The organism is Knoellia remsis, assembly GCF_003002895.1.
GTDB lineage: Bacteria > Actinomycetota > Actinomycetes > Actinomycetales > Dermatophilaceae > Knoellia > Knoellia remsis.
Genome location: NZ_PVTI01000009.1, coordinates 1 through 114558 on the forward strand (window position 1 = coordinate 1; position 114558 = coordinate 114558).

General features: G+C 70.9%; 107 protein-coding genes, 3 tRNA genes, 1 other RNA gene and 1 pseudogene (1 of these 112 only partly in view). 69 read left to right on the forward strand and 43 right to left on the reverse strand.

Features of this window, described 5'->3' with window-relative positions:
- The 7 genes from BCF74_RS06845 to BCF74_RS06875 form a co-directional block, all read right to left on the reverse strand.
- On the reverse strand, positions 1–217 hold a 217-nt coding region (locus BCF74_RS06845; protein ID WP_177426639.1), incomplete at its 3' end, for a transposase.
- A gap of 247 nt (positions 218–464) precedes the next feature.
- Positions 465–554, reverse strand: a tRNA-Ser gene (locus tag BCF74_RS06850).
- A 49-nt stretch (positions 555–603) separates the two neighbouring features.
- Positions 604–1326 (reverse strand): DUF305 domain-containing protein, encoded by a 723-nt coding sequence (locus BCF74_RS06855; RefSeq protein ID WP_245889255.1) that lies wholly within the window; start codon positions 1324–1326, stop codon positions 604–606.
- Positions 1323–2063 (reverse strand): thioredoxin-like domain-containing protein, encoded by a 741-nt coding sequence (locus tag BCF74_RS06860; RefSeq protein WP_245889256.1) that lies wholly within the window; start codon positions 2061–2063, stop codon positions 1323–1325. Before BCF74_RS06860 ends, BCF74_RS06855 begins: the two co-directional genes overlap by 4 nt.
- 484 nt (positions 2064–2547) lie before the next feature.
- Positions 2548–3276, reverse strand: a complete 729-nt coding sequence (locus BCF74_RS06865) for a mannosyltransferase family protein (RefSeq protein WP_146132893.1) — start codon at positions 3274–3276, stop codon at positions 2548–2550.
- 2 nt (positions 3277–3278) lie between these two features.
- Positions 3279–3863, reverse strand: coding sequence for a LytR C-terminal domain-containing protein (locus tag BCF74_RS06870; protein ID WP_106297218.1), 585 nt, complete (start codon positions 3861–3863; stop codon positions 3279–3281).
- A gap of 82 nt (positions 3864–3945) precedes the next feature.
- Positions 3946–4239, reverse strand: a complete 294-nt coding sequence (locus tag BCF74_RS06875; protein WP_106297314.1) for a type II toxin-antitoxin system VapB family antitoxin — start codon at positions 4237–4239, stop codon at positions 3946–3948.
- Positions 4240–4410: 171 nt separating this feature from the next.
- On the opposite strand from BCF74_RS06875, the gene BCF74_RS06880 reads away from it, so the two are divergent.
- From BCF74_RS06880 to BCF74_RS06890, 3 genes are all read left to right on the forward strand, one after another.
- Positions 4411–5934 (forward strand): M28 family metallopeptidase, encoded by a 1524-nt coding sequence (locus BCF74_RS06880; protein WP_106297219.1) that lies wholly within the window; start codon positions 4411–4413, stop codon positions 5932–5934.
- Between the two features lie 351 nt (positions 5935–6285).
- Positions 6286–7848: a helicase HerA-like domain-containing protein gene (locus BCF74_RS06885; protein ID WP_106297315.1), complete on the forward strand. Its 1563-nt coding sequence runs from the start codon at positions 6286–6288 to the stop codon at positions 7846–7848.
- Positions 7849–8077: 229 nt separating this feature from the next.
- Positions 8078–8698 (forward strand): superoxide dismutase, encoded by a 621-nt coding sequence (locus BCF74_RS06890; protein WP_106297220.1) that lies wholly within the window; start codon positions 8078–8080, stop codon positions 8696–8698.
- A 13-nt stretch (positions 8699–8711) separates the two neighbouring features.
- Here the strand turns inward: BCF74_RS06890 and BCF74_RS06895 are convergent, their stop codons facing one another.
- Both BCF74_RS06895 and BCF74_RS06900 read right to left on the reverse strand, forming a co-directional pair.
- A complete protein-coding gene (locus tag BCF74_RS06895) occupies positions 8712–9107 on the reverse strand; it encodes a hypothetical protein (RefSeq protein ID WP_106297221.1) in 396 nt (131 codons plus the stop codon).
- 59 nt (positions 9108–9166) lie between these two features.
- Positions 9167–9973 carry a M15 family metallopeptidase gene (locus BCF74_RS06900; RefSeq protein ID WP_106297222.1) on the reverse strand — a complete coding sequence of 269 codons (807 nt, stop codon included), beginning with the start codon at positions 9971–9973 and terminating at the stop codon, positions 9167–9169.
- Between the two features lie 130 nt (positions 9974–10103).
- Between BCF74_RS06900 and BCF74_RS06905 the strand changes: the two genes are divergently transcribed.
- Positions 10104–11651, forward strand: a complete 1548-nt coding sequence (locus tag BCF74_RS06905; protein ID WP_281257177.1) for a beta-N-acetylhexosaminidase — start codon at positions 10104–10106, stop codon at positions 11649–11651.
- Positions 11652–11679: 28 nt separating this feature from the next.
- On the opposite strand, the gene BCF74_RS06910 is transcribed toward BCF74_RS06905, so the two are convergent.
- The gene (locus tag BCF74_RS06910) at positions 11680–12603 is read right to left on the reverse strand and encodes an AEC family transporter (protein WP_106297224.1); all 924 of its coding nucleotides are present in this window, start codon (positions 12601–12603) and stop codon (positions 11680–11682) included.
- A 238-nt stretch (positions 12604–12841) separates the two neighbouring features.
- Between BCF74_RS06910 and BCF74_RS06915 the strand changes: the two genes are divergently transcribed.
- On the forward strand, positions 12842–13096 hold the full coding sequence (locus tag BCF74_RS06915) for an antitoxin (protein WP_106297225.1): 255 nt from the start codon (positions 12842–12844) through the stop codon (positions 13094–13096).
- Entirely contained in the window at positions 13093–13521 is a 429-nt protein-coding gene (locus BCF74_RS06920; protein WP_106297226.1) for a type II toxin-antitoxin system VapC family toxin, read from the forward strand. Before BCF74_RS06915 ends, BCF74_RS06920 begins: the two co-directional genes overlap by 4 nt.
- Before the next feature lie 54 nt (positions 13522–13575).
- Here BCF74_RS06920 and BCF74_RS06925 read toward each other — a convergent pair whose 3' ends face one another.
- Positions 13576–15483 carry a propionyl-CoA synthetase gene (locus tag BCF74_RS06925; RefSeq protein ID WP_106297316.1) on the reverse strand — a complete coding sequence of 636 codons (1908 nt, stop codon included), beginning with the start codon at positions 15481–15483 and terminating at the stop codon, positions 13576–13578.
- Between the two features lie 190 nt (positions 15484–15673).
- A complete protein-coding gene (locus BCF74_RS06930; protein ID WP_106297227.1) occupies positions 15674–16042 on the reverse strand; it encodes a VOC family protein in 369 nt (122 codons plus the stop codon).
- Positions 16043–16112: 70 nt separating this feature from the next.
- Between BCF74_RS06930 and BCF74_RS06935 the strand changes: the two genes are divergently transcribed.
- The 8 genes from BCF74_RS06935 to ffs all read left to right on the forward strand — a co-directional run bounded on the left by BCF74_RS06935 (position 16113) and on the right by ffs (position 24440).
- Positions 16113–16970 (forward strand): helix-turn-helix domain-containing protein, encoded by an 858-nt coding sequence (locus BCF74_RS06935; protein ID WP_106297228.1) that lies wholly within the window; start codon positions 16113–16115, stop codon positions 16968–16970.
- A 43-nt stretch (positions 16971–17013) separates the two neighbouring features.
- Positions 17014–17101, forward strand: a tRNA-Ser gene (locus BCF74_RS06940).
- A gap of 235 nt (positions 17102–17336) precedes the next feature.
- Complete coding sequence (locus BCF74_RS06945; protein ID WP_106297229.1) at positions 17337–19148, forward strand: glycoside hydrolase family 3 protein; 1812 nt, start codon at positions 17337–17339, stop codon at positions 19146–19148.
- A gap of 95 nt (positions 19149–19243) precedes the next feature.
- Positions 19244–20584, forward strand: coding sequence for an exo-beta-N-acetylmuramidase NamZ family protein (locus BCF74_RS06950; protein ID WP_106297230.1), 1341 nt, complete (start codon positions 19244–19246; stop codon positions 20582–20584).
- On the forward strand, positions 20581–22368 hold the full coding sequence (locus tag BCF74_RS06955; protein ID WP_106297231.1) for a serine hydrolase domain-containing protein: 1788 nt from the start codon (positions 20581–20583) through the stop codon (positions 22366–22368). Before BCF74_RS06950 ends, BCF74_RS06955 begins: the two co-directional genes overlap by 4 nt.
- Before the next feature lie 9 nt (positions 22369–22377).
- On the forward strand, positions 22378–23292 hold the full coding sequence (locus BCF74_RS06960) for a MurR/RpiR family transcriptional regulator (RefSeq protein WP_106297232.1): 915 nt from the start codon (positions 22378–22380) through the stop codon (positions 23290–23292).
- 43 nt (positions 23293–23335) lie between these two features.
- Positions 23336–24265, forward strand: coding sequence for an N-acetylmuramic acid 6-phosphate etherase (locus tag BCF74_RS06965; RefSeq protein WP_106297233.1), 930 nt, complete (start codon positions 23336–23338; stop codon positions 24263–24265).
- A gap of 78 nt (positions 24266–24343) precedes the next feature.
- An RNA gene (gene ffs, locus BCF74_RS06970) (signal recognition particle sRNA small type) lies at positions 24344–24440 on the forward strand.
- A gap of 123 nt (positions 24441–24563) precedes the next feature.
- Here the strand turns inward: ffs and BCF74_RS06975 are convergent.
- Both BCF74_RS06975 and BCF74_RS06980 read right to left on the reverse strand, forming a co-directional pair.
- Complete coding sequence (locus BCF74_RS06975; protein ID WP_106297234.1) at positions 24564–25286, reverse strand: DsbA family oxidoreductase; 723 nt, start codon at positions 25284–25286, stop codon at positions 24564–24566.
- A gap of 29 nt (positions 25287–25315) precedes the next feature.
- Positions 25316–25603: an ATP-binding cassette domain-containing protein gene (locus tag BCF74_RS06980; RefSeq protein WP_106297235.1), complete on the reverse strand. Its 288-nt coding sequence runs from the start codon at positions 25601–25603 to the stop codon at positions 25316–25318.
- A 55-nt stretch (positions 25604–25658) separates the two neighbouring features.
- Here BCF74_RS06980 and BCF74_RS06985 point away from each other — a divergent pair, with 55 nt between their 5' ends.
- From BCF74_RS06985 to BCF74_RS07005, 5 genes are all read left to right on the forward strand, one after another.
- Positions 25659–26855 (forward strand): hypothetical protein, encoded by a 1197-nt coding sequence (locus BCF74_RS06985; protein WP_146132894.1) that lies wholly within the window; start codon positions 25659–25661, stop codon positions 26853–26855.
- A 192-nt stretch (positions 26856–27047) separates the two neighbouring features.
- A complete protein-coding gene (locus BCF74_RS06990; RefSeq protein WP_106297237.1) occupies positions 27048–29501 on the forward strand; it encodes a DNA polymerase III subunit gamma and tau in 2454 nt (817 codons plus the stop codon).
- Positions 29498–30175 (forward strand): lysophospholipid acyltransferase family protein, encoded by a 678-nt coding sequence (locus BCF74_RS06995; protein WP_106297238.1) that lies wholly within the window; start codon positions 29498–29500, stop codon positions 30173–30175. The genes BCF74_RS06990 and BCF74_RS06995 overlap by 4 nt, the downstream gene beginning before the upstream one ends.
- Positions 30176–30352: 177 nt before the next feature.
- Positions 30353–30952: a recombination mediator RecR gene (gene recR / locus BCF74_RS07000; protein ID WP_106297239.1), complete on the forward strand. Its 600-nt coding sequence runs from the start codon at positions 30353–30355 to the stop codon at positions 30950–30952.
- Positions 30945–31538, forward strand: a complete 594-nt coding sequence (locus tag BCF74_RS07005) for a DUF5063 domain-containing protein (RefSeq protein ID WP_106297240.1) — start codon at positions 30945–30947, stop codon at positions 31536–31538. The genes recR and BCF74_RS07005 overlap by 8 nt, the downstream gene beginning before the upstream one ends.
- A gap of 128 nt (positions 31539–31666) precedes the next feature.
- Here the strand turns inward: BCF74_RS07005 and BCF74_RS17695 are convergent.
- Positions 31667–32035: pseudogene (locus BCF74_RS17695) on the reverse strand (HXXEE domain-containing protein); the annotation flags it as partial.
- A 375-nt stretch (positions 32036–32410) separates the two neighbouring features.
- Between BCF74_RS17695 and BCF74_RS17555 the strand changes: the two are divergent.
- The 7 genes from BCF74_RS17555 (at position 32411) to BCF74_RS07045 (ending at position 38903) form a co-directional block, all read left to right on the forward strand.
- Positions 32411–32674, forward strand: coding sequence for a hypothetical protein (locus tag BCF74_RS17555; RefSeq protein WP_218279213.1), 264 nt, complete (start codon positions 32411–32413; stop codon positions 32672–32674).
- Positions 32671–32940 carry a hypothetical protein gene (locus BCF74_RS07020; RefSeq protein WP_106297243.1) on the forward strand — a complete coding sequence of 90 codons (270 nt, stop codon included), beginning with the start codon at positions 32671–32673 and terminating at the stop codon, positions 32938–32940. Before BCF74_RS17555 ends, BCF74_RS07020 begins: the two co-directional genes overlap by 4 nt.
- 158 nt (positions 32941–33098) lie before the next feature.
- Positions 33099–34388 carry an aspartate kinase gene (locus tag BCF74_RS07025; RefSeq protein WP_106297244.1) on the forward strand — a complete coding sequence of 430 codons (1290 nt, stop codon included), beginning with the start codon at positions 33099–33101 and terminating at the stop codon, positions 34386–34388.
- Between the two features lie 45 nt (positions 34389–34433).
- The gene (locus BCF74_RS07030) at positions 34434–35507 is read left to right on the forward strand and encodes an aspartate-semialdehyde dehydrogenase (protein ID WP_106297245.1); all 1074 of its coding nucleotides are present in this window, start codon (positions 34434–34436) and stop codon (positions 35505–35507) included.
- Positions 35508–35811: 304 nt separating this feature from the next.
- A complete protein-coding gene (locus BCF74_RS07035) occupies positions 35812–36846 on the forward strand; it encodes a LytR C-terminal domain-containing protein (protein ID WP_106297246.1) in 1035 nt (344 codons plus the stop codon).
- A gap of 130 nt (positions 36847–36976) precedes the next feature.
- On the forward strand, positions 36977–38176 hold the full coding sequence (locus BCF74_RS07040) for a pyrophosphate--fructose-6-phosphate 1-phosphotransferase (RefSeq protein ID WP_106297247.1): 1200 nt from the start codon (positions 36977–36979) through the stop codon (positions 38174–38176).
- Between the two features lie 259 nt (positions 38177–38435).
- Complete coding sequence (locus tag BCF74_RS07045) at positions 38436–38903, forward strand: DUF4262 domain-containing protein (RefSeq protein WP_218279214.1); 468 nt, start codon at positions 38436–38438, stop codon at positions 38901–38903.
- A 217-nt stretch (positions 38904–39120) separates the two neighbouring features.
- Here the strand turns inward: BCF74_RS07045 and BCF74_RS07050 are convergent.
- Together BCF74_RS07050 and BCF74_RS07055 are read right to left on the reverse strand one after the other, a co-directional pair.
- A tRNA-Pro gene (locus BCF74_RS07050) sits at positions 39121–39194 on the reverse strand.
- Positions 39195–39296: 102 nt separating this feature from the next.
- On the reverse strand, positions 39297–40238 hold the full coding sequence (locus BCF74_RS07055; RefSeq protein WP_106297248.1) for a metallophosphoesterase: 942 nt from the start codon (positions 40236–40238) through the stop codon (positions 39297–39299).
- Between the two features lie 43 nt (positions 40239–40281).
- On the opposite strand from BCF74_RS07055, the gene BCF74_RS07060 reads away from it, so the two are divergent.
- Positions 40282–40743 (forward strand): GatB/YqeY domain-containing protein, encoded by a 462-nt coding sequence (locus tag BCF74_RS07060; RefSeq protein ID WP_106297249.1) that lies wholly within the window; start codon positions 40282–40284, stop codon positions 40741–40743.
- A 76-nt stretch (positions 40744–40819) separates the two neighbouring features.
- Here BCF74_RS07060 and BCF74_RS07065 read toward each other — a convergent pair whose 3' ends face one another.
- Entirely contained in the window at positions 40820–43285 is a 2466-nt protein-coding gene (locus BCF74_RS07065; protein WP_106297250.1) for a penicillin-binding protein, read from the reverse strand.
- A gap of 228 nt (positions 43286–43513) precedes the next feature.
- Here BCF74_RS07065 and BCF74_RS07070 point away from each other — a divergent pair, with 228 nt between their 5' ends.
- The gene (locus tag BCF74_RS07070; protein ID WP_106297251.1) at positions 43514–43819 is read left to right on the forward strand and encodes a WhiB family transcriptional regulator; all 306 of its coding nucleotides are present in this window, start codon (positions 43514–43516) and stop codon (positions 43817–43819) included.
- 17 nt (positions 43820–43836) lie between these two features.
- On the opposite strand, the gene bagB is transcribed toward BCF74_RS07070, so the two are convergent.
- Together bagB and bagA are read right to left on the reverse strand one after the other, a co-directional pair.
- Positions 43837–45015, reverse strand: coding sequence for an ArsA family ATPase (gene bagB / locus BCF74_RS07075; protein ID WP_106297252.1), 1179 nt, complete (start codon positions 45013–45015; stop codon positions 43837–43839).
- Positions 45015–46043 (reverse strand): ATPase BagA, encoded by a 1029-nt coding sequence (bagA, locus tag BCF74_RS07080; protein WP_106297253.1) that lies wholly within the window; start codon positions 46041–46043, stop codon positions 45015–45017. The genes bagB and bagA overlap by 1 nt, the downstream gene beginning before the upstream one ends.
- Before the next feature lie 85 nt (positions 46044–46128).
- Between bagA and sp36 the strand changes: the two genes are divergently transcribed.
- The 4 genes from sp36 to BCF74_RS07095 all read left to right on the forward strand — a co-directional run bounded on the left by sp36 (position 46129) and on the right by BCF74_RS07095 (position 48513).
- Positions 46129–46287 carry a Sp36 family protein gene (sp36, locus tag BCF74_RS17065; protein ID WP_146132895.1) on the forward strand — a complete coding sequence of 53 codons (159 nt, stop codon included), beginning with the start codon at positions 46129–46131 and terminating at the stop codon, positions 46285–46287.
- A 3-nt stretch (positions 46288–46290) separates the two neighbouring features.
- Entirely contained in the window at positions 46291–46764 is a 474-nt protein-coding gene (locus tag BCF74_RS07085; protein WP_106297254.1) for a RidA family protein, read from the forward strand.
- 84 nt (positions 46765–46848) lie between these two features.
- The gene (locus tag BCF74_RS07090; RefSeq protein WP_106297255.1) at positions 46849–47547 is read left to right on the forward strand and encodes an NUDIX hydrolase; all 699 of its coding nucleotides are present in this window, start codon (positions 46849–46851) and stop codon (positions 47545–47547) included.
- 165 nt (positions 47548–47712) lie between these two features.
- Entirely contained in the window at positions 47713–48513 is an 801-nt protein-coding gene (locus BCF74_RS07095) for an MBL fold metallo-hydrolase (RefSeq protein WP_106297256.1), read from the forward strand.
- 6 nt (positions 48514–48519) lie between these two features.
- On the opposite strand, the gene BCF74_RS07100 is transcribed toward BCF74_RS07095, so the two are convergent.
- Positions 48520–49197, reverse strand: coding sequence for a Crp/Fnr family transcriptional regulator (locus BCF74_RS07100; RefSeq protein WP_106297257.1), 678 nt, complete (start codon positions 49195–49197; stop codon positions 48520–48522).
- 134 nt (positions 49198–49331) lie between these two features.
- Between BCF74_RS07100 and nth the strand changes: the two genes are divergently transcribed.
- Positions 49332–50045, forward strand: a complete 714-nt coding sequence (gene nth / locus BCF74_RS07105) for an endonuclease III (RefSeq protein ID WP_245889264.1) — start codon at positions 49332–49334, stop codon at positions 50043–50045.
- Positions 50042–50713, forward strand: a complete 672-nt coding sequence (locus BCF74_RS07110) for an NUDIX hydrolase (protein WP_245889257.1) — start codon at positions 50042–50044, stop codon at positions 50711–50713. Before nth ends, BCF74_RS07110 begins: the two co-directional genes overlap by 4 nt.
- Positions 50714–50878: 165 nt before the next feature.
- Here BCF74_RS07110 and BCF74_RS07115 read toward each other — a convergent pair whose 3' ends face one another.
- Both BCF74_RS07115 and nhaA read right to left on the reverse strand, forming a co-directional pair.
- The gene (locus tag BCF74_RS07115) at positions 50879–51265 is read right to left on the reverse strand and encodes a phage holin family protein (RefSeq protein WP_106297259.1); all 387 of its coding nucleotides are present in this window, start codon (positions 51263–51265) and stop codon (positions 50879–50881) included.
- A 176-nt stretch (positions 51266–51441) separates the two neighbouring features.
- Positions 51442–52782 carry a Na+/H+ antiporter NhaA gene (gene nhaA / locus BCF74_RS07120; RefSeq protein ID WP_106297260.1) on the reverse strand — a complete coding sequence of 447 codons (1341 nt, stop codon included), beginning with the start codon at positions 52780–52782 and terminating at the stop codon, positions 51442–51444.
- A 194-nt stretch (positions 52783–52976) separates the two neighbouring features.
- Between nhaA and BCF74_RS07125 the strand changes: the two genes are divergently transcribed.
- On the forward strand, positions 52977–53813 hold the full coding sequence (locus tag BCF74_RS07125; RefSeq protein ID WP_106297261.1) for a glycerophosphodiester phosphodiesterase family protein: 837 nt from the start codon (positions 52977–52979) through the stop codon (positions 53811–53813).
- Here the strand turns inward: BCF74_RS07125 and BCF74_RS07130 are convergent.
- Entirely contained in the window at positions 53788–55008 is a 1221-nt protein-coding gene (locus BCF74_RS07130) for an MFS transporter (protein ID WP_106297319.1), read from the reverse strand. The two genes, BCF74_RS07125 and BCF74_RS07130, sit on opposite strands and share 26 nt — an antisense overlap.
- A 121-nt stretch (positions 55009–55129) precedes the next feature.
- Between BCF74_RS07130 and BCF74_RS07135 the strand changes: the two genes are divergently transcribed.
- On the forward strand, positions 55130–55564 hold the full coding sequence (locus BCF74_RS07135; RefSeq protein WP_106297262.1) for a MarR family winged helix-turn-helix transcriptional regulator: 435 nt from the start codon (positions 55130–55132) through the stop codon (positions 55562–55564).
- 12 nt (positions 55565–55576) lie between these two features.
- Here BCF74_RS07135 and BCF74_RS07140 read toward each other — a convergent pair whose 3' ends face one another.
- Positions 55577–56128, reverse strand: coding sequence for a GNAT family N-acetyltransferase (locus tag BCF74_RS07140; RefSeq protein WP_245889258.1), 552 nt, complete (start codon positions 56126–56128; stop codon positions 55577–55579).
- A gap of 69 nt (positions 56129–56197) precedes the next feature.
- On the reverse strand, positions 56198–58162 hold the full coding sequence (gene acs / locus BCF74_RS07145; protein ID WP_106297264.1) for an acetate--CoA ligase: 1965 nt from the start codon (positions 58160–58162) through the stop codon (positions 56198–56200).
- Positions 58163–58355: 193 nt separating this feature from the next.
- Here acs and BCF74_RS07150 point away from each other — a divergent pair, with 193 nt between their 5' ends.
- The gene (locus BCF74_RS07150; RefSeq protein ID WP_106297265.1) at positions 58356–59591 is read left to right on the forward strand and encodes a hypothetical protein; all 1236 of its coding nucleotides are present in this window, start codon (positions 58356–58358) and stop codon (positions 59589–59591) included.
- A gap of 244 nt (positions 59592–59835) precedes the next feature.
- Positions 59836–60738, forward strand: a complete 903-nt coding sequence (locus tag BCF74_RS07155) for a phenylalanine 4-monooxygenase (protein ID WP_106297266.1) — start codon at positions 59836–59838, stop codon at positions 60736–60738.
- A 104-nt stretch (positions 60739–60842) separates the two neighbouring features.
- Here BCF74_RS07155 and BCF74_RS07160 read toward each other — a convergent pair whose 3' ends face one another.
- Positions 60843–62516 carry a solute symporter family protein gene (locus tag BCF74_RS07160; protein WP_106297267.1) on the reverse strand — a complete coding sequence of 558 codons (1674 nt, stop codon included), beginning with the start codon at positions 62514–62516 and terminating at the stop codon, positions 60843–60845.
- Between the two features lie 3 nt (positions 62517–62519).
- On the reverse strand, positions 62520–62858 hold the full coding sequence (locus BCF74_RS07165) for a DUF485 domain-containing protein (protein ID WP_106297320.1): 339 nt from the start codon (positions 62856–62858) through the stop codon (positions 62520–62522).
- 344 nt (positions 62859–63202) lie between these two features.
- On the opposite strand from BCF74_RS07165, the gene tdh reads away from it, so the two are divergent.
- Positions 63203–64243, forward strand: a complete 1041-nt coding sequence (gene tdh / locus BCF74_RS07170; RefSeq protein WP_106297321.1) for an L-threonine 3-dehydrogenase — start codon at positions 63203–63205, stop codon at positions 64241–64243.
- Between the two features lie 76 nt (positions 64244–64319).
- Here tdh and BCF74_RS07175 read toward each other — a convergent pair whose 3' ends face one another.
- Entirely contained in the window at positions 64320–64769 is a 450-nt protein-coding gene (locus BCF74_RS07175; protein ID WP_106297268.1) for a DUF732 domain-containing protein, read from the reverse strand.
- A gap of 133 nt (positions 64770–64902) precedes the next feature.
- Here BCF74_RS07175 and BCF74_RS07180 point away from each other — a divergent pair, with 133 nt between their 5' ends.
- The 3 genes from BCF74_RS07180 (at position 64903) to BCF74_RS07190 (ending at position 67764) form a co-directional block, all read left to right on the forward strand.
- The gene (locus BCF74_RS07180) at positions 64903–65964 is read left to right on the forward strand and encodes a hypothetical protein (protein WP_106297269.1); all 1062 of its coding nucleotides are present in this window, start codon (positions 64903–64905) and stop codon (positions 65962–65964) included.
- 63 nt (positions 65965–66027) lie between these two features.
- The gene (locus tag BCF74_RS07185; RefSeq protein ID WP_106297270.1) at positions 66028–67221 is read left to right on the forward strand and encodes a glycine C-acetyltransferase; all 1194 of its coding nucleotides are present in this window, start codon (positions 66028–66030) and stop codon (positions 67219–67221) included.
- A 174-nt stretch (positions 67222–67395) separates the two neighbouring features.
- Positions 67396–67764, forward strand: a complete 369-nt coding sequence (locus tag BCF74_RS07190) for a hypothetical protein (RefSeq protein ID WP_106297271.1) — start codon at positions 67396–67398, stop codon at positions 67762–67764.
- Between the two features lie 229 nt (positions 67765–67993).
- Here BCF74_RS07190 and BCF74_RS07195 read toward each other — a convergent pair whose 3' ends face one another.
- From BCF74_RS07195 to BCF74_RS07210, 4 genes are read right to left on the reverse strand one after another with little or no spacing between them, the layout of a single operon-like run.
- A complete protein-coding gene (locus BCF74_RS07195; protein WP_106297272.1) occupies positions 67994–69526 on the reverse strand; it encodes a sodium/solute symporter in 1533 nt (510 codons plus the stop codon).
- On the reverse strand, positions 69519–69920 hold the full coding sequence (locus BCF74_RS07200; RefSeq protein WP_106297273.1) for a DUF485 domain-containing protein: 402 nt from the start codon (positions 69918–69920) through the stop codon (positions 69519–69521). Before BCF74_RS07200 ends, BCF74_RS07195 begins: the two co-directional genes overlap by 8 nt.
- The gene (locus BCF74_RS07205; protein ID WP_106297274.1) at positions 69917–70804 is read right to left on the reverse strand and encodes a LytR/AlgR family response regulator transcription factor; all 888 of its coding nucleotides are present in this window, start codon (positions 70802–70804) and stop codon (positions 69917–69919) included. Before BCF74_RS07205 ends, BCF74_RS07200 begins: the two co-directional genes overlap by 4 nt.
- Before the next feature lie 58 nt (positions 70805–70862).
- Complete coding sequence (locus BCF74_RS07210) at positions 70863–72059, reverse strand: sensor histidine kinase (RefSeq protein WP_106297275.1); 1197 nt, start codon at positions 72057–72059, stop codon at positions 70863–70865.
- Between the two features lie 225 nt (positions 72060–72284).
- Between BCF74_RS07210 and BCF74_RS07215 the strand changes: the two genes are divergently transcribed.
- From BCF74_RS07215 to BCF74_RS07265, 11 genes are all read left to right on the forward strand, one after another.
- The gene (locus tag BCF74_RS07215) at positions 72285–73190 is read left to right on the forward strand and encodes a thioesterase family protein (RefSeq protein ID WP_106297276.1); all 906 of its coding nucleotides are present in this window, start codon (positions 72285–72287) and stop codon (positions 73188–73190) included.
- 42 nt (positions 73191–73232) lie between these two features.
- Complete coding sequence (locus tag BCF74_RS07220) at positions 73233–74051, forward strand: Fic family protein (RefSeq protein ID WP_245889259.1); 819 nt, start codon at positions 73233–73235, stop codon at positions 74049–74051.
- 523 nt (positions 74052–74574) lie between these two features.
- A complete protein-coding gene (locus BCF74_RS07225; protein WP_106297278.1) occupies positions 74575–75288 on the forward strand; it encodes a CpaE-like family protein in 714 nt (237 codons plus the stop codon).
- Complete coding sequence (locus tag BCF74_RS07230; protein ID WP_218279215.1) at positions 75285–76529, forward strand: TadA family conjugal transfer-associated ATPase; 1245 nt, start codon at positions 75285–75287, stop codon at positions 76527–76529. The genes BCF74_RS07225 and BCF74_RS07230 overlap by 4 nt, the downstream gene beginning before the upstream one ends.
- Positions 76522–77253: a hypothetical protein gene (locus tag BCF74_RS07235; RefSeq protein ID WP_106297280.1), complete on the forward strand. Its 732-nt coding sequence runs from the start codon at positions 76522–76524 to the stop codon at positions 77251–77253. Before BCF74_RS07230 ends, BCF74_RS07235 begins: the two co-directional genes overlap by 8 nt.
- The gene (locus BCF74_RS07240) at positions 77250–77855 is read left to right on the forward strand and encodes a type II secretion system F family protein (protein WP_106297281.1); all 606 of its coding nucleotides are present in this window, start codon (positions 77250–77252) and stop codon (positions 77853–77855) included. Before BCF74_RS07235 ends, BCF74_RS07240 begins: the two co-directional genes overlap by 4 nt.
- 208 nt (positions 77856–78063) lie before the next feature.
- A complete protein-coding gene (locus tag BCF74_RS07245; RefSeq protein ID WP_170070160.1) occupies positions 78064–78648 on the forward strand; it encodes a class F sortase in 585 nt (194 codons plus the stop codon).
- Between the two features lie 306 nt (positions 78649–78954).
- Positions 78955–79110, forward strand: coding sequence for a sortase family protein (locus tag BCF74_RS17290; protein WP_170070161.1), 156 nt, complete (start codon positions 78955–78957; stop codon positions 79108–79110).
- A gap of 152 nt (positions 79111–79262) precedes the next feature.
- Positions 79263–79457 carry a DUF4244 domain-containing protein gene (locus BCF74_RS07255; protein ID WP_106297284.1) on the forward strand — a complete coding sequence of 65 codons (195 nt, stop codon included), beginning with the start codon at positions 79263–79265 and terminating at the stop codon, positions 79455–79457.
- A complete protein-coding gene (locus BCF74_RS07260) occupies positions 79454–79816 on the forward strand; it encodes a TadE family type IV pilus minor pilin (protein WP_106297285.1) in 363 nt (120 codons plus the stop codon). Before BCF74_RS07255 ends, BCF74_RS07260 begins: the two co-directional genes overlap by 4 nt.
- 86 nt (positions 79817–79902) lie before the next feature.
- On the forward strand, positions 79903–80307 hold the full coding sequence (locus tag BCF74_RS07265; RefSeq protein ID WP_106297286.1) for an Rv3654c family TadE-like protein: 405 nt from the start codon (positions 79903–79905) through the stop codon (positions 80305–80307).
- 141 nt (positions 80308–80448) lie between these two features.
- Here BCF74_RS07265 and BCF74_RS07270 read toward each other — a convergent pair whose 3' ends face one another.
- A complete protein-coding gene (locus tag BCF74_RS07270) occupies positions 80449–81012 on the reverse strand; it encodes a hypothetical protein (RefSeq protein WP_177426640.1) in 564 nt (187 codons plus the stop codon).
- Positions 81013–81096: 84 nt separating this feature from the next.
- Complete coding sequence (locus tag BCF74_RS07275) at positions 81097–83379, reverse strand: DEAD/DEAH box helicase (protein WP_106297322.1); 2283 nt, start codon at positions 83377–83379, stop codon at positions 81097–81099.
- Positions 83380–83530: 151 nt separating this feature from the next.
- Here BCF74_RS07275 and BCF74_RS07280 point away from each other — a divergent pair, with 151 nt between their 5' ends.
- From BCF74_RS07280 to BCF74_RS07325, 10 genes are all read left to right on the forward strand, one after another.
- A complete protein-coding gene (locus BCF74_RS07280) occupies positions 83531–83935 on the forward strand; it encodes an STAS domain-containing protein (RefSeq protein ID WP_106297287.1) in 405 nt (134 codons plus the stop codon).
- Between the two features lie 279 nt (positions 83936–84214).
- Positions 84215–86710 (forward strand): sodium-translocating pyrophosphatase, encoded by a 2496-nt coding sequence (locus tag BCF74_RS07285; RefSeq protein ID WP_106297288.1) that lies wholly within the window; start codon positions 84215–84217, stop codon positions 86708–86710.
- Positions 86711–86993: 283 nt separating this feature from the next.
- A complete protein-coding gene (locus BCF74_RS07290; protein ID WP_106297289.1) occupies positions 86994–87995 on the forward strand; it encodes an MPN domain-containing protein in 1002 nt (333 codons plus the stop codon).
- Between the two features lie 161 nt (positions 87996–88156).
- A complete protein-coding gene (locus BCF74_RS07295) occupies positions 88157–88867 on the forward strand; it encodes an AIM24 family protein (RefSeq protein WP_106297290.1) in 711 nt (236 codons plus the stop codon).
- Positions 88868–88879: 12 nt separating this feature from the next.
- Entirely contained in the window at positions 88880–90388 is a 1509-nt protein-coding gene (locus BCF74_RS07300) for a DUF7059 domain-containing protein (protein ID WP_106297291.1), read from the forward strand.
- Positions 90389–90519: 131 nt separating this feature from the next.
- Entirely contained in the window at positions 90520–91230 is a 711-nt protein-coding gene (locus BCF74_RS07305; RefSeq protein WP_106297292.1) for a TetR/AcrR family transcriptional regulator, read from the forward strand.
- A complete protein-coding gene (locus BCF74_RS07310; protein WP_106297293.1) occupies positions 91230–92966 on the forward strand; it encodes an ABC transporter ATP-binding protein in 1737 nt (578 codons plus the stop codon). The genes BCF74_RS07305 and BCF74_RS07310 overlap by 1 nt, the downstream gene beginning before the upstream one ends.
- Positions 92963–94969, forward strand: a complete 2007-nt coding sequence (locus BCF74_RS07315) for an ABC transporter ATP-binding protein (RefSeq protein ID WP_106297294.1) — start codon at positions 92963–92965, stop codon at positions 94967–94969. Before BCF74_RS07310 ends, BCF74_RS07315 begins: the two co-directional genes overlap by 4 nt.
- A gap of 336 nt (positions 94970–95305) precedes the next feature.
- Positions 95306–97054, forward strand: a complete 1749-nt coding sequence (locus tag BCF74_RS07320; RefSeq protein WP_106297295.1) for a sodium:solute symporter family protein — start codon at positions 95306–95308, stop codon at positions 97052–97054.
- 11 nt (positions 97055–97065) lie between these two features.
- A complete protein-coding gene (locus BCF74_RS07325) occupies positions 97066–97446 on the forward strand; it encodes a hypothetical protein (RefSeq protein WP_245889260.1) in 381 nt (126 codons plus the stop codon).
- 23 nt (positions 97447–97469) lie between these two features.
- Here BCF74_RS07325 and BCF74_RS07330 read toward each other — a convergent pair whose 3' ends face one another.
- The 4 genes from BCF74_RS07330 to BCF74_RS07345 all read right to left on the reverse strand — a co-directional run bounded on the left by BCF74_RS07330 (position 97470) and on the right by BCF74_RS07345 (position 100860).
- A complete protein-coding gene (locus BCF74_RS07330) occupies positions 97470–98261 on the reverse strand; it encodes a dioxygenase family protein (RefSeq protein ID WP_106297296.1) in 792 nt (263 codons plus the stop codon).
- Positions 98262–98342: 81 nt separating this feature from the next.
- Positions 98343–98768, reverse strand: a complete 426-nt coding sequence (locus BCF74_RS07335; protein ID WP_106297297.1) for a hypothetical protein — start codon at positions 98766–98768, stop codon at positions 98343–98345.
- Positions 98769–98980: 212 nt separating this feature from the next.
- The gene (locus BCF74_RS07340) at positions 98981–99652 is read right to left on the reverse strand and encodes a response regulator (protein ID WP_245889261.1); all 672 of its coding nucleotides are present in this window, start codon (positions 99650–99652) and stop codon (positions 98981–98983) included.
- On the reverse strand, positions 99649–100860 hold the full coding sequence (locus BCF74_RS07345; RefSeq protein WP_106297299.1) for a sensor histidine kinase: 1212 nt from the start codon (positions 100858–100860) through the stop codon (positions 99649–99651). The genes BCF74_RS07340 and BCF74_RS07345 overlap by 4 nt, the downstream gene beginning before the upstream one ends.
- Before the next feature lie 164 nt (positions 100861–101024).
- Between BCF74_RS07345 and BCF74_RS07350 the strand changes: the two genes are divergently transcribed.
- On the forward strand, positions 101025–101921 hold the full coding sequence (locus BCF74_RS07350; RefSeq protein WP_177426641.1) for an ABC transporter ATP-binding protein: 897 nt from the start codon (positions 101025–101027) through the stop codon (positions 101919–101921).
- A complete protein-coding gene (locus BCF74_RS07355; protein WP_106297301.1) occupies positions 101918–102778 on the forward strand; it encodes an ABC transporter permease in 861 nt (286 codons plus the stop codon). The genes BCF74_RS07350 and BCF74_RS07355 overlap by 4 nt, the downstream gene beginning before the upstream one ends.
- Positions 102779–103064: 286 nt before the next feature.
- Here the strand turns inward: BCF74_RS07355 and BCF74_RS07360 are convergent, their stop codons facing one another.
- The 4 genes from BCF74_RS07360 to topA form a co-directional block, all read right to left on the reverse strand.
- Positions 103065–104654, reverse strand: coding sequence for an AMP-binding protein (locus BCF74_RS07360; protein WP_106297302.1), 1590 nt, complete (start codon positions 104652–104654; stop codon positions 103065–103067).
- Positions 104655–104659: 5 nt separating this feature from the next.
- The gene (locus tag BCF74_RS07365; protein WP_106297303.1) at positions 104660–105109 is read right to left on the reverse strand and encodes an SCP2 sterol-binding domain-containing protein; all 450 of its coding nucleotides are present in this window, start codon (positions 105107–105109) and stop codon (positions 104660–104662) included.
- A gap of 137 nt (positions 105110–105246) precedes the next feature.
- On the reverse strand, positions 105247–107097 hold the full coding sequence (locus tag BCF74_RS07370) for an FG-GAP-like repeat-containing protein (protein ID WP_106297304.1): 1851 nt from the start codon (positions 107095–107097) through the stop codon (positions 105247–105249).
- Between the two features lie 153 nt (positions 107098–107250).
- Positions 107251–110103, reverse strand: coding sequence for a type I DNA topoisomerase (gene topA, locus BCF74_RS07375; RefSeq protein ID WP_106297305.1), 2853 nt, complete (start codon positions 110101–110103; stop codon positions 107251–107253).
- 311 nt (positions 110104–110414) lie between these two features.
- On the opposite strand from topA, the gene BCF74_RS07380 reads away from it, so the two are divergent.
- From BCF74_RS07380 to BCF74_RS07395, 4 genes are all read left to right on the forward strand, one after another.
- Complete coding sequence (locus BCF74_RS07380; protein WP_218279216.1) at positions 110415–111221, forward strand: MerR family transcriptional regulator; 807 nt, start codon at positions 110415–110417, stop codon at positions 111219–111221.
- Positions 111222–111416: 195 nt separating this feature from the next.
- Positions 111417–112043: a dTMP kinase gene (gene tmk / locus BCF74_RS07385; RefSeq protein ID WP_106297307.1), complete on the forward strand. Its 627-nt coding sequence runs from the start codon at positions 111417–111419 to the stop codon at positions 112041–112043.
- A complete protein-coding gene (locus BCF74_RS07390) occupies positions 112040–113179 on the forward strand; it encodes a DNA polymerase III subunit delta' (RefSeq protein WP_106297308.1) in 1140 nt (379 codons plus the stop codon). Before tmk ends, BCF74_RS07390 begins: the two co-directional genes overlap by 4 nt.
- A 157-nt stretch (positions 113180–113336) precedes the next feature.
- Positions 113337–114558 carry the 5' portion of an alpha/beta hydrolase gene (locus tag BCF74_RS07395; protein ID WP_106297309.1) on the forward strand. Its footprint extends 329 nt past the window's final position, so 1222 of the gene's 1551 nt are visible here — the first part of the coding sequence; its start codon is at positions 113337–113339; its stop codon lies off the right edge, out of view.

Genomic DNA, 114558 nt, shown 5'->3' on the forward strand with positions numbered 1-114558 from the left:
CGGCGCGAGTGTCCAGGTCCCGGTGCCGGTACCCGTTGCGGCTATTGGTGCGGTCCGGGCTACGGGTGCCGTACTCGGCACCGCACACGCTATCGGCCTGCGCCGACAGCAGCGCGTTGATGAACGTGGTCAGCAGATCGCGCATCAGGTCCGGGCTGGCCTGGGCGAGCTGGTCGTGCAGGAAGACGGCAGGGTCGATACTGGTGTTCGCGGTCATCGCGATGCTCCATTCGAGAGTGCTGTGAGAGGTTCACTCGAAGGATCACGCGGTGACCGCACCTACGTGCGTAGGGACACGCTCACCGGTGTCGTCGTACACCAACCCTATGGACTCAACTCGGTGGCGGTGGGAGCCGCTGTCGCGGCCGCGTTCCTACGTCGCGCGTGCGCTCCAGCTCCCGGCATCCCCTCGGCACTCGCCAACAGGAAAAGCCCCGGTCGCGAGCTCCCGGGGCAATTCCAGTTGGCGGTGGCGGTGGGATTTGAACCCACGGTGGGCGTGAACCCACACACGCTTTCGAGGCGTGCTCCTTAGGCCGCTCGGACACACCACCGCGAAGCAGGATACGCAACCCGTCCGCCGAGACGAAATCGGGGCACGCGTCAGGACTTGGCGGCGAGGAGCTGTTCCATGGCCCGGATCTCGGCCGTCTGGGCGGTCTCCATCGCCGTCGCCAGCGTGACGACCTCCTCGCGGTCCGAGCGGGCCAGCACGGCCTCGGCCATCTCGATCCCGCCTCGGTGGTGCGGGATCATCAGCGACAGGAAGATCTTGTCCGCCTCGACGCTCGTCGCCGCCCGCAGCCGGTCGAGGTCCGCGGGCGAGGCCATGCCCGGCATCGGCACCGGGTCGCCCGACACCGAGGTCGGGGACGCCGACGCTCCGCCGGCGTGGTGCTCGCCGCCCATCCAGGCCATCGGCGGCTGCGACCCGGTGGGGGAGAGCCCCCACAGCTGGAGCCAGGCGAACATCTGCCCGATCTGGCCCTGCTGGCTGGTCGCGATGTCCTCGGCGAGCTTGCGTATTTCCGGGTCCTGCGTCCGCTCCATGACGAGCAGCGACATCTGCACCGCCTGCGCGTGGTGGGTCTGCATGTCCCGCGCGAACCCCGCCTCCGCTGACCCGTCGATCGGGAACCCGTCGCGCCCGAACAACCCCCAGCCGAGCACGAGCCCGGCGAGCAGCGCCACCGACGACAACAACGCGGCGAGACCGAGGACCTCGGCGCGCGAGCGACCCCGCGGACCGGCACCGTCCACCGACGCGTCGAGGTCGTCCTCGCCGTCGATGGAGGTGTCGGTCACCGCGGAGTCGCGCTCGGTCACGACGCGGACGGGCTCGCGCTCGGCGACGGCTGGGTCGAGGGGCCGACGGGGGCGTCACCGGTCGGAGCCGGCGAGGCGCCCGGCATACCCTCACCGGTCGGCAGGTCCGAGCCGTCGGTGCCATTGGTGCACAGCGCATTCGGCTCCGGCGTCTGCGGGCCCTGGCGGAACTCCTTGACGAACTCCTCGATGCGCGGGTCGTCGGCACCGGTGAGCTGGAGCTGCTTGCCCCACGCCGAGATGAACGCCGGTGCCTTGAGGCCCTCGTAGGGCGACAGCAGGGTGTACGTGTCCGGCAGGAGGTCCTTGAACTTGTCGACCTGCTCCTTGGGGAGGTCCGGGCGGTAGGTGATCCACACGGCGCCGTGCTCGAGCGAGTGGACGGCGTTCTCGTTGGGCACCGGCTTGTCGTAGACGCCGCAGTTGAGCCACACCGGGTGGTGCTCGCCGCCGACGGGCGGGTCCTCCTTGTAGTCCACCTTCGTCTGGACGTGCGCACCGCCGTCGTACTTGTAGGACTTCACCGCGGCGAGGCTGGGCGTGTCCTTCTGGTCACGGATGATGGCGAACGCCACGGCGCCGACGATGATCGCGATGGTCACCGCCGCCGCGCCCCAGATGGCGCCGAGGCGGCGGCGGTCCTTGCGCTGCTGCTCCTTGCGCATCTGCGCGACGCGGTCGGTCGCTGCGCGCTGGGCCGCGCGTGCCTTCTTGCTGCCACTGCCGGACGGGGCCACGAGAACTCCTGTTGGTCGATCGGTGTCGGGTGAGATTGTCGCCTATTCGCCTGTCGGGCGCTCGCGGCAGGCCCGATCAGGCCACCCAGTGCCGGGTCGCGACCGCCCAGGTCGCCGCGAGAAGGAGGACGGCGCACAGCCCCAGCCCCACGGCATACAGGCGTCGGTATGCCGGCCGCTCGCCGAGCGTCGCCAGCGCGAGGATCGCGGGGAACCGGGTGAGGGCGTAGCGCGGGGCCGAGACCCAGAGGGTCGAGCACAGGACGACCCCGACACTGAGGCCGAGGTAGGTCAGCTCCGGCCAACGCCGCTGTCGCCCCAGGAGAACGCAGACGGCGACACCGCCGAGGATGGCGACGATGTCGGCCGCGCGGCTTGCGGCGAGCCACGCGTTCGGACTGTCGAGCAGCGAGCGCCAGGCCGCGGCCAGCCCCTCCCACGGCCATGTCGTCGTGCGGTCCCAGCCGCGCTCCTCGGCCTCGCGCTACGCGTTCCACGAGCCGGTGCGTGCGTGCAGGTAGGTGACGAACGCGGCGACCGGCACCGCCGGGAGGCCGAGCGCGAGGACATCCCACCGCGGTCGGGGACGCCCGTCGCGGTGCCACTGCACGGCATACAGGACGACGAGACCGGCTGCGAGGAAGAGGCCATTGACGCGCACCCCGGTCGCGAGCGCCGCGAGCAGCCCGGCCCACCACCAGTGGCGACGGGTCGCGAGCAGCCACGCCCCGAGGGCGAGGGCGAGGAAGAGTGCCTCGGTGTAGATGGCGACGAGGAAGAAGCCGGTGGGCAGGAGCGCGAGGAGCCAGACCGCGCGCGACGCGGCGAGCGGCCCTCCGCGGGCGTCGTCGGTGACGAGCCGCCACAGCAGGCCCGCCGCGACGGCGCCGGCGACGAGACTGACGAGCAGGCCTGCGGCGGTGACGTTGCCGCCGAGGACGGGTGCCGTCGCTGCCATCGTGGCCGGGTAGCCGGGGAAGAATGCCTGGTCGCAGCAGTCCAGGCCGGGCGGCAGGTAGCCTAGGGTCGCGATCCGGACATAGTGGTAGCTGTCCCACGCCGCGAACCGGTCGAGCCACCAGGTCCCGGTCGCCCACTCGTGGTCGACCGCACCCTGGCCGGCCGCGGCCGCCATGACGAGCAGGGTTGCGCCGAGGGCGATCCGGGACGCGAGGAACGCAGCGGCGGCCCGGACCGCCGGCGAGGTGGGCACGGTCAGCCGGTGGTCGACGCGCTGGCGGTGCTGCGGGAGGGGCTGGTGGAGGCGCTCGGGTCGGGGCACATCGGCTTGCCCGTCGGCGAGGGCAGGGGAGCGAGGGACGTGAACTTCGCCCCGAGGACGAGGTCGACGCTGGTGTCCTTGCGCTTGTCCGGAACCAGGGTCGCGCCCTTGCCGGCCATGGGCACGACGAGCTCGGCGCGGCCCTTGCCGCTGGGGCCGAAGCGCACCTCGGCCGGGCCGGCGACGGCGCGCCCCAGCGGGTCGTTCGCGACCTTGCCGACGGAGAACCCGCGCTCCCGCAGGGCTGCGGCGGTGCGGCCGGCGAGGCCCTCCTTCTTGGTGGCGTTGTAGACGTTGACCTTGGTGTTGGCCGGTGTTGGGCGCTTCGGGTCGAAGGGCGTGCAGGACGACTCGGCGTTCGCGGCCGAGCCGCCCCCTGGCTCGGAGGAGGCGCGGTAGTAGGAGTACGCGTACCAGAACGCGAAGAAGAGCATGAGCAGGACGACGAGGATGGTCGTCGACGCGCGCTTCTGCTGCTGCCGGTGCCGCAGCTCGGCGGTGAGTTCGCGGTCGGACATCTGCTCCCCTGTCTGGACTTCGGCTCGGCTGGTCTGGCTCGGCTGGTCTGGCTCGGCTGGTCGGCCCGGCTGGTCGGCTCGGCTACTCGATGACGAGGACGCGCGCGTGCAGCGTCGGTCGCTGGTGGAGGGCGGCGCGCAGGGCGCGGTGCAGGCCGTCCTCGAGGTAGAGCGTCCCCTCGTACTCGACGACGTGGGCGAAGAGGTCGCCGTAGAACGTCGAGTCCTCCGAGAGCAGCATGCCGAGGTCGAGGGTGCGCTTCGTCGTGACGAGGTCGTCGAGCCGGACGAGCCGCGGCGGGACGTTGGACCACTGGCGTGCGCTGTACCCGTGCTCGGGGTAGGGACGCGTGTCGCCGACGGCCTTGAAGATCACGCCCGCCACTGTATGCGGCCATTCTCGGGCGGCGCGCGCCGCCGGGCGGGCCGTGAGCGCACCGTGACCTACCCGTTCGGGCGGTGGCCGGATCGGCCCTCGTTGATTAGCGTCTCGTCTCATCATGTGGGCCACAGCGTGGTGGTCCACGGCAACAGGAGGAAGTCATCCATGCGAGCTCCCCGTCGCAGTGCCATCGCCGGTCTGGCGTTGGCCGGTCTGACCCTGACCACCATCGGTGTCGGACCCGCCCAAGCGGGCAACCCCAACAACTCGGCCAAGATGCGCAAGGCCGTCACCGTGGACGCGGTCATGAACCACCTCGAGCAGTTCCAGGAGATCGCGGACGCCAATGACGGCAACCGCGCCGCTGGCACCTCGGGCTACGACGCCTCGGCCGACTACGTCCAAGGCGTCCTCGAGGCCGCCGGTTACGAGGTCACCCGGCAGTACTTCGAGTTCGAGTACCAGGAGCCGGGTGAGGTCGAGCAGATCTCACCGACGCCGACGCAGTACGTGTCCAACACCGCGACCGGCTCGGGTGCGGGCGACGTCACCGCCCAGGTGACCGCCGTCGACATCCAGCTCGGGCTGGGCAACACCAGCACCTCGGGCTGCCAGGAGTCCGACTTCGCGGGCTTCCCCGTGGGCAACATCGCGCTGATCCAGCGCGGCGGCTGCGACTTCGGCGCCAAGGCCGACAACGCCGAGGCCGCCGGAGCGAGCGCCGTCATCATCTTCAACCAGGGCAACACGACCGCCGACGACCGCAACGGTCCGGTCAACGCGACCCTGGGCAAGTACGACGTCAACATCCCCGTCGCCGGCGTCAGCTATCTCGCCGGCGTCGACCTCAGTGACCCGGCCACGACCGTCGCGCGCGTCTACGCCGCACCCATCGAGATGCGCGAGACCTACAACCTCATCGCGCAGACGGACACCGGCCGCACCGACAACGTCGTCATGCTCGGCGCCCACCTCGACGGCGCGTTCGAGGGTCCCGGCATCAACGACAACGGCAGCGGCGCCGCGGCCCTGCTCGAGACCGCGGTCCAGCTCGCCGAGGTCAAGAAGCTCAACAACGCCGTCCGCTTCGCGTTCTGGGGTGCGGAGGAGCTCGGGCTCCTCGGGTCGAACTACTACGTCGAGGACCTCGTGGCCAACAACCCGGCCGAGCTCGACAACATCGCCACCTACCTCAACTTCGACATGGTGGGCTCGCCCAACTACAAGATCGGGGTCTACGACGCCGACCAGTCCACCTACCCGGCCCCGACCGGCGTGCCGATCCCGGCCGGCTCGATCGAGACCGAGGACGTCCTGACCGACTACTTCGACTCCGTCGGGCAGCCGTGGGTGGACACGGAGTTCTCCGGACGCTCCGACTACCAGGCGTTCATCGTCAACGGCATCCCGGCCTCCGGCCTCTTCACCGGAGCCGAGCAGCCGAAGACCGCTGCCGAGCAGGAGCTCTTCGGCGGGCAGGCGGGCGTCGCCTACGACGTGAACTACCACGGTGCCGGCGACGACATCGACAACGTCAGCCGTGAGGCGCTCGACATCAACAGCGACGCCATCGCGCACGCCGCGATCACGCTCGCGATGAGCACCGAGACGATCAACGGCAAGCGCAGCGCCGGCAAGTCCGGCAAGCCGCACCCGAAGTTCGACGCCACCGGGAGGGCCGCCGCCTGACCGTGCGCTGACGCGCACCTGCGTGACCAGCCGGTATGCCGTCCGCTCGCCCTCGCAGGGGCGCGCGGGCGGCATACCGCCTTCCGGCAGCCCCCGGCCGGCCTGTGTCGAGGGCCTCCACGGCGTCCGCTGACGGTATGCCGGGTGCGCACTAGAGTGCGGAGCGTGACCGAGAACGCGACGCCAGAGACGCCCGCCACCGACGCCGCTCCGGCGGACACGCCCGACGCCGCTCCGGCGGACGCACCCGCCGCAGAGGCACCCGCGACGGAGGCGCCTACGGCCGAGAAGGCATCCACCGAGACGCCCGCCGAGAAGGCGCCCGCGGCCCAGAAGAGCTCGGGCGGCCCCATCCTCGACGAGATCCGGGCGGGGTACGCCTTCGACGGGCCGTCGCTCAACTTCGGCGCGGCCGTCGTCGAGAACACGGCCTACGCCGATGCGCCCGTGCAGATCCCGCTCGCGGTCCTCAACCGGCACGGCCTCGTCGCCGGCGCCACCGGCACCGGCAAGACCAAGACCCTGCAGCTCATGGCCGAGCAGCTCGCCGGCCAGGGCGTCCCCGTCTTCCTCGCCGACATCAAGGGCGACCTCTCCGGCCTCGCCAGCCCGGGCGAGGCCAACGACAAGGTGACCCAGCGCGCACAGGACGTCGGGCAGGACTGGCAGCCCACGGCATACGCGACCGAGTTCCTCAGCCTCGGCGGCCAGGGCAAGGGCGTGCCGATCCGCGCGACGATCACCGACTTCGGGCCCACGCTGCTCGCCAAGGTGCTCGGCCTCAACGACACCCAGGAGTCGAGCCTCGGCCTCGTCTTCCACTACGCCGACAAGAACGGCCTCGCGCTGCTCGACCTCAAGGACCTGCGCGCCGTCATCCAGTTTCTCACGAGCGACGAGGGCAAGCCGGAGCTCAAGGCCCTCGGTGGTCTGTCGAGCGCGACGGCGGGCGTGATCCTGCGTGAGCTCATCGCGTTCGAGGACCAGGGAGCGGATGCGTTCTTCGGCGAGCCGGCGTTCGAGACCACCGACCTGCTGCGCACGACCTCCGACGGCAAGGGCTTGATCACCTGCCTCGAGCTGCCCGGGGTGCAGGACCGGCCGGCCCTGTTCTCGACCTTCCTCATGTGGCTGCTCGCGGACCTCTTCCAAGACCTGCCCGAGGTCGGCGACGTCGACAAGCCCAAGCTCGTCTTCTTCTTCGACGAGGCGCACCTGCTCTTCGCCGACGCGAGCAAGGCGTTCCTCGACTCGATCGAGCAGACCGTGCGGCTCATCCGGTCCAAGGGGGTCGGCGTCTTCTTCGTGACGCAGTCGCCGCGTGACGTGCCGTCGGGCGTCCTCGCGCAGCTCGGCAACCGGGTCCAGCACGCCCTGCGCGCCTTCACCCCGGACGACGCCAAGGCGCTGAAGTCGGCCGTCAAGACCTACCCGCACACGCAGTACGACCTCGAGAAGCTGCTCACTTCGCTCGGCACCGGTGAGGCGGTCGTGACCGTCCTGTCCGAGAAGGGCGCGCCGACTCCGGTGGCGTGGACGCGCATGCGGGCGCCGCAGTCGCTCATGGCGCCGTCGCCCGAGGCGCTCGTCGACCAGACGATCGCCGCGTCGTCGATCGCGGGGAAGTATGCCGCGGTGACCGATCGCGAGTCGGCCTACGAGAAGCTCGCGGCGCGCGTGCAGGCGACGACGCCTCCGGCGTCCGGCGAGGCGGCCGGCACCGGGACTCCGGCGCCGGCTCCCGCGCCCTCGGGTGGCAAGGCTCCGGCACGCAAGCAGGCCCAGCCCAAGGAGGACCCGGGTCTCGTCGAGCAGGTCGTGAAGTCGAGCGCGTTCAAGTCGGCACTGCGCTCGGCCGGCACGGTCATCGGCCGCGAGATCACCCGCTCGATCTTCGGCACCCGCCGCCGCTGAGCCGCGCTCCATCTTGGGCACCCGCCGCCGCTGAGCCGCTGGCGTCGCCACGATCTGCGCCGGTCGCGCCACCGGCGCAGATCCTGGTGTGGGGCGCTCCCATGCGAGCGCCCCTCGGCACACTCTGCGCCGGTGGTCGCGGGCGCGTTGGCTGAGTGTTCCCCGAGAGTCGGCGACGGTCGGCCTGTCGTTGTTGCGAACTCTTTGCAACAACGAGAGGGTCGCGGGCATGGCTGACTACTCCCTCCCCGACCTGCCCTACGACTACGCCGCCCTTGAGCCCTACATCTCCGGCGCGATCATGGAGCTGCACCACGACAAGCACCACCAGGCCTACGTCACGGGCATCAACACCGCCGTCGAACAGCTGGAGGAGGCGCGCGACCGGCAGCTCTTCGGCAGCCTGTCGACGCTCGAGAAGAACCTCGCGTTCCACCTCGGCGGGCACGTCAACCACTCGGTGTTCTGGCCGAACATGTCACCCGACGGTGGCGACAAGCCGGTCGGCGAGCTGGCCGCGGCCATCGACGAGTACTTCGGTGGCTTCGACGCCTTCCGGGCCCACTTCCAGGCCGTCGCGCTCGGCCTGCAGGGGTCCGGTTGGGCCGTACTGGTGTGGGACGTGCTCGCGCAGCGACCGTTCATCGTCCAGCATTTCGACCACATGGGGAACGTGCCGCTCGGCATGGTGCCGCTGCTCATGCTCGACATGTGGGAGCACGCCTACTACCTCGACTACAAGAACGACAAGGCCACCTTCGTCGCGCAGTGGTGGAACGTCGTCAACTGGGCCGACGTCCAGCAGCGTTTCGAGAGCGCCCGCAGCCGGACTCCCGGGCTCATCGCCTGACCGGCGTCGCGCGTCACAGACCGAGAACCGCTGTGGCGTAGGCGTTCTCGACGTCCGCATCGGTGACCGTATGCCGCGTGCCGTCGCTCGCGGCATACGTCACCTCCCAGCCGTCCTCGGTACGTGTGAGGGACAGGAAGCGGTCGCCGAGCAGCTCGCGCAGCTGGTCCTCGCGAGGCAGCCACACGGCCTGGTCGAGCGTCACCGAGTCGAGTGCCCACTCGGTCGTGCCGTTGAAGCCGAGGACGGTCTGGTCGGCGAAGGACTGCGGCTCGACCGTGAGGTCGCTGATCCAAAAGACCTGCCCGGTGAGCAGCTCGGCGTCGATGACGAAGCGGTCGCCGGCGGCGGGCTGCCAGAGCACGCCGGCGTCGTGGACGAGCCGGCGGGCGAGCTCGAGGTCGATCATCGACCCATCATCGCCGCTGCTCGGTCGTGACGGTGATCCACCGAGAGCGAGGAGGCGCCTCAGCGCGAGGTCAGCGATGCCCGGGACACGGGGAAGTCGAAGAACGTCGTCGGGAAGAGCTCCGGCTTGTGGGTGAAGTGCCACCACTCCTCGGGCAGGTTCGAGAAGCCCTGTGCCGCAAGGGTGCTCACGAGAAGGTCGCGGTTGGCGCGGGCCTCGCCGGTGATGGCCGGGTTGGCGGTGTGCGAGAGCGTGTCGAAGCAGTCGAACGCGGTGCCCATGTCGAGCGACGCATCCGGTGCGCGGTCCTCGACGGGGCCAAAGCACGATCCCGCGGGATGCGGCGAGTGCGGCGTCGGTCCGGGACGGGCGTCGACCGGCTGGATCGTGAGGTCGACGGTGCTCGCCCGCGAATGGCCCGACTTCGCCGCGATGTAGCCGTCGGCGAAGAGCCGGGACTTGTCAACGCGGGGATAGAACTCCGACTTCATCTGCTCGTCGTCGAGGTCCTCGGCCCAGCGCACGAAGTGGTCGACGGCGGTCTGGGGCCGGTAGCAGTCGTAGACCTTGAGCGTGAGGCCGCGCGGTCGCAGGGCGTCCTGGGCCCGCGACAGCGCCTCCGCGGTGGGGCGCGTCACGAGGCACATCGGGGCGCGGTAGCCGTCGATACGTTCGCCGACGAAGTTGTGGTTCGTCGTGTAGCGGATCTCCTCGACGATCGTCGGGTCGACGTCGCGCAGGGCGACGATCTCCGCCGGCGCCTGAGCCGGGCGTGCGGCGACGGCCGGCTGGGGCCCGGCGACGGCGACACCCCCGACCATGGCGAGCGAGGCGGTCACGGGGGCGAGGAGACGACGCAGGCTCATGACCCGTGTCTACTCCGCGGCCCCGGTCCTCACAAGAGCGTGAGATACGCCGCCTTCGTGAGGACCGGAGCGTCCGCGGTCTCAACGCGGGTGCGAGGATCGGCCGTGTGACAGCTGCCACCCCTCCCTGCTGCCCCAGCCCACGAGCGTCGAGCCCGGTGACGGCCGGCTGACCTTGACCTCTCCGGTCGTCGTCGACGGCACGCCCCGGTTCGTCCGGCACGTGCGTCGGGCGCTCGGTCCGGGACTCGACGTGCAGCCGGCGGGAGACGGTGCCCCGGCCGTGGTGCGCCTCGTCGTCGACGCTGCGCTGGCGCCCGAGGAGTACCACCTCGCCGTGACCACCCACGGCGTCGAGGTGCGGGCGGCCGACGACGATGCGGCCGGCTGGGCCGTCCAGACCCTGCGCCAGCTCCTGCCGACCGAGGCGTTTGCCCTCTCGGGCCAGGCGAGCGAGTCCGTCGAGCTGCCGGTCGTGACGGTGCGTGACCGTCCGCGGTTCTCGTGGCGCGGGCTGCACCTCGACGTGGCGCGACACGTCATGCCGGTCGACTTCCTGCTCCGGCTGCTCGACCTCATGGAGCTGCACAAGCTCAACGTCTTCCACCTCCACCTCACCGACGACCAGGGCTGGCGCTTCCCCGTGCCGTCGCTGCCCGGCCTCACCGACATCGGCTCGTGGCGGGCGGGCACGTGGCAGGGCCAGACCGGCGAGCTCGACGGGGTGCCGCACGGTGGCTTCTACACGCGCGCGCAGCTCGAGCAGCTCGTCTCGTATGCCGCGGAGCGCGGTATCCGGGTCGTCCCCGAGATCGACGTGCCCGGCCACGTACGGTCACTGCTCGCGGCATACCCGCAGATGGGTGCGCGGCCGGTGGCCGCGATGGAGGTGCCCGGCACCTGGGGCGTCTTCGACGAGGTGCTGTGGCTCGACGACCCGGCGGTCGAGATGGTCGAGACGATCTATGCCGAGCTCCTTGAGGTCTTCCCCTCGACCGACATCCACATCGGCGGCGACGAGTGCCCGACGACGGAGTGGGTCGCCGACCCGCGCGGTGCCGAGCTCGCGCAACGTCGCGGCGTCGACGGACCGGGGCAGCTGCAGGGATGGTTCACCCGCCACCTCGTCGACTGGCTGGCCGAGCGCGGCCGCCGCACCGTCGGCTGGGACGAGATCCTCGAGCAGGGCGACGTGCCGGACGCGCTCGTCATGGCATGGCGCAACCGCGAGGAGGGTGTGCGTGCGGCACGGGCCGGACACGACGTCGTCATGGCGCCGCAGGAGGTCTTCTACTTCGACCACTACCAGGACGCCGGCCCCGACGAGCCGCACACGATCGGTGGGCTGAGCACGATCGGCGACGTCGCGGCATACGACGTCCTCGACGGTCTCGACGACGCGGCGGCGGCGCGGGTCGTCGGCATCCAGGGGCAACTGTGGACCGAGTACATGCCGACGTCGCAGCACGTCGAGTACATGGCGTTCCCGCGGGTGAGCGCGCTCGCGGAGAACGCGTGGTCGGGTCCGGCCGAGTGGTCCGAGCTCGAGCCGCGGCTGACGGCGCAGCTCGCGCGGCTCGAGGCCCGAGGGGTCAACGTGCGCCCGCTCGACGGACCGCGGCCGTGGCAGCGCGGCGGCACCGGACGGCTCACGCGGGACCTGCCGTACAAGCCCTGATCGGCGAGTGCGCCGGCTCGCCGGGTCGTCAGCCGAGGACCCAGGCGAGCAGCAGGATGACCGGGACCGAACCGACTGTCGTGATGAGGATCGTGTCGCGCGCCAGCGTCGTCGCTCGGTCGTAGCGGGTCGCGTGCACGAAGATGTTCTGCGCCGTCGGCAGCGCGGACGTCACGACGATCGCGAGCAGCGCGTGCCCCTCGACCCCGAGCACGACGCTCGCGACGAACCACGCGACGAGCGGTTGCACGAGCAGCTTGAGCAGCGAGGTCGTCGCCAGCTCGGCTGCCGACCCGGCGCGCCCCAGCCCCGGGCCGAGCCGCAGCGCGACGCCATAGGCGACGAGCATGCTCGGCACGGCCATGTTGCCGAGCAGCTCGAGCGGGTTCGCCACGAACGCCGGCAGGGTCCAGCCGGTCAGCGACAGCACGACACCGAGTAGCGAGCCCACGGTGAGTGGGTTGCGGATCGGCCGGGACGCGAACTGCCACCACCGCAGCCGCCCCTCGCGGGAGTCCGCGTCGAGCACCGCGAGGGCCAGCGGTTGGAGGACGAGCATCTGCAGCAACAGCGTCGGTGCGACGTAGGCCGCGTCGCCGAGGACGTAGCTCGCCACCGGGATGCCGAGGTTGCCGGCATTGACGTATGCCGCGCTGAGCGCGCCGATCGTCGTGTCACCGAGGCTGCGGTGCCACACGAGACGGGCGATGGTGACATAGACCGACGCTGCGACGACCGCTCCGGCGACGGACGCGATGAGGTTGCTCGACAGCACGTCATGCACGTTGGCGCGCGACAGGGTCATGACCATGAGGGCCGGGCTTGCGACGAAGAACGCGACCTTGGACAGCACCTGTTGTGCACTGGCGTCGACGATGCGCAGGTGGGCGAGGAGGGCGCCGACTCCGATGACGACACCGATCGTCGCGAATCCGGTGAGTACGCCCTGCACGGGCTGCAGGTTAGGTGGTCGGTCGCAGCACCGGCGTTGCGGTCTCGCGGAGTGACGCGCCCAAGACGGCTCGCGAGCCTCACCGTGACTCGCAAGCCTGATCGATCCAGCTTGCGAGTGACGGCCGGGCTTGCGAGCCGGATCGGGCCTTGCGGGTAGCGGCGACAGCCGACTGCGGCGGCCGCACGCTCGCAGCGAGACATCATGATGCCTGGGCATATGATGCTATGATGCGGCCATGCGGACAACGGTGACCCTCGACGACGATCTCGCTCGCCTCCTGAGCGACCGTCAGCACCGGGAGCGCAAGACGTTCAAGCAGGTGCTCAACGAAGCCCTGCGCGCGGGCCTCACGGTCGCGCCTGCCGAGCCAGAGACGTACCGACATCGCACGCACCGATCCGGGGTCCGTCCCGGGTTCGACATCACCGCGCTCAATCGGCTCGCCGACGAGCTTGAGGACGAGGAGACCACGGCTGGCGGGTCTGCGTGATCATCCCCGACGTCAATCTGCTCGTGTACGCAGTCTTCGACGGGTACCCGCAGCACGAGCGAGCCGCGGCATGGCTGGTCGAGGCGTTGAACGGCGCTGAGGAGTTCGCCCTCACGGCACCGGCCATCTTCGGGTTCATCCGTCTGGCGACCAGCGCCCGGATCCACGAACGACCCCTGTCCGTCGCCGCCGCGACGGAGTACGTCGACGAGTGGCTCGCCCGACCGCAGAGCCGCTTCCTCGGGTCGAGTCCGGAGAACGTGCGGTTGGCGCTCGGGCTCCTGGAGGCGGTGGGTACGGGAGCCAGCCTCACGACGGACGCCCAGCTCGCCGCCCACGCGGTCGAATCGGGCGGAACGGTCTTTTCCAACGACCGTGACTTCGGCCGCTTTGCCGGGGTGCGGTGGGTCAATCCTCTCGACTGACCTCGCCGCTCCGCCGGTCCCAGCCTGTCCCGCCCCGTTCGATGGGTGAGTTTTTCACGGGGTGGGTGGACGCAGCACGGGCGTCAGGGTCTCGAGGACCGTGGCGTCCTCGATCGTCGACGGCACGTTCGGGGTCTTGCCGTCGGCGATCTCGCGCATCGTCTTGCGCAGGATCTTGCCCGAGCGGGTCTTGGGCAGGGCGGTGACGACGTCGACCTGACGCAGCGCCGCGACGGCGCCGACCTCGTCGCGCACCCGCTGCACCAGCTCGGCCCTGATGCGTTCGCCCTCCTCGCCGGAGCCGTCGATGCCGGACTTGAGGACGACGAACCCGCGCGGCAGCTGGCCCTTGAGCTCGTCGGCGACGCCGATGACCGCGCACTCCGCGACGGCCTCGTGGCCGGCGAGGGCGGCCTCGATCGAGCCGGTCGAGAGCCGGTGCCCGGCGACGTTGAGCACGTCGTCGGTGCGGCCCATGACATAGAGGTAGCCGTCCTCGTCGACGAGCCCGCCGTCCCCGGTGAGGTAGTAGCCGGCATACGTCGACAGGTACTCGCCGACGTAGCGGTCGTCGTCGCCCCAGAGCGTCGGCAGCGTCCCCGGCGGCAGCGGCAGGCGGATCGCGATGGCACCCTCCTCGCCCGCAGGGAGAGGTGAGCCGGTCTCATCGAGGATCTGCACGGCATACCCCGGCACCGGGACCGATGGGGAGCCGGGCTTGATCGGCATCGGCTCCAACCCGCGAAGGCTCGACGCGATCGGCCACCCCGTCTCGGTCTGCCACCAGTTGTCGACGACGGGGACGCCGAGGCGGTCGGTCGCCCATTGCCAGGTGTCGGGGTCGAGGCGTTCGCCGGCGAGGAAGAGCGTCTCGAGGCTCGACAGGTCGTAGTCGCGCAGAAGCTCGCCGTCCGGGTCGTCGCGTTTGATCGCGCGGTATGCCGTGGGCGCCGTGAACATGGCCTTCACGCCGTAGTCCTGGATCACCCGGAAGAACGCGCCGGCGTCGGGGGTGCCGACCGGTTTCCCTTCGTAGAGAACGGAACTCGCGCCGGTGAGCAGTGGCGCGTAGACGATGTAGGAGTGGCCGACGACCCATCCGACGTCGCTGGCGGTGAACCAGGTGTCGCCCTCGTTGATGCCGTAGATGTTCGGCATCGACCAGCGCAGCGCGACCGCGTGACCGCCGTTGTCGCGGACGATGCCCTTGGGGCGACCGGTCGTGCCGGAGGTGTAGAGGATGTAGAGCGGGTCGGTCGCCTTGACGGCGACCGGGTCGGCCGGCTCGGCGTCAGCCATGACCTCGTCCCAGGTCATCTCCTCCCAGTCGGTGTCGCGCACCCCGACTTCGGCGGTCGCCTGCTCGCGCTGCAAAACGATGACCGACTCGGGCTTGTGGCTGCTGCGGTCGAGCGCGGCGTCGAGGAGCGGCTTGTACTCGACGACGCGGCTGGGCTCGATGCCTGCCGACGCGGACACGACGGCAACCGGCTTGGCGTCCTCGATGCGCGCGGCGAGCTCGGCCGGCGCGAACCCGCCGAAGACGACGGAGTGCACCGCCCCGATCCGCGCGCACGCGAGCATCGCGACGACGGCCTCGGGGATCATCGGCATGTAGATGACGACGCGGTCGCCCTTCGTCACACCGAGCGAGTCGAGCACCCCGGCGAAGTGCGAGACCTCGTCGAGCAGGGCGGCATAGGTGAGGGTCCGGCGGGTGTCGGTGACGGGGCTGTCGTAGTGGATCGCGGGCTGGTCTCCGCGCCCCGCCGCGACGTGCCGGTCGAGGGCGTTGAAGCAGGTGTTGAGCTCGGCGTCCGGGAACCACCGGTAGAACGGCGGGTTGTCGTCGTCGAGGATGCGCTGCGGGGGAGTGACCCAGTCGATGTCCTGCGCGGCCTCGCGCCAGAACTCGTCGGGATGCTCGATGCTGCGCCGGTATGCCGCGTCGTAGGCCGTCATGTCGGCCATCCTCGCGCTGTGGCCGGGTGGGGACCAGAGGTTGCGCTCGCGGGTGCGGACGAACGGCGCCGGTCCTGCGACGAACGGGGCCGGCTCGGTTCGCGCCTGTCCCTAAGCGTCCAATTGGGTGAGTTCGGGACGCGTCAGGTCCGCTGTCCCGAAGCGTCCAATTGGGTGAGTTCGGGACGCGTCAGCCCCAGTTCGCGGCCTGGGTGAGGCAGAACGGGTGGCCGCTCGGGTCGAGCAGGACGCGCCACGTGTCGCCGGGCTGGTCCTCGGGGAGGGTGGCGCCGAGCGCGACACACTCCTGCGCCGCCGCGTCGAGGTCGTCGACGGCGAGGTCGAGGTGGAACTGCTTGCTGCCGTGCTCGTTCGGCCAGCTGGGCGCCTCGAAGTCGGGGACGGTCCCGAAGCCGAGGGCGTGGTCGGGGCCGGTGAGCATCGCGTAGCCGTCGGCGTCGTGCGCGATGTCCCAGCCGAGGACGGCGTTCCAGAAGGCGGCGTCGCGGCTGGCGTCGGAACTGTCGAGGGTGAGCATCTTGAGGGCGGCGAGGGCCATGTCGTCTCCTGGGTCGGGCGCTGTGGGCGAGTTCGGGTCGGGTGTCCCCGAGCCTGCCTAGGGTGGGGCCGTGTCGGCTAGGACAAACCCGCCATCGCCGCAGCGGACGGCTTCGTATGCCGGGATCCTGCGTCCCGACGAGCTCTCCCGCCGCGTGCAGGTGCGCCGGTGGCCGGCGTCGGAGCGGGTAGCGCCGTGGGTCGAGAACCACTGGTCGCTCCGGTGGGACCTGCCCGACGGCGCGTCCTACGACAGTGAGACGCTGCCGCACCCGACGTGCTCGCTCACCGTCGAACGCGGCACCCACCCCCGGCCGGAGCTCGCCGGCGAGGAGGTCGCCATCACCGGGGTCGTCACTCGCCGCTTCCGGGTCGACATCCGCGGGCGGGGTCGCGTCGTCGGGATGCGCTTCCGGCCGGGCGGCCTCGCCGCACTCACCGGGCACAGTGCCCGCGACTGGACCGACCGCACCGTGCCCGCCGCCGGGGTCGTGTCACCGGAGGTGAGTGCAGCGCTCGGTGCGCTCGACCTCGACGGGGACGACACGGCATACGAGAGCGGGATGACGGCCGTCGAGGCCGCGTTCCCGAGCGATCGCGACGTCGACGAGCGCTACGCGCGGGTGCTCCGGGTCGTTGCCGACATGCTCGAGGACCGGACCTTCTACTCCGTTGCGCAGGTGGAGGAGCGGCACCACGTCTCGACGCGGACGCTGCAGCGCGACTTCCTCCACTACATCGGGGTCGGGCCGAAGTGGGTGCTCGCGCGGTACCGGATGCACGACGTCGTCAGCGCCCTCGACGACGGGTACGACGGGCCGCTGACCGAGCTCGCGATGCGGCACGGGTTCTACGACCAGGCGCACTTCACCCGTGACTTCACGACCCTCGTCGGGGTGACGCCGAGCCGGTACCGCGAGCGTCGGTGAGCGATTTCGTCGGCGCGTGGGCGCTCGGGTAACCTCCTCCGTTGGAGGATTCGCATAGTGGCCTAGTGCGCACGATTGGAAATCGTGTTGGGATAAAACCCTCGGGGGTTCAAATCCCCCATCCTCCGCCAAATAGGTGTGGCCCCCACGCGGCAGCGGGGGGGCCACACTCATGTTGGCAGGTCGGCGCGGCTGGACGCGGAAGTCGGTTCAGGCCGCGGATATCTCCGCGTCCGACCCCGGTTTCCGCGTCTGGGACCGCGCTAGACCTCTTGCATCGGCTCGACGCCGTGGCTAAGTTCCAAGGTGCAGCCCTAGTGCGTGAATTGTTCACATCGTCGTGAACACCGAGGAACCGGAGAAGCCATGACCCCCAGGCCCGTCACCCGCCGCACCGCGATCGCCTCGGCGGTCGCCGTCTCCTTCGCCGCGGGGGCCGCCCCCCGCTCGGCGTTCGGCACCCCGCTCGCGACCCCGGCCGGTCCGCGCGGCTGGGTCGAGTCGACCATCGCGCGCATGACCTTGGAGGAGAAGGTCGGTCAGCTCTTCGTCCAGAACGTCTACGGCAAGGACGCGACCACGCCCGACGACCGCAACCTCCCGCTCTATGGCGTCGCGAGCCCGGCCGAGGTCGTGCAGAAGTACCACCTCGGCGGCATCATCTACTTCGCCTGGACCGACAACGTCGCGAACCCCACCCAGATCGCCGGCCTCTCCAACGGGCTCCAGCAGGCCGCGCTGAGCCAGCCGTCGAAGGTCAAGGTGCCGCTGCAGGTCGCCGTCGACCAGGAGCAGGGTGTCGTCACCCGGATCGGCCCGCCGGCAACCCAGTTCCCCGGCTCCATGGCGCTCGGAGCCGGCCGCTCCACCGAGGACGCCCGCACCGCCGCCCGCATCACCGGCGAGGAGCTGCGCGCCATGGGCATCAACGTCGACTTCGCGCCCGTTGCCGACGTCAACGTCAACCCGCTCAACCCGGTCATCGGGACGCGCTCCTTCTCGAGCCGTCCGGACCTCGCCGCCAGCATGGTCGCGGCGCAGGTGCAGGGCTACCAGGACGACGGCAACGTCGCTGCGTCCGCGAAGCACTTCCCCGGCCACGGCGACACCGCCACCGACAGCCACGTCGCGTTCCCCGTCATCACGCACACCCGCGAGCAGTGGGAGCAGATTGACCGCCCGCCGTTCCAGGCCGCGATCGACAAGGGCATCGACATGATCATGACGGCGCACCTGTCCTTCCCGGCGCTCGACGACTCCGGCAACCCGGCCACGCTGAGCAAGCCGATCCTCACCGGCCTGCTCCGGGAGGAGCTCGGCTACGAGGGCGTCATCGTCACCGACGCCCTCAACATGCAGGGGGTGCGCGACCTCTACGGCGACGCCGAGGTTGCCGTGCGCGCCCTCGAGGCCGGCGTCGACCAGCTCCTCATGACGCCGGCGATGGACGAGGCGTATGCCGCGGTGCTGGGTGCCGTGCGTTCCGGCCGGATCAGCGAGAAGGCCATCAACGACAAGCTGCGTCGCGTCCTCGCGCTCAAGGTCCGTCGGGGCATCGTCGCCGACCCGACGGTCGACGTCTCCGCCGTCCCGCAGCTCGTCGGTCCGGCCGAGAACCTCGCCATCGCCGATGCCGTCTCGAACCGCACGACGACCCTCGTCGTCAACGACGACAAGGTCCTCCCGCTCGCCGCGAGCGGCAAGAATGTCCTCGTCACCGGCTACGGCGTGACGACGACGCAGACCCTCGCGGCGGGCTTGACCGAGGCCGGCGCCACGACGACGACCAACGTCACCGGCACCTCGCCCACCGACGCTCAGATCGCGGCCGCGGTCGCGGCGGCGCAGGGCAAGGACGCGATCGTCGTCACGACGATGAAGGCTTGGGACACGGCCGTCACCGACAAGCGCGCCGGTCAGCAGAAGCTCGTCAAGGCGTTGCAGGACACCGGGATTCCCGTCATCGTCGTCGCCACCCGCGACCCCTACGACATCGCCTACCTGCCCGGCACGCGGACCTACCTCGCGACCTACTCCTACAGTCCCGTCGCCATCGAGGCCGTCGCCCGCGTCATCGCCGGGACGGTGTCGCCGACGGCGAAGCTGCCGGTCGACATCCCCGCCGAGGGCGACCCGTCCACGATCCTCTACCCGTTCGGCCACGGCCTCACCTACTGAAACCACACCCCGACTGGTTGCCCGTTCGTGCGTGAAAAGCGCAGCGACGAGTGCACGAACGGGCAACCAGTCGGGAAGAACAAAGGAAGCGCACCATGACTGCACCCAACCGTCGACAGCTCCTCACCGGTGGTGTCGGGGTCGCCGGCGCCGCCGCCCTCGGACTCGGGGCCTCCCCGGCACACGCGACCACGGCAGGCGCGCGGACGGCATACGCCACCGCCTCGAACGACCCACGACGACCGGTGACGCCGGGCGCGGACGTCGCAGCGGCCGACAACTGGTCCGTCCTCGCCGGCCGCAAGGTCGGCATCATCACGAACCCGACCGGGATCCTGCGCAACCTCCGCTCGATCGTCGACGAGATGCACGAGGCCGGAACCGTCCACATCCGGGCGGTCTTCGGGCCCGAGCACGGCTTCCGCGGCACGGCGCAGGCCGGCGAGGCCGAGGACACCTACGTCGACGAGCGCACCGGCATCACCGTCTACGACGCCTACGGCGCGAACACCGCGAAGTTCGCGTCGATGATCAAGGCGTCCGGCACCGACACGGTCGTCTTCGACATCCAGGACGTCGGCGCGCGGTTCTACACCTACATCTGGACGATGTACACAGCGATGAAGGCGTGCGTCGAGACCGGCGCCTCGCTCGTCGTGCTCGACCGCCCCAACCCCATCGGCGGCATGACCCGCGGCCCGATGATGACCGAGGCCTACACCTCCGGCGTCGGCGCCGAGGCGATCGTCCAGCAGCACGGCATGACCGTCGGCGAGCTGGCGCGGTTCCTCAATGGCGAGATCCTCGCGAGCGACACCGGCGGCCGGACGCTCGACGAGGTCACCGTCGTCGAGGTGCGCGGCTGGCGCCGCGACGTGACGTATGCCGGTACCGGCCTTCCGTGGGTCCTCCCCAGCCCGAACATGCCGACGCCGGACACCGCGCTCGTCTACCCAGGGACGGGCATGTTCGAGGGCACGAACCTCTCCGAGGGGCGTGGCACGACGCGGCCGTTCGAGCTCATCGGTGCGCCCTACGTCGACTACCGCTGGGCCGAACGGCTCGCGACGCGCGGCCTTCCTGGCGTGGGGTTCCGCGAGGCCTACTTCACGCCGACGTTCAACAAGCACGTCGGCAAGGTCTGTGGCGGTGTGCAGGTGCACATCACCGACCGGAACGAGGTCGACGCCATCCGCACCGCCGTCGAGATGCTCGTCGCGCTCAAGGCGCTCTATCCCGAGTTCGACTGGCGTCGCGACAGCTGGGACGCCGCGCGGCCCTACTGGATCGACAAGCTCACCGGCTCGACGCGACTGCGCGACCAGATCACCGCGGGTGCCGACGCCGACACCGTCATCGGGGCGTGGCAGGCGGAGCTCGCGGCGTTCGAGGCGCAGCGCAAGCCCTACCTCATCTACGGCGGGCCGGCGCGATGACTGCGGGCCCGGTGCCGCAGCACGTCTCCCGTCAGGTCACGCGTCGCGTCTCGCGTCGCGTCGTCCTCGACGGCGGGATCGCCGCTGGGACAGCGCTTTTCGTGAAGCTGCCGTCGGCCGTCGCGGAGGACTTCACGAAGCCGTTCACCGGGTTCGCCCCGCCGTCGACGGTCCTGCGTGAGGGCACGCCCGCCTCCGTCGGCCTCGACCCGGCACCGATCGAGATCGCGAAGCAGCGCGTGATCGGCTACCAGACGGCGCCCGCTGGGGGGACGCCGCTCTACCCCGGTCACGTCGGGCTCATGGCCCACGACGGCATGATCGTCACAACCCAGGTCGACGGCTGGGCGCTGCGCTACGCCACCGCGACGACCGAGCTCCCGCGCTCGGAGTGGATCCCGATGCGACGCGACACGATCTTCGACCTCGCGTCGGTGTCCAAGCTGTTCACGTCGATCGCCGTCGTCCAGCTCATCGAGGAGGGGCGGGTCGAGCTGGAGGCGACGGTCGCGACCTATCTGCCGGAGTTCGCGGCGAACGGCAAGGAGTCGGTGCCGATCCGGCACCTGCTCACGCACACGAGTGGGTTCGTCGCGTGGGTGCCGTTGTGGAGCCGCTACCCCGACAAGGCATCACGCATCGCGGCCGTGATGAACCAGCCGCTGCTCAACCCGGTCGGCTCGACCTACCTCTACAGCGACCTCAACCTCATCACTCTCGGCGTCCTCGTCGAGAAGCTGCGGGGCATGCCGCTCGACGAGGTCGTCGCGGAGCACATCACCGGGCCGCTCGGCATGAGCGACACCGGCTACAACCCGACCCAGCGCGAGCGCACCGCCGCGACCGAGTACCAGGTGACGCCGTCGCGCGGCATGGTCTGGGGCGAGGTCCACGACGAGAACGCCTGGTCCCTCGGCGGTGTCGCCGGACACGCCGGGGTCTTCTCCACCGTCGACGACCTGGCGATCCTCGGGCAGGCGCTGCTCAACGGCGGCACCTACCGCGGCGGCCGGATCCTGACGCGCAAGAGCGTGGCGATGCTCATCACGAACTACACGACGGACTTCCCCGGCGACGACCATGGGCTCGGCTTCGAGCTCAACCAGATCTGGTACATGGACGCCCTCAGCGGCCCGCGCACCGCCGGCCACACCGGCTACACCGGCACCTCGCTCGTCATCGACTTCCAGTCGCGCTCCATCGCGATCCTCCTGACCAACCGCGTCCACCCGTCGCGGTCGTGGGGCAGCATCAACCCCGCCCGCCGCGAGTGGGCCGGCGGGCTCGGTCGGGCGCTTCCGGTGAGCCCGCGTGGCAGGCACGTCGCCTGGGAGACGCAGGCCAACCATGCGTCGTATGCCGTTCTCTCCGTGCCGCTTTCGGTTCCGTCTGCGGGTGCGCGGCTCGGGTTCGACCTCGTCGCCGAGACCGAGGAGACCGACCTCCTCAGGGTCGAGGTGACGAGTGGTGACCCGGGCAGTGCGGGGGCGGCGTGGACGTTGTTGCCGTTGGACTACCGCTACCCCGGCGAGACCCGTCCCGACGCCGAGGACGGCAGTGTCAGCGGGACGCCCGGGATGCGGAAGTGGGCGCTCGTGCGGGCGTTGCTGCCCGGTGGGACGACCGGCGTGCGCTGGAGCTACACCACCGACGCCAACACCCTCGGTCGCGGTGTGGCGGTGAGCCGGGTCCGTGCCGTCAGCGACGCCGGCGTCCTCGTCGACAGCGATGGGAACTCCGGCGCCTTCACGGCTTCGGGCTGGACACTCGTCCGGAGGTCGTAGTTTTGGGCCATGCCACGCTCGACGCCCCGCGACGACAGTCCCGACTCGCGCGACAGCACTGCAGACATGGGTGACGCGCCGCTGCTCGTCCGGCTGCGCGGCATACGGCCCACGCTCACGCCCGCCGAGGAGCGGGTGGCGACCGAAGTCCTTGCCGACGCCCGACGCGCCTCGGACCTGACGATCACCGAGCTCGCTCGGTCCGCCGAGACGTCGGAGACGACGGTTCTGCGCTTCTGCAAGCGCCTCGGGCTCAAGGGGTATCCGCAGCTCCGGCTCGCGCTCGCGGCCGAGTCGGCGATGCCGCGTGAACAACGGATGGCCGGCAGTGACATCAGCGCCACCGACACGATCGACGACATCGTCGCCAAGGTCGCGGCCGTCGACTCCAGCGCCGTCGAGGAGACCGCGCAACAGCTGGATCGCGACGCGTTGACCCGCGCGGCCGCGGCGGTCGCGGCGGCGAGCCGGGTCGACATCTACGGCATCGGCGCGAGCGCCCTCGTCGGAAGCGACCTGCAGTCCAAGCTGCACCGGATCGGTCTGGTCTCCTTCGCGTGGAACGACCCGCACATCGCCCTCACGAGCGCGACCCTCCTTGGTCGTGGTGACGTCGCGGTCGGCATCTCCCACACGGGCGCGACGGCGGAGACGATCGAGTCGCTCGGGGTTGCGCGCGAGCGGGGCGCGACGACCGTGGCGTTGACGAACTTCCCGCTGTCGCCGCTCGCGAGCTCCGCCGACATCGTCCTCACGACGGCGGCCCGTGAGACGTCGCTGCGCTCGGGCGCCACGGCCAGCCGGATCGCGGCGCTCACCGTCGTCGACTGTCTCTACATCGCCGTGGCACAACGCGACCTGCGGCGAGCCCGCAAGGCGGTGGCCGACAGCCGCAAGGCGGTCGAAGGCCACCACGTCTCGTGAGCAAGTCACGCTGTCATACGTGCGCGCGTGAGAAAATCACGTCATGACGAGTGATGTCTCGAGCGAGATCGCCGGTGAGGTCCGGGTCAGCGCCCCCACCGAGGAGCGCCACCCGGGGACGAGGGGCATCGACACGGCGTCCTCGCTCGAGATCCTTCGCCTCATGAACGACGCGGATCGCACCGTGCCCGAGGCCATCGCACCGGTCCTGCCGGAGCTGGCCCGCGTCGTCGACCGCGCGGTCGAGGGGATCAGGGCAGGGGGGAGCGTGCACTACTTCGGCGCCGGCACGTCGGGACGGTTGGCGGTCCTCGACGCAGCCGAGCTCATGCCGACGTTCAACGCGCCCGAGGGGCTCTTCGTCGCCCACCATGCGGGCGGCGAGCGTGCGCTCGTCCAGGCCGTCGAGAACGTCGAGGACGACGAGGAGCTGGGGCGTGCCGAGGCATCGGGGCTCACGCGGCACGACGTCGCTATCGGGATCGCCGCGTCGGGGCGGACGCCGTACGTGCGAGGTGCGCTCACGGAGGCGCGAGCCCGCGGGGCGGCCACAGCCCTCGTGACGTCGAACCCGCGCGCCGAGATCGCCGACGTCGTCGACCACCTCATCGCGCCCGACACCGGGCCCGAGGTCGTCACCGGCTCGACCCGGCTCAAGGCCGGCACGGCGCAGAAGCTCGTCCTCAACGCGTTCTCGACGGCCGTGATGATCCGACTCGGCCGGACGTGGTCCAACCTCATGGTCGAGGTCGTCGCGACGAACGCGAAGCTGCGCGGACGCGTCATACGGATCCTCCAGGAGGCCACCGGCGCGGACGAGGACACGGCGCGGGCTGCCCTGGACGAGGCCGACGGGCAGCTCAAGCCGGCGCTCGTCGCGCTGCTGGCGGGTGTGCCCGTCGACGCGGCAGCGGCTGCGCTGGCCGGGCACGACGGGTCGGTCGCCGCCGCCCTCGCCGGGCTGCGCGCCTGAGCACAAGCCCGACGGCCCTACCGGGGCATGGTGCCGAGCGGGATTCGGTGGGCATCGAGGCCCCGGGTTAGCATGGAGTCCGGCACCCCGTGTGGTGGTACCTCACTGAACTCCCCCAGGGCAGGAATGCAGCAAGGGCAGGTGAGCTCTTCCAGGTACGCGGGGTGTCTTCGTATGCCGGCACGTACCTTTCCGACATATTGCGCACAGTTCGCACGCTCGCTGGCGCTCGCGTGCGACCTGTGCGCAATATGTCGGGGGTGGGGCGAACTGTGCGCAATAAGTCGGGGATGCGGGGTCAGGCGCCGCAGGCGCAGCCGCCGTCACAGCCTCCGCAGCCCTCGGTGCGCGCCTCGGGGGCGTTGTGCCGGTCGGCCCAGGTCAGCTCCAGTGCCCGGACGAGCGCGTCCACCGGCTGGGCACCGGTCACCGCGAACTTCTGGTCGAGCACGAATGCGGGCACGGCCGTGATCCCGATCTGGTTGGCCGTCGCCTCGTCGGCCCGCACGTCATAGCCGTAGTCCTCCGATCCGAGCATCTCGCGGACGTCCTTCTCGCCCAGCCCGGCCTCGACGGCGAGCCGGACGAGGGTGTCCCGGTCGCCGAGCGCGGCGCCCTCGGAGTACCACCCGCGCATGAGCCGCTCCATGACCGGCTTCTCGAGGCCGCGGGCGCGGGCGAGGTGGATGACCCGGTGCGCGTCGAAGGAGTTGCCGCCGACGGCCTTGTCCCACTGGAAGTCCAGCCCGACCTCGGCGGCGTCGCGCGCCATCTGCTCGTGCTGCGCCACCATCTCCTCGCGCGAGCGGCCGTACTTCGCTGCGACACGGTCGACGTTCGAGCCCTCGATGACCGCGGGGGCGTTCCGGTCGAGCTGGTAGCTGTGCCAGATGACGTCGACCTCGCGCGGCTCCTCACCCTCCGGCGTCGCGGCAGCGAACTCCTCCAGCGCCAGCTCAAGGCGTCGCTTGCCGACGTGACAGAAGGGGCAGACCAGGTCGAACCAGACATCGATGCGCACCCCACGACGATACGTCGCGCGGGCTGGGGTCAGACGTCGCGGTGGGCGAGGGACTCGGACCGCACACGGGACAGGCCGGCATACACGACGCAGACGGCGACCACCCACGTCGTGATGACGAACCATCCGTTGGACGCGAACCGCGGTGCGCCCCAGAGCATCCCGCCGACAAGAAGGGTGCGCAGCAGGGTGGTCTTGCCGGAGCCGTTCGGGCCGCGCACGACGAGGCAGGTTCCGGCAGGAACGTGCAGTGAGACCGGTGCGAGGAGGGTCGCCGGGCCGATGACCTTCGAGACCCCTTCCGCCCTGACCTCCACGCCGCCACGCTATCCGGCGTGTCATCCGGACCCGGTCACCGGCATGATCGGGCCCGTGACCACGCCGATCCCTCGTGACGACCGTCCTGTCCCGCGGTGGGCTCGCGCCTTCGCGGTCGTCGCCATCGCCGCGGGGGCGGCGGTGGCGTTCGCTCTGGCCGCCGACGCGGGACCCGACGCGCGCCCGTGGCTCGTCGTCCTCACCTACGTCGCCGCGGTCGCCGCGACTCTCGGCGCCCTCGCGCTCGGGATGGAGGAGTGGGCGCGCACCGGCAGGCACCCTCGTCGGACGGGTGTCGCGACGTTCGCCGTCCTTCTCCTCGCTGTCGCAGGGTTCGTCGTGGCGGTCCCGGTGGGATGGGCGGCGGTCACCGGGTGGGTGGCCGGGATCCTCGGGTCGAGCCTGGTGAGCATCCCGATCCTGCGGCGCAACCGCGGAGCCGTGGATGCCTACTGGGCCGAGCGCCGTCGCGCTGCGACGGTCGAGGCTGCAGAGGCGCCGGGCGCGAGAGGGCGGCGCGCACCCGGCCGTCGCGGCCGGCCGGCACCCGTCGGGACGATGCTGCGTGGTGAGATCACGCGCGCCCGCCGACGACTCCTCGCGGTGACGCTCGCAGCCCTCCTGGTGACGGGCGGCTTCGTCGCCGTCTTCCGTTCCGAACCGGCCTTCTGGATGACGGCCGGGGTCGCGGCCTTCTACGTCCTCTGGGAGGTGCGCGGGATCGCGTCGCGCCGTCTCGCCCTGCGCGCGTACGAGGCGGGCCGGTCCCGTCCTCGCGTCGCCTGGGTCGCCCTGCTGTACGACCCGGCGCCGAGGATGGTCCGGCCGCTGCTCGCCGTGTGGGACGAGCGCCCGGAGCCGGGACCGGGCCGTTATCCCAAGCCGGACCGGGTCTATCGGGCCGACGACGAGGCCGACGACCTGCTCTCGTTCCAGCAGTCCCTGGAGGTCCACGAAGCGTGGGTGCCCGCGTCCCGGGAACCGTTCCTGCCGCCGCGCTGGGTGGTCGCCGACGCCGGCGCCGCGATCCCGCAACGCCGCGCGCTCTTCGGCCGGTGGTACTTCGGCATGCTCTCGCGCGGCGAACGGTCCGAGCCGATCGCGCTCCGCGCCGGTGAGCCGGACCCGATGGCCGAGGCCGGTGCGCCGACGCCGCCGTGGGCTCTGCCGTCGGTGCGGCAGGTCGCGGGGTATGCCGGCGTGCTCGGGTTCTTCGCGGGGCTGTTCCACCTCGTCGTGCTGGCCGGCTGAGCGCGCGTCGGCCGTGCGCCGGCTCGGCTCCTGGCTGTCTCGGGCGCGCGCCCTTGCCACCGTCTGCGTGGATGGTCGAGAACCTGACCATCCACGCAGACGCAAGCAAGCCCGGCGGCGGGAGGCGGGCGGACGGCATACGGTCTCGTCCTGGACGCTGCGCTGTCACGGGCGGCGACTAGGGTTCACGAGGTGAGCACCGCCCTCTACCGCCGCTACCGCCCCGAGACGTTCGCCGACGTCATCGGGCAGGAGCACGTGACCGAGCCGCTCATGCAGGCCCTGCGCACGGGGCGGGTCAACCACGCCTACCTCTTCAGTGGCCCGCGCGGCTGCGGCAAGACGACGAGCGCCCGCATCCTCGCCCGCTGCCTCAACTGCGAACAGGGCCCGACCGACACCCCGTGCGGCACCTGCGACTCGTGCGTCGCACTCGCGCGCGGTGGCCCCGGCAGCGTCGACGTCATCGAGATCGACGCGGCCAGCCACGGTGGTGTCGACGACGCCCGTGACCTGCGCGAACGCGCGTCCTACGGGCCGGCGCAGAGCCGCTACAAGGTCTACATCATCGACGAGGCGCACATGGTGACGCCGCAGGGCTTCAACGCGCTGCTCAAGATCGTCGAGGAGCCGCCCGAGCACGTGAAGTTCGTCTTCGCGACGACCGAGCCCGAGAAGGTCATCGGCACGATCCGCTCGCGCACCCACCACTACCCGTTCCGGCTCGTGCCGCCCGGCCAGCTCACCGACTACATGGAGCGGCTCTGCGCGGCCGAGGGGGTGACCGTCGCGCCGGGCGTGCTGTCGTTCGTCGTGCGCGCCGGCGGCGGGTCGGTGCGTGACTCGCTGTCCGTGCTCGACCAGCTCATCGCAGGGTCCGGTGACGAGGGACTGACCTACGAGTCGGCGGCGTCGCTGCTCGGCTTCACCGACGGCGAGCTGCTTGATGCCGCGATCGACGCGTTCGGTGCCGGCGACGGTGCCGGGGCGTTCGCCGCGATCGAGCGGGTCATCGAGAGCGGTCTTGACCCGCGACGCTTCATCGAGGACCTCCTCGAGCGGCTGCGCGACCTCATCGTCGTTGCGGCCGTGCCCGACGGCGCCTCGGCGGTGCTGAGGGCGCTGCCGCCGGACCAGCTCGAGCGGATGCGCCAGCAGGCAGCGGCGTTCGGTCCGGGTGCGCTGTCACGGGCGGCCGACGTCGTCAACGCCGGGCTCACCGAGATGACCGGGGCCACCGCGCCGCGCCTGCAGCTCGAGCTCATCGCCGCGCGGCTGCTGCTTCCCGGTGCCGCGGGGGAGAGCGGGTATGCCGCCCGCCTCGACCGTCTCGAACGTCGCCTCGATGTGGGCGGAGTTCCCAGCGGTGGGGGTATGCCGGCCGCTGTGGCGGGCGGACCCCGCACGGCGTCTTCGCCGACGCCGACACCGCAGCCGTCACCCTCGCCGCAGCCCGCACCCAGCCCGACCCGCGCTCCGCAGGGACAGGCGGGAGCCGGCCAGCCTGCGCCGACGCCGACCTCTCCCGGGCCGGACCAGGCGGGCCGTCCCGTGCCGCCGCAGGAGCCGCCGAGCGAGCGCCCCGACCCGCAACCCGACGCGCAGCCCGGCGCGCAGCCCGCGCAGAATCCGGGGCCGGGTCAGCAGCCGCAGTCCGGTCCGGACGGGCCGCAGTTCGTCGAACCCGTCCCGACGCAGGCCCCCAGCGGTCGCGACGAGGATCCCGCCGCAGACGCGCCGGCCCAGACGGAAACCGTTGCGGCACAGTCCTCCTCGCCGCAACCGAGCCCGGCGCACGGCGGACTCGACACCGCAGCGATCCGGCGGTCCTGGCCCGACATCCTCGCCAAGGTCTTCGAGCTGCGTCGGACGACGTGGACCTTCGTCTCCGAGCACGCGCAGGTCCTCGACTACAACGGTGAACGCCTCCTCCTCGGCATTGCGACGACCGGCCTGGCCAACACCTTCCGTCGTGGCCCGCACGCGACCTATGTCCAACAGGCGCTCATCGATGTCCTCGGCGTCGACGTCCGGGTCGAGGGCGTGCCCGCTGACGGCTCGTCGGTCGACACCGGCGGTTCCGGCGTCGCGCCCATCGACCCGAGCCGCCCCGACCCGGCGCCCGCCGCGCCTGCCCGCGGCGGTGGCGGCAACCCGCCCGCGCGCCGCCCGGGTCCCGGCGCGTCCGGCAACGGAGCGGCGAATGGAGCCGGCGGTGGCGGACAGGGTGGGCCCGGCGAGGGCGCACCGGCTGCCGGTGGCGCGATGGTCGAGCCGGTGACGCCTCCCGACACACACCGCGACGGTCCTGGAGCGGCCCACCACGGTGGGCCGACCGAGACACGCGAGCGGCCGGCATACGACAGCTCACCCGGAACCCGACAGGCCGAATGGGGGAGTGACAGCGACGACGGCGCCGAGGCGCCCGCGTGGGCGACGGCGCAGCCGGACGAGGAGCCGCCCGTCAGCCCCTATGCGCGGGCGCGCGAGGCGGTGGCGTCCGAACCGGACCCCGATGAGACGCCCTTGGCCGACGACTCCGCCATCAGCGACGATGACGAGGACATCGAAGGCCTCGGCGAGGTCGGTGTCCCCGTCGTCGAGCGCGTCCTCGGCGGGAAGGTCATCCACGAAGAGGACGCATGAGCACGTACTACTGGGTGGGCCGGACGGCGATCACGTCGCTGGCCCACGCCATGTGGCGGCCGACCATCAACGGACGTGACAACGTTCCGCGCGAGGGTGGCGTCCTCCTCGCGAGCAACCACCTGTCGTTCATCGACAGCTTCGCCATCCCCATCGCGTCACCGCGCAAGGTCGCCTTCCTCGCGAAGTCCGACTACTTCACCGGCACCGGACTGCGCGGCCGCTTCGTGCGCGGGTTCATGGAGGCCGGCGACGCCATCCCCGTCGACCGCGACTCCTCGAGCGCCGCCAAGGACTCGCTCGACCTCGCGCTCGAGGTGCTGCGGGCGGGCAAGGCGTTCGGCATCTATCCCGAGGGCACGCGCTCGCGCGACGGGCGGCTCTACCGCGGCAAGACCGGGGTGGCGTTCTTGGCCCTGACGGCCGGGGTGCCGGTCGTCCCCGTGGGCCTCATCGGCACCGACAAGGTGCAGCCGGTCGGGGCGCGTGGGCTGCGGCTCGCGGACGTCACCGTCTCGTTCGGGGAGCCGATCCGTCCCGAGGCGTATGCCGGTCTGCCGGCCGGGCGCGCGCGTCGCCAGCTCACCGACGACGTCATGGACGCCATCGCGGCACTGTCCGGACAGGAGCGGGCCGACACCTACAACGAGCACCCGCCCTCCGTCGGCCCCTGAGGCCCACCCACCCCAACTTTCCCGCCCCATGCGAGAACCTGGAGCGAGGTGCGGCTTCGGTAGTCGCACCTCACTCAAGGTTCCCTTGCCTCGGCCCCACGCCCGAAGGTTCCCTTGCCTCAGGACCGCCAGGCGCGGGACGAGGCCGCTGACGGCTCGGTGGCCTAGGCTGCATGTGTGTACGAAGGCGCAGTGCAGGACCTCATCGACGAGCTCGGCCGCCTCCCCGGCGTCGGGCCGAAGTCGGCGCAGCGCATCGCGTTCCACCTCCTCGCCGCCGACGCCGTCGACGTGCAGCGCCTCACCGACGCGCTGACCCAGGTCAAGGACAAGGTCCGGTTCTGCGCGACGTGCTTCAACGTCGCCGAGGCCGAGCAGTGCAAGATCTGCGCCGACCCGCGCCGCGACCCGGGCAGCATCTGTGTCGTCGAGGAGCCCAAGGACGTCGTCGCCATCGAGCGGACGCGCGAGTTCCGCGGCCGCTACCACGTGCTCGGCGGCGCGATCAGCCCCATCGACGGCATCGGTCCGGACGACCTGCACTTCCGCGAGCTCATGACGAGACTCGCCAGCGGCGAGGTCACCGAGATCATCATCGCGACCGACCCCAACCTCGAGGGCGAGGCGACGGCGAGCTACCTCGCGCGCTTCCTCAAGGGCATGGACCTCAAGATCACGCGTCTCGCCTCGGGCCTCCCGGTCGGCGGCGACCTCGAGTACGCCGACGAGGTCACCCTCGGCCGGGCCTTCGAGGGACGGAGGCTCCTCGATGCCTGACCAGCCCTCGACCAGCGCCGTTCCGGACGAGCAGCTCTCCGACCTGCGCGCGCTCGCCGACGACTCGGCCGCCGAGGTTCGCACCTACATCACGACGGTCACCGACATCGCCTCCGGCGCCAACCCGGCGGCGGCCCTCCCGCTCGGGCTCCTGGCCCTCTCCCAGGTGCTCGTCATGGGTGCCCGGCTCGGCGCGATCGAGGACGTCGTGCCGGAGGACCGGTTCGAGGCCGACACCGGCCCGGACACCGAGCTCGACCCGCTGCGCGAGAACCTCGCCAACATGTTCGAGGGCCTCGACGAGTACGCCGACGTCGTCGACCCCGTCACCGACCCCGAGCTCACGACCGGCTCACTCGCCAACGACCTCACCCTCGTCGCCGGCTGCCTCACCCACGGCCTGAACCATTACGACGCGGGTCGGGTGCTCGAAGCGCTGTGGTGGTGGCAGTTCAGCTACCTGTCCGACTGGGGCGAGCGGGCGGCGAGCGCGCTTCGCGTGCACCAGGCGCTGCTCGCCCACGTCCGCCTCGATGCCGACGCGGACGCCGTCGCCGAGGCCGAGTTCGACGCCCTCCACCCCTGATCAAGGCGTCGTTCCACCGCGCCGCCGATGGCGTGGCTCACGGCGAGGGAGACCGGCAGGCTCGTCGCGGCCACGGCCAGGGTCCGCGCGGTCACGCGGTGCGGGTTCGTGCGAAGGGCCCACACGGCATACGGCAGGACGGTGAGGGGTGTGGTCGCGACGCCGGGCGTGTAGCCGCGCACCGCGACCGACGCGAGCAGGTGCCCCACGCCGTGGATTCCGTATGCCGTGACGCCGGCTCGGTACCACTGGGACCGGCCGCGGGTGGCGGCGCCGGCAGCCGCGGCGGAGCCGATGAGCGCGCCCATGGCGACGATGGCGGCTCGCTGGCGCCTGTCGCTCGTGGGCTCGCGCAGGAACGGAATTCGCCGGGCCCAGGCGGGGACGTCGACTCGTCCCTCGGCCACGGCCCGGGTCCACGGCCCCACGGCGAACCACTCCTCGGCGTCATGAGCCGCCCAGGCGGCGAACAGGAGAGCGGCAGCTCGGCGGCGCATGGCGCCGACCCTACGACCCACAGGCGGCCGGGACGGCCGGGGGCTGGCCGGGAGCTCCGGCGACGGCGCCGGGGTGATCTGTCACACACAGGATTGAATCCTCAATGACAGCGGTTACCAGCACGTAGCGTCGGTCGTGGCTCGGTCCCCTGCATCGGCGCACGGCGAGCTGACCCGTCGTGTGTCCCTCGAAGGAGTCCCATGCCCACCCCGCCTCGTACGCTCCCTGCTCGCCTGCCCAGCCGTCGCGCCGTCTCGGCAGGTGCGGCGTGGGCCGTCCCGGTCGCTGCCGTTGCCGCCTCGGCTCCGGCCTTCGCCGCCTCTCCCTGCAACACCCCTGCGGCCATTCCCGCAGGAAGCACGTGGACGAAGACCATGACCACCGGCCTGAACGACGCACCGGCGACGTGGCTCTCATCGAACCAGCTGCGTTTCTACACCGACTCGACCCGGACCTCGGGCGCGGCTCCCACCGTGACGTTCATGAGTGGGACGTTCGGCATGGCCGCGAACTTCACGTACACGTTCGACTACGTCCTCCAGACCGCGGAGGAAACATGTCGAGTGGAGCGTGTACCACCTACAACACGTCACTCAGGATCGAACTTCTGGATGCGGCAGGCACCGTCATCAAGGTGATCTTCAACGGCTACACCCAAAACGGCGGCACGGGCACCGGCACGCTCGTGCTCCCGCCGAGCAACTGCTCGTCAAGCTCGCGTTCCTCGCAGTTCGGCGACAACGGCGTGGTCGGCCAGTCGGAGACCGGCAGCGTCAGCTACACGCCGACGACCACCGCAGACTTCCGGATCCGGTACACCTTCACCCCGGACAACGGAACCAACAGCGGCAACAACGACGACTGGCTCGTCACCCTGACGTCGTCCTGTCGGCTCGTCGCCTGACCGCACCTCCCGTGCCCTGAGGGGTAAGCGGTGACCGGTGACCGGAAGGCGGGCGACCGGCATACGGGCGCACAGCCTGCTCGCAGACCCGCTCGTTAGACTCGCAGCCGTCCGCGCGAGCCTCGCGACCCGTCCCCGCGACCCACGGGAGAACCCACGTGCCCATCGTCGTCCAGAAGTATGGCGGCTCCTCGCTCGCCGACGCCGAGAGCATCAAGCGGGTCGCCCGACGCATCGCCGAGACGCGCAAGGCCGGCAACGACGTCGTCGTCGCCGTGTCCGCCATGGGGGACTCGACCGACGAGCTGCTCGACCTCGCCCAGGAGGTCAGCCCCATCCCGCCGCCGCGTGAGCTCGACATGCTCATGACCGCGGGGGAGCGGATCAGCATGGCGCTCGTCGCGATGGCGATCCATGACCTGGGCATCAGCGCGCGCTCGTTCACCGGCAGCCAGGCCGGCGTCATCACCGACGAGTCGCACGGCAAGGCCAAGATCATCGACGTCACCCCGGGCCGCATCACCGAAGCGCTCGGCAAGGGTCACGTCGTCATCGTCGCCGGCTTCCAGGGCGTGAGCCAGACGACGAAGGAGATCACCACCCTCGGCCGCGGCGGCACCGACACGACCGCCGTCGCGCTCGCGGCCGCCCTCAAGGCCGACGTGTGCGAGATCTACACCGACGTCGACGGCGTCTTCACGGCCGACCCGCGCATCGTCCCCAAGGCCCGCAAGATCGACCGCATCTCCGCCGAGGAGATGCTCGAGCTCGCGGCGAGCGGCTCCAAGGTGCTGCACCTGCGCAGCGTCGAGTACGCCCGCCGCTACGACATCCCGATCCACGTCCGGTCCTCCTTCACGCCGAAGGAGGGCACGATCGTCACCGACCAGCCCGGCCCCACCCAGCAGGGCCTCGAAGGAGAAGCCGTGGAAGCCCCGATCATCGCCGGCGTCGCGCACGACCGCAGCGAAGCCAAGATCACCGTCGTCGGCGTCCCGGACACCAAGGGCAAGGCGGCCCAGATCTTCCAGGCCGTCGCGGCGTCCGAGGCCAACATCGACATGATCGTCCAGAACGTGTCGGCGACCGAGACCGGCCTCACCGACATCTCGTTCACGCTGCCCAAGACCGACGGCCAGGGTGCGATGGAGGCGCTGCAGGCGATCCAGGAGCAGGTCGGGTTCAGCGGCCTGCAGTACGACGACCAGATCGGCAAGCTCTCCCTCGTCGGTGCCGGCATGCGCTCCAACCCGGGCGTCTCGGCGACGTTCTTCGAGGCGCTCGCCGAGGCGGGCGTCAACATCGAGATGATCTCCACTTCGGAGATCCGGATCTCGGTCGTGACCCGCAGCGAGCTCCTTGACGAGGCGGTGCGTGCCGTGCACTCCGCGTTCGGGCTCGACTCCGAGGACGGCGAGGCCGTCGTGTATGCCGGCACCGGGCGCTGACGGTGCGGCTCACCGAGCGCTGCGGCCGGGTCTGAGGCCGCCGGGATGGCTGCCGTGACGGGTTCGGCCGCGCCGACGCTCGCGATCGTCGGGGCGACCGGGGCCGTCGGCACCGTCGTGCGCGACGTGCTGCCGATCCGGCGGCACATCTGGGGCGACGTCCGGCTCGCGGCCGGCCCTGAGGACGTGGGATCGGTGCACCGGGTCGCGGGTGAGGACCTCACGGTCGAGGCCCTGACACCGGACTTCTTCGACGGTGTCGACGTCGCGGTCGTCGACATCCCGCCCGACATCTCCGCTCAGTGGGCCGGCGTGGCGGTGGAGCGAGGCGCCGTCGTCATCGACAACAGCCCGACGTTCCGCCGCGACCCGCAGGTCCCTCTCGTCGTCCCGGAGATCAACCCCGAGGCCGTGCGCGAGCGGAGCAAGGGCATCATCGCCAACCCCGGTGCGACGGTCATGACGATGATCGACGTGTTGGCTGTCCTGCACCGGCAGTGGCAGCTCACCGAGCTCGTCGTGACGAGCTTCCAGGCGGCGTCCGGCCTCGGCCGCGCCGGGATGACCCGGTTGCGCGACGAGATGGAGGTCGTCGGCGCGGACCGCGAGCTCGGCATGCGTCCGGGGGATGTGCGTCGTGCCATCGAGCACGAGCTCGGGCCGTCGATGTTCGGCGGACCGCTGGCGCTCAACGTGCTGCCCTTCGCGGGCAGCCACGTCGGCGACGGGTGGAGCTCGGAGGAGTCCAAGATCCGCCAGGAGACCCGCAAGATCCTCGGCATGCCGGAGCTGCGCGTCTCGGCGACGTGTGTGCGGGTCCCGGTCATCTCGGCCCACTCGGTGTCGGTGCACGCGACCTTCGCCCGGTCCATCCCGGTCGAGAAGGCCCGGCAGGCCCTCGTCGAGGCGCCGGCCGTGGTCGTCATGGACGACCCGGAGCACGGCGAGTTCCCGACGCCGGTGGACATGGTCGGGGCCGACCCGCGGTTCGTGGGTCGCATGCGTCAGGCCATCGACTTCCCACGCACCCTCGACCTCTTCGTCGTGGGCGACAACTTGCGCAAGGGTGCCGCGCTCAACATGATCCAGACCGCCGAGCTGGTGGCCGAGACACTCTGACGTCTCGTGGGCGCTGCTGACGCCCCCGCCCAGCCGACGCTCCGGGCGTCCTGCGGGTCCGTCGCTCCGGGAGCTCTGCGGTCACGGCGCCGTCTCGCGTGATGGCGCCGTGACCGGGCGGTCAACAACGCGTCACCGGCACGTGTGATGATGCGGTCAACGCTCGGGGTGGAGCGGCTCCGCGGTCTCGGTCCGGTGACGATCCGGGCGTGTTACTCGTGTGACTCATGTGACTCGTGGTGCAATAGAGGTGCGGTTGTGGGACCGCACGTGCTGGACCGACGACAGGAACCGAGGAGGGATCGTGATCCGTTCGTGGCGCTCGAAGCGTCAGCGCACGCACGAGCAGGAGCTGGCCGAGCGACGCGCTCAGGACCTCTCCGCACTTCCGGTGCGCGCCGCGGGGGCGGCGCGCGGCATCGCCAAGAAGAGTGTCGAGGCGACGCGTGAGACCGTGCACGAGCAGCTCCTCGAGCGCGCCAAGGCGCAGGAGGCCCTCAGCGACGACCAGATCTGGCGCCGCTACCAGGTCCGCCACCTCGTCCTCTTCGTCACCATCCCCGCAGTCCTCGTGGGCACGGCAGGCATCGCCACGGCATACGGCACCGGACTCATGAGCCACGAGGCGCCTGCGCCGAAGTGCCAGCCGGTCAAGGTGCCTGCGCCGCCCGCGGGCTCCTTCTCCATCGTCGTCATGAACGCGTCGGGCCAGAACGGCGCGGCGACCGATGTGGGGCGCGACCTCACCCGTCGCGGCTTCAAGGTCACGAGCATGGAGACCGCCCCGCGCAGCCTCTACGTCAAGGCCCCGGTCAAGATCTTCCACGGCAAGAACGGTCTCGACCAGGCCCTCCTCGCCGCCCAGACGATCGCGGGCGCCGAGCTCGCCTACGACGGCCGCAAGGGCACGGACATCTCGTTCGTCCTCGGCGCGGACTTCACGAAGATGCTCCCGGCACCCCCGCCCAAGCCCCCGAAGCTCAACGAGTTCACCGTCAACGTCTACAACGCGACGTGGAAGCCCGGGCTCGCCACCGACACCCTCGCCGAGCTCAAGAAGCGCGGGTTCAAGGTCGGCAAGTCGGGCAACGACCCGGACAAGTCGTTCCTGCCCAAGGACACCGCCGTCATCCGCTACGGCCAGGACGCCGACCTCGCGGCCAAGCTCGTCGCGAAGCACTTCCCCGGTGCCCGGCTCGACCAGGTCAGCCGCGACAACATGACGATCGACGTCGTCCTCGGCAACAACTTCGAGACGCTCGTGCCCGTCGCCGACGTGCCCAAGCCGCCGCCCGTGCGCAAGGACCCGCCGCCCACCGTGATGCGCCCCTGCGACTGAGTCGTCGTCTGCCGACCGGCTGCGGTCGGTGACCGTGTTCACGTATGCCGGCCGGCCGGCATACGAACACCGCGTCCACGACGCGGGCGGTGCTGGGTGTGTCGCCCGTCACACTGGTTGACTTGGGGGCATGGCCGTCCAGACCGTTGCCCTGCTCACCGCCGGGGGCCTCGCGCCCTGCCTCTCCGCCGCCGTCGGCGGGCTCATCGAGCGCTACACCGAGATCGCGCCCGACGTGCGGATCATCGCCTACGAGAGCGGGTATGCCGGCCTGCTCACCGGCCGCTCGATCGAGGTCACCCCGGAGGTGCGTGAGGGAGCAGCGCTTCTGCTCAGGTTCGGCGGCTCGCCGATCGGGAACAGCCGGGTCAAGCTGACCAACGTCGCCGACGCCGTGAAGCGCGGCCTCGTGCAGGAGGGCCAGGACCCGCTGCACGTCGCGGCCGAGCAGCTCACCGCCGACGGTGTCGACGTCCTGCACACCATCGGTGGCGACGACACGAACACCACGGCAGCCGACCTCGCGGCATACCTCGCCGAGAACGACTACCCGCTCACCGTCGTCGGTCTGCCGAAAACGATCGACAACGACGTCGTACCGATCCGGCAGTCGCTCGGCGCGTGGACGGCGGCCGAGCAGGGCGCACTGTTTGCCCGGAACGTCCTCGCCGAGCACTCCTCCAACCCGCGGATGCTCATCATCCACGAGGTCATGGGCCGGCACTGCGGCTGGCTCACCGCCGAGACCGCGCGCCGCCACCACGCCTGGGTGGGGGAGCAGCAGTGGCTGCCCGGGATCGGGCTCGACTCGCGTCGCTGGGACGTGCATGCGGTCTATGTGCCCGAGGCGGCGATCGACCTCGCGGCCGAGGGGGAGCGGCTGCGTGGGGTCATGGACGAGATCGGCTGCGTCAACATCTTCCTGTCCGAGGGCGCCGGCGTGAGCGAGGTCGTCGCCGAGATGGAGGCGGCCGGGCTCGAGGTGCCGGTCGACCCGTTCGGCCATGTCCAGCTCGACAAGGTCAACCCGGGTGCGTGGTTCGGGCGGCAGTTCGCCGAGCGGCTCGGCGCCGAGAAGGTCATGGTGCAGAAGTCGGGCTACTTCTCGCGGTCGGCTGCGGCCGGGCCGGAGGACCTCGAGCTCATCCGGCGCTGCACCGACCACGCCGTCGACGCGGCGCTGCGCGGTGAGTCCGGTGTCGTCGGCGAGGACGAGGAGCGCGGCGACGAGCTGCGGGTCATCGAGTTCCCGCGGATCGCCGGCGGCAAGGCATTCGATGTGTCCGTGCCCTGGTTCACCGAGCTCAAGGCCTCGCTCGGCCAGCCCTGAGCTGGTTGGCGTATGCCGGCCGGTCCAGGTCGAGCTGCACCATCCCGCTCGAGTTGTCCCAAGCGTGGTGACTCGTCCTTCCCGTGGCGAGTCGTCCCTCCATCAGGGGACGACTCAGGCATGAAGGGACGACTCACCATGTGTCGGGTGACGTGAGCCGCGGTGGCAGCGGTGCGGTGGGCCCGTGAGGAGGCGCGGGTGTCGGTCCCGGTTCCTAGCGTGCGTGGTCAGTCCAGACCGACGATGCAGAGGAGCAACCATGATCCTGCCCGCAGAGACCGCCTTCATGGACCAACAGCGTGCATGGCTGCGTGACACCGTCCGACGCTGCGGGGTGGCCCTCACCTACGTGTCCGATGACGAATGTGAGTGCTGCCGTGCCGTTCCGCAGAGCCGGGCGGCGCAGCGCGCGGACGGCACGAAGCAGAAGGCGTCCGAACGGTTCGGCTACACCACCGGACTGCACGGCATCGGACACCCCGAGCTGGTCCTGTTCGGGCTCGATCGCCTGCCGACGAGCGGCTTGCTCAATGGCCTGGCACACGAGGTGTTCCACGGCGAGGTGTTCATGCCGGGCGAGGTGCGGAGGTTCGACGAGCTCGACGTCACCTTCCGCGTCGAGGAGATGCGCAACCCCCGTGCCCACGTTGTGGCGGCCAACGCGTTCTACGAGATGCCACGGGGCAGCTCGGTGCGTGCCTTCACAGTGCGCCCGCTCGCGGTCTGACCTCTCCCTCGGATGGTGACTTGTCCCTCCCGTGGTGAGTCGTCCCCACATGGAGGGACGACTCAGGCATGGAGGGACGACTCGCCACCGTCTGAGTGACAGGAGCCGCTGTCGCGTCCCGCCTCCTTCGTCGCCGGTGCGCTCCAGCTCCCAGCATGCTGTCCCCCAACTCGCGAGGGCCGCTGCTCGACGAAGTCGAACAACGGCCCTCACTGCGTCGGGGTGACAGGATTTGAACCTGCGACCTCTTCGTCCCGAACGAAGCGCGCTACCAAGCTGCGCCACACCCCGTGGCATGCCGCCCGCACCCGGAGGCGCAAGCGACACCCGAGGATAGCCGACGCTCACCCCGGTCCCGAAATCGGTTCCGCCGGTCGGTGAGAGCGGCCGACGTCAGCGCCCGACAAGGGTGAGTAGCGTCGCCTCCGGACGGCACGCGAACCGCACCGGCGCGAAGGGCGACGTGCCCAGACCGGCCGAGACGTGCAGGTATGCCGCGCCCTCCGGAGCGGGCCGGCCCACCTCGGAACCCGCTCCCGGCCACCACTTCGAGACACCCTTCGCGCGTCCGCGGTCGAGGTCGCAGTTCGTCACCAGAGCGCCCACCCCTGGCACGGCGAGCTGCCCACCGTGCGTGTGCCCCGCGAGCACGAGGTCGGCGCCGTCCGTGACCATCGCGTCGAGGACCCGCTGGTAGGGCGCGTGCACGAGACCCATCGTGAGCGCGACGTCCGACGCCGCGGGAGCCGACACCGCGGCATACCGGTCACGCTGGATGTGCGGGTCGTCGACGCCGACGAGCTCGACCCGGTGCTCACCCATCGTCACGGTCGTGCGGGCGTTGTCGAGGTCGGCCCACCCGCCGGCGCGCAGCCCGCTCACGAGCTCGCCGACCGGCAGGTCCACCCGTTCCCGCCGCGGAGCCCGGGCGTAGTGGCGGGTGAGGTAGCGGGCGGGGTTCTTCGGCACCGGCCCGTAGCGGTCGTTCGACCCGAGCACGAATGCCCCGGGGAACTGCATGAGCGGTTCCATCGCCCGCAACAGCGCCGGCACGGCATCGACGGCGGCGAGGTTGTCGCCGGAGTTGACGACGAAGTCCGGTGTGAGAGAGGCGAGCTCGCGCACCCACTCGATCTTGCGGCGCTGTCGGGGCACGAGGTGCAGGTCGCTCACCTGGAGCACTCGCACGGGCGCCGACCCGGGCGGCAGGACCGGCAGCGTCGCGGACCGCAGCGCGAACCAGTTCCGCTCGACCAGCCCGGCATACGCCACGCCGGCGACCCCCAGGCCCACGAGCCCACCGAGTCCGCGGGCCACGCCACCGAGAGTCGTCATCGGTCCAGTATCCCGGTTGACGCGGGGTGACAGACTGGGGGCCATGACCGACGCGACGCTCAAGGACCGGCTGCACACAGACCTCACCGACGCCATGCGCGCCCGGGACAAGGTCCGCTCCGGGACGCTGCGCATGACCCTCACCGCGATCACGAACGCCGAGGTCGCCGGTGACGAGGCCAAGGAGCTCACCGACGACGAGGTCCTCAAGGTCGTCGCCAAGGAGGCCAAGAAGCGCAAGGAGGCCGCGACGGCATACACCGAGGCAGGGCGCCCCGAGCTGGCCGAGAACGAGGAGGCCGAGCTGGCCGTCCTCGAGGGCTACCTGCCCAAGCAGCTCGACGACGCCGAGCTCGAGCAGATCGTCCGCGCCGCCGTGACGGAGACCGGCGCGACGGGTATGCCGCAGATGGGCCAGGTCATGAAGGTCGCCCAGGCGCAGATCGCCGGGCGCGCCGACGGTGGCCGGGTGGCCGCGATCGTCAAGAAGGTCCTCGTGGGCTGACGGCGCGAACCGCCTACCCACAACGCAGTGAGGGCCCCAGCCTCGTGGCTGGGGCCCTCACTGCGTTCCGGAGCGGCTACCTCTTGGTGGGCTTCGGCGGCTTCGGCTTGGGGCCGGGACCTGCCGTCGTGGGCTGCGGAATCGGCGTCGGCGCGACGGCCGTCGGCGACGGTGCTGCCGCCGTCGGGCGGGGCGCCTGCGTCCTCGGGCGCTGCTGGACGACGGGCTGGGAGTTGCCGTTCGAGATCTGCAGCGTCACCGTGGCGCCCTTCGCCTGGCGCCGGTCGGGGCTCGTCCCCGCGACCCGGCCCTCGCGGACGGTGCTGTCGACGCGACCGCCGACCTTCACCTTGAACCCGGCTGCCTCGAGCTTCTCCGTGGCGGTCGAGACGCTGTCACCGGTGACGTCGGGGATCGCCTGGTAGTTGCCGTTCTTGACCGCAGCGGACGGTTCGGTGAACTTGACCACCGGAAGGCCATTGGTCGCGGCCTTCATGATCTGCTCCCACACGGGCGCGGCCACCGTGCCACCGAAGACCTTGGCCTTGTAGCCGTACTCGTTGAAGGTCTTGCCATTGAGCGTGTACGGCTTGCCGCTCTTGTTGGCCACCTTGATGTTGCCGATCCACACCGAGGCCGCACGCTGCGGGGTGTAACCGACGAACCACGACTGGTTGTGGTTGTTCGTCGTCCCGGTCTTGCCGGCGGCCGGGCGGACCGAGAAGTCCCAGGACCCTTCGGCGGTGCCGCGGCGCTCCTTGAGCGGACCCTGGAGGAGCTGGTTCACGCCGTCGGCGATGTCGGGCCGGATGACCTGCTTGCAGGACGCCGGGGGGACCTTGATCTCCTTGCCATTCGCCGTCGTGATGGACGCGATCGGGCTCGGCTCGCAGTACTTGCCCCGGGCCGCGAGAGTCGCGTAGGAGGAGGCCATGGTGATCGGGGTGACCGTCGCCGCGCCGAGAGCCACGGAGGGGATGGCCTGGTCGACGGGCTTCCCGCTGCCCTCGTGGACGCCCATGCGGGTCATCGTCTCGTGCACCTTGCAGGCGCCGAGGTCGATGGTCAGCTGCGCGAAGGCGGTGTTGATGGACTCCGTCGTCATCTGGTAGAGCGACATGCGGCCACCGCTGCGGTAGTCGTTGCCGACCCGCCAGCCCTCAGGACCGGTGCCGCACTTGTCCTTCATCTCGCTGTTGTAGAAGGTGTACGGGTCGTCGGGGCTCGCCGACGGTGCGTTGACCGTCGCGTCGAGCGGCATCCCGGATTCCAGCGCCGTGACGAGCGCGTAGGTCTTGGCCGTCGAGCCGATCTGGTAGCCGTACTGGCTGCCGCCGTACTTCTGGTCCGTGTTGAGGTTGAGCTCGCTGTCACCGAAGTCGGTGGCCTGGGCCATGGCGAGGACCTTGCCCGTCCCGGGCTCGATGATCGTCGAGGCGGCGCCGAGGTTGCTCTTGTTGCCGATCTTGACGGCCCTGGTCAGCTCCTTGAGCGTCGCGGCCTGCAGCTTCATGTCCAGCGTCGTCCGGATCGTCAGCCCGCCCTGGTTGATGTTCTTCAGGCGCTCCTGCGGGGTCTTGCCGAGGATCGCCATCTGCGGCGACACCTCGAGGTAGCGCATCATGTAGGCGCAGAAGTACGGCTCGCTCGAGCGCTGGCAGACGCCCTTGGGCGGCTTGCGGTTGCCGAGCATGTCCTGGACCTTGACCTTCTTCGCTGCGGCGACCTCCTTGGCCGAGGCCATGCCGAGGGCCTGCATCCGGTCGAGGACGGTGTTGCGGCGGGCCTCGGCCTGCTTGGGGTTGAGGACGGGGTTGTATGCCGTGGGCTGCTGCACGATCCCGGCGAGCAGCGCCGACTGCACGAGGGTGAGCTTGGCGGCAGGGACGCCGAAGTAGTTCTGGGCGGCCGCTTCGACACCGTAGGCGCGGTCGCCGTAGTAGACGAGGTTGAGGTAGCCGGTGAGGATCTGGTCCTTGGTGAAGTTGCGCTCGACGTCGAGGGCGTACTTCAGCTCCTGCAGCTTGCGGGTGTAGGTCTTCGCGACCGCCGCCTGAGCGGCCTCCTCGTCGTCACGGCGCAGGGCGTTCTCCTGCATCGTGATCTTGACGTACTGCTGCGTGAGCGTCGACGCGCCCTGGACGTCACCGCTCTGGAAGTTCGACACGACGGCACGGGTGAAGCCGCGGACGTCGAGGCCGCCGTGCTCGTAGAAGCGGGAGTCCTCGATGGCGATCTGCGCCTTCTGCATCCACGGGGAGATCGACTTCAGCGGGACGACGATGCGGTTCTCGTCGTAGGGGTTCGCGATGAGCTGCTTGCCGCTGGAGTCAACGATCTTGCTCTGCTGGGCGAGCGGGGAGATGGCGAACTCGCTCGGGAGGTCGTTGAAGGCCTTGACGCTGCTGTTCGCGACGCTGCCGCCGGCGCCGATGGCCGGGATGGCGAGCCCGGCCATGAGCAGGCCCATGAGCACACCGAGGACGACGAGTCCCATGAGCAGACGCAGCACATGGGACAGGTTCTGGGCACGACCTTCCATGCAGGCAGGGTAACGCGGGAATCTGTGCGGGCAGGGACGCCGCGACGGCGACCGGAGGCGGGTCGGGAGTGAACCGCGCGCCGCGCGGGACAGCATACCTAGTCAAAGAACTAGTTATTTCGAACCCCCTGACTAGTCCCCAAATTCGTCATGGTGGGAGTTTCTGCCGCTGCCTAGTTTGACGTGAGCGCCGTTCGGGAGGGAACGGCCCTACTCAAGGAAGAGCGCATGACGATCACCATCGCACCGGACACCGAGTCGCACACCTCCGACTGGTCCACCCGCGGAACCTGCGTCGGCACCGACCCCGACGCCCTCTTCGTCCAGGGCAAGGAGCAGCGCGCCGCCAAGGTCGTCTGCCGAGGGTGCCCCGTCGCGCTCGAGTGCCTCGCCGACGCGCTCGACAACCGCACCGAGTTCGGTGTGTGGGGCGGCATGACCGAGCGCGAGCGCCGGGCCCTGCTGCGCCGTCACCCCGACATCCGGTCCTGGCGCCCGGTCCTCGACCGCACCATGGCCGCCGCGCGCGACTGACCCTGCCGTATGCCGGGTCAGCCGGCGAGCAGTCGACCCACCTCGCGCAGACCGTCGAGGTCGTGGACGTCGGTCGCCGAGGCGGCGACGGACGTCATCGGCACCTCGGGGTGCGACGCGGCGAACCGTGACACCACGGCCGACTGGCGTGCCGCGACCTCGGCGAGGTCGGTGTGCAGCCGGAGCAGGCCGGCGGTGAGCGAGTCCCCGGCACCGTCCTCCTCGAGCTGGTCCGCGGCGTCCTCCGCACGCGAGGCCGACAGCGCAGCCGCACCGAGCGGCTGGAGACGGTTCACGACGAGCCCGGCGAGCGGCATACGCTCCTCACCCAGGCGATCGACGAAGTAGGCCGCCTCGCGCAGGGCGTCGCGGTCCGGGGACGCGACGACGACGAACGACGTCGAGTCCTCCTTGAGCAGCGCATAGGTGACGTCGGCGCGCTCGCGGAACCCGCCGAACATCGTGTCGAGCGCGGCGACGAAGGTCTGCACGTCCTGGAGCATCTGCCCGCCGAGGACCCGGCTCAGGGTCTTCTGGGCGAGGTCGACCCCGAGGCTGAACACCTTGAACCCTGCGCGCCCACCGGCCTTTGCCGGCGCCATGAGCAGGCGCACGAAACGCCCGTCGAGGAACGAGCCGAGCCGCTTCGGGGCGTCGAGGAAGTCGAGCGCCGACCGCGACGGTGGGGTGTCGACGACGATGAGGTCCCACGTGCCGTCACGTTCGGCCTGGGTGCGGAGCTGGCCGAGCTTCTCCATCGCCATGTACTCCTGCGTGCCCGCGAAGGAGCTCGACACCGCCTGGTAGAAGGGGTTGGCGAGGATCTGCGCGGCCTTGTCTGGCGTGGCGTGGGCCTCGACGACCTCGTCGAAGGTCCGCTTCATGTCGAGCATCATCGCGTCGAGGGACCCGCCCTTGCTCGTGTCGACACCGGCCACGGGGCGGGGCGTGTTGTCCAGCTCGGTGAGGCCGAGGGACTGGGCGAGCCGGCGGGCCGGGTCGATGGTGAGGACGACGACACGGCGCCCGGCCTCAGCGGCGCGGATGCCGAGCGCCGCTGCCGTCGTCGTCTTGCCGACACCACCGGCGCCGCAGCAGACGATGATGCCGACACCCTCGTCGGCGAGGAGGGCGTCCACGTCGAGCCGGGCGTGGTCGGCCTTCGCGGTCCTGGCGGTCTTGGTGGCGCGGGCCATCAGCGCACCCCCTGCTCGAGCAGCTCCTCGGCGAGCACGGCGATGCCGCCGTCCTCGACGCCACCGGCGAGGGCCGGCAGTTCGACGACCGGCGGTCCGGCGTCGGCGATCTCGGCGGCCATGTCGTCCTGGAGGGCGAGGCGCTGCGCGTGGGCGCGACCCTCCGCGAGGAGCCCGGTCACCATGGGGTTCGTCGGGCGGAGACCGGCCGCGGCGAGCTCGGTGCGCAGCTGCTCGTCGAGGGCGGCGTCATCGGTGGTCGCGAGGACCGCGACATCCTCGGGGGAGAGGTGCGGCTCGCGGACCTGGTTGACGACGATCGCACCGAGGTGGAGGCCGGCGGCCTCGAGGTCGCGCAGGCCGTCGAGGCTCTCCTGGACCGGCATCTCCTCGAGCAGCGTCACCATGTGCACGACGGTGGAGCGCTGCTTCAGCATGCGGGTGATGGCGTCGGCTTGGTTCTTGATCGGGCCCACCTTCGCGACCCCGGCGACCTCGGCGTTGACATTGAGGAAGCGCACCGCGCGACCGGTGGGCGGCGCGTCGAGGACGACCGCGTCATACAGCTGCTCGGTCGGGGCACCGCTGCCGCGGGAGCCGCGGCCGCCCTTGGGGCGCCCCACCGCCTCGTAGACCTTGCCGATGAGGAGGACGTCGCGCACGCCCGGTGCGATCGTCGTGGCGAAGTCGATGGCGCCGACCTTCTCGAGGGCACCGCCGGCACGGCCGAGCTTGTAGAACAGCTGGAGGTACTCGAGGAGGGCCGCCTTGGCGTCGACCGAGAGTCCCCAGAGCTCGCCCCCGCTCGGGTGCGCGACGAGGCGGGTCTCGTCGGTGCCGAGGGGCGGGACGTCGAACGTCTGCGACAGGCCCTGACGGCCCTCGACCTCGACGAGGAGGACCCGCTTGCCCGTGCTCGTGAGCGCGAGCGCGAGGGCCGCGGCGACGGTCGTCTTGCCGACTCCACCCTTGCCGGTCACGACGTGCAGCCGGGCGCCGGTGAGGTCGGCGAGGGGTGGCTGGGGCACGTGCTCCAGCCTACGGGTGGGCGGGTGCGTGGCCGACCGGCAGTGGGCGGGACCACGGTCCCGGCACAGGCCCTAGGGTGTGGGCATGCAGAAGTGGGAGTACGCGACCGTTCCGCTCATGATCCACGCGACGAAGCAGATCCTCGACCAGTGGGGGGAGGACGGCTGGGAGCTCGTGCAGGTCGTCCCCGGCCCCGACGGCAACGGACTCGTCGCCTACCTCAAGCGTCCGAAGGGGGCCTGAGCCGTGGGTGCCGTCGAGGACCGCCTCGCCGAGCTGGGCCTGTCGGTGCCCGAGGTCGCGGCGCCGGTCGCGGTCTACGTGCCCGCCGTCGTCGACGGATCGCGCGTGTTCACCTCCGGGCAGCTGCCGATGGTGTCGGGCCAGCTCGCCGAGACCGGCAAGGTCGGGGAGGGCGACGGGTTCGTCTCGCCCGAACGCGCGAAGGAGCTCGCGCAGATCTGCGCGCTCAACGCCATCGCCGCGGTGAAATCCGTTGTGGGAGACCTGGATCGGGTCGAGCGCGTCGTCAAGGTCGTGGGTTTCGTCGCGTCCGACCCGTCGTTCACCGGCCAGCCCGGCGTCGTCAACGGCGCGAGCGAGTTGCTCGGTGCGGCCTTCGGTGACGCGGGCGTGCACGCCCGGTCCGCGGTGGGGGTGTCGGTGCTGCCGCTCGACGCGCCCGTCGAGGTCGAGATCATCGTCCACGTCGCCGACTGAACCGTCCCGATCTCACCCAATTGGACGGATCCGTCCCGATCTCACCCAATTGGTCGGTTAGGGACACGACGAGGAGATTCCGGTATGCCGTTGCGCGAGTTCGAGGCGCCCCGCTCCGAGGCGTGGGTCGCCAACGCGCGGGCCTGGCTCGCGTCGCCGGGTGAGCCGCTGGTGCCGCGCGGCGCCGCGACCGTCATGGTGGTGCGCGACTCCGCCGACGGTCCGATGGTGTTCGTGCAGCGGCGGGTGGCGTCGATGGCGTTCGCCCCGTCGATGTACGTCTTCCCCGGGGGCGGGGTCGACGACGCCGACGCCTCGGCCGAGCTGGACGGCACGGCAGTCGCGGCGCTGGCCGAGCGCATGGCACTGGGGCCCAGCGAGGCACAACCATTGGTGGCAGCGGCTGTTCGCGAGGTCGAGGAGGAGTGCGGGCTGCGCCTGTCCGCGGGCGAGCTCGTGCCACGGGCCCACTGGGTCACCCCGCCGTTCGAGAAGCGCCGCTACGACACGTGGTTCTTCGCCGCGGCTCTCCCCGAGGGGCAGTCGGCGCTCGGCGACTCCGGCGAGACCGACCACGACGCGTGGGTGCTCCCGGCACGTCTCCTCACGGCATACGCCGAAGGACGGGCGGTCATGCTGCCCCCGACGGTGGTCATGCTCGAACAGCTGGCGACGTTCGGGTCGGTGGCGGAGTTCCTCGCCGACGAGCCATCGCTCGCCGTTGTGTCACCGGAGCTCGTCGACCTCGGCGACCGGCTCGTCATGCGTTCCAACATCCCCTGAGCACGCCGCGCCGAGGGTGCCGGCCCGACGGACGTGCAATGGACGGGCAATGGCATGGCCGAGGCTGTGGCCTGTGCTCAGCCATGGTCGTCTCCGCCGACTGGCCGCACCAGTTGCACGTCCGTGGGTCCGCGTCGGCCCGTCACGGGGTGGCAGGGTGGGGGCATGGCTGGCGACGAGTGGCATGGAGGGCAGATCACGACGCGGGCGCACTGCGTCCTCGCGCCCAACCCCGGGTCGATGACGCTCGACGGCACGAACACGTGGGTCCTCATCGAGCCCGGCAGCACCGAGGCCGTCGTCATCGACCCCGGCCCCCTCGACGAGGGCCACCTGAAGCGGGTATGCCGCGTGGTCGCCGACGCGGGGGCCCGCGTCACCGAGACGATCCTCACCCACGGCCACCACGACCACGCCGAGGCCGCGCCCCGGTTCGCCGAGCTCACCGGCAGCCGCATCCGGGCGCTCGGCCGCGGCCACGACGACCTCGGCGACGGCGACGTCGTCACCACGGGAGGCCTCGAGCTGCGGGTCGTCGCCACCCCGGGCCACACGAGCGACTCCCTCTCCTTCGCCCTCCCGTCCGACCACGCCCTGCTCACCGGCGACACGGTCCTCGGCCGCGGGACCACGGTGGTGGCGCACCCCGATGGCGAGCTCGCGGCATACCTCTCGTCGTTGGAACGCATCGCCGAGCTCACCGGCAACGGCGAGGTGACCGGAATCCTCCCCGGCCACGGGCCGGCGCTCGGGGACGCGGCGGCGGTGGTGGCCTTCTACCGCACGCACCGGCAGGAGCGGCTCGAGCAGGTGCGGCAGGCGCTCGCGGACGGCGCCGCACAGGAAGCCGACCCCGTCGAAGGCGTGCTGACGCGGGTCTATGCCGACGTGCCGCAGGAGGTGTGGCCGGCGGCGCGGTTGAGCATCCGAGCCCAGCTCGACTACCTCGGTGTCAGCTGGTCCTGAGCAGAGTCAGCGCGCGCGGCGCTGCAGGCGTTCCATGTCCTGCACGAGGACGGCGCGGGCCTCGAGCTTGAGCCAGCCGCGGGTCGCGAAGTCGGCGAGCGCCTTGTTGACGGTCTCGCGGGAGGCGCCGACGAGCTGCGCGAGCTCCTCCTGGGTGAGGTCGTGGCTCACCATGACGCCACCCTCGACGGGGCGACCGAAGCGGCCGGCGAGGTCGATGAGCGCCTTGGCGACGCGGCCGGGGACATCGGTGAAGACGAGGTCGGCGAGCGACTCGTTGGTGCGGCGCAGTCGGCGGGCGAGTGCGGCGAGGAGGGTCGCGGCGACGCCCGGGCGCTCCGCGAGGAAGCTCTTGAGCTGGTCGTGGGTCAGGCCGACGACCTGCGTCTCCGCGACGGCGGTCGCGGTCGCGGTGCGCGGGCCGGGGTCGAAGAGGCTGAGCTCGCCGAACATCTCACCCGGGCCGAGGATCGCGAGGAGGTTCTCCCGACCGTCGGCGGAGGAGCGGCCGAGCTTGATCTTGCCCTCGCCGATGACGTAGAGGCGGTCACCGCCTTCGCCCTCGTTGAAGAGCACGTCGCCGCGCTCCATGTGCTGGCGCGTCATCGACGCGATGAGGGAGCTCGCCGTCTCGTCATCGAGGGCGGCGAACAGGGGAGCTTTGCGCACGACGTCCAGATCCACGGGGTCAGTGTGCCATGAGCGCAAGTCAGGCGCTGGGCACGTCGGTGCCGCGACGTAGGGTGGCGAGCGTGCCAGCTTCTTCCGAGGCGTATGCCGCAGAGTCGCCTGTCGCGCGGACGCGCCGGGCCCGCAAGATGTACCGAGCGCTCGTGGCGCGCTACCCGTATGCGCATGCGGAGCTCGACTTCGAGACACCGTTGCAGCTGCTCGTCGCGACGGTGCTCTCCGCGCAGACGACCGACGTGACGGTGAACAAGGTCACGCCCGGGCTGTTCGCGCGATGGCCGTCGGCGGCCGCACTGGCGTGGGCGGACCGCGCTGAGATGGAGGCGGTGCTCAAGCCGACCGGTTTCTTCCGCGCCAAGACCAACTCGGTCATCACGTTGTCGCAGGCGTTGGTGGAGCGGTTCGGCGGGGAGGTGCCGGGTCGGCTGCGCGACCTGGTGACGCTGCCCGGTGTGGGGCGCAAGACCGCGAATGTCGTGCTGGGCAACGCGTTCGACGTGCCGGGCATCACCGTCGACACGCACTTCGGGCGGCTCGTGCGGCGCTTCGGCTGGACCGAGGAGACCGACCCGGTCAAGGTCGAGCACGCCGTCGGGGCACTCTTTCCGCGCAAGGACTGGGTCATGCTCAGTCACGTCCTGATCTTCCACGGCCGCCGGACGTGCCACGCCAAGAAGCCGGCCTGCGGGGCGTGCCCGGTGTCGCGGTGGTGCCCGTCCTACGGGTTGGGGCCGACCGATCCGGCCGTGGCCAGGAAGCTGCTCAAGTTCGAGCTCGCGCCCGGCGTGACCGAGCTGCCGGACCCGCCGCCGGGACCGCTGCCCGACGAGGTGCGCGAGTGAGGGCACCCCGACCGGCGTGGCTCGACCGCGTCGTCGAGAACGCTGCTGGGCACGACCTGTCGCCGTTCTCGGAGTTCGTGCCGCCGAACGAGACCGAGCGGGCGTCGGCCGTGCTCATGCTCTTCGGGCCACGAGCGGCGAGCGAGGGCGGTGGGGAGGACGTCGTCCTGACCGCTCGGTCACGGGACCTGCGGGCCCACCCCGGGCAGGTGTCCTTCCCCGGCGGCCGGATCGATCCCGGTGACGCCGGACCCGTCGACGCGGCGCTGCGCGAGGCGCAGGAGGAGGTCGGGGTCGACCCGGCGAGCGTCGAGGTCGTCGGGACGCTGCCGGCGCTCTACATGGCGCCGACCGGCAACGCGGTCACGCCCGTGCTCGCGTGGTGGCCCGAGCCGGGACAGGTTCGCGTCGTCGACCCGGCCGAGGTCGAGCGGGTCGAGCGCGTGCCCGTGACCGAGCTCGTCGACCCGGGGCGGCGCTTCACCGTCGTGCACCCGGTGGGCTATCGCGGGGCCGGGTTCGAGGCCGGCGGGCTCTTCGTGTGGGGGTTCACCGCGCTGCTGCTCGGGACGGTCCTCGACCTCGGTGGGGTCGCCCGCGAGTGGGACGCGAGCGTCGAGCGGCCCATCCCGGAGGACGTCATGTCCGCATGGATGCGCGACGACTGATTGCCGGTTCCGTTCACCCCGCCCCGACTTATTGCCGGTTCCGTTCGCTCACACCCGCACGGAATCAGCAATAAGTCGGCATCAGTCGGGACTGATTGCTGGTTCCCGGCACCCGCGCCCGCACGGAATCGGCAATAAGTCGGCAGGGGGAGGTGTGCTGGCGCCTCAGGGCTTGAGGGTGGCGATGGTCTGCTCGGCCTCGGCGATGGCGCGCTTCGGGACCGGCTTGGCCTTCGAGAGAGCCTTCTTGCCCATGAGCCCCAGCACGGCCGCGACGAGGAACAGCACGAGCGTGACGATGAGGTAGCCGGCCCACAGCGGCAGCCAGATCGCGATGACCTGCGCGAGCGTGTGGAAAAGGAAGATCAGCCCGAGCAGCCCGAGGAACGCCGCGCCGCCGAGGAGCCCGGCGCCCTTGCCCATGACCTTGGCGCCGGAGGACACCTCCGCCTTGGCGAGGGCGATCTCGCTGCGGACGATGCCCTGCACGTCGTGCGTGGCGTCGGCGACGAGCTGGCCGACGGTCCGCTCGGGTCCGGTCTGGGTTGCCATGTGGTGTTCACCTTCGCAGGTCAGGGATCACGGTCTGCTCCCGACCTTACCGAGTGACCGCTCGCGGCGTGGGTGCGGCCGACCCGTGGTCGAGCCTCGGGCGGTCGCCCGTGGCCGCCCGTGGTCGCCCGTGGTCGAGCCGCGGGTGGCCGAGCGTGCCCGCCCCGAGCCAGCCGTCAGCGGGTGCCGTCGGTGTCCGACCGCTCCTGGAAGGCGTCGGGGATCCCGTCCTGGTCCTGGTCGACCTGGTCCTCGAGGTGGATCCGGCGGTAGACCGCGTTGCGGCGCCGCAGCACGAGCGAGGCGAGGACCGCGGCGAGCAGCGACCCACCGATGACCGCCAGCTTGGCGTGGTCGTCACGCTCCGAGCCCGCACCGAAGGCCAGCTCTCCGACGAGCAGCGAGACGGTGAACCCGATGCCGGTGAGCAGCGACAGGCCGATGATGTCGCTCCAGGTGCAGTCCTCGTCGAGCTCGGCCTTGGTGAACCGGGCGAGCAGGAACGTCGCGCCGAGCACACCGACGACCTTGCCGACGACGAGCCCGAGGACGATGCCGATGGCGACGGGGTCCCGCACCGCCTCACCGAACCCGCCGCCGATGACCGTGACGCCGGAGGCGAAGAACGCGAAGACCGGCACGGCGAACCCGGCCGACAGCGGCCGGAGCCGGTGCTCGAGCCGGTGGGCGACGTCGGCCTTGGCCGGCATCGTCGAGACGGCGGGGACGTGGTCACGCGGCTTGACCGGCACGGTGAGACCGAGCAGCACACCGGCGACGGTCGCGTGCACTCCCGACTCGTGGACGAGCCCCCACGTGAGCAGGCCGAGCGGGACGAGCAGCCACGGCACGACGATCCGCCGCTGCACGAGGAAGGCGAACACCCCGAGCGGCACGAGCGCGAGCAGCAGCGGCGTGAACGACACCTCGTCCGCGTAGAAGATCGCGATGATCGTGATGGCGATGAGGTCGTCGACGACCGCGAGCGTCAGCAGGAACGAACGCAGCCCCGACGGCAGGTGCGAGCCGATGACCGCGAGCACGGCCAGCGCGAACGCGATGTCGGTCGCGGTCGGGATCGCCCAGCCGCGCATCGCCTCGCCCCCGCTCTCGCCGGCGACGAAGATCGTCGCGGCGAAGATCAGCGCCGGGACCATGACGCCACCGGCGGCGGCGACGACGGGCACGGCCGCCTTGCGCGGGTTGCGCAGGTCGCCGACGAGGAACTCGCGCTTGAGCTCGAGGCCGGCGACGAAGAAGAAGAGTGCGAGCAGACCGTCCGCGGCCCACTGCCCGAGCGTGAGGTCGAGGTGCCACGGCTCGTAGCCGACCTTGAAGTCGCGCAGCGCGGCATACGACTCGCGGATCGGCGAGTTCGCCCAGACGAGGGCGACGATCGCGGCGACGAGCAGGATCGCGCCACCGACGGTCTCGGTGCGCAGGGCGCGCGCGACGAACTGCGCCTCCGTCCACGTGGGCCGGTTGAAGAGGCGGTCCTGCGGCGGGCGAACAGACATGGGGCCTTCCGGGGTCGTCAGGGGGACTGCCGACCAGACTTCCCGGCTCACCTGCAATCAATTCTACCGGCGGGGAACGGATGGTCGGTTCGCGTCTCCGGCACCTGGACCGGCCGCCGAACTGTGGGTGAACAGACGGCGGTATGCCGCGTGCGCGTCACCCGCGGTCCACCTCGCTTCGCGAGCATGGGGACATGGCGTACCCCTCGCAGGTCGGTCCGCTCGCCATCGCCCACCGGGGGGGGGCAGGGCTCGCGCCCGAGAACACCCTCGCGGCGTTCGCCCGCTCGACCGCGCTGGGGTTCCGCTACCTCGAGACCGACGTGCGGATCACCGCCGACGGGCAGCTCGCCTGCTTCCACGACGAGACGGTGAACCGGGTGACGTCGCGACGTGGCCCGGTGCGCGCCTTCACGATGGCCGAGCTGCGCCGGCTCGGCGTCGGCGGCGAGCCGGTCGTGACCCTGTCGGAGGCGCTCGAGGCGTTCCCCGACTCGCGGTTCACCGTCGACCTCAAGGAGGCCGCGGCGATCGAGCCGCTGGCGCGGGTCCTCGCCCGGCGCGACGTGGGTGAGCGGGTGTGTGTCGCCGGTGCCTGGGACGGGTGGCTGCGGCGGCTGCGCGAGCTGGCGCCACACGCGCACACGGCGCTCGGCTGGCGGTCGCTCACGACCCTCATCTCGTGTGCCCGGGTGGGCGTGCCGGCACCGCGCTGGGTGCGGACCGCCGAGTTCGCCCACGTGCCGGTGTCGCTCGGTCGCGTCCCCGTCTTCGTCGACCGCCTCGTCGACAAGGCGCACGCGCACGGCATACGGGTCATCGTCTGGACGGTCGACGAGCCAGTCTTGATGGGCAGACTCCTCGGCGCGGGCGTCGATGGCATCATCACCGATCGTCCGGATGTGTTGCGGGAGAGCTGGATTCAGCGCGGCATCTGGCAGCCGATGCCGAACCGGCCGAGCGCGCCGACTGGCGTGGAGCTCGACCGGTCCGCCGACGGCAGGGTCAGGAGCGGACCCGCTCCGCGATGAGCAGGGTGAGCAGGGCTGCGCCAGCCATCGCGGCGCCGGCCCAGATCGTCGAGACGTAGCCGAGACCGGCCGCGATCGTCACGCCGCCGAGCCACGCGCCGAGGGCGTTGCCGACGTTGAAGGCGGCGATGTTCGCACCGCTCGCGAGAGTGGGCGCGGAGCCCGCGTTCGACATGATCCGCAGCTGCAGCCCGGGCACCGTGGCGAACCCGAACGCGCCCATGAGGACGAGTGCGAGCATCGTCAGCACCTGCGACTCGGCGGTGAGCGCGAACCCGACCATGACGACGGTCAAGGCGGCGAGCACGGTGATGAGGGTGCGCGGGACGGACCTGTTGGCGCCGCGACCGCCGAGGAGGTTGCCGACGAAGAGGCCGACGCCGAAGAGGATGAGCAGCCACGGCACCGCCCCACTCGAGAACCCGCTCACCTCGGTCAGCGTGAACGCGATGTAGGTGAACGCGCCGAACATGCCGCCGAAGCCGAGCACCGTCACGAGGAGCGAGAACCACACCTGCCGGTTCGCGAAGGCCGACAGCTCGTGCCGTATGCCGGCCGCCCACGTGCCGCGGTGGGTGCCGCTGCCGTCGGGGTCGCGGTCGTTGACCGAGGTCGGGACGAGGGCGGCGATGGCGGCGAGCGCGACGATGCCGATGCCGGTGATGGCCCAGAAGGTCGAGCGCCAGCCGAGCTGCTGCCCAAGGAGGGTGCCGAGCGGGACGCCGAGGACGTTGGCCGTCGTGAGCCCGGCGAACATCAGCGCGATGGCGCTCGCGGCGCGCTCCTTGGTGACCAGGCTCGCGGCGACGACCGAGCCGATGCCGAAAAAGGCGCCGTGACACAGGGCCGCGATGACGCGGCCGGTCATCATCACGGCATACGGCGTGCCGATCGCCGAGAGCAGGTTCCCGACGATGAAGAGCACCATGAGGCCGAGGAGGACCTGCTTGCGAGGGAGGCGAGAGGCCGCGAGGGTGAGGGCGACGCCGCCGACGGCGACGCTGAGGGCATAGCCGGAGATGAGCCAGCCTGCCGCGGTCTCGGTGACGGCGAAGTCGCGGGCGACCTCGGGGAGGAGGCCGGCGATGACGAACTCGGTGAGCCCGATGCCGAAGCCGCCGACGGCGAGGGCGAGCAGGCCCAGGGGAAGCCGGGAGCTGCGTGGGGCAAGGGGTGTGTCGGTGACGAGGTCCAGCTGCGGAGCCGACGTGGAGGCCACGTGCGCGTCCTTTCCTGACGAGATATAGCGCGTGTGCAACTACTGGTGAGACGTTAGTTGCACACGCGGGATATTGCAAAACGGCTAGGATGGGTCCATGGGTATCTCCGACGACGCGGTGCAGATCCGCGCTCAGGGCTGGCGGCGGCTCGCCGCGCTGCACCAGCTCGTCGAGTCCGAGCTCGAGCGAGCGCTGCAGGACCGGCACGACCTCTCGGTCGTCGAGTTCAGCGTCCTCGACTCGCTGTCGCGTCAGGACGGGTGGCACATGCGCATGTCCCAGCTCGCCCGCGCCGCGGCCCTGTCACCGAGCGCGTCGACGCGGCTCGTCAACCGGCTCGAGGACCGCGGCCTGCTGACCCGCATCCTCTGCGCCGACGACCGGCGCGGGATCTACACCGAGCTCACACCCGCGGGGAAGGCGCTCCTCAAGAAGGCCCGGCCCACCCACGACCGCGCCCTCGCCGACGCGGTGGCCAAGGCGAAGGACCAGCCCGAGCTGGCAGACCTCGCCGCCACCGTCCTGACCTAGGACCGCGACAGGTCAGGGCAGGCGGCGGCCGAGGATGAGCGCGTCGGGCGAGCTGTCGTCGAGCACCGTGAAACCCAACCGCTCGTAGAACCCGACGGCGCGTTCGTTGGCCCGGCCCACTCCCAAGTGCACCCCCGGCGACCCCGCCTCGGCGAGCTGGTCGAAGAGGTGCTCAAGCAGCCGGCGCCCCCACCCGCCGCCCTGCCAGCGCGGCAGCAGGTCGACGTGGAGGTGCGAAGGATGCTCTTGCACAACGTGATCCGCGGCCCTCGGCGGCTGGTGGATCAGCGCGACGAGGCGCTCGTCGCGGCTGCCGGCCCGCGCCGACCTCAGTGGGTAGCGCCGGCGCAGCACCGGCCACCACTCGCGCTCGCACCGCCTCTCGAACGCCCGCGTGTCGAGGGCGCCGATGACGTACCCCTCCGCCCCGGCTCCGTCGTCGAGGACGGTGGCCAGGGCGGGTTCGAAGGCGACATAGGGACCGACGTAGGCATCCCCGATGAGTCTCTGGACGGCATACAGACCGGTCGCATCGCGACCGCTGTCTCCCGTGCGCAGGCACACGTCGTACAACGCATCGAGGTCGCGAGCGGCATACGGCCGCAACGGGTTTCGCGCTTCGGTGGCGACGGGTCAGTCCTCCTTGCCGGAGCCCATGCCCTGCTGGATGAGGTTCATCACTGAGTCGTCGGCGAGGGTCGTGACGTCGCCGACCTCGCGGTTCTCGGCGACGTCCCGGAGCAGGCGGCGCATGATCTTGCCGGAGCGGGTCTTGGGCAGCTCGGGCACGACCATGATCTGGCGCGGCTTGGCGATCGGGCCGATCTCCTTGGCCACGTGGTTGCGCAGCTCCTGCACCGTCGCGTCTCCGTCGTCCTGGGCGCCACCGCGGAGGATGACGAACGCGACGACGGCCTGACCGGTCGTCTCGTCGGTCGCGCCGACGACCGCGGCCTCGGCCACCGACGGGTGCGACACGAGCGCCGACTCGATCTCGGCGGTCGAGAGGCGGTGGCCGGAGACGTTCATGACGTCGTCGACGCGGCCGAGCAGCCAGATGTTGCCCTTGTCGTCGTACTTCGCGCCGTCGCCGGCGAAGTAGTACTTGTCGCCGAACCGGCTCCAGTACGTCTCCTTGTAGCGCTCCGGGTCGCCCCAGATGCCGCGCAGCATCGACGGCCACGGCTTGGTGAGGACGAGGTAGCCGACGGCCTCGGGGTCGGTGAGCGGCTTGCCGTCGTCGTCGAGGATCTCGGCGCTGATGCCCGGGATGGGCTTCTGCGCCGAGCCGGGCTCGAGGGTCGTCACACCCGGCAGCGGGCTGATCATGATCGCGCCGGTCTCGGTCTGCCACCACGTGTCGACGATCGGCGCCGTGTCGTTGCCGATGTTCTTGCGGTACCAGAGCCACGCCTCGGGGTTGATCGGCTCACCGACGGACCCGAGGACACGGATCGAGGACAGGTCGTACTTCGCCGGGATGTCGGCGCCCCACTTCATGAATGTGCGGATCGCCGTCGGCGCGGTGTAGAGGATCGACACCTTGTACTTCTGCGCGATCTCCCACCAGCGGCCCTGGTGGGGCGTGTCCGGCGTGCCCTCGTAGAGCACCTGCGTCGCGCCGTTCGCGAGCGGCCCGTAGACGATGTAGGTGTGGCCGGTCACCCAGCCGATGTCGGCCGTGCACCAGTAGACGTCGGTCTCGGGGTGCACGTCGTGGACGACGGAGTTCGTGTAGGCCGCCTGGGTGAGGTAGCCGGCCGTCGTGTGGAAGATGCCCTTCGGCTTCCCCGTGGTGCCCGACGTGTAGAGGATGAAGAGCGGGTGCTCGGAGTCCATCGGCTCGGGCGTGTGCTCGGTGCTCTGCCGGTCGACGACGTCGCTCCACCAGACGTCGCGGCCCTCGGTCCAGTCGACGTCGGACTCGGTGCGCTTGACGACGAGGACCTTCTCGACGGGGGTCGCGTCGCCCGCGAGGGCCTCGTCGACGGCAGGCTTGAGCGGGGCCGCCTTGCCGCGCCGCCACTGCCCGTCGGCGGTGACGACGACCTTGGCCTCCGCGTCGTTGATCCGCGTGCGCAGCGCCTCGGCCGAGAAGCCGCCGAAGATGACGGAGTGCGGCGCGCCGAGCCGGGCGCACGCGAGCATCGTCGCGACGGCCTCGGGGATCATCGGCAGGTAGATCGCGACCCGGTCGCCCTTCTCGACGCCGAGCTCGGTGAGGGCGTTCGCCGCCTTGCACACGTCGTCCTTGAGCTGCGCGTAGGTGACCGTGCGGGTGTCGCCGCCCTCGCCCTCGAAGTGCAGCGCGACCCGGTCACCGTTGCCGGCCTCGACGTGCCGGTCGACGCAGTTGTATGCCGCGTTGAGCTGGCCACCGACGTACCACTTCGCGAACGGGGCCTCGCTCCAGTCGAGGGTCTGGTCGAAGTCCTTCGCCCAGGTGAGGCGCTCACGGGCCTGCTTCGCCCAGAACGCTTCCGGGTCGGCCTCGGCCTCGGCGTAGAGCGCCTCCGTGCCGTTGGCCTCGGCGGCGAGCTCGGGGCTCGGGGAGAGGTCGAGCTCGGCCAGGTGGCTGGAGAGGTTCTCGTCGGTCACGTCGGACTCCTGTCGTCCTCGTCGGGTGTCGGCTCCAGCCAACCGCCTTTGCGGGTGTGCTTCAACACCTCGGACGGGGTTTGTCGACCGGTGGCGGGTGTGCGTCGGCGGGCGGACGATCTCGTATGCCGGGTTGCGACGAGCGGCACATCTCACCTGCGCGGGGCGCAACCGGGCAGTAACCTGCTGCGCCATGAGCGACGACGCCCACACCCCTGCCAAGGTGCCCAACCCGCCGCTCCCCGGTGGGTCCGGATCGAAGGTCTCCCCGCTGAAGCCGGGGCAGCTCCCGGCGCCGGCCGCCGAGGCCGGCTACTTCGGCCCTGCCGCCGGGACGGGTGAGGCCTCCGAGAAGGACCCGCGCTTCAGCACCAGCCAGCCCGAGCCGTCTGCCCCAGCCGGCTCGGCTGCCCCGGCTGCCCCGGCGCCCGAAGCAGCCCCGACGCACGACGCAGCACCGGCACCTGATGCGGCACCGGCACCCGCCGCAGCACCGGCTCCTGGGGCGGCACCGAGCCCCCAGGCGGCACCGGCATCGGCGGCGCACGCTGACGATGTGCCCACCTCGCGTGCCGCCGCGAAGGCCGACACGCAGACCGAGCCGAGCGAGCCGCGGGACTGGCAGGCCGACCTGCGCCGCGGCTGGACCGTCGCGGCCATGGTCCTCGCCGCTCTCCTGTGGTGGCCGGTCGCCTTCAAGGGCTCCGGTCCCGACTGGATGCACCTGCCCTTCACCTCCGGCGCGGACGGCAGCGGCTACCGCACCGGCAACTGGGTTCTCCTCGGCTGCCTCGTCGGGGCCGGCGTCGTGTCCGCACTCGTGAAGCAGCCGTGGCCCCGGTTCGGCATCGCGGCGGGCCTCACCGTCATCGCCTGGATCCAGAGCGAAGGTGACGTCAGCTTCGCCGCGGGGGAGCGGCCCGTCCTCGCCGCACTCGCCGGTATCGGCATGCTGCTCGGGCTGTGGGTCGGAGCGAAGGCCCACGCCGGGGCGGCCGGCATCGCGAGCTTCCTCGCAATCGTCGCGGGGCTCTCCCCGGCCACGTGGAGCCGCGGGCTGCTGCTCGCGGTCGCGGTGGCGCTGCCGTTCTGGGTGGCGAGTGCCTCGAAGGTCGCACCGACGATCATCGGTGTCGTCCGGGTCGTCGTGACCTGGCTCGTCTGCGTCCTCATCGCCGTTGGTCTCGCCGCCGGGTTCGCCAAGGTCCCGGCCGGTGGGCTGGCCAGTCCCGGCCAGGCGACCCGCACCATCGGGGACACGGCGTGGGCCACGCTCCGGAGCCGGTGGCTCGAGATCATCGAGGCCGCGGCCAAGACGTATGTCGGCTGGCTGTGGCTCGCCGTCGTCATTGCCGTCGCCCTCGTCGCAGTTCGTACGCTCCTCGACCGCCGCGCCAAGGCCGCCAAGGCGACCACCACCACGCGCTGACCTCTCACACGACTTATTGCGAGTTTGCAGAGTGAGGAGCGCAGCGACGAACTCTGCAAACTCGCAATAAGTCGTCGGTGAGCGGCCGGCATACGAGGACGGTCGTCACTGGACAAAGTGCACCGTATGCCGTCCGCTGCGGTGGTCGGAACGTGCACTCTGTGCCCAGTGTGTCGGGCAACGGTTCCCCTTTGCCCACCGCTCTGCTTCCCTGAGGGCGAGACGCACCACAAGGAGGTGGGCCATGTTCGAAGAAGGCCAGCTGTACTCGCCCGTGACGCAGCACGACGACGGCACCGTCGAGGTGCACCTGAGTGACAACCACCCGGGTCGCAACGACGCGGCATACGTCGGGCGCCGTGGCGAGATCGCCGGCGCCGCGATGGCGTGGACGCGGGGCGAGCCGATCCCGCGGATCGACTACACCGAGGCCGAACACGACATCTGGCGCACCGTCAGCGCCGAGCTCGCGCCGAAGCACGAGAAGTACGCGCACAGCGAGTACCTCACCGCCAAGCGCGAGCTCGCCCTCCCCACCGACCACGTGCCGCAGCTCGACGAGGTGACCGAGCGCCTCGCGCCGCTCACCGGGTGGAGCTACGTCGCGGCGCCGGGGCTGGTGCCGCTGCGGGAGTTCTACGCCGACCTCGGTGCGCGCACCTTCAACTCGACGCAGTACCTCCGGCACGGCAGCGAGCCGCTCTACACGCCCGAGCCGGACATCATCCACGAGGTCATCGGCCACGGGAACCAGCTCGCCTCACCGCGGTTCGCGCGGATCACCGAGGCTGCTGGTCAGGCGTCGCTGCGGGTCGAGACCGACGAGGCGATGAAGTTCGTCGCCGACGTCTTCTGGTTCTCGATGGAGTTCGGCGTCATGCGCGAGCACGGCGAGGTCAAGGCGTACGGCGCCGGCATCCTGTCGAGCTACGGAGAGATGGACGAGTTCGCGCACATGGAACTGCGGGCGCTCGACCTCGCCGACATGGGCACGCTCAACTACGACATCACGCAGTACCAGCCGGTGCTGTTCTGCGCCGAGAGCCTCGACGAGCTCGAGGACGTCGTGGGCGGGTTCTTCGAGACCGTCGACGACGACTCGGCCGCGAAGCTGCGCGCCGAAGCCGTCACCCGCGGCCTCGTCTGACAGACGCCTTGCCCTTCTGGGCGCGCGGACGGCATACGGCGGGTGACAACGGACTGTGCCCACCCCGCGAAGGCGAGGTGGGCACAGTCGGTGAGGTCAGGACCTCAGTGGTCGAGCGCCTTGGCGACGCCGTGACCGGTGAGGCTGCGGACCTCCATCTCCGCGTACTTCTGCGGGTTGAACTCCTTGCTCGTCACGGTGCCGAGCCAGCCGAGGAAGAAGGCCAGCGGGATCGTCACGAGACCCGGGTTGTCCAGGGGGAACAACGAGAAGTCGACGTTCGGGTCGGTGATCATCGACGGTGACGGTCCGCCCTCGGTGAGCGGCGCCTTGCCCGACACGACCGGGCTGAAGATGATCAGCACGATCGTCGAGATGAGACCGCCGTAGATGGACCACAGCGCGCCGCGGGTGTTGAACCGCTTCCAGAACAGCGAGTAGAGGATCGTCGGCAGGTTCGCCGACGCCGCGACCGCGAAGGCCAGCGCCACGAGGAACGCGACGTTCTGGCTCTTGGCGAGCATGCCGCCGAGGATGGCGACGACGCCGATGACGATGGCGGCGATGCGGGCGACCCGCACCTCCTTCTCCTCGGCGACCTGCTCGCCTCGCTTGAAGACCTCGCGGTAGATGTCGTGCGCGAACGTCGCCGACGCCGTGATGGTCAGCCCGGCGACGACCGCGAGGATGGTCGCGAACGCGATGCCCGAGATGATGCCGAGGAAGGTGCTGCCACCGAGCTCGAACGCGAGCAGCGGGGCGGCGGAGTTCGCCTTGCCCGGGGCCGCGTTGATCTCCTCCGGGCCGACGAGGGCGCCGGCGCCGTAGCCGACGACGAGGGTCAGCAGGTAGAAGCCGCCGATGAGCCAGATGGCCCACTCGACCGACTTGCGAGCTTGCTTGCTCGTCGGCACGGTGTAGAACCGCTGGAGCACGTGCGGCAGGCCCGCGGTGCCGAGGACGAGCGCGAGCGACAGCGAGATGAAGTCGATCTTCGTCGTGAGGTTCTTGCCGTACTTCACGCCCGGCTCGAGGAGCTTCTCCCCGACAGCGGGGTTCTTGTCGATGGCGCCTTGGAACAGGCTCGACAGGTTGAGGCCGTACTTGCCGAGGACCCAGACGGTCATGATCGCCGTCGCCGCGATGAGCAGCACGGCCTTGATGATCTGGACCCACGTCGTGCCGCGCATGCCGCCGATGAGGACGTAGGCGATCATCACGACGCCGACGACGGCGATGACGAGGTTCTGCGCGGCCTCTCCGCTGACCCCCAGCAGCAGCGACACGAGACCACCGGCGCCCGCCATCTGCGCGAGCAGGTAGAAGAACGACACCGCGAGGACCGACGTCGCGGTCGCGATGCGGACCGGGCGCTGCTTGAGGCGGTAGGACAGCACGTCGGCCATCGTGAGGCGACCGGTGTTGCGCATGAGCTCGGCGACGAGCAGGAGCGCGACGAGCCAGGCGACGAGGAACCCGATCGAGTAGAGGAAGCCGTCGTAGCCCTGCAGGGCGATGGCACCGGCGATGCCGAGGAAGCTCGCGGCCGACAGGTAGTCACCGGCGATGGCGACACCGTTCTGGCGGCCGGAGAACCCGCCGCTCGCGGTGTAGAACTCGCCGGCGGTCTTCTTGCCGCGGGCGATCCGGACGATCACGGCGAGCGTGACGAGGACGAACCCGGCGAAGATCGCGATGTTGAGGGTCGGGTTGCCGACGGCGACCGTCGTCTCGGCAGGGAGCGCCGGCAGGGCGGTGGGCAGTGCGGTGAAGGCCATGGCTCAGTGCTCCTTGTCGCCGTCGAGGCGGGCGCCGAGGGCGTCGGCGGCCGGGTCGAACTCACGGTTGGCCCATCGCGCGTAGATGAACGTGATGGCGAACGTCGTGACGAACTGGCCGAGCCCGAAGAGCAGGCCGATGGTGATGTTGCCGAACACCTTCGTGCCCATGAAACCGGGCGCGAAGATCGACAGCAGGACGTAGACGAAGTACCAGACGAGGAAGAACGCCGTCATCGGGAAGACGAACCCGCGGAACTTGCGCCGCAGGTCCTGGAACTCCGGGGTGCTTTGCACTGCGACGTAGGGGTCGTCGCCCTGGGTGCGAGCCTCGTTGCTCACGGTCACCTCCATGGGTCGTGCCCGGTCAGGGCCGGGTTCGGTCCCACTGTCGGGGGTTCGGTATGCCGTCCGCGAGCCTTCGCGGGTCGTGTCGCGCCGGGCGGGTGGGCGCCTTCGGTGAGTGGGTGGCCGGCGTCACGCGCGGGTGCGCCGAGCGGCAGGTGGGGCGCGACGAACGGTCGCGCGGCCGGCATACCGGATGCAGGTCACTGGGCCCTGCACAAAGTGGCTCGCGAGCCTTGCTCTCCCTCGCAGGCCGGATCGATCCGGCTTGCGAGTCACGGTGAGGCTCGCGAGCCGTATGGCGTCACAGGCCGGTTCGTGCCGCCCGGCATGATGTGTCCGTGCGCGCACTCGTCAAGACCCAGGCCGGACCCGGACTCGAGCTCATCGACGTCCCCGAACCGGAGTGCGGTCCCAGTGACGTCAAGATCCGCGTCCTGCGTGCCGGACTGTGCGGCACCGACCTGCACCTCGAGCAGTGGGACGACTGGGCCGCCTCGACCGTGCAGACGCCGATGACGATCGGGCACGAGTTCTACGGCGAGGTCGTCGAGGTCGGCGCCAACGTCGAGCGCGTCAAGGTCGGCGACCGGGTCTCCGGCGAGGGGCACCTCGTCTGCGGGATCTGCCGCAACTGCCGCGCCGGTCGGCGGCACCTGTGCATCAACACGATCGGCGTCGGGGTGAACCGGGACGGGGCGTTCGCGGACTACGTCGTCATCCCCGCGACGAACGCGTGGACCCAGCCCGCGGACCTCGACCCGGACCTCGGTGCGATCTTCGACCCACTCGGCAACGCAACGCACACGGCTCTGCAGTGGCCGGTCGTCGGCGAGGACGTCGTCGTCACCGGCGCGGGCCCGATCGGCGTCATGGCCGTCGCGATCGCGCGGCATGCCGGCGCTCGCCGGATCGTCGTCACGGACATGAGCGAGTCACGGCTCGCGCTCGCCACGGCGGCCGGCGCCGACCTCGCCGTCAACGTCGCGTCCGGCGGCACGCTCGCCGACGCACAGCGCGAGCTCGGGATGCTCGAGGGGTTCGACATCGGTCTGGAGATGAGCGGTGCGCCGCGCGCGGTCGAGGACATGCTCGCGAACCTCAACCACGGGGCGCGGGTCGCGATGCTCGGGCTGCCGAAGGATCCCTACCCCATCGACTGGGGGCGGGTCATCACGCACATGATCACGATCCGCGGGATCTACGGACGCGAGATGTTCGAGACCTGGTACCTCATGGGGTCGATGCTCGCGACGAGCGCCAAGTTGCGCGAGGCGGTGCAGTCGGTCATCACGCACCGGTTCCCGGCGGAGGAGTGGGCCCGCGGCTTCGAGGTGGCGCGGTCCGGGGACTGCGGCAAGGTCGTCCTCGACTGGAGCTGACCTCGCGCCGTGTGTGCCTGTCGCAGACGGATCTGTCTGCGACAGGCACACACGGCACGGGTTGGGCCGGGGTGGGTCAGCCGCCCATCTGGGCGTCGAGGAACTTGGTGCTCATGTCCTCGCAGTAGCGGCCCGTGGCGCCACCGATGAAGAGGTTCGCCTTCATCGAGTCGATGCCGAGGTCGGACTCGAGACCGGAGACGATCTTCTTGGCGGTCGCGGCGTCCGGCGAGGCCCTGAAGTCGTCGCAGACCTTCTTGGCGGCAGCGATGATCTCATCGTCGCTCTTGCCCTCGAGCTCCGGGATGCCCTTCTTGAAGGTGGCCAGCCACGCGCTCTCCGCGACGTCGCCGCCGGCGGGCTCGGAGGAGTCGGTGCTGGGCGAGGTGTCGCCGGTGGGCGAGCTGGCGTTGGTCGTGGTGTCCCCCGAGGACTCGGTGTTCGAGTCGGAACCCCCACAGGCGGTGAGGGTGAGCGCGAGGGCGGCACTGGCGAACAGGGTCGTGGTCTTGCGCAGTGTGATCATGACTCGACGGTAGCCAGTGCCCCGGGCCGCCGCGACTCGGGTCTCGCACGACCGCGTCGGCGCCGTAGCCGTTCACGTCCTGCCCATGTCGTGTTTGCCCACCGATGCGGTGTCCCACGTGAGGATGGGTCGCATGACTGTCGCTGCCTCCACCCTGTCCCGACGCTCCTTCCTCACCGCCGTGGGTGGTGCGGTTGCAGCCGTGGCGACGGCGCGGTCCGCGGGAGCGAGCTCCCCGGCGGCCGGGCCGCGGGCCACGACGTTCCGGGTGGCCGTGGCGACGAACGAGCCGTGGGGCACCTACCACGTGCGCGCTCTCCTCGACGACATCGAGGCGCGCGGCGGTGAGCTCGTCCTCGTCGTCCCGGACCGGTCGGGCATCCGGCCCGGTGACTCGGTCCCCGTCATGACGATCGACGAGGTGCGTGCCTGGGGGCCGGACCTGCTCGTCGTCAACGGCGCGACCGAGTGGCCGACGACGGTGACCCGAGCGCTCCCGGACCTGCCGATCGTGGCGAGCGCGCTGGCATACATGAACCCTGTCGAGGGCGTCGGTGCCGCGGTCATCCGGCCTCGCCTCGTCGACGTCACGGCGAGCTCGGAGGCCGAGGCGGAGACCTTCGCGGTCCATCTGGGTTGGCCGGCGCAGCGGGTGCGCGTGGTCGGCAACCCGCAGCTCGACGACCGTCCGACGTGGGCGCCGGAGACCGGCACCGTCCTCGTGCTCACGAGCGTCACCTACCCGTCATCCACAGGGAGCGCGGCGCCGGGTACGGAACTGCTGCTGGCGTCGGCGCACGCGCTGCAGGATGCCGGGTGGACCGTCATCGTCGGTCTTCACCCACGGGAGGACCGTTCGCTGTGGAGCGACTTCGAGATCGCCGAGGAGGGCTCGCTCGCCGCGTCGGCCCGTGCGGAGGTGGCTGTCGGCATCCCGGGCTCGATCTTCCCCCAGGTCGCCGCCGTGGGCGTGCCGCTCGTGGCCGTCGTCGACCCGGCGCTGACGGTGCCGGACTACCTCCTCGAGATCTCGACGCCGGCCTCGACCGTGCCCGAGGTGCTCGCGGCGGTGAACAGTGCGGAGAGCCTGGACCGGCGGACGCTGCGCCGGTATGTCGGCTCACTCGACCGCGCGGGCCGCACCCTCGTGCAGGTGTGGTTCGCGGCGACGCACCGCGCGCGCAGGGTGGCCTGACGCGGAAGGTGCGCCACGGCATACGCTCGGATCCGCCGACCCGCGACGAACGAGAGGTATGCCGTGTACGGATCCGTGAGGGACGAGCTCGCCGCGACGTTGGCGGAGATCAAGGACGCCGGTCTGTGGAAGGCCGAGCGGGAGCTGACGACGCCACAGAGCTCGCACGTCGGGACGAGCGGCGGCGAGGCACTGAACTTCTGCGCGAACAACTACCTCGGGTTCGCCGACCACCCGGACGTCGTTGCGGCGTCGAAGGACGCCCTCGACGAGTGGGGGTTCGGGATGGCGTCGGTGCGGTTCATCTGCGGCACGCAGACGCAGCACTCGCTGCTGGAGGAGCGGCTCGCGGACTTCCTCGGGACGGAGGCGACGATCCTCTACTCGTCGTGCTTCGACGCCAACGGCGGGGTGTTCGAGGTGCTCTTCGGCGCGGAGGACGCGATCATCAGCGACGAGCTGAACCACGCGTCGATCATCGACGGGGTGCGGCTGTCGAAGGCACAGCGGTATCGCTACAAGAACGCGGACATGGCCGACCTGCGGGCGCAGCTCGAGGCGGCCGACGCGGCGGGGGCGCGGCGCAAGGTCATCGTCACCGACGGCGTGTTCTCGATGGACGGGTTCTATGCGCCGCTCGACGAGATCTGCGACCTGGCCGACGAGTTCTCTGCGCTCGTGCTCGTCGACGACTCGCACGCGGTCGGGTTCGTCGGCGAGGGTGGCCGCGGCACGCCGGAGCGCTTCGGCGTGATGGACCGGGTCGACATCATCACGGGCACGTTGGGGAAGGCGCTCGGGGGTGCATCGGGCGGGTATGTCGCCGCGCACCGCGAGATCGTGGACCTGCTGCGGCAGCGTTCGCGGCCGTATCTGTTCTCGAACTCGGTGGCGCCGGGCGTCGTCGCCGGGTCGCTCAAGGCTCTGGAGCTGGTGGAGACGTCGGGGGAGGCGCGAGAGGCGTTGCGGCGCAACACTTCTCTGTTCCGGTCGCTGATGACGGAGGCGGGGTTCGACCTGCTGCCGGGGGAGCACCCGATCACGCCGGTGATGTTCCCCGGTGAGGACGGAGCGCGCCTGGCCGGCGAGATCGCCGACCGGATGCTGGCGGACGGCGTCTATGTCATCCCGTTCTCGTTCCCGGTGGTGCCCCGCGGGAAGGCGCGCATCCGGGTGCAGCTGTCGGCGGCGCACTCCGAGGAGGACGTGCGGCGCTGCGTCGACGCGTTCGTGGCGGCGCGGGGCGCGCTCGCCTGAGGCAGACGTTCATGTCGACTGCGGCGGCTCAGACCGAAGCCTTCTATCGCGAGTTCCTCGAAGCCCGTGACCGGCGCTGACCGGTGGCTCAGGGGTGAGGGCACGTGCTGACTCTCAGCGCTGTCGGAGGGCCCCAATAGCCTCGTCATCGCGGCTCCACAATGTAGGGGGATCATGGACATCGAGACGATCCGGCTCTCGCTCGGGGCATTCCTGACTTCGCCAGGAGCGGGAGTACTCGGCCTCATCGGGGCTGCCCTGTTGACCTATGTGGGTGTTGACAAGCGGCTCAGGGCCGAGAGACGGCTCGCCCTCGACGCGCGTGCCGCGACACGCGCGCAGGACAGTGAGAACGATGCGCGGGAGCGGTGGCAACTCCTCTTCACGTTCCTTTGGGACAACCAGGAGGACCTGGGGGCAACGTCCGTGCTGCACGGTCTCGGCGTCCTACGTGAGCTCGCCACCACGAGCCAGCAGTTGGGGATGCTCGAGGTGCTTACACTGGCTGTACTTGAGGACGCCGAGGAGGAACTCGCACGATGAGCACTGCGAAGCGTGTCGTGACGAACACGCCGCGGCCCCATGCCCCCACCGTCACCCGGTGGGCAGTGTCCGGGCGCTCCGTGACAGGACGCGTGGCGGGCAAGCCATCCAAGGCAGCAGCAGCCAAGCGACGGGCAGCGAACGAAGCCATCGTCCTGGAGGCTCGAGCCCTGTTGGCGGAGCTGGCGGCTGACCGCGAGCGTCTGCCTGACGGCATCTGACTGGCCTCTCATTCGGGAATGCGGCTGCGGGCGAGGTCGACCCGCTCGGGGGTGTGCAGGCGGACCATGAGTCGGGCGGTGTCGCGGGGGACGGACGTCGGTGTCGCGAGGGACACGAGGACCGTGGTCGCGAAGGCTAGCGGCGTGCACCACGCCGCCGGGTTGGCCAACAGTGCACCCGGCCACCCGCCCATCGGTCCGAACACGAATGTCGTCAGCGCCGCCGACGTCGCTGCCACCGCACCCACGACCAGCCCGGCGACCGCCCCGACGCGCGACAACCGACGCCACCACACGCCGAGCATGAGCAGCGGTGCGAACGTCGCCGCCGCCAGCGAGAACGCGAACCCCACCGTCGTCGCGATCCCGATCTGCTCCACATGACGCGCGACGAAGAACGGCACGATCACCGCCACCACCGCCGCAAGCCGGAAGCCACCGAAACCAAAAGCATCCCCGCCCGTCAGCCGCGACAGCCGGGGCCGGAGGAACTCCTGGTGCAGCACCCCGGTCACGGACATCGCCAGCCCCGAGGCCGTCGACAGGAGAGCAGCAAACGCCCCTCCCGCGAGCATCGCCGTCAGCACGTCCCCGCTGACCCCCGACACCACCCGCTCCGGCAGCTCCAGGACGATCGTGTCGGACCGCACGCCCGGCGGCAGTGACGGCAGGTGCACTCGCCCCAGCACGGCATACACCGGCGGCACGAGATAGAAGAGCCCGAGCAAGGCAATGACTGACGTCGTCGTGCGGCGCGCGGCGACGCCATCGGGGTTCGTGTAGTAGCGCACGAGCACGTGCGGCAGCCCCATCGTCCCGAGGCACAGGGCGAGCATCATCGACGCGGTCCGGTACACCGGGTGGTCGTCGGCCGAGCGCGGCGCGAATGGCGTCCACCAGCTCTCCGTGACCGGCGGCAACCCACCTCCGGAGCGCGCCCACAGCGCGAGCAGCACGAACGCTGGCACGGCGAGGCAGGTCAGCTTGATCCAGTACTGCATCGCCTGGACGAAGGTGATCGAGCGCATCCCGCCGGCGCCCACCGCCAGCGCCACGACGACCGCGACGAGAGCCGCCCCGACCCACGCAGGCGCCCCCGTCACGAGCGCCAGCGCCAGCCCGGCCCCCTGGAACTGCGGCACGAGATAGAGCCATCCGATCGCCACGACGAGTACCGCCGCCAGCCGCCGCACGAGCACCGACCCGAGGCGTGCCTCGGCGAAGTCCGGCAGCGTGTAGGCCCCCGAGCGCCGCATCGGTGCCGCCACCATGACGAGCAGCACGAGGTAGCCGAGGGTGTACCCCACCGGCAGCCAGAGCAGGTCGACACCCTGGTCGTAGATCAGCCCTGCGACGCCCAAAAACGAAGCGGCAGAGAGGTATTCGCCCGAGATGGCGCTCGCGTTGAGCCGCGGCGACACCGTCCGTCCGGCGACATAGAAGTCCGACGTCCGCCGCGAGAGCCGCAGCCCCAGGCCACCGACGGCGACGGTCGTGACGCACACGAGCGCGACGGCGACGACCGACAGCGAGTCACCCATCGCGGCGGCCTTCCTCGCCGACGACCTCGGCGAACTCGGTCTCGATCCGCTCCGACTGCCGCACGTAGGCCCGCGCGAGCAGCCACGCCGCCGGGTAGACCAGCCCGCCGAGAACGAGCCACGGCAGCGGAATGCCCGCCAGCGTCATCGTCTGCGTCGACGGCACGAGCGCGAGCAGCACCGGGAACCCGCCCAACGCCAGGCCCATCAGCGCGAGCACGGTCAGCCCGAGCCGCAGCTGCGCTCGCCGCAGCCCGTCGAGCAGGACGTCGCCGAGCTCGGTCTGCTCGTCGAGCTCGCTCGCGAGCTGCCGGGATCGGGTCGCTGCGGCCGCCGTCCGCCGCGAGCTCGTGACGCGCACCCGCTCCGGAGGGCCGGACCGCTCCGGGCTCATCCGGCGCTCGCGCCCGACCCTGCGCCGGACCCCGCACTGGCTGCGGCACCCGGCCGGCGCAGCAGGAGGTCGCGCAACGCTCTCGTATGCCGTCTGCTCACCTGGAGCTCGACGTCACCGATGACGACCGAGCACCGTCCGTGGTCCATGCGCACCTCGGTGACGTGGGGGAGGGCGATGATCGTCGAACGGTGGATGCGGACGAATCCGGCTGTGCCCCAGCGCTCTTCGAGAGTTGCGAGCGGTATGCGGACCAGGTGGCTCTCCGAGCCGGTGTGCAGCCGCGCGTAGTCGCCGGACGCCTCGACCCACCGGATCTGCGACCGGGAGACGAACCGGGTCACGCCACCCAGCTCGACGGGGATCGTCTCGTCCGCGACCTCCGCCGGCGAGTCCGCACCCGCGGCCCCGGACCCGGGCACTCCCGAACCGGCCGCCCCGGAACCGGCGGCCGACGACGCGACCGCAGCGGCCGGCATACCGGCCTCGTCCCGCTTGGCCACGACGCGGCGCACCGCTTCGCGCAGCCGCTCCTCGCGCACCGGCTTCATGACGTAGTCCGTCGCCGCCAGCGCGAAGGCGTCGACCGCGTGCTGTTCGTGCGCCGTCACGAAGACGAGCTGCGGGGGAGAGGCGAACCGCGCCAGCACCCGCCCGAGCGCCATGCCGTCGAGGCCGGGCATGGAGATGTCGCTGAAGATGACGTCGACGTCGTGGTCCTCGAGCATCGTCAGGGCCTGCGTGCCGCTCGTGGCGGTCCGGACCGACGCGATCCGCGGGTCCGACCCGAGGAGGTAGCTGACCTCGGAGAGGGCCGGCAGCTCGTCGTCGACGACGAGGGCGCGCAGTCCCTCGCGCGCGGGTGCCTCGCCCTCGTTGGCCATGGGGTCGAGGATAGTCACGGTCGACCGGCGGGGGCAGGCTCGCGCCGCGACGAGACGCTCACTCCGCGTGGACGCCCGGCGCGTACTTCGGCACCCGGAAGCTCACCTTCGTCCCGGCGCCGACCGCCGTCTCGACGACGAGACCGAACTCGTCGCCGTAGACCTGCCGCAGCCGCGCGTCGACGTTGCCGAGCCCGACCGAGTCCGCCCGCGACACCCCGTCGAGCACCTGCTGCACGGCCTCGGGCGAGGTGCCCACTCCGTCGTCGTCGACGGTGATCTCGGCCTCCGATCCCTGGTCGGACGCCGTGATCGTCACGTGGCCCACCCCCTCCTTCGCGGCGAGCCCGTGACGGACGGCGTTCTCGACGAGCGGCTGCACGGCGAGGTAGGGGATGCGCACGGGCAGCACCTCGGGCGCGATGAGCAGCGACACCTGCAACCGATCCCCGAACCGCGCCTGCTCGAGCACGAGGTAGCGCTCGACGTTGCGCAGCTCCTCGGCGAGGGTCGTGAACGGCCCGCCCTGGCGCAAGGCATAGCGCGTGAAGTCGGCGAACTCGAGCAGCAGCTCGCGTGCCCGTGGCGGGTCGGTCCGCACGAAGGACGCGATCGCGCCGAGAGAGTTGTAGATGAAGTGCGGGCTGATCTGGGCCCGCAGCGCGCGCAGCTCGGCCTCCATCGCGCGGGTGCGGGCGCGTCCCAGCTCGGCGACGTCGAGCTCCGCCGAGACCCAGCGCGCCAGCTCGCCGGTGGCGCGCGCGAGTCCCGCGGAGGCTGCCGGTGCGTATGCCGTGAGGGTCCCGACGACGCGTTCGTCCGCCACGAGCGGGGCGGTCACCGCAGCCCGGATGGGGCAGTCGGGGTCGCTGCAGGTGACGACGTCGGAGCCGAGGACGGTGGGGGCGCCGGAGGTTCGCGTGGCCGACGCGTGGTCGTGGGCGTCCTTGCCGTGGTGGTCGCCGCCGGGGCCGGTCCAGGAGAGAAGGCCGGACGTGTCGCAGATGGCAACCGACGAGGCGCCGAGGATCGTCAGGAGGTGTCGACCCGCGCGGTCCGCGGCGTCGGGGGTCAGCCCGTCGGCGAGGTGGCGCGAGGCGAGGGAGGCGGTGTGCAGGGTCGAGTAGGTGACCCGGTCGACGGTCGAGAGGAACCCGCGCCGGCGACCTCGTCCCGCGACCCAGATCCCCAGGCCGAGCAGCAGCATCGCACCGGCCACCACGATCGCGGTGGGGACATGGAACGACGCCGTCATGGCGCAAGGCTAGAAGGCCAGGTGGCGCAGACGAGCCGTCGGCCGGAACCAGGGCGGAGATTGCGCGCGCTGGCGCGGTTCTTTCTGCGTCAGCGCGCGCAATCTGCGGCGGCCCGGGCGGCGAGCACCCGGAGCCGAGCGCCGAGGGCCGTCGCCCATGCCTGCAGGTGCGGCACGGGCCACACGATCGCGGACGAGGTGACCGGACGGCATACGCTCGCGGGCATGACGGAGTTCGACGACGCCCTGACGATCACGAACGGCCGAGCGGAGCTCGGTGAGGGGTGGATCGTCGGCCAGGCCGTCAACGGCGGCGTCCTCATGGCGCTCGCGACCCGGGCCGCCACCGAGGCGCTCGCCGCCCACGACCCGGCCCCCGCCCACATCGACCCGGTCGCCTTCACGACGACCTTCCTCACCGCCGCGCAGCCCGGGCCCGCCGAGGTCACGGCCGAGGTCCTGCGCGCCGGCCGCTCCTTCTCCACGGTGGCCGTCACGATCGGCCAGACGGGGCGCACCTGCCTCACCCACACGACGACGTTCGGGGACCTCGACGCCCAGTCCGAGCCGGTCCACCGGGCTGCTGAGCCGCCATCGATGCCTGACCCCGAGGACTGCATCCGCGCCGAGCGCAAGGGATTCGGCGCCCCGATCACGCTCCTCGACCGCCTCGACCTGCGGATCGACCCGGCCACCGCGGGGTGGGCCGAGGGGCGCCCGGCCCGCGACGGTGAGCTGCGAGCGTGGGTGCGCTTCGCCGACGGTCGCGAACCCGACACCGCGTCTCTGCCGTTCTTCCTCGACGCGCTGCCTCCGGTCAGCGTCACCCTCGGTGCCGAGGGCTGGGCGCCGACGCTGTCCTTCTCAGGCCACGTCCGCGGCCGCCCCGCGCCGGGCTGGCTGCGCATCCGCCTCACGACCTCGAACGTCATCGGCGGACTCTTCGAGGAGGACGCGACGATCTGGGATTCGCGCGACCGGGTCGTGGCCCAGTCCCGTCAGCTCGCCGGCGTCCGTATGCCGGCCGCTCCCGGCGCGTCGTCGACCGCTCCCAGGGCTGGTATGCCGGCCGCTCCCGGCGCGTCGTCGGCTCGCCCAAGTGACCCCAGCCAGCCCGACGGAAACGCCTGAACCCCCGTGTCCCCCAACGACATTCGCTCTTCCGTCGCCGCCTTGGCCGCCCTGCCGGGCGTGCCCGAGTCCATCGACAAGGCTCGCGAAGTCTGCACTCAGCTCCGCTGGCACAACGCCCTGCGCCGCCGCATCCCCGAGGCCGCGGCCGAGTCCCGGGTCCGCGGTGCCCGCGCGAGCAGCGAGCTCGACGGGGCTCGGCTCTCCGTCGAGATCGTCCGCGACCTCATGCGCGGCGCGGTCACCTGGCACGACGAGCTCGACCCCGTCGAGCAGGTCGCCAAGGGCGCCGTCGCCGCCACCGCCGAGACCGAGCGCCTCACGCCCGTCGTCCTCTCCGCCCCGATGCAGGCCCTTGCTCGCCTGCACACCGCTGCGGCCGCCGACCTCGTCCCGGCCGACGAGCTGGGCCGGCCGCGTCGCGACGGCGAGGACAGCCGCGAGTTCGTCGAGCTCGGTGACGCCCCACCGGCCGCCGAGGCCCGCGAGCGGCTGCGCGCCGTCGTTGACCTGCTCACCGCGACGCCGAGCGCGAACCTGCCCGTCCTCGTCGTCGCCGGCCTCGCCCACGCCGAGATCGTCGCCGCGCGTCCCTTCACCCGCGGCAACGGCGTCGTCGCCCGCGCCCTCGAACGCGCCGTCATCGCCGCCGGCGGCCTCGACCCGACGGGTGTCGCTGTCCCGGAGGTCGGGCACGGCACCGGCGGCGGGCCGGCATACCTCGGCGCGCTCACGGCATACACACGCGGTGACGCCGCAGGCGTCGGGCTCTGGCTCACGCACTGTGGGGACGCGGTCGCGGCCGGTGCGCAGGAGGGTGAACGGATCGCCGACGCGGTCCTCGCCGGACGCCTCACCTGACCCCTTGTCAGCGGCGCCGGACAGGAGTAGACCTGACAGGACAGCACGACCCGCGAGAGGCAACGGGTACCCACGCGCAGGCAGTCCACTGATGGACCGGTCCGTTCGGGCTCGACCCGATACGACGGCAAGAGACGTGCACGCCTGGTCGCCCCGAGCGCTCGCGGCAGGTGGCGCCTCCGGCAGGGCCGGGGGCGCCATCGTCATGGCTGGGGGTGGCGCATAGGACAAGCGGGCTGACAACTTCGGTTGATTTTCCGAGATCGTCTTGCAAGGTGCGAACCGATGGTGAACGATGGGTACATCGCTCCCCTTCGGGGTTGAGCGAAGGGTGGCCCGGCTTCTCCCCCCCGGAGCTCGGTCCACTCGACGGCCCCGGTCCTCCCCCCCGACCGGGGCCGTCGCCTATGTACGGGGCGTTCCGCACGCGCGTTGTCCACAGGCGACGTATGCCGTCCGCGTCGTCCACAGGGCGACCTGCGTGAGGTGGCGGCAGGGCCCGTGCGCCCGGCAGGTTCGTGGCATGACCTCGTCGAAGACTCCTGTCGTGATCGTGCACGGCGCCAGCGGTGGGCTGGGCGCCTCGACCTGGGCAGCGGCCGTGGCGCGGCGACTGTCGGTCCACCTGGGTGAGTGCGTCCTCGTCGACGCCCACGTCGGTGGGGGTGGTCTCGACATGACGTGCGGGACCGAGCACGTGCCCGGGCTGCGCTGGCCCGACCTGGCCCGGCTGCGGGGAACCACGTCAGCGGAGCGGCTCGTGGCGGCGCTGCCCCGCGGGGAGGTCCCTCTGCTGTCGGCCTCGGGCACGGGGCCGCAGGTCGCGGAGTCGGTGGTGCGCGATGTGCTGGGGTCGCTGGCCGGCGCGGTCCCCGTCGTGGTCGACGCGGTGCCGGGGACGCCTCTGGCGGAGTGGATGCTGCAGCAGCTGGACCCGGCTGCGGTCCACGTCGTGGCCGGGTTGCGTGCCCGCCAGCTCGCGGATGCGCAGGCGGTCACGGCTGGCCTCGTCGGTGCCGGCGTCGGGCTCGTGACCCGGGGGGCGCGGGGGCTCACCGAAGACCTGCTCGATGTCGTCGCGGACATCGCTCCGCACCTCGCGCACCTGCGCGACGACTCCAGGGTCGTCCGTGACGGCGAGCGCGGGGAGTGGCCGGGGCTGCGAGGACCGTTGCGGGACACCGCGGACGGTGTCGTCGTCGACCTCGTGGAGTGGCTCGACGGGAGGGCTGCGTGAGCGCGAGCATCGACGACTTCATCCGCGCCGGAACCCCACCGGACGCGTCGGTGATCGCCGGCCTCACGGCCGACGTCGTCGAGCTTGGTTCGGTCGGTGCCGCCGCGGAGGGCGAGCGCCTGCGGTCGGCGGTGCTGGGGTTCGGGCCGCTCGAGGGACTCCTGGGGGAGCCGTCGGTCACCGATGTCGTCGTCAACGGGGACGGTGCGGTCTGGGTGGACCGAGGTGACGGGATGCAGCGGGCCGACCTCGTACTCGAGGCTCCGGCGGCTCGGGCACTCGCGACCCGGCTCGCGGGCCTGGCCCGGCGCCGTCTCGACGACGCCCAGCCGTGGGTCGACGGAGTCCTGCCCGGAGGCGTCCGACTGCACGCGATCCTGCCGCCGCTCGCGGAGGGTGGCACGCATCTGAGCCTGCGGGTCCCCCGGCACCAGCCGGCGGGAGTCGAGGGGCTGCTCGCGCTGGGGGCCGTGGATGCCCAGATGGCCCGGACCCTGCGGCTGGTCGTCGATGCTCGATGCTCGTTCCTCGTCGTGGGCGGCACCGGCGCCGGCAAGACCACGATCCTGGGCGCGCTCCTCAGCCAATGTCCGCCGAGCGACCGGATCGTCGTCGTGGAGGACGTCCGCGAGCTCGACCCGGCCCACCCCCATGTCGTCCGGCTCCAAGGGCGCGGGGCGAACGTCGAGGGCGCCGGGTCGGTGACGATGGTCGACCTCGTCCGCCAGGCGTTGCGCATGCGGCCGGACCGGCTTGTCGTCGGTGAGGTCCGCGGCGGCGAGGTGCGCGAGATGCTGGCGGCGCTCAACACCGGCCACGACGGGGGAGCGGCCACGGTGCACGCCAACGGCATGGCCGAGGTCCCGGCCCGGCTCGAGGCGCTGGGCGCGCTGGCCGGGTTGGGTCGAGAGGCGCTGCATGCGCAGCTGCGCGGTGCCGTGCAGGTGGTCATCGAGGTCCGGCGCGTCGGTCCACGACGTGTCGTGAGCGGGCTCGGGGTGACCCGCTGGTCCGAATCCGAGGTGGTCGTCGATCCGGCGCTCGACGTGGATGCGACCACCGGGCGGGTGCGCGTCGGACCGGGCGCGCAGGCGCTCGATCGGCTCCTTGCCGGCCACGGCTGCTCTCGCGGGGTCGGTCACTCCGGGCGCGGTTCTGGCAGTGAGGGCGCGGGCTTTGGCGCCGGGGGCGCTGGCTCTGGCGCAGTCCCGTCCGGACGTCCCGGAGGACACGATGGTTGAGGCACTGGGCGCAGCCTTCGTGCCGCTGCTCCTTCTCGTGATCAGCGTCCTGCTGTGGCCCTGGCCGCGCGACCTGACCCCGCGAGTGGGCGCAGCGCCCTCGGAGTGGCGGGCGCGAGTGCGCGAACTGGCTGGCCGAGAGGTGCGGCTGCCCGGTCGGACGGGTTCGACCGGCTCCGGCGACGTGGCCGACTTCGCCGAGCTCGCAGCCGTCGGCCTCGACGCCGGTCTTCCGGCCACCTCCGCTGCTCGCCTTGCCTGCGAGGTCTCGGGTTCCGGTGACAGCGCTCGGTGGCGGGAGATCCACAGCGCCGTCACTCGCGCGGAGAGTGGGGTCGGCCCGCTCTCGGCGGAGCTGCGCACGGTGGCGCGGGCCGACAGCGACCTCACCTTCCTGGCGGCGGCATGGCACCTCACCGACCACTTCGGTGTGGCAGCGGCTCCCGCCGCGCGCACTGCAGCCGATGTCCTGCGTCAACGGGCCGCGGCGACGGAGCGACGCACCGTCCTGCTCGCGGGTCCGCGCGCATCCATGTGGTTGCTTACCCTCCTGCCGCTGACCGGCCCTGGCGTCGCGATGGTGCTGGGACTGCCCGTCACCGAGGTCTATGGCGAACCGGTGGCGCTCGGGGCGACCGCGGTCGGGCTCCTGCTCACGGGACTGGGGTGGTGGTGGTCGCGGATGCTGCTCCACCGCGCCGCTCGGGCGGGTGAGGTGCAGTGACGGTCCTCGCAGTCCTCATCTGCATCATCACGGCGGTGGTGCTCTGGCCCTCGCCGGCGGACGTCGCTGCGGTGTCGGCCGGAGGCGGGGACGGACGGCCCGCCGGCCCCGTGCCCGATGCCGACGACCGTGGGACGACCCCGGGCGAGGCTCGCGTGCCTGCCGCCACTGTCGATGAGGCGGCGGACGCTCTCGTCCTGTGTGCCCTGGTGATGCGGGCGGGACTGGGGCCGGTGGAGGCCCTCGAGGCCGTCGCACCGCAGGTCGGTGGTGTCGTCGGGCAGCAGCTCAAGGTGGTCGCCAGCGCACACCGGTGGGGCCAGGACAGCGGTCAAGCGTGGTCCCACGTGGGTCCGTGGTGGCGCCCAGCCGCTGTGGCATGGCAGGCGGCGGAGCGCTCCGGAGCGGCCCCTGCGGGCGTTGTCCTCGCAGCCGCCGAACGACTGCGGCGCAGCGAGGCGCACCGCATCGAAGCTGCCGTCCAACGCGCCGGTGTCCTGCTCGTCCTTCCGCTCGGCACCTGCTTCCTGCCCGGGTTCGCGGGGACGACCGTGGTGCCGATCGTGCTCCACCTGGCTCGGTCCGGGCTCGGTCTCGGCTGACCCCACCTGCGCAGGCACCGGTTGGCCCTGACCCGCGCGGGCACCTGCTTGCCCCAACCCGCGCGGGTGGCAGTTGACCCCAACCTGTGAAGGAGGTGAGTGATTCACCCGAGCCCGCGCACGGCATACAGCGGGGTGTTCTCATAGGGGCATGAACCGGGATGTGCGCAGGGGTGGTGTGCGGCGCCTGCTCCATCGAGCAGGCGCCGTGAGCGTGGTCGCCGCGACGGCGCTGGCCGTCGGCGCCTGCGGCAGCGGCGACGCGGACCCCCGGACGTCGACGAGCCCGACGGCGGTGACGCAGACCGCGCCGGTCACGCGGGGTGCCACTCCGTCCTCGCCGACGGTCGTCGAGCCGATCCGGCTGTCCGTGCCGTCGATCAAGGTGTCGGCCGAGCTGGTGGCCGTCGAGGCCAAGGACAACGTCGTGAGCCCACCGGCCGGCGCCGTGGCCTGGGTCCGTGGCTACGACCGGGTGCTGCCCGGCGAGGTCGGCACGTCCGTCGTGACTGCGCACGTCATCGAGGGCAAGAAGGCCGGGCCGTTCGTCGACCTGCAGGAGCTCGACAAGGGCGACACGGTCAGCGTGACGGACGCGACCGGCGCCAAGGTCGTCTACACCGTCACCGAGACCCGCGTCGCCACGAAGAAGCAGGTCTCCACCGACCCCGGGGTCTGGGGCGAGAACAGGGACACCAAGCGCTTGGCGCTCATCACCTGCGACGACGACGGGGGCTTCCGACCGGACGGGCATCGCGTCTCGAACTTCGTCGCCATCGCCGAGGCCGCCTGAGCCGTCGCTCCCGGGGGCTCGCCTCCATGTGCGCTGGTCAACGGCAGAGCCTGAATCCTCCGGGTCACGAGAACCTAGTTCCACGGGGCCATATTTCTGGCGCCGCGAATGCGGCGCCCTGGGGCTGGGAACGAGCCTCGACTGAGACGTGGAGGTCGCGCCGGTCGCGATGACCACTCCCGCTCGGTCCACACACGAGGGCCACCCACCACGAGCAATCGCGGTCGGCGTGTGCCGGACCGCGAGGAGGAGAGAGATCGTGCCCATCACCATTTCGCGTGCACCTACACCGTCACCGCGACCCGGGTGGCCACGAAGGAGTCGGTGAGCCAGGACTCCAGAGTCTGGGGAGCCAACTCGAGCGTCCGGCGGATCGCCCTCATCACGTGTGACGACGACGGCGGCTACCGGGCCGACGGTCATCGGGTGTCGAACTTCGTCGTCATCGCCGAGGCGCGTTGACCCCGAACTGAGCACGCCGCGTCGTCCACAGGGGCGCCGGTCGCGCTCCGTCGTCCACAGCCGGCGCGACTCGGGCTGGCGCGGTCCGACGTGACCCGGGTGGACTCTCCACGAAGCAGGGAACGGCCCTGCACCGTTCGAGGAGATCCGCTGTGACACAACGTCTCTCGCGTCGTTGGACGCACCTGAAGGAGTCCGCCGAGGCCGGCATGACGACGGCCGAGTATGCCGTGGGCACGCTTGCCGCGTGCGCGTTCGCCGCCGTGCTCATGGTCGTCGTGAAGTCCGGTCCCGTGAAGTCGGCGCTGGCGAAGGTCATCACCGCCGCCCTCGGGACGGGTGGATGAGCCACAGGCGCCTCCGCGAGGACGGCATGGTCACGGCGGAGATCGCCGTGGCCATGCCGGCCCTCCTCCTCGTCACGACGATCGCCCTCTCGGCGGTCGGGGCGGTGACGGACCAGCTGCGCTGCGTCGACGCGGCCCGCACCGGGGCCCGACTGCTGGCGCGTGGCGAGCCCGTCGAGCGGGTCCGCACCGAGGTTGCCGGGCAGGCTCCCGCTGGCGCGACGGTCCAGGTGCGTGTCATGCCTGACGACGTCACCGTCACGGTGACAGCCGACCCACCCCCGTTGCTCGAGTCACTCGGGATCGGTCTCCGGCCCCGGGGGACCGCCCGCGCAGCGCCTGAGGAGCCCTCGCCGTGAGGCTCGCTCCTCGTGCCAGGGGCGTGCCCGACAGGCGAGAGGCCGGCACTTGCCGAGAGGCCGGCACCTGGCGAGAGGTCGGCACCGTGCCACCCGGCTCCCACCTGGCGGGCGAGCGCGGCTCGGGGACGGTTCTCACCGTTGCCTGCGCGGGGCTGGTGCTCGTGCTGACCACTGCCGCGCTCGTCCTGGGTGGGGTGGCCGTCGCGACCCACAGGGCCCGGGCGGCGGCGGACTTCGCAGCCCTCGCCGGCGCCACGGCATTGCAGCAGACAGGAGGGGGCGGCGACGCCTGCCGACGCGCCTCGGAGCTCGCCACGCGCAACGCGGCCCGACTCGACCACTGTGCGGTGGAGCCGGGGGAGACGGTGCGGGTGCGCGTCAGCACGAGTCTGCGCGTGAGCTGGCCCGGCCTGCCGGACAGGGCCACGGCTTCCGCCCGCGCGGGCCCGGCACCTCCCACGATGGACCCGGGACTCCCCGACGACTGAGCGGCACCCTCAACGATGGAGACGACTGAGCGGCGCCCTCAACGACTGGGCTGCAGCCTCAACAATGGAACTGCAGCCTCAACAATGGAGCTGCACCCGGCGCGCGCCGGGTGCAGCTCCGTCGTGGGTGGTGCGGTGACGTCAGAGGCGGCGGTCGCCGGGGTCACGCGGGTCGCCCTGACGCGGGTCCCCCTGGACGCGTCCGTCACCGTAGGCGCCGTCGCCACGGGCGTCGGTGGCGTGCCGACCGCGGGCCGCCTCAGCCTCGGCGACCTCGGCGCGACGGCGCGCCTCCTCGGTCGAGAGCTGCTGCTCCGAGAGTCGCTGGTCGCTCTCTCGCCGCAGGGTCGCGTTCTCCTCGTCGGCGCGGCGGCGCTCCTCAGCGAGCTGACGCTCACGCTGGGCGAACTGCTCCTGCATCCGGCGCTCGTTGTCGAGGCGCTCCTGCTCTGCGCGTGCCGCGGCCTCCTTGGCCTCACGGCGCTGACGCTTGCCCCGCTTGATGCCCGAGCGCATGAGCACCCAGCCGAGCCAGAAGAGGCTGATGACGGCGGCGCCGGTGATGAGTAGCGCCAGCGGCGGAAGGCTGATCGTCCCACCGAGCACGTCGATGTCGACTCCGTCGGTGAGCTGCGAGGTACCTTCGACGAGAAGGATCGCTGCTGCGATGGCGGCCAGTACGAGGATGAGTCCGAGGATGATCACCCTTCCGAGGCTAGCGTCAGATGGGCCCCGGCGCGTGGTTGCGCCACCGGCGTTTCCGTCCCATATCCGCAGGTGAGGGGGCTCTCAGGCCGGTCGAGACATGAGCACCAGGTCGAGCAGGCGCACTGCTGCAGCCTTGTCGAGCGGCTCGTTGCCGTTGCCGCACTTGGGCGACTGCACGCACGACGGGCAACCGCGCTCGCACGCGCAGCGCGCCACGGCGTCCCGGGTCGCCTCGACCCACTCGGCGAAGGAGGCGTGCCCGCGCTCGGCGAAGCCGGCCCCGCCGGGATAGCCGTCGTAGACCATGATCGTCGGCTTGCCCGTGTCTGGGTGCAGGTCAGTCGAGACGCCACCGACGTCCCAGCGGTCCGAGGTCGCGACGAGGGGGAGCAGCCCGATGGCCGCGTGCTCGGCCGCATGCGCCGCTCCCGGCACCTGTGCCTCCTCGATGCCGGCCTCCTCGAGCAGGTCGAGCGGCATCGTCCACCACACTCCGCGCGTCACGAGCGCCCGCTCCGGCAGGTCGAGCGGGTGCGTCCCGATGACCTCACCCGAGGGCAGGCGCCGGAGGAACGACGTCACCTGCGTCGTCACCTTGACCGAGCCGAAGCAGACCTCGATCTCGCCCCACTGCTCGACCCGTTGCGTCCCGAGGATCTGGAAGCTGCTCTGCGACTGCGCGAAGGTCGACCAGCCCGGGTCGCCTCGCACGACGGTGGCGGTCGCCGCGTCGAGGTCGAGGTCGGTGACGACATAGGTGTCGCCCTGGTGCACGTGCACCGCACCGGTGTGTGCCTGCGTGTGGGCGGACGCCTCGTCGATCGTGCCGACGACCCGTCCGCTGCGTCGCTCGACGATCGAGACGGTCGAGTCGGCGCCACGCAGGTTGACGTGGTCGCCGGGTCGGTCCTCGCGCGCCCAGTACCACCCGGTGGGGCGACGCCGGAGGATTCCGCGGGCGACGAGGACGTCGAGCACTCCGCGTGCGGCCGTGCCGAACATCGGCAGGTCCGCCTCGGTCAGGGGCAGCTCGTGGGCCGCCGCCGCGAGGTGCGGCGCCAGCACGTGCGGGTTCGCGGGGTCGACCACGGTCGTCTCGACCGGCGCCCCGAAGATGGCCTCGGGGTGGTCGAGCAGGTAGGTGTCGAGCGGGTCGTCCGCGGCGATGAACACGGCGAGCGACTCCCGCCCGGACCGGCCCGCTCGTCCCGCCTGCTGCCAGAGGTTCGCTCGGCGCCCGGGCCACCCGGCCATGAGTACGGCGTCGAGCCCGCTCACGTCGACGCCGAGCTCGAGTGCGTTCGTCGCCGCCAGCCCGCGGAGGGCGCCCTCACGCAGCGCGCGCTCGAGCTCGCGTCGTTCCTGGGGCAGATAACCGCCTCGGTATGCCGCGACCGCGCCGTCCGCGGACACGTCCGGTCGTGCGTCGGTCGGGTCGTCGACCGCACCGACGTGCGCGAGCCGGCGGCGAGCGCCCGACGCGAGCGCCTCGACACCGGCCCTGCTGCGGGCGAACGCCAGGGTCTGCACGTCTGCCGCGACGAGGTCGGCGAGCAGCTCGGCAGCCTCCGTCGTGGCCGACCGCCGCGCGTCGTCGACCACCGGCGGCTCCCACAACGCGAAGGTCATGGCCTCGCGAGGCGAGCCGTCCTCCTCGACGGGCGCGACCGGCATACCGACGAGGCGGGAAGCGTGGGCGCCCGGGTGACTGACCGTCGCGGAGGCGAGGACGAACGTCGGCTCGGAGCGGTAGCGCGCGCACACCCGCCGCAGTCGCCGCAGCACCGACGCGACGTGCGCGCCGAAGACACCGCGATAGATGTGGCACTCGTCGATGACGACATAACGCAGCGACCGCAGGAACGACGCCCAGTGCTGGTGCCCGGGCAACAAGGAGTGGTGCAGCAGGTCCGGGTTGGTGAGGACGACCTGGGCGTGGTCGCGGATCCAGCGGCGCTCGTCGGTCGGGGTGTCGCCGTCGTAGGTCGCGGCGCGCACCCCGGGCAGGACGAGGTCCTCGATGCGGGCGAGCTGGTCTGCGGCAAGTGCCTTGGTCGGGGAGATGTAGAGGACGGTGGCGCCGCGACCGTTCGGCGCGTCGAGGCCGTCGATCACCGCGGACAGGGACGGGACGAGGTAGCCCAGGCTCTTGCCCGACGCCGTCCCCGTCGACAGCACGACGTGCTCGCCGGCGTGGGCGAGGTCCATCGCCGCACGCTGGTGCGACCAGGGTCGCTCGATCCCGCTGCCGACGAGGCTCCCAAGCAACGGCGGGGCCACCCAGTCCGGCCACTGCGCCACCTGCGCTGACCGGGCCGGGATGCGCTCGACGTGCCGCATCCGGGCTCCCCGCTCACCGGCCATGAGGGCAGCGAGCAGCTCGCTCGGCTCGGCAGATGACGACACGCGGGTTACGGTAATCCGGTGCTCTGACAGCCGCTGGCCCCACGGGGGTGCGGGGACGGGGCGCACTGGGAGGGGCCGGACCGGCCAGTCAACCGAGCAAGGAGCCAGCGTGAAGCTGAGCGTGACCACCACCGAGCGCGACGACGTCGTCGTGGTCAAGGTGGCCGGAGAGGTCGACGTCTACACGGCCCCGCAGCTGCGGTCGGCTCTCGAGGAGCAGATCGCGGCCGGTCGCACCAAGATCGTCGTCGACCTGGGCGGCGTCGGGTTCCTCGACTCGACCGGCCTCGGTGTGCTCGTGGGCCGGCTCAAGGTGCTGCGCCGCCTCGACGGCTGGCTCGGCGTCGTCTGCACGGACGAGCGCATCCTGCGGCTGTTCTCCATCACCGGTCTCGACCAGGTCCTCCCGGTGCACGACACCGTCAAGGCTGCCGTGGCCGCGTCCGGCGACGGGCTGCCCGAGCCCGACGCCGCGGCGATCCGGGCCGTGCGCAGCCCGACCGGCACCCTCTGACGCTGCGCGCTCGCCGCACGGACGGCATACGCACGCGCGGAGCGTGAGCCGCACGGACGGCATACGCACGCGCGGAGCGCGAGCCGCACGGACGGCATACGGGACCGCGGTGACGCCACGGCCACAGGGATTCGTGAGGGCAGTCACATGCCCTCACGTTGGTTGTGACCTGAGTCACCGGGTAGGGTCCGTTGCGCGTCCGCCCGCGGTGCTTGCTGCGGGCTGAGGCCGTCGAGCGGCGGCCGAGCAGGGGCGCATTCACCCGTCAAGGAGGATGGAATGGCTGCACTCGCGCTCGCACCCGCCGAGGCGAGTTCCACGCTGGACCTCACCGGATCGAACGTCACCCTCGTCATCGCCGTCGCGGTCATCGCCGTGATCGCGCTCGTCATGGGGTTCGTCTTCCGGCAGCAGGTCCTGCGTGCGGACACCGGCACCGACAACATGCGCACGATCGGTGCGGCTGTCGAGGAAGGCGCGGCGGCCTACCTGAACCGCCAGTTCAAGACGCTCGGCATCTTCGTCGTGCTCGTCTTCGGGCTGCTGTTGCTGCTGCCGGCTCCCGACTGGGGCGTCAAGCTCGGTCGCTCGGGCTTCTTCGTCGTCGGTGCGCTGTTCTCCGCGGCGATCGGCTACCTCGGCATGAAGCTCGCCACCAAGGCGAACGTGCGCGTGGCCGCCGCGGCTCGCGAGGGTGACCGTGACCGGGGTATGCGGATCGCGTTCCGCACCGGTGGCACCGTCGGGATGGCGACCGTGGGCCTCGGGCTCCTGGGTGCCTCCGTCGTGGTGCTCCTCTACAAGGGTGACGCGCCCAAGGTGCTCGAGGGCTTCGGCTTCGGCGCGGCCCTGCTCGCGATGTTCATGCGCGTCGGCGGCGGCATCTTCACCAAGGCGGCCGACGTCGGCGCCGACCTCGTCGGCAAGGTCGAGGCCGGCATCCCCGAGGACGACCCGCGCAACGCCGCGACCATCGCCGACAACGTCGGTGACAACGTCGGCGACTGCGCCGGTATGGCGGCCGACCTGTTCGAGTCGTATGCCGTGATGCTCGTCGCCGCGCTCATCCTCGGTTCCGCTGCGTTCGGCGAGTACGGCCTCGTCTTCCCGCTGCTCGTGCCGGCCATCGGTGCGGTCACCGCGCTCATCGGCGTGTTCATCACGCGCGTGAAGCCGGGTGAGAACGCCCTGTCGGCGATCAACCGTGGCTTCTACATCTCGGCGGCGATCGCGGCGGTGCTGTCGGCCGCGGCGGCGTGGTTCTACCTGCCCGACACCTTCGCCGGGCTCGAGTCGCGCGACGAGGCGACGGCGGCGCTCCAGGGCAACCCGCGCATCACGGCGATCCTCGCGGTCATCGTCGGCATCGTCCTCGCCGCGATCATCCTCTGGCTCACCGGCTACTTCACCGGCACCGACAAGCGGCCGACGCGTGACGTCGCGCGGACCTCGCTCACCGGCGCCGCGACCGTCGTGCTCTCGGGCATCGGCGTCGGCCTCGAGTCGGCGGTCTACACCGCGGCGATCATCGGTGGCGCGGTCTACCTGGCGTTCCTGCTCGGTGGCGGCTCGGTCATCCTGTCGCTCTTCCTCATCGCGCTCGCGGGCTGTGGCCTGCTCACGACGGTCGGCGTCATCGTCGCCATGGACACCTTCGGCCCGGTCTCCGACAACGCGCAGGGCATCGCCGAGATGTCCGGCGACGTCGACGGCGAGGGCGCGCAGATCCTCACCGACCTCGACGCCGTCGGCAACACGACGAAGGCCATCACCAAGGGCATCGCCATCGCGACCGCGGTGCTCGCGGCCACAGCGCTCTTCGGGTCCTACACCGACGCCTGGCAGTCGGCGCTCAACGAGATCGACCCGACCCAGCTGTCGCAGGCGCAGATCGACGCTGCGAACGAGGTCATCCGCGAGGCGCAGGGTGTCGTGACGAACCCGTCGACGCTCGTCGGCCTCATCCTCGGTGCGGCCGTGGTGTTCCTCTTCTCCGGCCTGGCGATCAACGCGGTGACGCGTGCGGCCGGCGCCATCGTCTTCGAGGTGCGGCGCCAGTTCCGCGAGATCCCCGGGATCATGGAGGGCACGACCAAGCCGGAGTACGGCAAGGTCGTCGACATCTGCACCCGCGACTCGCTGCGTGAGCTCGCGACGCCGGGCCTGCTCGCGGCGCTCACGCCGATCATCGTCGGCTTCGGTCTGGGTATCGGTGCTCTCGCCGGCTTCCTCGCCGGAGCCATCGGCACCGGCGCGCTCATGGCCGTCTTCCTCGCCAACTCGGGCGGTGCCTGGGACAACGCGAAGAAGATCGTCGAGGACGGCACCCACGGCGGCAAGGGCACCGAGGCCCACGCCGCGACCGTCATCGGCGACACCGTCGGCGACCCGTTCAAGGACACCGCCGGCCCGGCGATCAACCCGCTCATCAAGGTGATGAACCTCGTGTCGGTGCTCATCGCCCCGGCCATCGTCGGCCTGACGATCGGTGCAGATGCGAGTGCCCCGATCCGCTACGGCATCGCCGGTGTCGCGTTCGTCATCGTCGTGACCGCAGTCGCGATCTCGAAGCGTCGCGACCTCGCCATCGGCGGCGACGACGACGGCACCGTCGCCGGTGAGCTCGACGCCTCCGCGCCCGACTCCGGCGCGGTCACCGAGCCCGGTGAGCGCGTCGACGAGATCGTCGAGGTGGACGACGTCGCGCTGCGCGATGGTGACGTCGAGGTGCGTGAGACCGAGGTGCGCGAGACCGAGGTGCCCACGCAGCGCTAGGCGCGCGGACCACGTCCGGCGCGCGGACGGCATACGCCCCGCTGCCGCTCAAGCGCGTGGGCGGCATACGCCCACGTGACGGCGGCCGGCCCATCCGAGAGGGTGAGCCGGCCGCCGTTGGCATTTTTTGCGCCGGTCACCATGATCTGCGCCGCTCGGGCCAGCGGCGCAGAAGGTGTTCAGGGGCGCAGCCATGGCAGCGCCGCCCGTCACGATCTGCGCCGGTCGTCAGGAGCTGTGGATATCTCAACTGGCTATCTCGCAGAAACTGTCACGATCTGGCATGACTTCTGACGCGCCCAGCCCCTTCGATCCCAGCCGCTTGCGCCTGGCCTCCGACCTGCGGCGACGCGGCGACGACCCCGTGGCCAAGGACGACAAGGGGCGGCGGTTGTGGACACGCGTGCGCCACGGCGTCGTCATCGCTTCCGCCACGTGGGTCACGCTCAGCCCAGAGCAGCGTCATGCCGCGCTCGTGCATGCCACGGCGTTGCGAATGCTGGGCAGCTCGACGACCGTCTTCTCACACACCTCGGCCGCGGCGGTCTGGGGGCTGCCTCGGGTGACGGCATGGCCGACACATGTGGAGGTGACCAGCACCGCTCGGCGCGTTCGGTCCTCCGGTCGCATCCGCCGCCACGCCCTGCCTCTCACGGGTGTCGACGAGCAAGCTGGACTTCCGGTCACCTCGTTGTCGCGCACGCTCATCGACCTCGGCCGCACCGGCGACCTCGCGGACGCGGTCGCCGCGACGGACTTCGCCCTCCACCACGCGATGTGTACCAGGACCGACCTCATCAACGAGCTGGCGTCGTTGGATCCGGGGGTTCCCGGTCGGGCGCGCGCCCAGTTGAGCGTGGACCTCGCCCACCCGGGCGGCACCTCGGTCGGCGAGTCGTTGTCCCGCGTCCAGATGTTCCGGAGCAACATCCCGAAGCCGCAGCTGCAGGTACGCGTCGAGGACGAGGACGGTCTCGCGGGGATCTGCGACTTCGGGTGGGAGGAGCAGGGGGTTGTCGGGGAGTTCGACGGGCGCAAGAAATACCGCGTTGGGGATGGCGTCGCGAAGGAGGAGGTCGAGCAGGTGCTGTGGCGCGAGAAGCAGCGCGAGGACCGCATCCGGGCACGTGGGCGGCGGGTGGCGCGATGGGTGTGGAGCGACGCCCTGCGGCCGACGCAGATGCTGGCGATTCTGTCGAGACAGGGCGTGCGGCAGGTGGCACGGTCGGACTGGTTCGACGACGAGGTGGCGGCGCGGCATCCACGTCGTCCCGACGCGGCATGAAGGCCGGGGCTTTTCTGCGCCGGTCGTGCCAGCGGCGCAGAAGCTGGTCAGGGGCGCAGCCGTAGCAGCGCCGGTCACCACGATCTGCGCCGCCGGCGCGAAGGGCGCAGAAACACGTCAGCGCCGCGAGTCCGAACGGCGATGGCTCTAGGCTGAGCGACATGCGCTCATCGCTCTTCGACCAGTCCAACCTCGAGGTCCAGTCCGAGCAGACCTTCGCCCTGCAGAACCCGCAGCTGCTGCGCGTCCACCTCGGCGGCGACGTCCTCGCGGTCAAGGGCGCGATGGTCGCCTACCAAGGGCAGATGCGGTTCGACCACGAGAAGGCCGGCAGCGTCGGCAAGCTCTTCAAGAAGGTCGTCACCGGCGAGGACGTGTCCCTCATGCGGGTCTCCGGCGACGGTGAGGTGTTCTTCGCGACCGACGCCGGGTTCGTCCACCTCATCGAGCTCACCGGTGACGGGATCAGCGTCAACGCGCGCAACCTGCTTGCCTTCGACAGCCAGATCGCGTGGGACATCAAGCGCGTCCAAGGCGCCGGCATGATGAGCGGGGGTCTCTTCAACACCACCCTCGAGGGCACGGGCACGGTCGCGATCCACACCGTCGGCCAGCCGGTCATACTCGACTGCTCGCAGCAGCCGACCTACGTCGACGTGCAGGCCTGTGTCGGCTGGTCGCTGGGCCTCGTGCCGCAGGTCGTGTCGAGCATGAACATGAAGTCGATGCTTCGCGGCGGCAGCGGTGAGGCGTTCCAGTACGCGTTCCACGGCCCCGGCTTCGTCATCGTCCAGCCGAGCGAGTGGGTGCCGACGGCCACGTCCGGAGGCGGCGGTGGCGGGGGCATGCTCGGCGGCCTCCTCGACGGCTGAGGCCGGCTCGCCATGAGCAGCGCCACCTCGGGCTCGCCACGGATCGACGACGCGCTGGTCGCGCGGCTGCGTGACGACCTCACGACGAGCGGGTTCACCGTCACCGAGGTGAGCGAGCTCCTCGGCCCATTGGCCGGGGCGGCGCTCGCACGCGAGCAGACGCTGCCCGCGCGGAGGGTCGCGCTCGCGGTGGACTCGCCGGTCGCGACGCTCGTGCGTCTCTTCACCCTCGGCGACCCCGTGGACGTCGCCGAGGTCGAGCGTGCGCTGCCGACCCTGCGGGTCAGCGGAGCGGTCGCCCTGGGTCTCGTCGCGGAGGAGGGTGACGCCGTCGTGGCGCGCGTCGACGTGCGTCCGTATGCCGCGGACGACCGCAGCTGGTGGGTCGCCTCCGACCTCGCGGAGCTCGCGACCGGTCGCCCCGTCCTCGACGACCACGTCCTCGGGGTCGGCGGCGCGTCGACGACGCTGGCGGCGTGGACGGTGCGCAACCCGGTCCGACGGGCGCTGGACATCGGCACCGGCAGTGGGGTGCAGGCGCTCCACCTCGGCGAGCACGCCGAGTCGATCACCGTCACCGACCTCTCCGCGCGGGCGCTGGCGTTCGCCCGGTTCAACGCCCTCCTCAACGAGGTCACGTGGGACGTTCGGCAAGGCTCGATGCTCGATCCCATTGCGGGAGAACGGTTCGACCTCGTCGTGAGCAACCCGCCGTTCGTCATCACGCCGCGCTCCGGCGAGATCCCGCTGTTCGAGTACCGCGACGGCGGCCGGGCCGGCGACGCCGTCGTCGCCGACCTCGTGCGCGGGCTCGGTGAGCACCTCGAACCGGGCGGGGTGGCCCAGCTCCTCGGCAACTGGGAGATCCCGGCGGGGACGACGTGGACCGAGCGGGTCTCCTCATGGCTCGACGGCACCGGCCTCGACGCGTGGGTCGTCCAGCGCGAGGTCCAGGACCCCGCGGAGTATGCCGAGACGTGGGCGCGCGACGGCGGTCACCATCCCGGGACGGCCGACTTCGATGCGATGTATGCCGCGTGGCTCGACGACTTCGCGTCTCGCGACGTCGAGTCGATCGGCTTCGGGATCATCACCCTCCATCGGCCGGCGGTCGAGCGCGAGCCCTTCCTCGACCTCATGGACGTGCGCACTCCCGTCGCGACACCGATGGGGGAGGCGGTGCGGGTGGGGCTCGAGGCGCGGGTCTGGCTCGCCGAGCACTCCGACGACGAGGTGCTCGACCGGGTCTGGAGCGCGCCGCAGGACGTCACCGAGGAGCGCCACACCCGACCCGGCTCGGCCGACCCGTCGGTCATCGTCGCCCGACAGGGAGGCGGTCTCGGACGGGTCATCCCGCTCACGACGGTCACCGCGGCATACCTCTCGGTCGCGGACGGCGAGCTCACGCCGCGGCAGGCGGTCGGAGCGATCGCGGGCATCCTCGACCTCGACGCAGCCGAGGTCGAGCGCGAGGTCGTGACCTTCATCCGCGACGCGGCCAAGGACGGGCTCCTCGTCTGAGCCACGATCGCCCGCACCGCCATCGCCGAGGACGAGTGAGTGGGGGCCAGCGCGCGGTGGTGCGCGGACGGCATACGCGCAGGTCAGGAACCAACTTGTGAGTGAGTGCTCACTCACTCATACTTGTGGGCATGACCCCACGCGCCCCCGCCCTGTCCCCGGAGGAGCGGCGCGCCTCGATCATCGAGGCGACGCTGCCACTGCTGCGTGAGCACGGGCGGGCCGTGAGCACCAGGCAGATCGCCCGAGCCGCCGGCATCGCCGAAGGGACGATCTTCCGGGTCTTCGAGTCCAAGGATGAGCTCATCGACGAGGCGGTCCACGAGGCGTTCGACAACTCGACCCTCATCGCCGAGCTCGACGAGCTCAAGCGGAGCGCGCCCCTCACCGAGCGCCTTGCAGCCGCGGTGGCGATCATGCAGGAGCACCTCAAGGGCGTCTTCGCGCTCATGACCGTGCTGCAGGCCTCCGGTGAGCCGATGCGCAAACACGCCGGGGGTGAGGCGATGCGGCGTCGCAAGGAGGCGACCGCCGAGCTCGACGAGGCCTTCGTGCGGCTCATCGGTGACGACGCGGGCAGTCTCCGGGTGCCGGTGGTGACCTTCATCGGCTACCTGCGGATGCTCACCCTCTCGAGCGTCCACCCGATGCTCGACGGCGACTTCTCCACGCCCGACCAGCTCGTCGACGTCCTGCTCGACGGTGCTCGCGCACGACCCGGAAAGCCTTCTGCCGCAACGGCACCGGCCAGGAAGGCGACCACGAGGTCCGCGGCGCGCGGACGGCATACCGACACGACAGGCGCCAAGCGCGCCACCACGACCACAGGGGGGAAGAAGTAGTGCTGCTCCGCATCATTCGTGAACAGCTGCGTCCCTATCGCGGCTCCATCGCGCTGCTCATCGCGCTCCAGCTCGCCGGCACCATCGCGAGCCTCTACTTGCCGAGCCTCAACGGGCGGATCATCGACCAGGGCGTCGCGCGCGGGGACACCGGCTACATCATGAGCGCCGGCGGGTGGATGCTCGCCGTCTCGCTCATCCAGATCGCCGCCACTGTCGCCGCCACGTACCTCGGGGCACGGGCGGCCGCGTCGCTCGGGCGCGACCTGCGTGGGCGGATCTTCGAGCGCGTCGGTGACTTCTCGGCGCAGGAGCTGTCCCGGTTCGGCGCGCCGACGCTCATCTCGCGCAACACCAACGACGTCACCCAGATCCAGACCCTCGTCTTCATGGGGCTGGCGATGATGGTGTCCGCGCCGATCATGATGGTCGGCGGCATCGTCATGGCGCTGCGCGAGGACGTCGGGCTGTCGTGGCTCGTCGCTGTCGCGGTGCCACTACTCGCGGTCTCGGTCGCTCTCGTCGTGCGCCGGATGCTGCCCCAGTTCCACGTCATGCAGGAGTCGGTCGACTGGGTGAACCGCATTCTGCGAGAACAGATCACGGGCATCCGCGTCGTGCGGGCGTTCGTGCGCGAGGACCACGAGCGCGAGCGGTTCGCCGAGGCCAACACGCAGTACACCGGCACCGCCCTCGCGGTCGGGCGGCTGCAGGCGCTTGTCTTCCCCATCGTCATGCTCATCTTCAACGTCTCGACGGTGGCGGTGCTGTGGTTCGGTGCGCACCGGGTCGAGGACGGGCAGATGCAGATCGGTGCGCTGACGGCCTTCATGGCCTATCTCATGCAGATCCTCATGTCGGTGATGATGGCGACGTTCATGTCGATGATGATCCCGCGCGCGTCGGTGTCGGCCGGACGCATCGCGGAGGTGCTCGACACGGAGTCGAGCGTGCACGCGCCCGTGGCGCCGGTGAGGCTGCCGGAGGGGGCTGCGTCGGTCGAGCTGCGGGGCGTGGAGTTCGCCTATCCGGGTGCGGATGTGCCTGTGCTGCAGGGCATTTCGTTCGCTGCTTCCCCGGGGAGGACCACGGCGATCATCGGGTCGACCGGCGCGGGCAAGTCGACACTGTTGTCACTGATCCCACGTCTCTATGACGTCACGGGGGGATCGGTGCTGCTCGCGGGCGTCGACGTGCGCGACGCGGCTCTCGAGGACGTGTGGTCACGCATCGGGCTGGTGCCGCAGAAGCCGTACCTCTTCACCGGGACCGTCGCGTCGAACCTGCGCTACGGCGATGAGGACGCGACCGACGACGAGCTCTGGGAGGCGCTGCGGATCGCGCAGGCCGAGGACTTCGTGCGCGTCATGCCCGGTGGGCTCGAGGCGCACATCGCCCAGGGCGGCACGAACGTGTCCGGCGGTCAGCGGCAGCGGCTCGCCATCGCGCGGGCGCTCGTGGCCAAGCCGGACGTCTATCTCTTCGATGACAGCTTCTCCGCCCTCGACCTGTCGACCGATGCTCGGCTGCGGGCGGCCCTGGCGCCGGTGACCCGGGACGCCACCGTCATCGTCGTCGCCCAGCGTGTCTCGACGATCGTCGACGCCGACCACATCGTCGTCCTCGAAGACGGCGCCGTCGTCGGGCAGGGCACCCATGACCAGCTGCTCGAGACGTGCCCGACCTATGTCGAGATCGTCGAGAGCCAGAAGAGCGCAGAGGAGGCCAGCGCATGAGCGACCGGATCCTGACGGAGGAGGAGAAGGCGGCCGAGCAGCGCCGCGGCCCCGGTGGCGCCCAGCGGGGCGGCCCTCCGCACCTGCAGATCGGCCGTCCCGGCGAGAAGTCGGCGAACTTCGGCGCCACGGCGCGGCGGCTGTTCGCGCTCCTGCGCCCCGAGCGGGCCAAGCTGTATGCCGTTCTCGCACTTGCGGTGTCGTCCGTGGCACTCAACGCGGTCGGGCCGAAGATCCTGGGGCGGGCGACGGACCTGATCTTCGCCGGTGCCGTGGGGCGTTCGGTGGGAGGACAGGTGCCGGCGGGGACGACGCGCGAGCAGCTCATCGAGGGCCTGCGGTCGCGAGGGCAGGACCAGCTCGCCGACATGGTGAGTGGCATGCCCGACCTCGTGCCGGGTGTGGGGATCGACTTCGGTGCGGTCGGCCGGGTGCTGCTCGTCGTCCTGGCGATCTATGTCGGCGCGAGCCTGCTGTCGTGGGCGATGGGCTGGCTGCTCACCGGTGTCGTCAACCGGACGATCTACGGGCTGCGCCGTAGCGTCGAAGACAAGCTCAACCGTCTGCCGCTGCCGTACTTCGACGCCCAACCGCGTGGCGAGCTCCTGTCGCGCGTCACGAACGACATCGATAACGTCGCGCAGAGCATGCAGCAGACCCTGAGCCAGATGCTCAACTCACTGCTCACGGTGATCGCGATGATCGTGATGATGGTCTACATCTCGCCGCTGCTCGCGCTCATCGCGCTCGTGACGATCCCGGTGACGATGCTCGTCACGGCGGTCATCGGCAAGCGGGCCCAGGGGCACTTCGTCCAACAGTGGAAGTCCACGGGCGAGCTCAACTCGGTCGTCGAGGAAACCTTCACCGGGCACCAGCTCGTCAAGGTCTTCGGCCGGCAGCAGGAGGCCGGCGAGGCCTTCCGCGCCAAGAACGACGACCTCTACTCGGCCGGGTTCGGCGCGCAGTTCATCAGCGGCCTCATCATGCCGATGATGATGTTCATCGGGAACCTCAACTACGTCATCGTCGCCGTCGTCGGCGGACTGCGCGTGGCGAACGGTTCGATGAGCCTCGGTGACGTCCAGGCGTTCATCCAGTACTCGCGACAGTTCACCCAGCCGCTCACCCAGGTCGCGTCCATGGCGAACCTCCTGCAGTCCGGAGTGGCCTCTGCCGAAAGGGTTTTCGAGGTTCTCGATGCCCCGGAGCAGGAGCCCGAGGCGGCCTCGCTGACGGTCCTCCCGGACCCGCGCGGTCGGGTCGAGTTCGAGGATGTCTCGTTCTCCTACGACCCCGAGACGCCGCTCATCGAAGACCTGAACCTCACCGTCGAGCCGGGCCAGATGGTCGCAATCGTCGGACCGACCGGCGCCGGCAAGACGACGCTCGTCAACCTCATCATGCGGTTCTACGAGCTGACCTCCGGCCGCATCACCCTCGACGGCGTCGACATCACCGACCTCACCCGGCACAACCTGCGCGGCGAGATCGGCATGGTCCTCCAGGACACCTGGCTCTTCGGTGGGACGATCCGCGACAACATCGCCTATGGCCGTCCCGGCGCGACGGACGAGGAGGTGGTGGCTGCTGCCAAGGCGACGTACGTCGACCGGTTCGTGCACTCGCTGCCCGACGGCTACGACACCGTTCTCGACGCCGAGGCCGGCAACATCAGCGCCGGCGAGAAGCAGCTCATCACCATCGCCCGGGCATTCGTGTCCGACCCGGCGCTGCTCATCCTCGACGAGGCGACCTCGTCGGTCGACACCCGCACCGAGCTCCTCGTCCAGCAGGCCATGGCCGCACTGCGGCGGGACCGGACGAGTTTCGTCATCGCCCACCGGCTCTCGACGATCCGCGACGCCGACCTCATCCTCGTCATGGAGAACGGCCGGATCGTCGAGCAGGGTTCACACGCCGAGCTCATCGAACGCGGTGGCGCGTTCGCCGAGCTGTATGCCGCCCAGTTCCGTGCCGCTGTCGCCGAACCGGTCGAGTAGCGCGCCTTTCCTTCCGACTTATTGCGCACAGTTCGCCTGCTCGCTGGCGCTCGCACGCGAACTGTGCGCAATAAGTCGCGGAGACCACGACTAGGCGGGGGGACGGCATACGGGCCGGTGCTGTGCCGAAGCGTCCAATTGGGTGAGATCGGGACGCGAAGGTGAGCGGCCGGCATACGGCCCGGTGCTGTGCCGAAGCGTCCAATTGGGTGAGTTCGGGACGCGAAAGTGGGCGGCCGGCATACCGGACGGCTCCTGCCGCACGAACGCGCACGTCAGGAGTAGGTTGAGCGGGTCCGGGCTCATCGAGCCGACCCGACCAAGGAGGAGGCCTCGATGGTCTCGGCAGTCGCCTCGGCCGTTCCTGCGGCCGATCCGATCATCAACGCGGGCGTCGTCGACTACCTCATCGTCGCGCTCTACTTCGTCTTCGTCCTCGGCATCGGGCTGGCCGCCCGGCGCGCGGTGTCGGACTCGATCGACTTCTTCCTGTCGGGGCGGTCGCTGCCCGCATGGGTCACCGGTCTGGCGTTCATCTCCGCGAACCTCGGCGCCGTCGAGATCATGGGCATGTCCGCGAGCGGGGCCGAGTTCGGCCTGCCGACGGTGCACTACTTCTGGGTCGGCGCGATCCCGGCGATGCTCTTCCTCGGCGTCGTGATGATGCCGTTCTACTACGGCTCCAAGGTGAGGTCGGTGCCGGAGTTCATGTTCCGGCGGTTCGGCACGGGAGCGCACCTCGTCAACGCGATCTCGTTCGCGCTGGCGCAGTTGCTCATCGCCGGCGTCAACCTCTACCTGCTCAGCTCGATCGTGCAGGCGCTGCTCGGCTGGCCGCAGTGGGTGGCGCTCATCGTCGCCGCCGCGATCGTCCTGTCCTACATCACGCTCGGCGGGTTGTCCGCGGCGATCTACAACGAGGTGCTGCAGTTCTTCGTCATCGTCGCCGCGCTGCTGCCGCTCACGCTCATCGGTCTCAACCGGGTCGGCGGCTGGGACGGGCTCACGTCGCGCATCACCGAGGCGGCCAACAACGCCCCCGCCAGCGCAGGGGTGCCGCCGGCCGAGCAGCAGCTCGAGTCCTGGCCGGGCCAGGCACTGTCCGGCTTCGACTCGCCGATCCTGTCGGTCATCGGCATCGTCTTCGGCCTCGGCTTCGTGCTCTCCTTCGGCTACTGGACGACGAACTTCGTCGAGGTCCAGCGCGCCATGGCGTCGAACTCGATCTCGGCGGCCCGCAAGACCCCGATCATCGGCGCCTTCCCGAAGATGTTCGTGCCGTTCATCGTCATCGTGCCCGGCATGATCGCCGCGGTCCTCGTGAGCGAGATGATCGAGCTCAAGAACGGCGGCACGCCGCAGGGTGGCGCCTCCGGTGAGGTGAAGTACAACGACGCGCTGCTCCTCCTCATGCGCGATGTCCTGCCGAACGGCCTGCTCGGTCTGGCGATCGCGGGTCTGCTCGCGGCGTTCATGGCCGGTATGGCCGCGAACATCTCGGCGTTCAACACGGTCTTCAGCTATGACCTGTGGGAGCGCTACATCCGCAAGGACCGCACCGACGACTACTACCTGCGCATCGGCCGGCTCGCCACGGTGGCCGCGACGATCATCGCCATCTTCACGGCGTCGATCGCGGGCGGGTTCTCCAACGTCATGGACTACCTGCAGACGCTGTTCGGGTTCTTCAACGCGCCGCTCTTCGCGACGTTCATCCTCGGCATGTTCTGGAAGCGGATGACCCCGACCGCCGGATGGGCCGGCCTCGTCGCCGGAACCCTCTCCGCGATCACCGTATGGCTGCTCGGGAACCCGGACTTCATCGGCGCCTTCTCGCTGCCGGGCCAGGGTCTCGCGTTCGTCGCGGCCTCGACGGCGTTCGTCGTCGACATCATCGTGTCGGTCGCGGTGTCGCTCGTCACCGAGCCGAAGCCGGCTGCCGAGCTCAAGGGGCTCGTCTACTCCGAGACACCCAAGGAGGACCTCATCGACCCGCACGAGGCCTCCATGCCGTGGTTCCGGCGCACCATGCCGTTGGCCGGGATCGCGCTCGTCCTCGTCATCATCCTCAACGTGGCCTTCTGAGAGGAACCGTCATGTCAGACCGCAACCACGCAGACCACACGGACCACAGCACTGACCGCGGCTCGGACCACCCCGGCACCGAGGACACCGCGCCGCACGAGGAGCGGGTCGCCCGGCACACCGCGGGCGCCTTCGACATCCGCAACTTCATCGGGCTGCTGCTCGGGATCTACGGCCTCATCCTCGTCGCCATGGGCCTCTTCGGTGACAAAGAGCTGGAGAAGACTGGTGGCGTCAACGCCAACCTGTGGACGGGCATCGCGCTGCTTGCCGTCGCACTCGGATTCATCGCGTGGGCGAAGGCGCGTCCGACGCTCGTGCCGGAGCACGTCGAGCCGGTGCTCGACGACCCCACCCGTCCGGCGCCGCGCAAGCAGCCGCGCGGCCACTGACGGCTCGGGTTCTGCGCGCAGGGTCAGGCGAACTGCCAGGAGCGCTTCGACATGCCGTACCAGAACCCGTCGATGACGCTCCGGCCGGCGACGTCACCGGTCTCCGCCGCGGCACCCAGCGCGACGTAGAGGGGCGCCCAGTGCTCGGTGCGCGGGTGCGCCTCGTGCGCGGCGGGTGCCTTGTCGAGGAAGTCGAGCACCGCGTCGACGTCACCAGCCCCGACCGTCTCCGCGGCCCACGCGTCGAACTCGGCGGACACCTGGGGCGGTGGTGCGTCGGAGGCGTCCCGGCTCGGGGTGAACCACGCGAGGTTGTGTGTCGTGAACCCCGATCCGACGATGAGCGTCCCCTCGTCGCGCAGCGGCGCGAGCCGCCGACCGACGTCGAAGAGCGTCTGCGGGTCCAGTGTCGGCATCGAGAGCTGCAGCACGGGCACGTCGGCCTCGGGGAACATCTCGACGAGCGGCACGTAGGCGCCGTGGTCGAGGCCGCGCTCGGGGTCCTGGTGCAGCCCTCCACCGAGATCGCCGAGGTGACCGGCCACGGAGCGAGCCAGCTCGGGAGCCGGCGGCGCGGCATACGTCACCTCGTAGTACCTGTCGGGGAAGCCCCAGAAGTCATACAGCAGAGGGGTGTTCGGCGTCGTCGAGCTCACCGAGATGGGTGCCTGCTCCCAGTGCGCCGAGATGACGAGGATGCTGCGCGGGCGCGACAGGCCGCTCGACCAAGCGGCGAGCTCCCCGGTCCAGGTCGCGTCGTCGGCGAGCGGCGGCGCGCCGTGGCTGAGGTAGATGACGGGCTGGCGCGTGTCCACGACGTCAGCGTATGCCGTGTGCGCGCCCCTGCGGTTGGCTCGCCGGAAGGCGATCCGCAGGAGGGTTCGGCCTGCGGATCGTCAGGCGGTGAGCAGGCCGAACCCGAGGGATGTCAGGCTCGCCGCGAGGAGTGCGGCCCCGGCGAAGACGAGGACGATGAGCTTGTTCGGCTCGGTGCGCCCGGTGCCCATCGAGGAGAAGAAGAACCCTCCGGGCATGAGCAGCGCGCTCACGGCCACGCCCGAGCGAGAGAGCCACTCGAGGAGGCCGGTCTGGGTGGTCGAGTCGACGAGCACCTGGCAGACGAGGGCGAGGATGAGCAGGGTGGCGGCGTGGGCGTGCCCGGCTCGGGCGAACTTCTCCTGGAACTCGGTCGCTGGGGCGCGGCCGCGCACGATCTTCACGAGGTAGAGCCCGCCGGTCTCGACGGTGACGAGGGCGAGCAAGAGGATCCCGGCGAGGGAGCGGGACTCGTCGGACAGGACGGCAGTCGTGGCGTGCAGCATGCGGCTCAGCTCCTTGGATAGTTCGACTCGCCAATATTGGAGAGCATCACTATCCCATGTGTCAAGCGCCAGCGTGCCCGTGGCCCCAACCGTCCGATGGGGTGAGTTCGGGACGGGAGGCGAGCGGACGGCATACCGGCGTGCCCGGGTCCCCACCCGTCCCATGTCCCCAACCGTCCGATGGGGTGAGTTCGGGACGGGAGGTGAGCGGGTCAGTCGGTGGCGTCGTGGACGAGGATCGCGACCTGGACGCGGTTCTCGACGCCGAGCTTGGTGAAGAGCCGCCCGATGTGGGTCTTCACGGTGGGCACGCCCATGTAGAGCTCGCCGGCGATCTCGGCGTTGCTCAGCCCGCGCGCCACCGCGTCGGCCACCTCCCGCTCGCGCTCGGTCAGCCCCTCGAGCCGGGCCCGCGCCTCCCGGGCCCGTTCGCTCGCGCCGTCATCCGGCTGGGCGACGGCCGCGATGAGCTGGGCCGTGACACTCGGCGAGAGCATCGGCTCACCGGCCGCAACGGTGCGCACGGCCTCGACGAGCCGGGCTGGCGGGGTGTCCTTGAGCATGAACCCGGCAGCCCCGATCCGCAGTGCGGACAGCACCATGTCGTCGGTGTCGAAGGTGGTGAGGACGATGATCTTCAGCCGCGGATAGCGGCTCAGCAGAACCTCGCTCGCGCTGAGGCCGTCGCGCACCGGCATGCGGATGTCCATGAGGACGACGTCCGCGCCGGACTTCGGCACGACCGTGAGCGCCTCCTCACCGTCGGCCGCCTCGCCGACGACGGTGATGCCGGACGCGCCACCTCCGAGCATCATGCCGAGCGCCGTGCGCACCATCGGGTCGTCGTCGACGATGGCGAGGCGGATCGGCTGTGGGTCGGTCACGGGTGCCACGGTATCCATGCCGCCACGACGAACCCACCCGACGCGTCAGTCCCGTGCCGCAGTCGCCCGCCGGCGAGTGCGACGCGTTCCTGCAGCCCGATGAGGCCGAGTCCCGACTCCGGGAGCACCGTGTCGCGGTTGCCGACGGGCGCGGCGTTGCGGATGGAAACGTCGAGCCCGTCCTCCTCGGACCCGGTGAGCCGCACCGTCACCGACGTGCCGGCTGCGTGCTTGCGCGCGTTCGTGAGGGCCTCCTGGACGATGCGGTATGCCGTCCGCGCGGCTGCGTCGGGCACGTCGCCTCGGGTGGAGTCCTCGAAGGCGACGCGCATCCCGCTGGAGCGTTCGTCGTCGACGAGACGACCGATGTCGGCAGCCTGGGGCTGTGGCGCTTCGGGTGCGCCGCCGGCGAGGGTAGGGTCGCGGAGGACTCCGAGCACCTCGCGCAGGTCGGTGAGTGCCCGGTGGGCGTTCTCCTCGATCGTCCGCGCCGCCGTGGCCTGCTCCTCGGGCGTGAGGTCGGTGCGGTAGCTCAAGGCGCCGGCGTGCATCGCGACGAGCGAGATCCGGTGTGCGAGAACGTCATGCATCTCCCGGGCGATGCGGGTGCGCTCAGCGGTCTGGGCGCGGGCAACGCGGGCCTGCTGCTCGCGCTCCGCGGTCTCGGCGCGGTCGCGCAGCGAGGCCATGAGGTTGCGTTGCGACCCCATCGCGTTGCCGATGGCGATGACGATGCCCACGATGAGTGCCCCGATGAGCACGGACGCCCACAGCGGCAGGTCGTCGTCGCCGGGGTAGAACCGCTCCTGGACGACGCCCGCGACGACGGCGAGCGGCGCGACCCAGGCGAGGTCCCGCCACCGCTGGCGGGCAGCGAGCGAGCCGACCATCCACGTCGACGGCCCGGCGCTGCTCGCCGAGACGAAGGTGAGCAGGTTCGTCACGGCGGCCACCGTCGCCGGTACCCGAGCCCGCCAGCGAACGAGCAGGAACGACACGAGTCCGAGCGCGAGGTCCCCGATGACGAACCACACGAAGATCGGCGTGTCGTCCACCTGGGCGTCCGCCATGGTGGCGGCGGTGGTGAACCAGGCCGTGAGGCTGATGACCAGGGCCAGGGCGTAGCGCCAGGCAGTCGCCCAGCGCGACCCGTCCTGCCTGTCGGAGCCCAAGGCCGGAGGCAGGGATGGTGCGGAGGGCGCGGACATGCGGTTCACCCTAGGTCCGGGCGGGCTCGCTCGCGTCCGCCGCCGGGACGACAGGTGGCGCGCGGGGGTCGCACGCGCCGCGCGGGACGGCATACCAAAGTCGGAGTCGACCCGGCACCTGCGATGGATGTGCGCGCCCCCGCACGCACGACAGAGTGGACCTCATGATCACAGTCGAGAACCTCACGAAGCGCTACGGCGGGTTCACCGCCGTGGACGACATCTCCTTCGAGGTCCGCCCCGGCAGCGTCGTCGGCTTCCTCGGACCGAACGGCGCCGGCAAGTCCACCGCCATGCGGATGATGACCGGCCTCACCCCGCCCACGAGCGGACACAGCACGGTCCTCGGCAAGCCCTACCGCGACCTGCACAACCCCGGGCGCCAGGTCGGCGTCATGCTCGACGCCTCCGCGCAGCACCCGGGCCGCACCGGGCGCGAGATCCTGCGCCTCGCCGCGATCCAGATCGGTGTCCCGAAGTCGCGGGTCGACGAGGCCCTCGCCGTCGTCGGCCTCACCGACGAGGAGGCCGGACGGCGCGTCCGCAACTACTCGCTCGGCATGCGTCAACGCCTCGGCCTCGCCTCGGCGATGCTCGGCCAGCCGGAGGTGCTCATCCTCGACGAGCCCGCGAACGGCCTTGACCCGCAAGGGATCCACTGGATGCGCGGCCTGCTGCGCGGCTTCGCCGACGGTGGCGGCACAGTGCTCCTCTCGAGCCACCTCCTCCACGAGGTGCAGGTCATCGCCGACGACCTCGTCATGATCGGCCGCGGCCGGATCGTCGCGATGGGTCCGAAGGACGAGCTCCTCAGCCGGGGTGGCACGACCGTCCGCTCGACCGACGACGCGGCGCTCGCCGTGGCACTCGAGCGCTCCGGCGTCACCGTCACCCGCACCGCGTCCGGCCTCGTCGTCGACGCCGAGCCCGCCGTCGTCGGCCGGGCCGCCCTCGAGGAGCGCGTCGTCCTCCTCGAGCTCCGCTCCGGCGGGTCCGAGGGCCTGGAGGAGATGTTCCTCAGCCTCACCGCCGCCACCTCTCGTGAAGGGAAGGCAGCATGACCACCACCGACTCCCGCTCCACCGAGCCCGTGGTCGCCAGGGGTGGCGCCGTGGGCGCCCCCGCAGCCGCAACGGGTATGTCGGCCGCCTCAGGTCGTCACGAAGGTCGCCCCGAGGGGCGGCCGGGCGTGCCGATGTCACGGCTCATCACCGTCGAGCTCCGCAAGATGGTCGACACCCGCGCCGGCCGCTGGATGCTCATCGCGATGTCGGCGATCTCGCTCGTCGTCGTCGCGGCGTTCCTCATCTGGGGGCCGGCAGAGGAGGCGACCTACGGCACGTTCCTCGGCCTGACCTCGTTCCCGCTCGTCATGCTGCTCCCGATCGTCGGGATCATGGCCGCCACCGCGGAGTGGAGCCAGCGCACCGGCCTGGTGACCTTCACGCTCGAACCGCGCCGGGGCAAGGTCATCACCGCCAAGATCGTCGGAGCCATGATCCTCGGACTCGTCGTCACGGCGTCGGCCTTCGCGGCGTCGGCCATCGCCAACGTCATCTCCGGTGTCGGTGACGGCGCGGGCACGTGGGACGTCACCTGGAAGGTCGCGCTCGGCGTCATCCTCGGCTTCCTCATCTACGTCGTCCAGGGCATCGCCTTCGGGTTCCTCTTCCTCAACACCCCGATGGCGATCGTCGCCTCGCTCATCCTCCCGACCGCGTGGAGCATCGCCTCGAGCATCGTGTCCTCGCTCGAGAAGGTCGGAGCCTGGCTCGACCTCGGCCGGGTCACCGAGCCGCTCTTCAGCGGGACGATGACCGGCGAGAACTGGGGACAGCTCGCCACCTCGTTCTCCGTGTGGGTGCTGCTGCCGCTCGCGATCGGCTCGTGGCGGGTCATGACCCGCGAGGTGAAGTGACGCAGCGGGTGACCGCCCGCGCCTGAGGCGCGCGGCCGGCATACCGCCGCACATCACGGACGCCCTCGGTGGAGGGCGCCCGGCCGGGACATCAGGGGGTCCCCGCCGGGCGCCGCTCCTCCGAGGGCGTCTCGTTACGTGCCGTGGTGAGCGTCGTCGGCGGCGCAGATCGTGGTCAGCGGCGTCCGCATGGGAGCGCCCCGGACCACCCTCTGCGCCGGTCGCGCGACCGGCGCAGAAAAGGCGAGTCCGTATGCCGTCCCGAGACTGAGCGTGCGACCCGCGGTCAGGCCTGGGGTTCGGTGATGCGCTCGCGCAGTTCGCGCGCCAGGATCTTGCCGGTGGCGTTGCGGGGCAGCTCGTCGACGAAGTGCACCTCGCGCGGCACGACGTGACGGGCCCGGTTGGCCTTGACGTGCTCCTTGACCTCGTCCTCGGTGAGGGACTCGCCGTCGCGCAGGGCGATGAACGCAGCCAGCCGCTGTCCGAACTCGGGGTCGGGGACGCCGAAGACCGACACCTCCCGCACCGCCGGGTGCTCGACGAGCAGGGACTCGACCTCGATGGGGTAGACGTTCTCGCCGCCGCTCACGATCATGTCGTCGTCGCGGCCGTCGATGAAGTAGAGCCCGTCCCTGACGTGCCCCATGTCGCCGGTGGAGACGAGGCCGTCGACGAAGTCCTTGGTCTGGCCGGACGTGTAGCCGTCGAAGACGAGCTCGTTGCCGGCGAAGATGCGGCCGGTCTCGCCATCGGTGACCTCGCGACCGTCCTCGTCGAGGAGCTTGACGATCGTGCCGAGCGGGGGAGTGCCGGCGGTGTCCGCGTCGCGTCGCAGGTCGGCGGGCGTCGCGATGCACACCCACGACGCCTCGGTGGAGCCGTAGAGGTTGTAGAGCACGTCGCCGTACTCGTCCATGAACCGCTGGGTGAACCCGTGCGGGTAGGCCGAGCCCGACGTCGCGACGACCCGCAGCCGAGGGCGGCGGGCCTTGCCGCCGGGGTCGCTCGGCAGCTCCATCATCCGCTGGAGCATGACGGGCACGGCGAACATCGCGTCGCACTGCTCGCGTTCGAGGGTGTCCTTGGCGACCTGCGGGTCGAACTTGCGCTGCAGGATGATCGTCGCGCGCAGGGCGAAGCTGAGCTGCATCGCGGCGTAGCCCCACGTGTGGAAGATCGGCGCGCTGATGAGGATGGTGTCCTCCGCGCGCAGCGGGATTCGGTCGATGACCGTGACGAGGGGACCGAACCCGGACGGGGTCTTGCGGGGCGCGCCCTTGGGCGTGCCGGTCGTCCCCGAGGTCAGGATGATCGTGCGGCCGTTCTTGTTGGGCTTGTCCACGGTCTCCGGGACCGGCGTCGCGTCGACGTCGGCGACCCAGTCGCTCTCGCGGATGACGGGGAGCGTGTCCGGCAGCTCGGACACCGCCGCGTCGAACTCGTCGTCGTGGATGACGCCGGTGACGCCCTGCTCCTCGACGACGCCGGCCAGCTGGCCGCCGGACAGGCCGGTGTTGAGGAGGACGAGGTCGACGCCGATCGCCGACGCCCCCGTCATGATCTCGACGGCGCCGACGTGGTTGCGGGCGAGAAGCCCGAGCTTGTCACCGGGGCGGAATCCCTTGGCGCGCAACGCCTCCGAGGTCCGCATGGACCGGTCGAGCAGCTCGCCGTAGGTGACGCGCCCGCGCTGGTCGTCGACGATCGCCACCCGCTTGGGGCTGCGGGCCGCGGCCTGCCTGAGCTCGCCGGCGAGGCCGAAGCCCCACCGGGCGAGCGTGTAGAGCTGACGGGCCTGACGGTGCGGCGGGCCCGGGGTGAGCATGCCTCGCTTGGCCATGACCACGCCGACCGTGGCCAGGTTGATGCCCATGGAGGTCAGCCCTTCGGCATGTCGAACCAGTTCTGGAACGCCATGGCTGCTGCGAGGTCACCGCGGGCCTTGACCTTGCCCATCATGACCATCATCGTCGGGTTGCCGGAGCCGGTGATGAGCTTTGCGAACTCGGCCGGGCCGAGCATGATCGAGGTCTTCGGCTCTTCGGTCGGGTCCTTCTCGGTCGTGACGGTGCCGTCCTTGACGACGACCGCATAGGTGTCGTCGCTGCCACCCGGACCACCGGTGATGCGCCAGTTGACGCGGGCGTCGGCGCCCTTGGCCTTCTCGGGGTTGAACATCTCGGGGAAGCGGTCGAAGATCCCGTCGAGGATCGCCTGACGGTGCTCGCCGCCCATGATCTCGTTGATCTCCTTGTCGGAGAGCTTCTTGACGATCTGGGCGAACTCCGCCGGGCTCATCGTGGCGAAGGTGCTGGGGTCGAGGTCCATCTCGAGGTTCCTCCTCGTTGAGGGTGGCTGTCGTTCACGACCCTACTTGCAGGTAAGTAGCCGCGACAATGTGTTGCGGGAACTTGTCTGCGTGCCCGTGGTCACATCAGTGGCGGTCCCCGGGACGAGATCGAGCCTCAGAGGAAGATCTGCCAGCCCATGCCGATCTGCTTGCGGGTGAGGAAGCCGCCGCGCCCATTGCCCGGATACAGGTAGAACGTCCCGTCCATGGCGATGGCCCCGATGTCGGCACGTCCGTCACCGTTGAAGTCCCGCAGCGGCAGCACCGCCCCGAACCCGCCCCACCCGGACCCGATCTGACGGCGCGCCGCGAAGCCGCCGGCACCGTTGCCGGCATAGAGCCAGAGCCGGCCGGCCGTGTCGAGCGCAACCAGGTCGGCGCGGCGGTCGCCGGTCGTGTCTCCCGACTGGAAGACAGCGGTGTAGATCTGCCAGCCGGTGCCGATCTGGCGTGACGCCACGATGCTGGTGGACGTCCTGGTCTCGTAGAGCCGGAGCGCGCCGTCAGCCGTCACACCCACGATGTCGGGCCGGCCGTCACTCGTGAGGTCGTGGCCCCCGTCGACGAAACGCATCGTTGACCAGCCCGAGCTTCCGACGCGATAGCCGCTGCCGTCTCGCCTCAGGGCAGTCAGCGCCGGGCCGTAGCAGAGCACCTCGGAGGCCCCGATGACGTCGACGTCGCCGGGAGCGACGCGCTCGCAGATGGACTGGTCGGCCTTGAAGGCGGCGAACCTGCTGCCCCAACCCCCGGTGCCGTTCGTCGGGTACACGTAGGAGGTGCCCGTTCCGGCCGCGCTGACCGGCCTGCGCGCGATGACATCGACCTTGCGGTCGCCGGTGACGTCGGCAACCGCGAAGACATTCGTCGACGGCATGGGCCGGATCGTCCTCGTGAGGGGACGGCTGTCGCCTGTCGCGCTGCGCGCGACGACCGAGACCGTGTATGCCGTCCCGTTGACCAAGCCTGCGACGTCCACCTGCGTCGACCCCGCCTTGACCGGGACGTCGCGGACGATGCCGCCGGGGTTGACCGTGACCCGCCAGCCGGTGAGACCGCGAACCTCGCTGTCGGCAGGAGCGACCACGACGCGGGCCGCCCGCGGGTGCGGGGTGATCCACCCCGTCGGAGTGCGCGGTCGGAGGGTGAAGTCGTACTGGGGGAGGTTGAGCGTGTGGCGCTGTTCCCCGTAGGCGACCCACTCGCGGCCGTCACGGTAATAACGGCGTTCGTTCCCCGCGAGGTCGGTCACCGCGACGATGTCCAGTGGGTACGTGCCGGCAGAGTCGCCGGACACCGGCACGCGCCCGGCACCGCGAGTGATCGTCACGGCGCCACCCACCGACCCTGCGTCGTAGGGCAACTGCCACCAGGCGTCGACCGTGACCGTTCCCGGGTCGTCCACCGTCAGGGCGAGCGCACCCGGGTCACCGCCGTAGACCGGACGTGTCGGCATCGACAGTGACGTGATGCGCGGTGGTGTCCTGTCCAGACCGCCGGTCACCGTGAAAGCGACGGCAGCCAGGTCGAAGGCGTGGGTGAACGGGCCTTCCGAGAGCGCAGGCGACCGCGTGATGCCCTTGCCCAGCGTGGCGTAGTGGATGCTCTTGCCGGAGGTGTCGGTGAGCGAAACCCTCTCGACCGAGTAGCGGCCGGAGACGCTGCCCCTCGGCACGGTGAGGGTGAAGCGTCCGCCCTCCTGCCACGCCTGCTGGAGAGTGATGGTGTGGGGGTACTCGCTGCTCGTGAAGCGGACCTCGATGGTCGCGAGGGCGACGTCATCGACGGCGTCGATGGCGACGGTCACGGGTCCACCCACGGCGGCACTGGCCGGGCTGGCCGTGATGGCGCGCAGGGTCGGGTACTCGGTGTCCGCGGTCTCGGCGCGGGCCGGGCCGGCCAGGACGCCGGCCCCGACGACGGCGGTTGCCAGGGCAGCCACAAGACGACGCAGCTTCGTGCGCATGTCGACGGTCCTTCTCGAAGCGTGCCGATGCGCACGTTGCAGCCGGCCCCCAACGGTCGGCGCTCAGAATGTAGCGCCTCGGGGGCTGGCCGAACAGGGTTTTGCCGAACCTGCCGCGTGCGCTCAGCGCGTGGTGAGCTTTTGCCCGCCGGCTCAGGACTTCTTGGTGGCCTTCTTCGTCGTCTTCTTGGCGGCGGCCTTCTTCGTGGTCTTCTTCGCCGTCTTCTTGGCGGCGCGCTTGCGGGTGCTCGGGCCCTTGGCGCGCTTCTCGGCGAGCAGCTCGAAGGCCCGCTCCTGGGTCAGCGTCTCGACGTCGTCGTCACGGCGCAGCGTCGCGTTGGTCTCGCCGTCGGTGACGTACTCGCCGAAGCGGCCGTCCTTGACCACGACCGGCTTGCCGGAGACCGGGTCCGGACCGAACTCCTTGAGCGGCGGCTTCGCGGCCGCGCGACCCCGCTGCTTGGGCTGGGCGTAGATCGCCTCGGCCTCCTCGAGCGTGATGTCGAACAGCTGCTGCTCGGTCGTGAGCGAACGCGAGTCCGTGCCCTTCTTGAGGTACGGACCGTAGCGGCCGTTCTGCGCCGTGATCTCGACCTGCTTCTCGGTCTGTATGCCGTCCTCGCCGGTCACCGTCTCCGTCACCGTCCCGACGACGCGGGGGAGGGAGAGCAGCTTGAGCGCCGTCTCGAGGTCGATCGTCGCGAGGTCCATGTCCTTGAACAGCGATGCGGTGCGCGGCTTGACCTTCGCCTTGCCCTTGAGGTTCGCGAGCTCCTCGGGCAGCACCTCGGTGACATACGGCCCGTAACGCCCGGCCTTGGCGACGATGTCGCGCCCGGTCTCGGGGTCCTGGCCGAGGACGCGACCGTCGTCGGCGGCGGTCGCCAGCAGCTCGCGCGCCTTCTCGGGCGTCATCTCGTCGGGGGCGATGTCGTCGTTGATCGTGGCCCGTCGCGGCGTGGATTCCTGTGTCGCAGAACCCGACTCGGCACCCCCGTCGGAGGATCCCTCGGAAGGCGACTCACCGGCATACGACTCACTGATCTCACCGGTGACGGGGTCGACACCGGCGGGCGCGACCTCCTCGACGTACGGCCCATACCGGCCGACGCGCACGACGATGCCGTCGCCGATGTCGATCGTCGAGACCTCGCGGGCGTCGATGTCACCGAGGTCGGAGACGAGGTCGCGCAGCCCCTCGCTCGAGCGGGCCTCGTCGCCGAAGTAGAAGCGGGACAGCCACGCGACGCGCTGCTCGTCGCCGCGGGCGATCTCGTCGAGGTCCTCCTCCATCGTCGCGGTGAAGTCGTAGTCGACGAGACGGGTGAAGTGCTCCTCCATGAGCCGGGTCACCGCGAACGCGAGCCACGACGGGACGAGCGCGCTGCCGCGGTTCGAGACGTAGCCGCGGTCCTGGATCGTGCCGATCGTGCTCGCGTAGGTCGAGGGGCGGCCGATGCCCTTCTCCTCCATGGCCTTGACGAGCGTGGCCTCGGTGTAGCGGGCCGGGGGAGAGGTGTCGTGACCGTCGGCCTCCGCGCGCAGCACCTCCAGGCTTGCGCCCTCGCCGAGCTTGGGCAGACGCCGCTCCTCGTCGCGTTCGGCGTTGCGCTGCTCGTCCCGGCCCTCCTCGTAGGCCGCGAGGAAGCCGCGGAAGGTGATGACCGTGCCGCTTGCGCTGAACTCGACCTGCTCGGCCGGAGCCCCGGCGGCCAGCGACGCGCCGAGCTTGACGGTCGCGGTCGACCCGCGCGCGTCGGCCATCTGCGAGGCGACGGTGCGCTTCCAGATGAGCTCGTAGAGCGCGAACTCGTCGCCGCGCAGCTCACCGGCGACCTGGGCCGGCGTGCGGAAGCGGTCACCGGCGGGGCGGATGGCCTCGTGCGCCTCCTGCGCGTTCTTGACCTTCTTGGCGTAGTTGCGCGGCGCCTCGGGGACGTAGTCCGCGCCGTAGAGGTCGCGGGCCTGCTGCCGGGCCGCGCTGAGCGCCGACTGCGACAGGGCCGTCGAGTCGGTGCGCATGTAGGTGATGTAGCCGTTCTCGTAGAGCCGCTGCGCGACCCGCATCGAGTTCTTGCTCGACAGGCGCAGCTTGCGCGACGCCTCCTGCTGCATCGTGCTCGTGGTGAACGGCGCGCTCGGGCGGCGGGTGTAGGGCTTCTCGGCGACGCTCGTCACCGTCACGGAGGCGGCGAGGACGGCCTCGGCGATGCCGCGGGCGGTCGCCTCGTCCAGGTGGGCGACGTCGCCCTTGAGGGTGCCGTCGTCGGCGAAGTCGCGACCGCTCGCGACCCGGCGGCCGTCGACCCCGGTGAGGCGGGCGGTGAACGCGTTGGTCTGCGCGTCGGGGGTGAACTCGCCCTCGACGTCCCAGTAGTTGGCCGAGCGGAACGCCATCCGCTCCCGCTCGCGCTCGACGACCATGCGGGTCGCGACGGACTGCACGCGGCCGGCGGACAGACCCGCCTTGACCTTGCGCCACAGCACCGGCGAGATCTCGTAGCCGTAGAGGCGGTCGAGGATGCGGCGCGTCTCCTGCGCGTCGACCAGTGCGGTGTCGAGGTCGCGGGTGTTCGCGGCGGCGCGCTGGATCGCCTCGCGGGTGATCTCGTGGAAGACCATCCGCTTGACCGGCACCTTGGGGTCGAGCGTCTTGAGCAGGTGCCACGCGATGGCCTCGCCCTCGCGGTCCTCATCGGTGGCGAGGTAGAGCTCGTCGGCGTTCTTGAGCGCGGCCTTGAGCTCGCGCACCTTCTTCTTCTTGTCCGGGTCGACGACGTAGTAGGGCTCGAAGCTGCCGTTCTCGACGTCGACGCCGAAGCGGCCGAACGGGCCCTTCTTCATGTCGGCCGGCATCTCCGACGGGGTCGGGATGTCCCGGATGTGGCCGACGGACGCCTCGACGTCCCAGTCGGCGCCGAGGTAGCCGGCGATGGTCTTGGCCTTGGCGGGGGACTCGACGATGACGAGCTTGCGGCCCGAGCCGGCGGGGGTGGTCGTACTCACAGCGCACCGATTCCGATCTGATCACCTCGTGCAGCGGATTCGTCGCTGCTCCGACGAGGGAACGAAAGGGACGGTACAGGTATGCCGGCGCGCGCCGGTATGCCGCCCGCTCACCTCCCGCTCCGGGCCCCAACTTTCCCGCCCCATGCGACAAGGTTGGGTGAGGTGCGACTACCGAAGCCGCACCTCACTCAAGGTTCTCGCATGGGGCGGGAAAGTTGAGGTGAGCGGGCGACAGACCGCAGCGGACGGCATACGAAGCCGGAAAGCGGCTTGACCCTCACGCGACGGGAGGCGCCACGGTGGTCTCCATGACCACGACACACCACCCCTCGCGAGAGACTGCCCGGATGGACGAGCTGCTCACGGTGGGCCAGGTGGCCTCGACCTTCGGCGTGACGGTGCGCACCCTGCACCACTACGACGAGATCGGGCTGCTCAGCCCGTCGGAGCGCTCGCACGCCGGCTACCGGCTCTACACGCCGGAGGATCTCGAGCGGCTGGCGACGATCGTCACCTACCGGCGGCTCGAGCTGCCGCTCGACGAGGTGGCGGCGCTGCTGCGCGGGGAGGGCTCGATGCGCGAGCACCTGCTCCGTCAGCGGGATGCGGTCATGGCCAGGGTCGACGAGCTGTCGGCGCTGGTGGACGCCATCGACACGAGACTGGAGCGAGAGATGCACGAGCAGCCGGCCACGACCGAGGACCTCAAGGAGGTCTTCGGCGACGGGTTCAGCGACGAGTACCAGGCCGAGGCGGAGCAGCGCTGGGGCGACACCGACGCATGGAAGCAGTCGTCGGAGCGCACCAAGCGCTACACCAAGGCGGACTGGGAGCAGGTCAAGACCGAGCAGGACGAGGTGAACGCGGCGTTCGTCGCGGCGCTGCAGTCCGGTGAGCCGGCGACGAGCGAGGCGGCGATGGACGCGGCCGAGCAGGCGCGCCTGCAGATCGACCGCTGGTTCTACGACTGCTCGCCGGAGTTCCACCGGAATCTCGGTGACCTCTATGTCGAGGACCCGCGGTTCACCGCGACGTACGAGGAGATCGCGCCGGGGCTGGCGCAGTATGTGCGGGACGCGATCCACGCCAACGCCGACCGCGCTGCCGGGGCGTGAGGCTGGGCCCGGCTGGGGCTGGTCGTTTTGCTCCCCAGGAGGGAAGCGCGAGGGTCCGGAGGGAAGGTTTCCGTCCGGACCCTCGCGTTTCCGGCCGGTCGGCCGGGCGCGTGGGTATGCCGCCCGCGGGCCGTCTCGGGTCGGCTCGCCTGATGCCCGGGTCACCTGTCGTCGGGCTCGCCTAGGCTCGGCTGCGTGACCGGGACGGAACAGGGCCTCTTCATCGCCTTCGAGGGCGGCGACGGCGCGGGCAAGTCGACGCAGGTGCGGCTGCTCGCGTCGGCGCTCGAGGCGGCCGGTCGCGAGGTCGTCGTCACGCGCCAGCCCGGCGGCACGCCGCTCGGCGCGACGATCCGCGACCTCGTCCTGCACGGCGACCACGTCTCGCCGCGCGCCGAGGCGCTGCTCTTCGCCGCCGACAAGGCGCACCACGTCGACGAGCTCATCCGGCCGGCGCTTGCGCGCGGAGCCGTCGTGGTCACCGACCGCTACACCGACTCGGCCGTCGCCTACCAGGGGGCCGGGCGCCTGCTCGGCGCCGACGAGGTGCACGAGCTGCAGATGTGGGCTGTGGACTCGCTCGTCCCCGACCTCACCGTCATCGTCGACGTCCCGTCCGAGGAGGGGCGACGGCGGCGCGGCGAGGTCCACGACCGGCTCGAGTCCGAGGCCGATGTGTTCCACGAGGCGGTGCGGCAGCACTTCCTGGCCCTGGCGCAGGGGTCGCCGGAGCGCTACCTCGTCGTCGACGGCACCGCGTCGCCGGAGGAGATCCATGAGTCCGTCCTGGGCCGGCTGGCGTCGTCGGGGTTGCTGCCGTGAGCGTCTGGGACGACGTCATCGGGCAGGAGCCGGCGGTCGCGGTGTTGTCGCGCGCGGTCGCCGAACCCGCCGCGATGACGCACGCCTGGCTGCTCACCGGCCCTCCCGGGTCGGGGCGCTCGGTCGCGGCGCGTGCCTTCGCGGCCGCGCTGCAGTGTCCTGACGGTGGTTGTGGCGTATGCCGTGAGTGCCGGACCGCGGTCGACGGCACCCACGCGGACGTCGACGTCATCGCGACCGAGGGCCTGTCGATCAAGGTCGAGCAGGCGCGCGACCTCGTCGCGCTCGCGGCACATCGGCCGTCGGTCGGACGCTGGCGGGTCATCATCGTCGAGGACGCCGACCGGCTCACCGAGCGCGCTGCCGACGCGCTGCTCAAGGCTCTCGAGGAGCCGTCGCCACGCACCGTCTGGATGCTGTGTGCGCCCTCTCTAGAGGACGTCATCATCACGATCCGCTCGCGTTCGCGGCACGTGCGGCTGCGGACCCCGTCGGTCGAGGCGGTGGCCGAGCTGCTCGTCCGGCGTGACGGCATCGACCGGGCGATGGCGGTGCACGCGGCGCGGGCCGCGCAGTCGCACGTCGGGCTGGCCCGCCGGCTCGCCCGCGACGACGACGCCCGCATCCGTCGTCACGACGTCATCGCGCTCGCGGGCAAGATCCGCACCGTCGGCGAGGCCATCGACGCCGCTGCCGACCTGTCGACCATCGCCTCCGAGGAGTCGCAGGCGTCGTCGGCCGAGCGCGACGCCGCCGAGAAGGCCCGGCTCATGGAGCTCCTCGGCGCCGACCCGTCGGCCCGCACCCAGCCGCCGCACATCCGCTCGCAGGTCGCCTCGCTCGAGAAGGAGCAGAAGGCCCGGGCGACTCGCTTCGCGCGAGACATGGTCGACCGGGCGCTCGTCGACCTGCTCTCGGTCTACCGCGACGCGCTCGTGCTGCACACGGGTGCGGCGACCGGCCTCGTCAACGAGGACTCCCGCTCCGTCGTCGAGCAGGTGGCGCGGGTACTGCCGCCGGAGCGGGTGCTCGTCGCGATGGACGCCATCGGCACGGCTCGCGAGCGGATCGCGGCGAACGTCCAGCCGCTGCTCGCCCTCGAGGCCATGACCCTCGAGCTCCGCCTCCCCCGCTGACCCGCGCCTGTGGTTGGTTCGACTTATTGCCCGTTTGGGCCGTTGTGCGGTGGGCGCGCTGTCCAGCGTTGCCGCCCAAACGGGCAATAAGTCGCATTGGGCACGCGGACGGCATACGACAGGCGAAGCCTCAGGAACGACCCGTAGGGTCGGCGCCATGCGTCGCGCTCGTGTCACCGCTGCCCTCGCCTCGGTCGCCGTCCTCGCGTCCGGCTGTTCGTCGGTCGGCGACCTCTTGGGCCGCGACAACGCTCCGAAGCCGACGTCGGTCGCCCCGCAGACCCCGCCGCCCGGCATGGAGGGCACGGAGAAGTTCTATGCCCAGCAGCTGCAGTGGGAGCGGTGCTCCGGCGGGCAGTGCGCCGAGCTCGAGGTGCCGCTGGACTACGCCAAGCCCGACGGCGAGACGATCAAGGTGTCGGTGCTGCGCGTGCCGGCGAAGAAGCAGTCGAAGCGGATCGGCTCCCTCGTCGTCAACCCGGGCGGTCCTGGCGGTTCGGGGGTCGACTACGCGCGGTCGGCGGACTTCATCGTCGGTTCGGGTGTGCGGGACCGCTACGACGTCGTGGGGTTCGACCCTCGCGGTGTCGGCCGGTCCGCGCCGATCGACTGCCTCACCGACAGCGAGCTCGACGACTTCCTCGGCGGTGACCCCACACCCGATGATGCGGCTGAGCAGACCGAGTTCGCCTCCGGCGCAAAGGAGTTCGCGGCCGCGTGTGGCTCGAACGCCGGGCCGCTGCTCGGGCACGTGTCGACCGTCGACGCGGCGAAGGACATGGACATCCTGCGAGCCCGCCTCGGGGAGGACAAGCTCGACTACCTCGGCAAGTCCTACGGCACCTACCTCGGCGCGACGTATGCCGACCTCTTCCCCGAGCTCGTCGGCCGGTTCGTCCTCGACGGTGTCGTGGCTCCGGACCTCACGTCGGCCGAGATCAACCTCGGACAGGCCAAGGGGTTCGAGACGGCGACCCGTGCGTGGGCGCAGTACTGCATCGACGAGGGCGACTGCCCGCTCGGCAGCAGCGTCGACGAGGTCATGCAGGGCATCCGCGACTTCCTCGAGCGGGTCGACGAGCAGCCGCTGACGAAGACCGGCGACGCGGCCGTGCCCGAGCTCACCGAAGGCTGGGCGTCGACAGGGATCGCCGCCGCGATGTACGACCAGGGCATGTGGGCAACGCTCGTCGAGGCCATGCGTGCGGCACTGAAGGGCGACGGGTCCGAGCTCATGGGGCTGGCCAACACGTACGCCGACCGCAACCCCGGGGGCGGCTACAACGGCAACATCATGGAGGTCATCTACGCGGTGAACTGCCTCGACAAGCCCGAGTCGTCGTCGGTGCCCGAGCATGCCGCGGCCGCGGAGGCGTCGA

Bases quoted from the DNA above. Each gene is read 5' to 3' on its own strand.
- BCF74_RS06870 (WP_106297218.1), bottom strand. From the start codon at position 3,863: ATGTCCGACCGCGAACTCACCGCCGAGCTGCGGCACCGGCAGCAGCAG.
- BCF74_RS06880 (WP_106297219.1), top strand. From the start codon at position 4,411: ATGCGAGCTCCCCGTCGCAGTGCCATCGCCGGTCTGGCGTTGGCCGGT.
- BCF74_RS06890 (WP_106297220.1), top strand. From the start codon at position 8,078: ATGGCTGACTACTCCCTCCCCGACCTGCCCTACGACTACGCCGCCCTT.
- BCF74_RS06895 (WP_106297221.1), bottom strand. From the start codon at position 9,107: ATGATCGACCTCGAGCTCGCCCGCCGGCTCGTCCACGACGCCGGCGTG.
- BCF74_RS06900 (WP_106297222.1), bottom strand. From the start codon at position 9,973: ATGAGCCTGCGTCGTCTCCTCGCCCCCGTGACCGCCTCGCTCGCCATG.
- BCF74_RS06915 (WP_106297225.1), top strand. From the start codon at position 12,842: ATGCGGACAACGGTGACCCTCGACGACGATCTCGCTCGCCTCCTGAGC.
- BCF74_RS06925 (WP_106297316.1), bottom strand. From the start codon at position 15,483: ATGACGGCCTACGACGCGGCATACCGGCGCAGCATCGAGCATCCCGAC.
- BCF74_RS06930 (WP_106297227.1), bottom strand. From the start codon at position 16,042: ATGGCCCTCGCCGCCCTCAAGATGCTCACCCTCGACAGTTCCGACGCC.
- BCF74_RS06945 (WP_106297229.1), top strand. From the start codon at position 17,337: ATGACCCCCAGGCCCGTCACCCGCCGCACCGCGATCGCCTCGGCGGTC.
- BCF74_RS06950 (WP_106297230.1), top strand. From the start codon at position 19,244: ATGACTGCACCCAACCGTCGACAGCTCCTCACCGGTGGTGTCGGGGTC.
- BCF74_RS06955 (WP_106297231.1), top strand. From the start codon at position 20,581: ATGACTGCGGGCCCGGTGCCGCAGCACGTCTCCCGTCAGGTCACGCGT.
- BCF74_RS06960 (WP_106297232.1), top strand. From the start codon at position 22,378: ATGCCACGCTCGACGCCCCGCGACGACAGTCCCGACTCGCGCGACAGC.
- BCF74_RS06965 (WP_106297233.1), top strand. From the start codon at position 23,336: ATGACGAGTGATGTCTCGAGCGAGATCGCCGGTGAGGTCCGGGTCAGC.
- BCF74_RS06995 (WP_106297238.1), top strand. From the start codon at position 29,498: ATGAGCACGTACTACTGGGTGGGCCGGACGGCGATCACGTCGCTGGCC.
- BCF74_RS07005 (WP_106297240.1), top strand. From the start codon at position 30,945: ATGCCTGACCAGCCCTCGACCAGCGCCGTTCCGGACGAGCAGCTCTCC.
- BCF74_RS17555 (WP_218279213.1), top strand. From the start codon at position 32,411: ATGACCACCGGCCTGAACGACGCACCGGCGACGTGGCTCTCATCGAAC.
- BCF74_RS07030 (WP_106297245.1), top strand. From the start codon at position 34,434: ATGGCTGCCGTGACGGGTTCGGCCGCGCCGACGCTCGCGATCGTCGGG.
- BCF74_RS07040 (WP_106297247.1), top strand. From the start codon at position 36,977: ATGGCCGTCCAGACCGTTGCCCTGCTCACCGCCGGGGGCCTCGCGCCC.
- BCF74_RS07045 (WP_218279214.1), top strand. From the start codon at position 38,436: ATGATCCTGCCCGCAGAGACCGCCTTCATGGACCAACAGCGTGCATGG.
- BCF74_RS07055 (WP_106297248.1), bottom strand. From the start codon at position 40,238: ATGACGACTCTCGGTGGCGTGGCCCGCGGACTCGGTGGGCTCGTGGGC.
- BCF74_RS07060 (WP_106297249.1), top strand. From the start codon at position 40,282: ATGACCGACGCGACGCTCAAGGACCGGCTGCACACAGACCTCACCGAC.
- BCF74_RS07065 (WP_106297250.1), bottom strand. From the start codon at position 43,285: ATGGAAGGTCGTGCCCAGAACCTGTCCCATGTGCTGCGTCTGCTCATG.
- BCF74_RS07070 (WP_106297251.1), top strand. From the start codon at position 43,514: ATGACGATCACCATCGCACCGGACACCGAGTCGCACACCTCCGACTGG.
- bagB (WP_106297252.1), bottom strand. From the start codon at position 45,015: ATGGCCCGCGCCACCAAGACCGCCAGGACCGCGAAGGCCGACCACGCC.
- sp36 (WP_146132895.1), top strand. From the start codon at position 46,129: ATGCAGAAGTGGGAGTACGCGACCGTTCCGCTCATGATCCACGCGACG.
- BCF74_RS07090 (WP_106297255.1), top strand. From the start codon at position 46,849: ATGCCGTTGCGCGAGTTCGAGGCGCCCCGCTCCGAGGCGTGGGTCGCC.
- BCF74_RS07095 (WP_106297256.1), top strand. From the start codon at position 47,713: ATGGCTGGCGACGAGTGGCATGGAGGGCAGATCACGACGCGGGCGCAC.
- nth (WP_245889264.1), top strand. From the start codon at position 49,332: ATGTACCGAGCGCTCGTGGCGCGCTACCCGTATGCGCATGCGGAGCTC.
- BCF74_RS07115 (WP_106297259.1), bottom strand. From the start codon at position 51,265: ATGGCAACCCAGACCGGACCCGAGCGGACCGTCGGCCAGCTCGTCGCC.
- nhaA (WP_106297260.1), bottom strand. From the start codon at position 52,782: ATGTCTGTTCGCCCGCCGCAGGACCGCCTCTTCAACCGGCCCACGTGG.
- BCF74_RS07125 (WP_106297261.1), top strand. From the start codon at position 52,977: ATGGCGTACCCCTCGCAGGTCGGTCCGCTCGCCATCGCCCACCGGGGG.
- BCF74_RS07135 (WP_106297262.1), top strand. From the start codon at position 55,130: ATGGGTATCTCCGACGACGCGGTGCAGATCCGCGCTCAGGGCTGGCGG.
- BCF74_RS07150 (WP_106297265.1), top strand. From the start codon at position 58,356: ATGAGCGACGACGCCCACACCCCTGCCAAGGTGCCCAACCCGCCGCTC.
- BCF74_RS07155 (WP_106297266.1), top strand. From the start codon at position 59,836: ATGTTCGAAGAAGGCCAGCTGTACTCGCCCGTGACGCAGCACGACGAC.
- BCF74_RS07160 (WP_106297267.1), bottom strand. From the start codon at position 62,516: ATGGCCTTCACCGCACTGCCCACCGCCCTGCCGGCGCTCCCTGCCGAG.
- BCF74_RS07175 (WP_106297268.1), bottom strand. From the start codon at position 64,769: ATGATCACACTGCGCAAGACCACGACCCTGTTCGCCAGTGCCGCCCTC.
- BCF74_RS07180 (WP_106297269.1), top strand. From the start codon at position 64,903: ATGACTGTCGCTGCCTCCACCCTGTCCCGACGCTCCTTCCTCACCGCC.
- BCF74_RS07190 (WP_106297271.1), top strand. From the start codon at position 67,396: ATGGACATCGAGACGATCCGGCTCTCGCTCGGGGCATTCCTGACTTCG.
- BCF74_RS07195 (WP_106297272.1), bottom strand. From the start codon at position 69,526: ATGGGTGACTCGCTGTCGGTCGTCGCCGTCGCGCTCGTGTGCGTCACG.
- BCF74_RS07200 (WP_106297273.1), bottom strand. From the start codon at position 69,920: ATGAGCCCGGAGCGGTCCGGCCCTCCGGAGCGGGTGCGCGTCACGAGC.
- BCF74_RS07205 (WP_106297274.1), bottom strand. From the start codon at position 70,804: ATGGCCAACGAGGGCGAGGCACCCGCGCGCGAGGGACTGCGCGCCCTC.
- BCF74_RS07210 (WP_106297275.1), bottom strand. From the start codon at position 72,059: ATGACGGCGTCGTTCCATGTCCCCACCGCGATCGTGGTGGCCGGTGCG.
- BCF74_RS07215 (WP_106297276.1), top strand. From the start codon at position 72,285: ATGACGGAGTTCGACGACGCCCTGACGATCACGAACGGCCGAGCGGAG.
- BCF74_RS07225 (WP_106297278.1), top strand. From the start codon at position 74,575: ATGACCTCGTCGAAGACTCCTGTCGTGATCGTGCACGGCGCCAGCGGT.
- BCF74_RS07235 (WP_106297280.1), top strand. From the start codon at position 76,522: ATGGTTGAGGCACTGGGCGCAGCCTTCGTGCCGCTGCTCCTTCTCGTG.
- BCF74_RS07260 (WP_106297285.1), top strand. From the start codon at position 79,454: ATGAGCCACAGGCGCCTCCGCGAGGACGGCATGGTCACGGCGGAGATC.
- BCF74_RS07275 (WP_106297322.1), bottom strand. From the start codon at position 83,379: ATGGCCGGTGAGCGGGGAGCCCGGATGCGGCACGTCGAGCGCATCCCG.
- BCF74_RS07285 (WP_106297288.1), top strand. From the start codon at position 84,215: ATGGCTGCACTCGCGCTCGCACCCGCCGAGGCGAGTTCCACGCTGGAC.
- BCF74_RS07290 (WP_106297289.1), top strand. From the start codon at position 86,994: ATGACTTCTGACGCGCCCAGCCCCTTCGATCCCAGCCGCTTGCGCCTG.
- BCF74_RS07295 (WP_106297290.1), top strand. From the start codon at position 88,157: ATGCGCTCATCGCTCTTCGACCAGTCCAACCTCGAGGTCCAGTCCGAG.
- BCF74_RS07300 (WP_106297291.1), top strand. From the start codon at position 88,880: ATGAGCAGCGCCACCTCGGGCTCGCCACGGATCGACGACGCGCTGGTC.
- BCF74_RS07305 (WP_106297292.1), top strand. From the start codon at position 90,520: ATGACCCCACGCGCCCCCGCCCTGTCCCCGGAGGAGCGGCGCGCCTCG.
- BCF74_RS07315 (WP_106297294.1), top strand. From the start codon at position 92,963: ATGAGCGACCGGATCCTGACGGAGGAGGAGAAGGCGGCCGAGCAGCGC.
- BCF74_RS07320 (WP_106297295.1), top strand. From the start codon at position 95,306: ATGGTCTCGGCAGTCGCCTCGGCCGTTCCTGCGGCCGATCCGATCATC.
- BCF74_RS07325 (WP_245889260.1), top strand. From the start codon at position 97,066: ATGTCAGACCGCAACCACGCAGACCACACGGACCACAGCACTGACCGC.
- BCF74_RS07335 (WP_106297297.1), bottom strand. From the start codon at position 98,768: ATGCTGCACGCCACGACTGCCGTCCTGTCCGACGAGTCCCGCTCCCTC.
- BCF74_RS07345 (WP_106297299.1), bottom strand. From the start codon at position 100,860: ATGTCCGCGCCCTCCGCACCATCCCTGCCTCCGGCCTTGGGCTCCGAC.
- BCF74_RS07350 (WP_177426641.1), top strand. From the start codon at position 101,025: ATGATCACAGTCGAGAACCTCACGAAGCGCTACGGCGGGTTCACCGCC.
- BCF74_RS07355 (WP_106297301.1), top strand. From the start codon at position 101,918: ATGACCACCACCGACTCCCGCTCCACCGAGCCCGTGGTCGCCAGGGGT.
- BCF74_RS07360 (WP_106297302.1), bottom strand. From the start codon at position 104,654: ATGGGCATCAACCTGGCCACGGTCGGCGTGGTCATGGCCAAGCGAGGC.
- BCF74_RS07365 (WP_106297303.1), bottom strand. From the start codon at position 105,109: ATGGACCTCGACCCCAGCACCTTCGCCACGATGAGCCCGGCGGAGTTC.
- BCF74_RS07370 (WP_106297304.1), bottom strand. From the start codon at position 107,097: ATGCGCACGAAGCTGCGTCGTCTTGTGGCTGCCCTGGCAACCGCCGTC.
- BCF74_RS07380 (WP_218279216.1), top strand. From the start codon at position 110,415: ATGACCACGACACACCACCCCTCGCGAGAGACTGCCCGGATGGACGAG.